Here is a 110,865-nt window from a genome sequence, read left to right as displayed (position 1 = left end):
CTGGATCGAAGACGCGCCGAACCATCTGAGCGCGCAGAAGAACGAGATCGCCCGCGCCATCCTCAAGGAGATTCGTGAGCGGCTTGGTTTTCTGAATAACGTTGGATTGGAATACCTTACGCTGTCCCGTTCAAGTGGAACGCTTTCCGGCGGAGAAAGCCAGCGCATCCGTTTGGCCAGCCAGATCGGCTCGGGCCTGACCGGGGTTTTGTATGTGCTGGACGAACCTTCGATCGGGTTGCACCAGCGGGACAATGACCGGCTGCTGGGAACGCTCAAGAACCTGCGGGATCAGGGCAATACCGTGATCGTTGTCGAACATGACGAAGAGGCGATCCGAGAGGCGGATTATGTCTTCGATATCGGCCCCGGCGCGGGTGTGCATGGCGGGCAGGTCGTCAGCAAGGGCAAGCCCGCCGATATCGCGGCGGATGCGGCATCGATCACCGGGCAATACCTGTCCGGGACGCGTGCGATTGCGGTGCCGTCAGAACGGCGCAAGGGGAACAAAAAGAAGGTTACTGTGGTCAAGGCGACCGGGAACAACCTGAAGAATGTCACAGTGGATTTCCCGCTGGCGAAGTTTGTGTGCGTGACCGGCGTCTCCGGTGGCGGCAAATCCACGCTGACCATCGAGACGCTGTTCAAAACAGCCTCGATGCGCCTGAACGGCGCGCGCCAGACGCCCGCGCCCTGTGAGACCATTAAGGGGCTGGAGCATCTGGACAAGGTCATCGACATCGACCAGCGGCCCATCGGGCGAACCCCGCGTTCGAATCCAGCGACTTACACCGGGGCCTTCACCCCGATCCGCGACTGGTTCGCCGGTCTGCCCGAAGCCAAGGCGCGGGGCTACAAGCCCGGTCGTTTCAGTTTCAACGTCAAAGGCGGGCGGTGTGAGGCCTGTCAGGGTGACGGGGTCATCAAGATCGAAATGCACTTCCTGCCTGATGTCTACGTGACTTGCGAGACCTGCAAGGGCGCGCGGTACAACCGTGAGACGCTTGAGATCAAGTTCAAGGGCAAGTCCATCGCGGATGTGCTTGATATGACAGTGGAAGACGCGCAGGAGTTCTTCAAAGCCGTTCCCTCGATCCGCGACAAAATGGATGCGCTGGCGCGGGTGGGTCTGGGTTATATCAAGGTGGGCCAGCAGGCTACCACGCTGTCTGGGGGTGAGGCGCAGCGGGTGAAGCTGTCGAAAGAGTTGTCCAAGCGATCAACCGGGCGGACGCTTTACATTCTGGACGAACCGACCACCGGCTTGCATTTCGAAGATGTCCGCAAGCTGTTGGAAGTGCTGCATGAACTGGTCGAACAGGGCAACACGGTTGTCGTGATCGAACACAATCTGGACGTGATCAAAACCGCCGACTGGATCATCGATATCGGACCCGAGGGCGGCGATGGCGGCGGTCAGATCGTGGCCGAAGGCACACCGGAAAAGGTGGCCGACAGCACCGGCAGCCATACCGGGCATTACCTGAAACCCATGCTCAACCCCGAGCGGGTCGCTGCCGAATAGCGGCCCGGTTTCGGCCTAGTACAGGATATCCGCAACGGCACCGATCAGGTTCAGAACCTTTCGCGTTTCGGGGTCGATCCGATACACGTAATCCCCGGCGCGCACGTAGTTGCCGCCCCGGTTCAGGCCATAGCGATACGGATCGTTGATCCAATAGTAGTCCCGATTGATCCGGTCACCCACGCGATACAGGTTCTTGACCTGTCCCGGCGGCACGCACGGAACCGCCTTTTTGGCCAACCCGGGCGGGCAGTGGCCCACCGCCGCCGAGTTATTTGGCGAGACGCGTTCAACCTTGAACGCATTTTTGTTCTTGCCTTTGCTATTCCCGTTTCCGGCAGACGCCGCAAGCGGGCTCAGCGCCAGAAGCGCGATCAAGCTGCTGTGGATCAGGTGTCTCATCGGGGTCCCCATCTGCGTCCGGCCACATGTGCCATGCCCCCCATACGTAAGAAAGGGGGCACAGACTTCAAGATCGCGCTTGGGCGGGTTCCCGCCTTTGACTAACCCCGCCCGCGTTTTTCGAACCGGGGCAACATGGCCGAAAAATCCTTGCCCATGCCGTCTTCGGCCTCGACAAACTGCTCATACAGGTCCGTCGCGGCCTGACCCAAGGGCGTATCGGCATCCGCGCTGTCAGCGGCCTGCTGGCTAAGGCGCAGGTCTTTCAGCATCAGTTCCGCCGCAAAGCCCGGCTGATAATCATTGTCCGCCGGGCTGCTGGGCCCGACACCGGGGGCAGGGCAATAGGCGTTCATGGTCCAGCTATAGCCCGAGGACGTGCTGACCACGTCGAACATCTTTTGCCGGTCCAGACCCAGCTTATCGGCCAGTGCGAACGCCTCGCACGTGGCGATCATGGTGACGCCGAGGATCATGTTGTTGCAAATCTTCGCCGCCTGACCCGCGCCAGCCTCACCACAGTGAACCGCCTTTTGACCCATGATGTCGAACAGGGGCGCGGCCTTGGCGAAGGCGTCCGGGGACCCGCCTGCCATGAAGGTCAGCGTGCCCGCAGACGCGCCGCCAATGCCGCCAGATACCGGAGCGTCCACGGACAGCAAACCGGCAGCCCCCGCCTGATCTGCTACGGCGCGCGCGCTGTCGACATCCACGGTCGAGCAGTCGACCAGGGCTGCGCCCTGTTGCATATGCGGGATGATCTGGTCAGCAACCGCGCGCAGGATGGCACCGTTGGGCAGCATGGTGATAACGATATCGGCCCCGGAAACAGCCTCGGTCGCGGTTGCAGCCTTGGTTACCCCGTCAACGGCCACGTCTGCCGTATCGAACCCGGTGACCTGATGGCCGGCCTTTGCAAGGTTGGCCGCCATCGGCGCGCCCATGTTTCCCAGCCCGATGAAACCGATTTGCATGCGTCAATCCTCCTTAAATGTCAGTGCGTCCGCGCCAAGCGGTTCAAGCATTTTGGAAACAGCCGCCGCCGGTACGCTCATATCGGGGAACTGCCAGTTCGGGTTGCGGTCCTTGTCGATGATCTGCGCCCGGATGCCTTCCAGAATGTCGCCATGCTCCATCGCGCGAAAGGTGTATCTGTATTCCATCCCAAGCGCCTTGCGCATCGTCAGGGACGGGCCACGCAGGCGGCGCAGCATCTCGACCGTGCAGGCCATCGACAGGGGTGAATTTTTTTTCAGCGCGCCGAGTGTTCTTTCCGAAAGCGCCCCCGAGGCATTGCGCAGGTTGCTCAGGATATCGCCCAACGTTTCCTCATCGAACAGCCTGTCGATATCCGGCTGTATGGCCTCCAGTTCTCCGCCCGGTGGCGTTTGGGAGTGGCCGGGCAAGAGCGTCGCATCGCCCGAGGCTTCGAGCATTTCGATCAGGTCGGGCCATTGTGCCTGCGGGATGAAATGATCGGCAAACCCCGCGTAAACCGCGTCTGCCGGTCCCATCCGGTGCCCGGTTGTGCCCAGAAACTCGCCCAACCGCCCCGGAGCCTTGGCAAGGATCAACGTACCACCAACATCCGGCACCAGCCCGATCCCGCATTCCGGCATCGCTATTTTCGAGGTTTCGCCAACGATGCGGTGCGATCCGTGGCACCCGACGCCGACGCCGCCGCCCATGGTGAACCCCTGCAGGAAACTGACCACCGGTTTGGGGTATTCAAAGATCAGCGCATTCAGCCGGTATTCATCGCGCCAGAAGGTCTGGCCATAGGTGAAATTACCCTTTGTGCCCGAGGCATAAAGATCGGCGATATCTCCACCGGCACAAAAGGCCTTGTCGCCCTCGGCATCGAGAATGATCAGGTCCACCGCATCGTCTTCGCGCCAGTTCCGCAGTGCCGTTTCAATGGCAAGGCACATATCGTAGGTCAGCGCATTCAGCGCAGCGGGGCGGGTCAGGGTGATGCGCCCGGCGCGGCCGGTGGTGCGGATGTCGATGTCGGGCATGGTGTCCTCAGTTCCGGGCAACCAACTGGCGCGCAACGATCACGCGCATGATTTCGTTCGTGCCTTCCAATATCTGATGCACGCGCAGATCCCGCACAAGCTTTTCGATCCCGTAATCTGCCAGATAGCCGTAACCGCCATGCAGTTGCAGGCACTGGTCGACGACTTTCGACCCGGTCTCGGTCACGAATTTCTTGGCCATGGCGCAGAACTTGGTGGCATCCGGCGCGCCCTGATCCAGTTTCCACGCTGCCTGACGCAAGAAAGTACGGGCGGCCTGCAGTTCAATTTCCATATCGGCCAGCCGGAACTGCAGCGCCTGGAACTGGTCGATGGATTGCCCAAAGGCCTTGCGCTCGGACATGTATTGCAGCGTCATGTCCAGCCCCGCCTGCGCCGCGCCCAGCGAGCACGAGGCGATGTTCAGCCGACCGCCATCCAGCCCCATCATGGCGTATTTGAACCCGTCGCCCTCGGTCCCGACCAGATTGCCCGAGGGGATTTTGCAATCGTCGAACTGAACCTGCGCGGTGGGCTGGCTTTGCCAGCCCATCTTCTTTTCCAGCGCTCCGAAGCTGAGGCCCGGCGTGCCGTCCTCGACATAAACGGTAGAGATGCCCTTTGGTCCGTCCTGACCGGTGCGCACCATGCAGACATAAGCGTCGGAATACCCGCCGCCCGAGATAAAGGCCTTGGTTCCGTTCAGCGTATATCCTTCGTTCGTCCGTTCAGCGCGGGTTTTCAGCGCCGCCGCGTCCGAGCCCGACCCGGGTTCGGTCAGGCAATAGCTGAGCACCGTGTTCAGCGACAGAACGTCCGGCATGATGCGGGATTTCAAGTCGTCGCTGGCGAAGCTGTCCAGCATCTTGGCGCACATGTTGTGGATCGACAAAAACGCCGCGACCGAGGGGCAGGCCATCGACAAAGCCTCGAACACCAATGTCGCGTCCAGACGGCCCAGACCGGACCCGCCGCCGTCTTCTGAAACGTACAGACCGCCGAACCCCAGCTCTCCGACCTTGGGCCACAGGTCTTTGGGGATGGTGCCCTCGGCCTCCCACTGGCGGGCGAATGGGGCGATGTTTTCCTGCCCAAACGCATAGGCCATATCGAAGATGGCTGTCTGTTCCTCGCTCAGCGCGAAATCCATGGCGCTCCCTCCCGTCGAGATCGAATTGAACGGTTGTTTAATTCCCAATCGTTACAGAAATTTTGCAAGCGCTGCAATGACAGGAACGGGCCGGGACAGGGCGACGCTACAGATCGGCGTGGAATTCCTCGATCAGATGGCGCACGACGGCCTGACCCGGGTCTTCGCCCTTGGCGACCGCTTCGGCATGGACGCGACGCTGGCGCGTGGCCGAGGTTCCGGTTTCGGCGACCTGACGCAAGCGGGCGATTTCGGTCATTGTGCCCAGGGCTTCGGTGTCTTCGGCCAGCATGCCCATCAATTCGCCCATCAGTTCGGGCATGGGTTTGATGGACCGGTCGCCGAAATCGATCAGCCCTTCGCCCACGCCATAACGCTGCGCGCGCCAGCGGTTTTCGCCGATCAGGAACCGGTCATATTGACGCCAGCGCAGGTTACGGTCCTTCAGGCGGCACAGCATCCGGGTCAGCGCCTGCGCCAAAGCGGCCAGCGACAGGGTGTGTTCCAGCCGGGGCTGCACATCCATGATCCGCGTCTCGAGCGTCGGGAACCGGTGCGAAGGGCGCAGGTCCCACCAGATTTTGGACGTATCCTCGATCACACCAAGTTCGACCAGCACGCCGGTGGTGCGCTCGTATTCTGTCCAGCTGTTGAAATCCGGGGGCAATCCAGTGCGCGGCAAATTGTCAAACACGGTCAGGCGGTACGAGGACAGCCCGGTATCTTCGCCGTTCCAATAGGGCGAGGATGTGGACAGGGCCAGAAGATGCGGAAGGAAGTAACAAAGCTGCGGCATCAGATCCGCCCGCAGCGCCGGGTCTTCTACGCCGACATGCACATGCATCCCGCAAATCAGCATCCGCCGTGCGACGCCACCCAGCGCATGTTGCAGCGCGTCATAGCGTTCCTTACGAGTGTGGTGCTGATCCTTCCAGTTGGCAAACGGGTGGCATGACACCGCGATGGGGCTCAGGTTGTATTCCGCCGCGCGTTTGGACACGCACGAGCGCAGGCGTTTCAGATCCTCCCGCGCGCTTTTGATTGTGGTGTGGGGGCGGGTGCCGACCTCGATTTGGCACTGCAGGAATTCGGGGCTGACCTGCCCTTCGAAATCGGCCTGGCAGGCCTCCATCAGCGCGTCCGGTGCCTGCGTCAGATGCAGGCTGTCGCGGTCGACCAGCAGATACTCTTCTTCGATGCCAAGCGTGAATTCCTTCTGCATTGGCGGGCCTCCCAATCCTTTATCGGACCAGTGAATACGGAAACCGGCCTTTTGCCAAGGGTTTGCGGTTCTGCCGCTTGCGGAGACCTTGCAACCAAAGGTATGCAGCGCTGCAAGTCCTAAGCCTGATCGGAGCCATTCGCGTGAAACCCAGAAAATTCCCCCGGATCAACGCTGCTTTGGATCGGTTCGGTGTGAAACTGGTCGATAAGGCGCCGGAACGAGAGGAGCGGGCACGGCTCGAAGCGTTTGAACGGGCAGGGGGGCTGACCCGACCCGCCTATGCCCTGTCGCCGGGTATGGAAGGGTTCGATATCGGCCCGTTGGTTGGGGAATACCAACAGCATGCTCAGGCTCTGGCCGCCCTGAAAGACCCCGCGCGCAATCAGACCGGATACCGTGTTGGCAACGGGTATTATGACAGCCCTGACGCGGATGCCTTGTATCTGATGATCCGACGCTTTCAGCCCAAGCGCGTGATCGAGGTCGGCTGCGGCAACTCAACCCGTGTGACCCGGCAAGCCATCATCGACGGCGGGCTGGATACATCGATCACGGCGATTGACCCTTTCCCGCGCGCGGATATCGCCCATGTCGTGGACGCGTTTGAAAAAAAAAGACTGGAAGAAGTTGACCCGGCGCTGTTCGGTCAGCTCGAAGCGGGGGATATCCTGTTCATCGATTCCAGCCACGTGGTGCGCATGAGCAATGACGTCGCTCATCTCTTCTGCCGGATCATCCCGGCGTTGAAGCCGGGCGTCGTGATCCACGTTCACGATGTTTTTCTGCCCTACGAATATCCCAAGCGCTTCTTCTATGATTGTCCCGGTTGGGGTGAGCAATATGTGCTGCACGCGCTTCTGCAATCCGGTGCGTTTTCAATGCTTTGGCCCGGCTACTACCTGCAGCAGGATCGCCCCGACGCGGTAGAAGCATTGCCATTTCTGAAAGAAGGCCGCGCGCAAAGTATCTGGGTGCAGATCAAGGAAGTGTGACCCCAAAGTGATCCGGTGCGGGAAAGCGCGCGTACCCCTTTCCATAACAAGCTGGAGAGGAGATGACAGCCATGTTTCGCCGCACGTTTATGGGCGCCGCCGCCGCACTTGCATTTGCCCTGCCGTTGAAGGCTCAGGCCGCCGATATTGTCGACACCGCGGTATCCGCCGGGTCGTTCAACACGCTGGTCGCCGCGGTTCAGGCCGCAGGTCTAGTGGACACGCTGAAAGGGGATGGCCCGTTTACGGTGTTTGCGCCAACAGATGAGGCTTTCGCCGCACTGCCTGAAGGCACGGTGGAAACGCTGCTGTTGCCGGAAAACAAGGACCAGTTGGTGTCGATCCTGACCTACCACGTTGTTCCTGCCAAGGTGATGTCCGGTGACATCGCTGGCAAGCGCGCCAAGGTTCTGACCGTTCAGGGGGATCGGCTGAGCGTAAATGCCCGCAACGGTGTGAAGGTAAACAAAGCCAAAGTTGTTCAGGCCGATATCGAAGCCAGCAACGGCGTGATTCACGTGGTCGATGCGGTGATCTTGCCCGAGTAACTTTCGATCACCACCAAATCAGAAAGCCCCGGTCGTTGTGACCGGGGCTTTTCCGTTTATACCAGTCGAACCTGCGTTCCGACCTGGACAAGAGGATACAGTTCCTCGACATGCTGATTGTACAGGCCAATACAGCCAGAGGAGCTTTGGCGACCGATCTTGCGCGTGTCATGGGTGCCGTGGACCAGATAGGCCGGCCAGCCCAGATACATCGCACGGGTGCCCAGCGGGTTGCCGGGGTCGCCGCCCTCCATCCGAACAGGCAGGGACGGGTCACGCTCACGCATGGATGCGGTCGGGGTCCAGCTTGGGTATTCGGCCTTGCGCACGACTTTGGTATAGCCGCGCTTGGTCAGCTCCTCGCTCATGGGAACCGAGCTTGGGTACAGTTTATAGGTGCCATCCGCACCCCAATAATGCACAGCGCGGCTGGTGATATCGGCCAACAATGCACCGACACCCAATTCGTCAAAGTGATCCTGCCAGTTCTGCTGCGAAAAGGACGACACGTTGCGTCGTACCGGCAGTTGCGTGCTGATCGCGTCTTCGGTTTGCGGGAACGCGTCGGTGCTTTGGGCGCGCACCAGGGCGGGCGTAGCCAGAACGGACGCTACCCCCAAAAGGGCAGAGCGGCGTGTCATGCGAGAGTTGGACAATGCGGCCTCCGGGATTTGAACTGCTCGGTCAACGTTTTGACGCCAAAATATTGCCGGACAGGCCGAATTTCCAGAGGTGCGGTTGTGAATTTATCGTGAGGCCGCGCCTCAGCGGCGTACGTGGCAAGTAATTGCCGGAAAACCCGGCCCTAAGCGGGCCGGGTGGATCGTTTCAGGCGTCGGATCAGTCCATCGCTTTGAAGTTGAACTCGCCACCTTCCTTGATGCCCGACGGCCAGCGGGCTGTGACGGTTTTGGTGCGGGTGTAGAACTTGAAGCTGTCCGGGCCGTGCTGGTTCAGGTCGCCGAACATGGACTTCTTCCAGCCGCCAAAGGTGTGATAGGCCAGCGGTACCGGGATCGGGACGTTGATACCCACCATGCCGATGTTTACACGGCTGGCAAAGTCGCGGGCGGTGTCGCCATCGCGCGTAAAGATCGCAGTGCCGTTGCCATATTCGTGATCCATCGCCAGTTTCAGCGCTTCTTCATAGGACCCCGCGCGGACCGTGGACAGAACCGGGCCAAAGATTTCCTGCGTGTAGATATCCATCTCGGGCGTCACGTTATCGAACAGGTGCGGGCCGACAAAGAAGCCGTCCTCATAGCCCTGCAGGCTGAAGTCGCGGTTGTCGACAACCAGTTTCGCGCCTTGCTCGACGCCCGAGTTGATCAGGCCCAGAATGCGCTCTTTCGCGGCACCGGTCACAACTGGCCCCATGTCCACATCGTCGCCTGCGGTGTAGGGACCGACTTTCAGCTTTTCGACGCGTGGGATCAGTTTCTCGATCAGCGCATCGGCGGTTTCTTCGCCGACCGGAACCGCAACCGAGACAGCCATGCAGCGTTCGCCCGCCGCACCGAACCCGGCCCCGACCAGCGCGTCAGCGGCCTGATCCAGATCGGCGTCGGGCATCACGATCATGTGGTTCTTTGCACCACCGAAGCACTGCGCGCGTTTGCCGTTCGCGGTTGCGCGGGAATAGATGTACTGCGCGATCGGGGTCGAGCCCACGAAGCTGACGCCCTGAATGATGTCGCTGTCCAGCAGGGTATCGACCGCCTCTTTGTCTCCGTTGACGACTTGGAACACGCCTTTGGGCAAACCAGCCTCGATAAACAGCTCGGCCAGCATCAGCGGCACGGAGGGGTCACGTTCGGACGGTTTCAGCACCACCGCGTTGCCGCAAGCCAGCGCCGGGCCGACATGCCACAGCGGCATCATAGCCGGAAAATTAAACGGCATGATCGAGGCCACGACACCCAGGGGCTGGCGCATCGAATACATATCGATGCCGGGGCCTGCGCTGTCGGTGTATTCACCCTTCAGCATTTGCGGGGCGCCGATGCAATATTCGATCACCTCGAGCCCGCGCTGCAGGTCGCCCTTGGCGTCAGGGATGGTCTTGCCATGCTCGCGGCTCAGCGCCTCGGCCAGCTTGTCCATGTCGCGGTTCATCAGGCCCACCATGGCCATCATGACCCGCGCGCGTTTCTGCGGGTTGGTCGCGCCCCAGGCGGGTTGCGCGATGGCGGCCTGCTCAATCGCGGCGGTGGTTTCGGCCGCGCTGGCCATCGGGCACTTGTATTGCACTTCACCGGTTGCCGGATTGAAGACATCGTCAAACCGGCCGGACGTACCGGCAACTTGCTCACCATTCAGAAAGTGGGTCAGGTTTTGCATGGAATTTTCCTCCGAAGATTTGCGCGCAGAATAGGCTTGCAGAAATTCCCCGAACAGAGGCAATGTCTCAAAAGAGTTTTGCAAAAATGCAAAGGCAGGGGAATGAACCCAAACTGGGATGATATGAGGGTCTTTCTGGCCGTCGCGCGTGAGGAAAGCCTGTCTTCCGCAGGGCGCATCCTCAAGATCGATCCGGCCACGGTTGGGCGGCGTATTGCCCGGCTGGAGGCGGCGTTGGACGCCGTGCTGTTTACCAAGACGCAGCAAGGGTACGTGCTGACCACTGCGGGCGAACGCCTGTTGGATCATGGCTTGCAGGCCGAAGAGGCGATGCGCGCGGCGGCGGGTGCCATGACCGGGTCAACCAAATCCTTGAGCGGTCAGATCAGGATCGGGGCGCCGGACGGCAGCGCGAACTATCTGCTGCCGCAGGTCTGCGCAAAAATCAGCGATGCCAATCCTGATCTGGATATTCAGATCCTCGCCTTGCCCCGTATCATCAACCTGTCCCGGCGCGAGGCGGATATGGCAATCACGGTCAGCGCACCGACCGCCGGAAAGCTGCTGGTCAAGAAGATAAGCGACTACAAACTGCATCTGGTCGCAACGCAAAACTACCTGCAGCACCACGGCCCGATTGGTTCGGTCGCCGACCTGGCCGGGCACCGCCTGATTGGTTACATCCCGGATATGATCTTTGACCGGGAACTGGATTATCTGAGCGATATCGGCATTGACCGTGTTGCCCTTGCATCGAACTCGGTCTCGGTTCAGTTGCGGCAGGTCTCGCTGGGGACAGGTGTGTGTGTGGCCCATGATTTCACACTGCCTTTCCATCCTGAGTTGCGGAAAATCCTGACGGATCAAGTGAGTCTGACGCGAAGTTTTTATCTGATCCGGCATCAGGGCGACCAGCGCAACGAGCGGCTGAACCGCTTTGCCAACGCACTGACACACGAAATACGAGGCGAAATAGCGCGGCTGGAAGCCGAAGCGCTACCTTGACAGGTCCAGACATTCCGGCAACGCTTTGGAAAACAGTACGTTATTATTCCGGAGGTTTTTGCATATGCTCGTACAGGCCATTTTGAGCTCTAAGGCAACGGATGAGGTCGTCACGGTCGAGCCGACGTCGACAGTGTCCGACGCGGCAAAGATTCTTGCGGAAAAACGGATCGGGACGGTGATCGTTTCAGATGACGGCGGCAGCACCGCGATGGGCATCCTGTCCGAGCGCGACATTGTGCGCGAACTTGCGGCCTCGGGCAGTGGTTGTCTGGGTAAACCGGTTGATGCCTACATGACCCGCGATCTGGTGACGGCAACCCGGCAGGATACCGTTCAGGATATCATGTCCCGCATGACTGAAGGCCGGTTTCGCCACATGCCGGTGCTGGAAGATGGCAAACTGGTCGGCATTGTGACCCTGGGCGACGTGGTCAAGGCGCAGCTGTCCGAACTGGCGATGGAAAAAGACGCGCTTCAGGGCATGATAATGGGCCATTGACGACGGCATTGCCGATGAAACATCTTGCACCTGCAGCAAAGTTATGATTGCTGACGCAGAAATTTTGTTGCGCAGGAGGCCGTGATGCGGGTTGGATTATATCCGGGAACATTTGACCCGATCACCATGGGTCATATCGACATCATCCGCCGGGCGACGGCGCTGGTGGATAAGCTTGTCATCGGTGTTGCGATCAACCGCGACAAAGGCCCGCTGTTTTCGCTCGAGGAGCGGGTGGCCATGATCGAAGCGGAATGCGCGCATCTGACCCAGCAGACTGGTACCGAAATCGTCGCGCACCCGTTCGAGAACCTGCTGATCGACTGTGCCCAGGACGTGGGCGCTCAGATCATCGTTCGAGGATTGCGGGCTGTCGCCGATTTCGAGTACGAATTCCAGATGGTCGGCATGAACCGGGCGCTGAACGACTCGATCGAGACGGTCTTTTTGATGGCCGAGGCGCGGCATCAGGCCATCGCCTCGAAACTGGTCAAGGAAATCGCGCGGCTGAATGGGGATGTGTCCAAGTTCGTCACACCCGCCGTCAATGCCGCGCTGCGCGACAGGTTAGGCTAGGGCGCCCATCGCGACTGCCGTATCCAGCATACGGTTCGAGAACCCCCACTCGTTGTCATACCACGCCAGCACGCGGACCAGCGTGCCGTCCGTGACCTTTGTTTCGGCTAGAGAAACGGTCGAACTGTGCGAGTCGTGGTTGAAATCAATCGAAACCAGCGGACGGTTTTCAGCCGCCAGTACGCCGGGGATTTTGGACGCGGCTTCGACGAACAGCGCGTTGACCTCATCCTCGGTGGTCGGGCGCGATACCTCGGCCACCAAATCGACAACCGAGACATTCGGGGTCGGAACCCGGATCGCCTGACCGGTCAGCTTGCCGGCCAGTTGCGGCAGGACCAGACCAACGGCGGCTGCGGCACCGGTTGTGGTCGGGATCATCGACAGGGCCGCTGCGCGCGACAAATAGGGGTCTTTGCCAACTGTGTCATGCACCGGCTGGCTAGCCGTGTAAGCGTGCACGGTTGTCATGTTGCCATGAACGATACCCAGACCGGCATCAAGCGCCGCCGCCACCGGCGACAGGCAGTTGGTGGTGCAGGACGCGTTGGACACAACCGTATCCTCGGCGGTCAGTTCGTGATCGTTCACACCGAACACAACCGTCTTTACCGCGCCGTCGCCGCGGGCCGGGGCCGAGATCAGGACCTTGCGCGCGCCGTTCTTCAGGTGACGTTCGGCGGCTTCGCGGGTACGAAACACGCCGGTGCATTCCAGAACAACGTCCACATCGGACCAGTTCAGCGCCTCGGGCTCGCGTTCGCTGCTCAGCCGGATGGTGCCTGTGCCGATATCCAGTCCGGCGTCAGTCAGAGTAACCGGATGAGGGTAGCGCCCATGCACGCTGTCGAACTCGAACAGGTGCGCGTTCATCTCGGGTTTGCCAAGATCGTTGATCGCAACGATTTCCACGTCGGTTCGGCCCGATTCCACAACGGCCCGCAAAACGCTGCGCCCGATCCGTCCAAATCCGTTGATTGCCAGTTTGAGTGTCATTTTGCGCTCCGTCAGAATTCCGGGTTGGCCTTGGTTCAAGGCTTGGTTAGCGCTAACAAAGCCAGATCGCGCCGAAAGTCAAGGAAAACCTCGGTCAGCGCCAGAAAGCGAGCCAATCCAGAAAGTCGTAGAGTTTCTTGCCGAGGAACAACAAATGGTCGGTCCCGAAAATCGCATAGTCCAGCATGAACCCGCCCAGAATGAGGATGCCGAGCCAGATGGCGAGTTGATTTGTCATCCTGTCCCCGAACGAAAATGCCCGCCCAGATAACCTGAGCGGGCATAAGTGTACAAGCGATGTGCGAAGGGTCAGTTAAGACGGCCCATCGCGACGGCCACGTCGGCCATACGGACCGAGAAACCCCATTCGTTGTCGTACCAGGCCAGCACGCGCACCATGCGACCATCAACCACACGGGTCTGATCCGGCGCGAAGATCGAGCTTTCCTCGGTATGGTTGAAATCGGTCGAGACCAGCGGCGCAGGCTCATACCCCAGAACGCGCTGCATCGGACCCTTGGCCGCTTCTTCGACGATGGCGTTCACCTCATCCACGGTGACATCGCGCGAGGCGCGGAAAGACAGGTCAACCGCCGAGACATTCGGGGTCGGCACGCGGATGGCCGAACCGTCGAGACGCCCTTTCAGGTTGGGCAGAACCTCACCCAGCGCCGCTGCGGCACCGGTCGTAGTCGGGATCATCGACATGGCGGCGGCGCGGGCGCGGTACAGGTCGCTGTGGCGGCGGTCCAGCGTCGGCTGGTCGCCGGTATAGGCGTGGATCGTGGTCATGATGCCGTGCTCGATGCCGACACCTTCGTCCAGAACCTTGGCAAGCGGAGCAAGGCAGTTGGTCGTGCACGAGCCGTTCGACACCATGTTGTCGTTCGCGGTCAGCGTGTTGTGGTTCACGCCGAACACAATCGTCTTGTCGACATTCTTGCCCGGTGCGGACAGCAGCACCTTGCGCGCGCCGCGCTCCAGATGGGTCTTGGCCTTCAGCCCGTCATTGAACTTGCCGGTGCATTCCAGAACGACATCGCATCCGCCCCAGTCCAATTCGTTCATGTCATAGGTCGAGAACATCTCCATCGGGCCGCGGCCCAGATCCATGGTGTTGCCGTTGATCGCGATGTCGCGGGGAAAGCGGCCATGGATGCTGTCGTATTTCAACAGATGCGCCGAGGTTTCCAACGGGCCGGTGGCGTTGACTTTGATCACTTCGATGTCGTTACGGCCCGAGGCCGCGATGTGCGACAGGGTACAACGGCCAATGCGGCCAAAACCATTAATGCCGACCTTGATGGTCATGTGATGCCTCCGAATGCGCTTGCGTTGAGGGCCATATAGCGGTGAATAGGGAATCTCAAAAGGGCAAAAGTGGCATATTTTTAAGGTGTTAGCGCAAACCTTGCGCGGTTGCGCTAACGCTTGCGCTAGCCGTTGGATCGGGTAGGGTCCGAATGCGGCAGGTGGCAGGAAAGGAAACGCGATGAGTGGTCTGTTGGCCTTGTTGGACGATGTGGCGGGCATTGCCAAGGTCGCGGCGGCCTCGGTGGACGATGTGGTTGCGGCTGCGGGCAAGGCGGGGGCCAAAACCGCAGGTGTGATCATCGACGACGCGGCCGTTACGCCAAAATACGTTCAGGGCTTTGCCCCGGCGCGCGAGTTGCCGATCATCTGGCGCATCGCGCGCGGGTCGATTTTCAACAAGATCGTCCTGCTGCTGCCTGTGGCCTTGCTGCTGGCCAATTTCGCGCCCTGGCTGATCACACCGCTGCTGATGATCGGGGGCTCGTATTTATGTTTCGAAGGGGCCGAGAAAATCTTCCATGTCCTCTTCCCGCATGGCAGCCACGCCATCGACGAAGACATGAAGAATCGCGATCCGGGCCATCTGGAAGAACAGAAGGTCAAAGGCGCGATAAAGACGGATTTCATACTGTCGGCTGAGATCATGACAATCGCACTTGCAGCCATCGAAGCCCCGAATGTCTGGATGCAGGCGGCGACTTTGGCCGTGGTGGGGATCGGCGTGACTGTTGCGGTCTATGGGGCCGTCGCTTTGATCGTCAAAATGGACGATGTCGGGCTGTTCCTTGCGGGCAACGCCCCAACGCCGGTCGGGCGCGGTCTGGGCCGAGGGTTGGTGAAGGCGATGCCGATGGTCATGAAAGTGCTGTCTATCGTCGGAACCGCAGCAATGCTGTGGGTTGGCGGTTCCATCATGATCCACGGGATGGAGGTTTTGGGCTTTGGCTGGCTGGGCCATCACATTCACGATTGGGCCTATGCGTTGGGCCATTCGGTTTCAGAGTCATGGACGGGCGTAGTCGAATGGGTGTCCAAGGCGACGATGGATGGGATCTTTGGACTGGCATGGGGACTTGTGCTGATCCCGGTAGCGACCAAAGTATTCGGGCCCTTGTTCATTCGGAAAGCTGGCCAGCAGGATGAACACTAACCGTTTGGAAACCTTGATCAACGGACCTTTGATCCGACAAGTCGGATCACGCAAATCGTCGCGGGGCGCTGCATCCTCGGTTTTTTCAGCCCTGAGCGTTGCCGCCGATGAGGCCCCGTTCGATGAAACCGCACTGTATGGTTTCCTGCATTTCCGCATCGATACCGCGCGAAAGGCGCAAAAGCGCGATCTTTGGGTCGGTGGGCGCATCTACAACGCTTTGACCGGCCAATCGACAACCTATGTTCCCCTGTCCGGCACGCACCTGCGCCAAACGCTGTCCTGCATCGGCTTGCAAGCGCCTGATGCGGTCGTGGTGCAAGGACGGTATGAATTGCGATTGGACTACGCCCAAAGAGCCTATGATGCGCTGAAGCAGAGGATTGAGGCTAAATCCAAATGAAAAGGGCGGCCCTTGGCCGCCCTTTGCTTGATTGTATGGACCCGTTTACAGCCCCAGCAATTCCTTGACCTTTGCTACGGTGGCCTCGGCGGTGATGCCAAAATGCTTGTACAACTCACCTGCCGGAGCGGATGCGCCAAAGCTCGACATGCCGATGAACCCGGCCTTGGCCTCGCGGCCACGCTCGCCCAGCAGCCAGCGATCCCAGCCACCGGCGCGGACGGCGGCCTCGATACCGACACGCACGGCACCGGCGGGCAGAACGCGCTTGCGATAGGCTTCGTCCTGCTCGGCAAACAGTTCCATGCAGGGCATCGAGACGACGCGGGTGCCGATGCCTTCGGCCTCCAACATCGCTTTCGCTTCCATCGCCAGCGAGACTTCGGACCCGGTGGCGATCAGGATGGCCTGACGTTTCGCCTCGGCATCGGCCAGAACATAAGCACCTTGTGCAGTCAGGTTCTTGGCCTTGTGCTGTGTCCGCACGGTGGGCACGCCCTGACGGGTCAACGACAGGACCGAGGGGCTGTCCTTGAAGGTCAGCGCCAGTTCCCATGCCTCGGCGGTCTCAACGGTGTCGGCGGGGCGGAAGACATAGGTGTTCGGCGTTGCGCGTGAAATCGCCAGATGCTCGACCGGCTGGTGGGTCGGGCCGTCTTCGCCCAGACCGATCGAGTCGTGGGTCATCACAAAGACCGTCGGCACTTTCATCAGCGCTGCCAGACGCATAGACGGGCGGGCATAGTCGGTGAAGGCCATGAACGTACCGCCATAGGGGCGGATGCCGCCATGCAGTGCCATGCCGTTCATCGCAGCGGCCATGCCGTGCTCGCGGATGCCGTAGTGAATATAACGGCCCCTGCGGTTTTCGGGCAGGAACACGCCCATATCCGCCGATTTGGTGTTGTTCGACCCGGTCAGGTCGGCGGAACCGCCAATCGTTTCGGGCATGATTGGGTTGACGACGTTCAGAACCTTCTCAGACGACGCGCGGGTGGCCAGTTTGGGCTGATCCTCGGACACCTGTTTCTTGAACGAACGGATGGCCCCGGCCAGTTTCTTCGGCGCTTCGAAGGCATGGGCGCGGTTGAACTCGGCCTGTTTGCGCTCGGATAGTTGTGCGAAGCGTTCTTCCCACGCCGCGCGCTCGGCGGCACCGCGGGTGCCGATGGCTTCCCAGGCGGATTTGATTTCTGCCGGGACTTCAAAGGGACCGTGGGGCCAGCCGTAACCGTCTTTGGCTGCGTTTAGCTGTTCCTGATCGGTCAAAGCGCCATGACCTTTCGAGGTGCCCTGCGCGGCATGGCCCAAAGCGATATGGCTTTCGCAGGCGATCATCGTCGGCTTGTTGGACGACTTGGCGCGGGTGATAGCCGAGTCGATGGCGACAGGATCATGCCCGTCAATCTCGATCACCTGCCAGCCCGAGGCCGCAAAGCGACGCACCTGATCGGTGCGGTCGGCCATATCGACAGTGCCGTCGATGGTGATGTTGTTGTTGTCCCAGAACACGATCAGCTTGCCCAGCTCGTGGCGACCGGCCAACGTAATCGCTTCCTGGCTGACGCCTTCCATCAGGCAGCCATCGCCCGCGATGACGTATGTATAGTGATCGACGACCTTCTTGCCGTAATGCGCGCGCTGGATTTCCTCGGCCATGGCAAAGCCCACGGCGTTCGAGATGCCCTGACCCAGCGGGCCGGTGGTGGTCTCAACCCCTTCGATCAGGAAGTTTTCCGGGTGGCCTGCGGTTTTTGCGCCCAACTGACGGAAGTTCTTGATCTCGTTCAGCGTGACGTCAGCGTGCCCGGTCAGATACAGCAGCGAATAGACCAGCATCGAACCGTGACCGGCGGACAGGATGAACCGGTCGCGGTCGGGCCAGTTGGGGGCCGAGGCGTCAAATTTCAGGTGCTTTTCGAACAGCACGGTCGCAACATCGGCCATGCCCATCGGCATACCGGAATGGCCGGAATTGGCGGCGGCGACGGCGTCGAGGGTCAGCGTGCGGATGGCCGCCGCTTTGTCCCAGTGTTCGGGGTTTGCATTGCGCAGCGCAGTCAGGTCCACGGGCGTTATTCCTTTGGATTACAGGCAGAATGCGGGCTCAATACCATCCAGCCCTCAAAGTGCAAGCGGAACCGGGTTTTACGGGCGTTCGGCGCTTCAACTCTGTTGCCCAAGTGATTGAAAGCAAAGAGTGGGTATTTTCCGGAACATTCCGTTAGAATTGGGGTCGAACGTGGCCGCGCTTGATTCGGACGGCCGTGCGACAGAACGAACCTTGGTAAAGAGGTGACAGGGGTATGAGCCAGATAGAAGACTTACAACACCGCATCATGGCCGCGATGGATCGGATCGGAACGGGCGTCGAAGCGCTGCGCAAGGCGGCACCCGGCCAGGGCGGACAGGATACGGGTCTGCAGGTTGCTTTGGAGGATGAACGGCTTGCCAACGCCCAGTTGGAAGAGCGCCTGAAATCCCTGAAAGAGCGGCATCAGCAGGAAGTTGACGCAATGCGCGCCGATATGGAGCAATTGCGGGCGGCCTCGGGGCCCGGTGCGGAAGCTGACGCGCTGCGCGAGCAATTGACCGAGGCGACGGCAAAGCTGGCCTCGGTCGAGGCCGCGCGGGCGGAACTGGCCGAGGCGAAGGCGGCGCTGGACAACTCGGAAGAACTGGACGCGTTGCGGGCCGAGAACGCGAAGCTGCGCGGCGATCTGGAGGGCAGGGAAGATACCGCCCCGCTGCGGGCCGAGTTGCTGGAACTCAAAGGGCTGCTGGAACAGGCGCGGAAGATTGAAGCCGAGAACCAGCGGCTGAAGCTGGAACTGGCGGATACAGAACGCGTCGGCGACCTGACCGCCGAACTTGACATGCTGCGGGCCGAACGGGCGAGCCACGGGGCCGCGATGTCGCGGCTGGATGACGATCTGCAACGCATGCGCAAGGCCAATGAGCAACTGCGCGACTCGGTCGAAGAACTGCGCGCGGCGGCGGAAGACGGGATGGCGGATGCCGAGTTGCTGAACCGCGCCACCGTGGCCGAACTGGAAGCGACGCGCGCGGCACAGGCCACCGACGCGGCTGAAGCGCAGGCGGTGCTGGCACGGCTGGAACCGCTGCTGTCGCACGCAAAACTGGCAGAAGGTGAGGTAGAGTAATGCCCGAAGTAACCATTCACATCGGCGGGCGCGGCTTTGATGTTTCGTGCCAGGACGGGGAAGAGACCTTTTTGCAGGCCGCAGCCAAAATGCTGGATGATGAGGCGCAGGTTCTGTCAGACCAGATCGGACGCATGCCAGAATCGCGGATGCTGCTGATGGCGGGCCTTATGCTGGCCGACAAGACTGCGGCGACCGAGGACAAGGTCACAGCGTTGGAGGCAAAGCTGGCCGAGGTCGAAGCCGAATTGCAGACGCTGCGCAACGCCCCGGCACCTGAACTTGAACGGGTCGAAGTGGCCGTGGTGCCGCCATCCGTGACGGACACATTGGCGGAACTGGCAGCCCGGGCCGAAGCGCTGGCCTCGGTTGTTGAAGAAAAGTCCGCGCAATGAGACATGCGCTTGCCTCAGCCTGCGGCGTGTTGGCGGTGGTGTCCGCCACGGCGGCGCTGGCTGAGATTGATATTCTGTCGGTCACGTTCACCTGCGAGAACGGGGTTCCGCTGCCGGTCACGTACTTCAATGCTGCGGACGGGTCCGGTGCCGCGGCGACTATGGTCGACAACACGCTTATTGCCATGCGTCAGGTGCGCAGCGGGTCGGGCATCCGGTACGAATCCGTGGGCGGCGAGGGCACATATATCCTGCGCTCGAAAGGATGGGACGCTTCGATCAGCTATGTCGGGGCGGGCAGTGCCGCCACCGAACAGGTCATCTACAAGGAATGTTCCAGCCAGTAACGCCGGATCAGGCGTTGGCTTCGCGGATTTTGTCCGCCGCTTCCTTGTTGTAGCCGACGCCGTTTTCGTCGAACAACGTATCCAGCTCGCCCGACAGTGTCATCTCGGTGATGATGTCACAGCCGCCGACAAATTCACCTTTGACGTAAAGCTGCGGCACGGTCGGCCAGTCGGAGTAATCCTTGATACCCTGACGCACGTCCTCATCCGCCAGAACGTTCACGTCTGCATAGTCGACGCCCATATAGTTCAGAACACCTGCCACGCGCGAGGAAAACCCGCACTGCGGCATTTCCTTGGTGCCTTTCATATAGAGCACCACGTCATTGGCTTTGACGGTTTCGTCGATCTGGGTTTTCACGTCGGTCATTTCGCGTTTCCTTTCGGTTATCCCCTTGGGGACAAAGATCTCTATTAGCCCTGAGAGGACGTCAGTCAGGTGCCTTGGTGGTCAGCGCCAGCGCGTGCAACTCGCCATTTGGGCCGTCCATCTTGCCTTTCAAGGCCGCATAGACCGCGCGTTGTTGCTGAACCCGGTTTTTGCCGCGAAAGCTTTCGTCCACGACCATGGCGGACATATGCACGCCATCCTGCCCGCCAACCTGAATCTCGGCATCAGGGAAGGCTTCGCGCAGCAGGGTTTCGATTTCGTGGGCGCTCATCGGCATGTAGGTTACTCCTGAAAGTCTTTCCCAAGATGTAGAGCGATGCATCGGGGCGTGCAAGATGGGGATGGGGCGCTTAACCGGGAAATCCTGCGCCTGTTGACGGACGCAGGATTTCCGTATTTGGAACGAGAGGAAGCCTGCGGGATCAGGCCACCGCTGCGGCAAAGCTGTTTCGGAAGGTCTCGGTCAGGTCGGACAATGCGGCTTCGGAGCCGCCGATCTTGACGGTTTCGCCGGTGAATCGGCCCACCGAGACCAGAGGAACGCCCGCCTGTCCGGCGGCGATCATCAGGGCCTCGGCCTGATCGAAGTTGCAAGCGACCAGATAGCGGGCCTGATCCTCGCCAAACAGGAACCCGGTCGGCGCGTCGTCGAGGCAGACGCCCACGCCCGCAGCCTCGGCCAGTTCGAAGGCGGCCAGTGCCAGACCGCCGTCACCCAGATCGGTGCAGGCCTTGATCATCTCGCGGTTGGCGCGGATGAAATCACCGTTGCGCTTTTCCGCATCCAGATCGACATGCGGGGCGTCGCCGTCTTCGCGGTTGAACACCTCGACCAGCAGGGCGGATTGGCCCAGATGGCCGGTCGTTTCACCGATTACCAGCGCGACATGGCCCTCGCGGACCTCATTGCCGATGATTTCGTCGGTGTGGTTCAGCAGGCCGACCGCACCGATGGTGGGCGTGGGCAGGATGGCCTGACCGTCGGTTTCGTTGTAAAGCGAGACGTTGCCTGACACGATGGGCATGTCCAGCGCAGCAACGGCGGCGCCGATGCCTTTGATTGCGCCGACGAACTGGCCCATGATCTCGGGCTTTTCGGGGTTGCCGAAGTTCAGGTTGTCGGTTGTGGCCAGCGGCGTCGCTCCCACAGCGGTGAGGTTGCGATAGGCTTCGGCCACCGCCTGCTTGCCGCCTTCTTCCGGATTGGCGCGCACGTATCGGGGCGTCACATCCGAGGTGAAGGCCAGCACCTTGTCAGTGCCGTGCACGCGCACCATGCCTGCACCCAGACCGGGCGTGCGGGCGCTGTCGGCCATCACCATTGTATCGTATTGCTCGTAAACCCACTGTTTGCCCGCGTAGTTGGGCGAGGCGAGCAGGGCGCGCAACCCGTCGATCGGGTCGATCTGCGGCACGTCGGACAGGTCTTCGGCCTGCGGCGTGGGTTCCCACGGGCGGTCATATTCGGGTGCGGTCGAGGACAGTTTCGACAGGGGCAAGTCGGCTTTGATCTCGCCGTTATGCGTGATCAGAAAGCGGTCTTCGGCGATGGTTTCACCGACGATGGCGAAATCCAGATCCCATTTCTCGAAAACGGCGCGGGCTTCGGCCTCAAGCTCGGGTTTCAGGACCATCAGCATGCGTTCCTGCGACTCCGACAGCATCATTTCGTATGCGGTCATGTTCTCTTCGCGCTGAGGCACGGTTTCCAGATCAAGGCGAACGCCCAGACCGCCCTTGTCGCCCATCTCGACAGCGGAACAGGTCAGGCCCGCCGCGCCCATGTCCTGGATCGAGATCACCGCACCGGTCTGCATCAGCTCCAGCGTCGCCTCCATCAGGCGCTTTTCGGTGAAGGGGTCGCCGACCTGAACCGTGGGGCGCTTTTCTTCAATTGTGTCGTCAAACTCGGCCGAGGCCATGGTTGCGCCGCCGACGCCATCCCGGCCGGTCTTGGCGCCCAGATAGACGACCGGCATGCCGACGCCCGAGGCGGCGGAGTAGAAAATCTTGTCGCTATCGGCCAGTCCGGCGGCAAATGCGTTCACGAGGCAGTTGCCGTTATAAGCGGGGTGAAACCGAACCTCGCCACCGACGCAGGGAACCCCGAAACAGTTGCCATAGCCGCCGATGCCTTCGACCACTCCGTTCACCAGTTGGCGGGTCTTATGGTGATCCGGTTCGCCAAAGGACAGCGCGTTCATGGATGCGATGGGACGCGCGCCCATGGTAAAGACGTCGCGCAGGATGCCGCCAACGCCGGTGGCCGCGCCCTGATACGGTTCGATATACGAGGGGTGGTTGTGGCTTTCCATCTTGAAGACCACGGCCTGCCCATCACCGATATCGACCACGCCCGCGTTTTCACCGGGGCCGCAGATCACCTGAGGACCCGAGGTCGGCAAGGTCCGCAGCCATTTCTTTGAGGATTTGTAGGAACAATGCTCGTTCCACATCGCCGAAAAAATGCCAAGCTCGGTGAATGTCGGCTCGCGCCCGATGATCCCCAGGATCATGTCGTACTCTTCGGGTTTCAACCCGTGGGCGGCAATCAGATCCGGTGTGATGGCTGGCTCTTGCATCCTGTTTCAGTCCCCGAGATGGCAATGGTTGGCGCCTTTTAGGGGAAGGGGCCGCCGGGGGGAAGAGAAAAGGCAAAGCGAAAGGGTCCGGCACGCGGGTCCTGCCGGACCGCGTGCCGGGCGCAGGGTTATTTCTGTTCCTGCTGCTGCTGTGCCTGCTGGGCGACGGCGTCGCCGGCGGCTGCCCCAACGGCGGCTTTTTGTTCCTCGCTCAGATGCTCGGCATCGTCCAGGCCGGGGATGGCCACACGTACCTCGCGGCGGGCGAAGTCGATGCCGTTTTCCTTGAATGCGGCCTTGACCCGGTTGAAGATTTCCTTGCGCAGGGTGAACTGCTTACCGGGCTTGGCCATGAACTTACCGCGAATGATCATGCCCACATCGTCAAAGTCGAACACGCCTTGCGACTTGAAGGGCTGCAGGAAGCCGTCCTTGTGGGTCTCGTCCTCCATCATCTCGGCACCGATCTTCTTGAAGATCTTCTTGACCTTGTTGGGGTCGGTGTCGAAGGGCACGGTGAATTTCAGCTTCATGATGACCCAGTCACGGCTGTAATTGGTCAGTTTCTGAATCTCACCGTAAGGAATGGTATGAACCGGCCCGCGGTGGTGGCGTAGCTGCATCGAACGGATCGAGATTTTCTCGACCGTGCCAGTAGTGCCGCCAACATCAACATATTCACCCACGCGGAACGCATCGTCGATCAGGAAGAAAATCCCCCCGACGATATCCGAGACCAGTTTCTGCGCGCCGAAACCGATGGCGAGGCCAAGGATACCAGCACCGGCCAGAAGCGGTGTGATATCCAAACCCAACGCCCCCAGAGCCAGCAGAACAAAGATCACCGCAATCGCGACCTGAGCCGTGACCCGCAGCAGCGGCAGAACCGTGGCCAGACGCGACCCGCCCGTTCCACCGCCTTCGCCGGCCTCTTCATCGGGGCTTTGACCCGCCGTCTGTTCCTTGGCCAGACGCCGATTGATCCACAGCGAAACGATCTCGTTCAGGATGTAGCCCACGGCGATGATGATGAAGAACTGGATCAGACGGCTGCCGTCTTCCCCTCTGCCGCCCGCAATTTCCTGCAGGTCCAGATTCCAGGCCTTGGCAATCATCAGGATCACCAGAATGCCCGCCAGAACCCGGCCAATGCGGATATAGCTGCGCTTGGTGGATTTATAGGCGCGTTCTGCCACCGAACCTTCGCCCAGCATGGGTGGCTGCAAATGCCGCACCAGACCACGTATCAGCGTATCCAGCGCAGGCGCGATCAACAGCCAGAACATGGTGGTGAAATGCGCCCCATTGGTCAGCAGCGACAGGGTCCATGGGTTGCGCTGCGCCACCAGAAACTCGACCAGCAGCCAGATCACCGCCGAGACGCCAATGGCGAAATAGGGGTAATAATGCGCGATCTCCTCGTCGAACTTGGTGTGATCAGGGTCGGTGCCCAGCATCATCTGCGACAAGCCTTCGCGCGCTTTCCATGCGATCACACCGATATAGATGTGGGTCGCGGCGTTCAGCCAGAACCCGATACGCGTTTCGCCGGGGGTGATGCCGTTCAGCCTGTTGAAGTGAAGCAGGAACAAGGTGAAACCGATCAGGATCAGCAGGCCAATCAGGTTGCGGTGCAGGTACTTGGCCCAGTGATCATCGATGTTGACCAGCCGGTAATGGGGTTTGCTGGGCGCCAGAACAAAGCGCGAGGCGGCGGCCCCAAGCCGAGGAACCCAGATCAGATAAAACACAAACGGCGCGGCATAGGTGATCTGTTCCGTTGTCAAAAGGCCGCGCCCCACGGCCCGGATAACCACGTAGAACACGATCAATCCGGCGATTTCGCGGCAGAAGCGGCCAAACAGATAGCGGACAGCGCCCCACAGGTCGTTTTCGTCATCAACCTCGGTCTGAACGTGCCAGCGGCGTGTCAGCAACTCGAACAGTTTTTCCGCGACGAAGCCGACAACCAGAACGCTCAGAACCAGGCCCATCAGGGAAAATGCCCCGTTGACGCCGAATGTTCCGGTGAAATTCTCAATCGCACGGGCCTGTGCGCTGAATATGTGCGGCACGGTGACGATAACATGCGTCCAGGACGCCACCATTTCCGCCCAGATCTCGTTGATTTCGGTGATCGGGTCTTCACGCTCTTCGGCCTCTGCCGCGTTTTTCTCGGCAACGGCATCCAGGCGTTCCAGCAGGATTGACCGGACCTGGTCGTCGGACATTCGGGCGACCAGATCGTCGACCTGTTCGGGGGTCAGGTCCTCGGGGATGCTGATGGTCGCCGGCGCGCCGGAGCCTGAAGTTGTGGTGACTTGCGCGTGCACAGTCCCTGCAAAGACCACCAAAGACAGCACAGCCATCAACAGGCGAAATGGATGGAACATTGAATTTGCCCTCGATCACGAAAAATTTTGATTGTTTTTCGGGATCATAGAGGGAAGCGCGAGTTATTCCCAGAGTTTTCAACGCGCAGTGCGCGGGCAAGCGCCAAAAAAAGGCCGAGCACTAAGCTCGGCCGTAGTCCAACAGGGAGGTATGAAGAAGATAAGCGTTTCAGCATCATCGTCTTCGAGTGCTCATTTAGGGTGCAGTTTGTGAACGTTCAAGATTTTTTAGGCTTATGTTGAGACATGTCCGCTATGCTTTCTGTGCATAGCTACAGTTGTCCCATCTGCTTAAGCTGTTTACGCTGCTCAATTATTTCCGCTTGAACGAAGTCGCGGAAGGCCGCAACGCGCTGCGAGTGGCGCAGTTCCTCGGGGTAGGCAAGGTAGACCGGCACGTCTGATCTTTCGGCCTCGGGCAGGATCGGGACAAGCTGCGGGAAATCCTGCGTGACGTAATTTGGCAGAACGCCAATGCCCAGATTGTGCAGCACCCCCTGCAGAACGCCGAAATAATTGTTCACCGTTAGCAGGGAAACGGGGTCGAAGGTCATAAGATGCCGGACCATCGCGGCACTGGCCCCCACCTGTGGCGCTGCCGGTGTTTGGCAGATCAGCCTGTGGTCCTTGATATCTTCCGGCGTTTTCAGCGGTCCGCCGTGTGCTTCCAGGTATTCCTGCGTCGCATATAGCTGCATCTGGACGGTCATCAGGCGCTTTCGCACCAGATCGGCCTGGCTGGGCTCTTTCATGCGGATCGCCACGTCGGCCTCGCGCATTGGCAAGTCCAGAACGCGTTCTTCAAGCATCAGGTCGATGTTGAGTTCGGGGTACTGTTCGTAGAGCTTTGGCAGGCGCGGGGCCAGCCACAGGGTGCCGAAGCCGAACGTGGTGGTGACGCGCAGAACGCCGAACACCTTTTCTTCGCTGTCGCGGATACGGGCGGCGGCGGCGTCCAGACGTTTGGACATGGCTGAGGTCGCATCGAACAGCAACTCACCCTGTTCGGTTAGAATCAGCCCCCGCGCGTGGCGGTGAAACAGGGTCGCGTCGAGTGATTCTTCCAGCGCGCGGATCTGACGGCTCACGGCGGATTGAGACAAATTGAGCTTGTCGCCCGCATGGGTCAGGCTGCCGGCATCCGCAACCGCGTGAAATATTCTAAGCTTGTCCCAATCCATCGCCGCAACTTTCGTTATCTCGGGGAACGCCTATATGAAATAGGTAACAAGTTCCACATTCAAAGGATGAAATCGTTACGATTCAGGGGACAATGGCTATACAGGTCAGCTTTCATGACCTAAAATGAACAGAAATGTAGCACACTGATCTGACGAGGGGAGGCGTCTGATGAGCCAGCCAAAGATAACGTTGAACGACCGGTTCGATTTGTCGAAAAACCCCATTCTTCTGAACGGGACTCAGGCATTGGTGCGGCTGATGCTGATGCAGAAGGCGCGGGACATGAAGGCCGGGCTGAACACCGCCGGTCTGGTGACTGGCTATCGGGGTTCGCCCCTAGGCGCGGTGGATCAGCAGATGACGCGCGCGCAGAAGCAGCTGACCGAAAGCGACGTGACCTTTCAGTTCGGTCTGAACGAGGATCTGGCCGCCACCGCGCTTTGGGGCAGCCAGCAGGCCGGGCTGCGGAATGACGGCAAGTTCGACGGGGTTTTTGGCCTGTGGTATGGCAAAGGCCCCGGCGTGGACCGGTCAGGCGATGTGATGCGGCACGCAAATATGGCCGGGACCGCGCAGCATGGCGGTGTGCTGATGGCGATGGGGGATGACCATACGGGCGAAAGCTCGACCGTGTTGCATCAGTCCGAGTGGTCCCTTGTCGATATGTATATGCCGGTGGTCAGCCCGGCGGGCGTGCAGGAGATACTGGATTACGGTATTTACGGCTTTGCGCTCAGCCGCTTTGCCGGGCTTTGGGTCGGTCTGAAGACGATGAAGGACACGATCGAAGTCACCTCGGTCGTGGATGGCAGCCCCGGGCGGATGCAGCTGGTAACGCCCGAGTTTGAAATGCCCGAGGGCGGGCTGAACATCCGACTGGGCGATACACCACATCTGCAGGAAGCCCGGATCATCGACTACAAGCGCTTCGCGGCCGAGACGTTTTCCCATGCCAACAAGCTGGACAAACGGGTCTGGGGCAAGCCCGGTGCCAAGATCGGTTTCGTCGCGGCCGGCAAGAACTGGCTAGATCTGGCCCATGCCATGTCGCTGCTGAACATCGACGCGGATGAGGCCGAACGGCTGGGGATCACTACCTACAAGATCGGCCAGACCTTCCCGCTGGACATGGCCGGTTTCCACGACTGGGCCGAAGGGCTGGATCTGATCGTCATCGTCGAAGAAAAGCGCAAGCTGATCGAGGTGCAGGTCAAAGAGGCGATCTTTGACGACCGCCGGGGCCGCCGCGTTTACGGTTGGTACAAGGGCGGGGCAGGGACACTGCACCGGGAAGAGCTGTTCCCGACACGCGGTGCCTTGGACCCGATCATGATTGCCGAAAAGCTGGGCGAAATCCTGATCGAAGAAGGGCGCGACACGGACGGCGTGCGCGCCGGTCTGGCTAAACTGTCCGAGGCGCGCCGGGCCGACAACGCGCAGGAAATCGCGACGCGCCTGCCGTTTTTCTGCTCGGGCTGCCCACATAACAGCTCGACCAAGGTGCCGGATGGCAGCCGCGCCTATGCCGGGATTGGCTGTCACTACATGGTGCAATGGATGGACCGTGAGACCACCGGTTTCACCCAGATGGGCGGCGAAGGGGTGAACTGGGTTGGCGAGGCTCCGTTCTCGACCACCAAGCACGTGTTTCAGAACCTTGGCGATGGCACGTATAACCATTCGGGCGTGCAGGCCATACGGGCCGCATTGTCGGCGGGCACCAACATCACCTTTAAAATCCTGTTCAACGATGCTGTCGCCATGACCGGCGGGCAGGACAACGAGGGCGATCTGACCGCCGAACGCATCGTGGCCGAGGTCAAGGCGATGGGCGTCCAGCACGTGGCCGTGGTTTACGATGAAAAAGAAGACGTGAACTTCAAAGCTCTGCCCGGCAGCGTTGAGACCTTCGAACGCGCCGATCTGATGCAGGTGCAGGAGAAGTTTCGCGAGATCGAGGGCGTCTCGGTCATCGTTTATATCCAGACCTGTGCCGCCGAGAAACGCCGCCGCCGCAAACGGGGGGAGTTTCCTGATCCGGACAAGCGGGTCTTCATCAACACCGACGTCTGCGAAGGCTGCGGCGATTGCGGTGTGCAGTCGAACTGCGTGTCGATTGTGCCGAAACAGACCGAACTGGGCCGCAAACGCGCGATTGATCAGTCAAGCTGCAACAAGGATTTCTCGTGCCTCAACGGCTTTTGCCCTTCTTTCGTAACACTGGAAGGCGCAACGATCCGTAAAGAGGCGACGACCGAGATTGACCTGCCGGACTTGCCAATGCCGGTTTTGCCCCAGATCAAGGGCACGCATAACGTTGTGATCACCGGGGTCGGCGGCACTGGCGTCGTGACGCTGGGCGCGATTCTGGCACAAGCGGCGCAGGTCGATGGCAAAGGCGCGGGCATGATGGAGATGGCCGGGCTGGCCCAAAAGGGCGGCGCGGTGCATATCCACTGCCGTCTGGCGAACAAGCCCGAAGATATCAGCGCCATCCGGGTTGCAACCGGCGAAGCCCATGCGCTGATCGGGGGTGATCTGGTTGTCTCGGCTGGGGCCAAGACTCTGGGTCTGACCCGGACCGGGCAAACCGGGGCCGTGGTTAACAGCCACGAAACCGTCACCGGCGACTTCACTCGGGATACCGAGTTCCGCATTCCCAAGGATCGGCTGGAACTGGCGTTACAGGCGCGGCTGAAGGACGGGCTGTCCCTGTTCGATGCCACCGATCTGGCACGTGCTGTGATGGGCGATTCGATCTATTCGAACATGATGGTCTTCGGCGCAGCGTGGCAGCGGGGCTTCCTGCCGGTCAGCCATGACGCCATCGTGCATGCGATTGAACTGAACGGCACGGCGGTCGAGCGCAACAAACGCGCCTTCGACATCGGTCGCTGGGCCGTTCTGCACCCGGATCAGGTGCAGGCCATTCTGGCACCGTCGGTGACGGAAATGCCCAAGACTCTGGAACAGATTATCGATTTCCGCGCGCAGCATCTGACCGGGTATCAAAGCGCCCGGCTGGCCAAGCGGTATCGCAAGCTGGTGGAGTCGGTCGAAGACACCGAGGTGCGCGAGTCTCTGGCCAAGGGCTATCACAAGCTGCTGTCCTACAAGGACGAATACGAGGTCGCGCGCCTGTTGCTCAGCAGCCGCGAGAAAGCCGCGGCCGAGTTCGACGGCGACTTCAAGATGACCTTCCACCTTGCGCCGCCGTTTCTGGGCGGGTCCAGCGGCAATGGGCGACCCCGCAAACGGGCGTTCGGGGAATGGATGCTTGGCCCGCTCAAGGCGCTGACAAAGCTGAAATCCCTGCGCGGCACGCCGCTGGATATCTTTGGCTACTCGGCGGAACGCCGGATGGAACGCGCATTGATCCGGCAGTACGAAAAGGACATGCAGCAGGTTCTGCCCTTGCTGTCCGACAACACGCGCGACGCCATTGCCGCCCTGGCCCGGTTGCCGTTGGACATTCGCGGCTTTGGGCCGGTTCTGCTGGAAAACGAGGCAAAAGCCGCCAAACGGCGCGAGGAATTGCTGGCCATCATCCACAGCGGAGGGCCCGAGTTACGCGCTGCGGCAGAGTAAAATCGTCACAAGGCTGTCACGATATCTAGGCAAAATTGTCACCTAAAACTATATTTCAGGCAGCCAACCGGAGACCAATATGCCCTCGAGCCGTCATGCCGTCCGTGACATTTCCTACGCCTATTCCGCCGAAACCAAAGGCGGGCGCATGGTTATCAAGCTGATGGAGAACACGACGGGCCGCATGCGCCTGATCAAGCGCGCGGACGGGTACGAGAAAGACGTCGCCAACGGGCGGGATTTCTGGTCAGTCATGGTGGAACGTTACGGCCTGACGCTGGATGTGGCGGGTGGTGCGCTGTCGAATATCCCGAAAGATGGGCCTCTGATCCTGATCGCGAACCATCCCTATGGCATTCTGGACGGGTTGATGATGGGGCACATGCTGTCCCAGACCCGGGGTGATTTCCGCATCCTCGCAAATCATGTGTTTCGCAAGGCTGAGGATATTAACAAGATCATTCTGCCGATCTCGTTTGACGATACGCGCGAAGCGATGAAGCTGAACTTGGAAACAAGAAAAACCGCGCTGAACTATCTGGGCGAGGGCGGTGCGATCGGTATTTTCCCCGGTGGCACGGTCAGCACGGCGGTCAAACCCTTTGCACACCCGATGGACCCGGGCTGGCGTGGCTTTACCGCGCGGATGGTGGCGAAATCCAACGCGACCGTGGTGCCGGTTTTCTTTGACGGTCACACCTCGCGCCTGTTTCAGGTGGCCAGCCATCTGCACAATACGCTGCGGATGGGTCTGCTGATCAAAGAGTTCAAAAAGCGCGTGGATACACCGGTAAAAGTGGTCATTGGCGAACCCATTGGGCGTGACGTTCTTGACCCACTCAGCAAGGATACGCGCAAGATGATGGATTTCCTGCGCAAAGCCACGTATGAGCTGTCTCCGAAGCCACTGAAGTCGTATGACTATGGCTATGAATTCGAGGAACGGCATCGCGCCTGAAGGGGCAAATGGCAGTAGGTATCTTTGATTCCGGTTTGGGCGGGCTGACCGTCCTGAACGCCGCGCAGAAACGTCTGCCGGACGTTGATTTTCTGTATTTTGCCGACAGCGCGCACGCGCCTTACGGGGTGCGCGATGCCGAGGATATCTATCAACTGACCCGCAAAGCGGTGCAGGCCCTGTGGGACCGGGGCTGCAATCTGGTGATTCTGGCCTGCAACACCGCCAGCGCCGCCGCCCTGCGCCGGATGCAGGAAGAGGGCGTGCCCAAGGGCAAGCGTGTGCTGGGTGTGTTTGTGCCCCTGATCGAGGCGCTGACCGAGCGGGAATGGGGCGATAACTCTCCTCCGCGCGAAGTGGCCGTGAAGCATGTCGCCCTGTTTGCAACGCCGGCAACGGTGTCCAGCCGGGCCTTTCAGCGGGAGCTGGCGTTCCGGGCCATCGGTGTGGATGTCGAGGCGCAATCCTGTGGCGGTGTCGTCGATGCCATTGAAGATGGCGACATGATTCTGGCCGAAGCGATGGTGCGCAGCCACGTGGATGCGTTGAAGCGGAAAATGCCCGAACCGCAAGCCGCGATACTGGGCTGCACGCACTACCCGTTGATGGCAGAAACGTTTCAGGCCGCTTTGGGGCCCGACGTTCAGGTGTTCAGCCAGGGGGATTTGGTGGCTGACAGCCTGGCCGATTATCTTGGGCGGCACCCGGATATGATGGGGGATGGCCAGGGCGGGTTCCTGACAACCGGCAAGCCGAGCTTTGTCAGCGACCGGGCGACTCAGTTCCTCCGACGACAAATCACGTTCGCGGCGGCCTGACTTCGATCAAGGACGCCCCAATACTCTTTCCCTAATTCGTAGACCGTCGCATCGGCGGTCGTGATATGTGACACATGGAAACAAGAGGTCTGACATGACCCATAAAATCGCAATTCTGGGCGCTTCCGGTTATACCGGCGCCGAACTGGTGCGGCTGATCGCCGAGCACCCGAACATGGACATCGTGGCCCTGGCCGCCGAGCGCAAGGCGGGCCAGTCGATGGCGCAGGTCTTCCCGCATCTGCGCCACCTGGACCTGCCCGATCTGGGCAAAATCTCTGAAATCGATTTCTCGACAATCGACCTGTGTTTCTGCGCCTTGCCGCACAAGACCAGCCAGGAGGTGATCCGGGAGCTGCCGAAGAACCTGAAGATCATCGACCTGTCAGCGGATTTCCGGTTGCGCGACGCCGAGGAATACGAAAAGTGGTACGGCAACCCGCACACCGCCTTGGAACAGCAGGAAGAGGCTGTGTATGGTCTGACTGAGTTCTACCGGGATGAGATCCGCAATGCGCGTTTGGTGGCAGGAACCGGCTGCAACGCCGCGACCGGCCAATATGTGCTGCGGCCGTTGATTACGGCTGGAGTCATCGATCTGGATGATATCGTTCTGGACCTGAAATGCGCCGTGTCCGGGGCGGGGCGGTCGCTTAAGGAAAACCTGCTGCATGCGGAACTGAGTGAGGGCACCAATGCCTATGCCATTGGTGGCACTCACCGGCATCTGGGCGAGTTCGACCAGGAATTCTCTGCGCTGGCAGGGCGGACGGTTCACGTGCAGTTCACGCCGCACCTGATCCCCGCGAACCGGGGCATTCTGGCGACGACTTACGTTAAGGGCGATCCGCAAAGCATCTATGAAACCCTGTGCAAGGCTTACGAGGCCGAGCCGTTCATCGAGATGCTGCCGATGGGTGAGGCCCCATCGACCCATCATGTGCGGGGATCGAATTTCTGCCATATCGGTGTTGTTGCAGACCGGATTGAACGCCGCGCCATCGTGGTCGCGGCATTAGATAACCTGACAAAAGGTAGCAGCGGGCAAGCCTTGCAGAACGCCAACCTGATGTTAGGTGAGGATGAAACTCTGGGCCTGATGATGGCCCCGCTATTCCCGTGAGGATGGTATGAAAACGCTCAAAAAACGTCGTCGTGTACAAGTCATTCTGGTGGCTATCGGTGCCCTGTTGGTATCGACGGTGTTGATTGGGGTTGCCATGAAGGACGGCATCAATTTCTTCCGTTCGCCCAGTCAGGTCATCGCCGAACCGCCCAAGCCGACCGAGGTGTTCCGCATCGGCGGGCTGGTCGAAGAGGGCTCGATCGTGCGCGGTCAGGGCGAAACCGTGCGTTTTGTGGTGACGGATGGGGGGGAAAGCGTGCCGGTGGCATTCACCGGGGTGCTGCCCGATCTGTTCTCGGAAAACCAGGGGATGGTTGGCACCGGAAGTTACGTGAACGGTGTGTTTGAAGCCACTGAAATTCTTGCGAAACATGATGAAACCTACATGCCGAAAGAGGTTGTGGACGCGCTGAAAGAACAGGGCATTTACAAAGAACCCGGCGAGAGCTGAACGCAGCTGCGCTGCGTGCCTCCGGCGGGAGTATTTTGCAAAAAGATGAAGGTGGGGCGTTGCGTGCGGTGGGCATGCAGCGCCCTGTTTCGTCTTTGGGCGTTAAGGATTTTGCGGAACGGTTTGCAGCACCAACATCGGGGGTGACATGCAGACCGTTCGGCAGATTGCGAAAGAGATTGTGGCCCGTGAGGGCGGGTTTGTGGATGATCCGGACGATCCGGGCGGGGCGACCAAGTTTGGCGTTACCATTCACACGATGCGCAGGCTGGGGCTGGATTTGACCCGAGACGGGGTTGTGGACCGGGAAGATGTTCGGGCGCTGAGCCAACGGCAGGCTATCGACATTTTTGTCCGGCATTATTTTGACCGGCCGGGGATCGTCGGTTTGCCCCATGCGCTGCAGCCTTCGGTTTTTGATATGTATGTGAACGCGGGGGCGCAGGCCGTTAAGATCCTGCAGCGGCTGCTGCGGGACATGCAGTTTGATGTGTCAGTTGATGGTGTGATCGGTCCGCAGACCGCAGCGGCCTGTGAAAAAGCCGCGCGGCCGGACCCTGTAGCGTTGCGGGATGCTTACGGGGTGGCGCGGCGGAATTATTACTTCCGCCTGGCCGAAAACCGGCCTGCGGCACGCAAATATGCCCGGTCCCGCGCAGGCGGCAAAGGGGGGTGGATCAAACGGGCCGAGGAATTCCTGTCGCCCCGTTACCACCTTGACAATACGCAGTTTCAAAGAAGGGTTGCAGGATGGGACTGATCACGGGCGTGTTGGCGTTGTTGTTTGGCGACGGGCGCAATGTCGTGCGGGAAACCGCTGAAATCTTTCGGGAAAACACCGAGGCTGATGCACAACGCGGCGCCGCATTGCAAAGCCGCGCAATGAACCAGTTCGGTGCCGAGTTTCAGGTTTCGAACAAAGGCGGTTTTGACCGTTTCATGGATGGGGTCAACCGGCTGCCGCGTCCCGCGCTGGCGCTGGGAACGCTGGGCCTGTTCGCCGCGGCAATGATCGACCCAATCTGGTTTGCCGCCAGAATGCAGGGCATTGCGCTGGTGCCCGAACCGCTTTGGTGGCTGTTGGGCGTCATTGTCTCGTTCTATTTCGGTGCGCGTCATCACGCGAAGATGCAGGATTTCCAAAAGGATATCTCGGCGACAATTCAGCGTACGCCTGCGGTGATGGCTAATCTGGAAGCGCTGCGGCAGATGCGCAGCGACAGCCCCGGCGCGGCCTCTGCGGGAACGGATGCGCAGCTTGCGATGGACGCGACATTGCCCGACGCGAACCCGGCGCTTGAGGATTGGCGGCGCTTGCGCAAGGCGTGATCCGCGACACTATGTGCGCCTGAAACCAGCGAAAGTGAATGGCGTTCCCGCCGCCCCGGGAGTATATCCTTGGGCATGATTACAGAGCTTGGTCACTTCGCCCTTATCCTCGCGTTTTTTGTCGCCATCGTGCAAAGCGTAGTGCCGCTGATTGGGGCGGCGAAACGCTGGGCGGGATGGATGGCTTTTGCCGAACCGGCGGCGATTTTGCAGTTTCTGCTGACGGCCTTTTCCTTTGCGGCGCTGGTCTGGGCGTTCATGTCCTCGGACTTCTCGCTGCGGATCGTGGTTGAGAACAGCCATTCCGCCAAGCCGATGCTGTACAAGATCAGCGGCACTTGGGGGAACCACGAAGGGTCGATGCTGCTGTGGGTGCTGATTGTGACCCTGTTTGGCGGCATGGCCGCGTTTTTCGGTGGCGGATTGCCCCCAACACTGAAAGCCCGCGTTCTGGCGGTGCAATCGGCTGTTGCGGTGGCGTTCTTTGCGTTCATCCTGTTCACTTCGAACCCGTTTGACCGGCTGGCCGTTGCGCCGTTTGACGGGCGCGACCTGAACCCGCTATTGCAGGACCCCGGTTTGGCCTTCCATCCGCCGTTCCTGTATCTGGGCTATGTCGGCCTGAGCATGGCGTTCAGCTTTGCAGTGGCTGCCCTGATCGAAGGGCGCATCGATGCCGCTTGGGGCCGGTGGGTGCGCCCGTGGACTCTGGGCGCGTGGGTCTTTCTGACAATCGGCATCGCGCTTGGATCGTGGTGGGCCTATTACGAGCTGGGCTGGGGCGGGTTCTGGTTCTGGGATCCGGTCGAGAATGCCTCGTTCATGCCGTGGCTGCTGGCGGCGGCGCTGTTGCATTCGGCGATTGTGGTTGAAAAGCGCGAGGCGCTGAAAAGCTGGACCATCCTGCTGGCGATCATCGCGTTCGGGTTCTCTCTGATCGGGACATTCATTGTGCGCTCGGGCCTGCTGACCTCGGTGCACGCCTTCGCGAATGACCCCGAGCGCGGGGTGTTCATCCTGCTGATCCTTGTATTCTTCATCGGCGGTGCGCTGACCCTGTTTGCCGCCCGCGCGCAGGCGATGGAGGCGAAGGGCGTATTCGGCATGGTCAGCCGCGAAAGCGCGCTGATTGTGAACAATGTTTTGCTGGCCGTCAGTTGCTTTGTCGTATTCGTGGGAACCATGTGGCCGATGGTGGCCGAGATGATGTTCGACCGGAAACTCTCGGTCGGTGCGCCGTTTTTTAACGCCGCCTTTACGCCCTTCATGGTGTTGTTGGGCATTGCCCTGCCCATCGGTGCCATGCTGCCGTGGAAACGGGGCAGGCTTGGGAAAACCGTTTGGTCGCTGCGCTATACCTTTGGGCTGGCGCTGGCCTTGGCGCTGTTGGTTTGGGCGATGCAGTCCGGGCGCAGTGCTTTGGGTCCGGTGGGTCTGTTTCTGGGCGCGTGGATCACGTTCGGTGCAGCGATTGATCTGTGGAGCCGTACGGGTCGCAAGGGCAGCCTGAAACGCCTGTTCCGGCTGCCCGGGGCAGATTGGGGCAAGGCCGTGGCCCATACCGGGCTTGGCGTGACCATCTTTGCAATCGCCGGACTTACGGCATGGGAGGTCGAAGATATCCGCGTCGCACAATACGGTCAGCCGTTCGAGGTGGGGCAGTTCACCCTGACGCTGCAGGATGTGCGCAGGGTTCAGGGGCCGAACTATTTCTCGACGACCGCGGATGTGCTGGTTGAAAGCTCCGGGCGCCCAATCGGTACGCTGCACCCCGAGAAACGGGATTACCCGGTGGCGCGCATGCCCACGACAGAGGCCGCGATTGACTACCGTTTCCTGCGCGATCTTTACGTGGTGATCGGGGATCAGCAGGCTGATGGCGGCTGGGTGATGCGCACCTATATCAAGCCCTTTGCGAACTGGATTTGGGCTGGGTGTCTTTTGATGGCGCTCGGGGGTGTTCTCAGCCTGTGCGACCGCCGCTTCCGCGTGGCGGCTGGCGCGCGAAAGGCCCCCTCTGGCGGAGTACCTGCGGAATGAAGCGGCTGATCCTGATCCTTCTGATGCTGGCCACGCCGGTTCTGGCGGTGCAACCGGACGAGGTACTGGACGATCCGGTGCTGGAACAACGGGCACGGGACCTGTCCACCGGTCTGCGCTGTCTGGTTTGTCGGAACGAGAGCATTGACGAAAGCAATGCCGATCTGGCCCGCGACCTGCGCCTGTTGCTGCGCGAACGTCTGGTGGCAGGCGACACGGATCAAGAGGCGATTGCCTTCATCGTCGATCGCTACGGCGAATATGTGCTGCTGAAACCAAAGACCACCGGATCGAACCTGTTTCTATGGCTTGCCGGTCCGATCATGCTGCTGATCGCCGCAGGGCTGGGTTGGAACTTTCTGCGCGGGCGCGCCAAGGTTCAGGAAACCGGCGATGCGGATAAGCTGAGCGACGAAGAGAAAGAGCGCCTGCGCCGAATTCTAGAAGACTGACGCCGGGTTCGCCTTTCCCTCGGCGGCAATATCAGTCAGGATTTGTAAAAAACTGACCGCGAGGGACGCCCGGAATGGACTATGAGACGATCCTGCTGGAGGTCACGGACGGGCTGGCCGTTCTGACGCTCAATCGCCCCGACAAGATGAACGCGCTGACCACGCAGATGCGGGCCGAGATCACGCATGGTATGAAACACGCCGCCCGCCATGCGCGGTGCATTGTGCTGACCGGGGCAGGGCCCGCGTTCTGTTCGGGTCAGGATCTGGGCGATGCATCCTCGACCGGGAAGATCGATCTTGAGCGGTCTTTGCGCGACGAATACGAGCCGATGCTCGAAACCATCCACGACAGCCCGGTGCCAACCATTGCCGCCGTGAACGGCCCGGCGGCTGGGGCAGGGGCCAATCTTGCGCTGTGCGCGGATGTGGTGATTGCGACTGAAAGCGCCTATTTCCTGCAGGCTTTTGCCCGGATCGGCCTGTTGCCGGATGCAGGTGGCACCTGGTTCATGCCGCGTCAGATGGGGCTGGCCAAAGCGATGGGCGCTGCGCTGTTTGCCGACAAAATCAGCGCCCGGCAGGCCGATGACTGGGGTCTGATCTGGGAAGCGGTTGCGGATCAGGACTTCGCTGCCCATTGGCGCAAGCGGGCTGAGTATCTGGCGAATGGCCCGACCGCAGCGTTCGGCGCGATCAAGCAAGCCTTGCGCGGGACATACGAAAGCACGTTACACCAGCAACTGGCGACCGAGGCTCATTTGCAGGGGGAATGCGGCCGCTCGCGCGACTTTGCCGAAGGCGTCGTGGCCTTCATGGAAAAACGCCCCCCGAAATTCGAGGGGCGCTGAATTCACTCAGGCGCGGCGGCGGCGACGTGTGCGCCGTTCCAGAACCGCGTCCGCTTCGGTACCGTCCGAGGCGGATGAGAACGGGCCGAGCGCGTCGGTGATCTGATCCAGAGTGGGGCGATCCGAACGGGGCTTGCTGTCCAGCGCTTCGCGCATTTTTTGGATATGGGCGGGCATGGTGCCACAGCAGCCGCCGATGATCGTTGCACCGGAATCCCGCGCCATAACCGCGTATTCCGCCATCAACTCCGGCGTTCCGTCATAGTGAATATGCCCATCGACGTATTTCGGAATGCCCGCATTGCCTTTCGAAATCAAAGGCCGCTCGGTCCCCTGTGCCACAAAGCCCAGCACCGTGCGCAGAATGTCCGATGCGCCGGTGCCGCAATTCGCGCCGAAGGCAATCGGCGGGTTGGGCAGGGTTTCGACCAGCAGCGCCAGATTGGCCGAGGTTACGCCCATCATCGTGCGCCCGGCAGTGTCGAAACTCATCGTGCCGCACCAGGGCATGTCGGCCAGCGCAAAAGCCTCGGCCGCGGCGCGGAATTCTTCGGGGGCGCTGATGGTTTCAAGCCACAGCACATCGGCACCGCCGTCTTTCAGCGCTTCGGCCTGTTCGTGGAACATCTCGACGGCGTCAGAGTGGGACAGGCTGCCGACCGGCTCCATGATCTCACCTGTGGGGCCAACCGAACCGGCCACGACAACGGGTCGTCCGGCGGTATCGGCAATCTCGCGGCCAAGTTCGGCCCCGATGCGGTTCAGTTCGGCAACCCGGTATTGCGCGTCGTGCAGCTTCAGGCGGGCTGCTGTGCCGCCAAAGGTGTTGGTCAGGAACAGATCGCTGCCCGCGTCAACTGATCCTTTGTACAGGGCGCGAATCTTGTCCGGCGCATCCACATTCCACAGTTCGGGCGCATCCCCCGATTGCAGGCCCATGTTGAACAGGTTTGTTCCGGTCGCCCCATCGGCCAGAATGGCGTCCGTGGTTTCCAGCAGTTTGTTCAGCGCGTTTGTCATTGGAGTAGTCCAAAAAATTGGCGCAATACGCCGTTGGAAAAAGAGACGCCCCGTGTCTCATGACCGGGGCATCAAATCAAATTCATAAATCTCATGAAGATCATGAGGTTTGCATTTTCGGTGTCAGATTTCGGCCTCTGCCATCACCTGTTCCTTGGCTTCGACCAGCAGTTCCGCCATCTTTTCGCGAATCTTCGCCTCGTCCGCCAGATCACCCAGATAGCCTTTTACGGCCTCTACCACGTCGTCTTCGCTGACATTCTGCAAATCGGTGTGAACCAGCTCCTGCCCGTATTCGCGCGCTTTTTCGACGGTCTCGCCTTTCAGGGTCGATGCCCAGACGGCCATGAACCTGTTCCGACGCATCCGGGCAATGAACTGCATCTTTTCGTCATGGGCGAACTTGTTTTCAAACGCGGCTTCACGTTCGTCAAATGTGGTCATTGGTTGGGGACCCCTTGGATTACATCTTCTTGCCTGATGATATGACTATAGCAGCGGGCAGGCGCAAGGTATTTGCGCTGCGTCAAAGCTTCCATGTCTGCTGAACTTGCGGGAAAGGGGGGCTTGGACTATGAGGGCGCCAACGCCGAGGGACTCATTCCCTCGCTCCAGATCGGAAGGGTCGCTTATGGCGCGTCGCAAGAAAATCTACGAAGGCAAAGCCAAGATCCTGTACGAAGGCCCCGAGCCGGGCACAATTGTGCAGTATTTCAAGGATGACGCCACCGCGTTCAACGCCGAGAAAAAGGACGTGATCGACGGCAAGGGTGTGCTGAACAACCGCCTGAGCGAGTTTTTCATGGACGGTCTGAACCAGATCGGCGTGCCCACCCATTTCATTCGCCGCCTGAACATGCGCGAACAACTGGTGCGCAACTGTGAAATCGTGCCGCTTGAGGTGATCGTGCGCAACTATGCCGCCGGGTCGCTGTGCAAACGTCTGGGTATCGCCGAGGGGACTCAGCTGCCGCGTCCGATCATCGAATATTGCTACAAGGACGATGCCCTGGGCGATCCGCTGGTCTCGGAAGAGCACATCGCCGCCTTTGGCTGGGCCAGCCAGCAGGACATGGACGATATCCTGAGCCTCGCCCTGCGGGTGAATGATTTCATGAGCGGTGTGATGCTGGCCGTGGGCATCCGCCTGATCGACTTCAAGATCGAAATCGGCCGCGTGTTCGAAGGCGACTTCCAGCGCCTGCTGGTGGCGGATGAGATCAGCCCCGACAGCTGCCGTCTGTGGGACATCGAGACCGGGCAGAAGCTGGACAAGGACGTGTTCCGCCGCGATCTGGGCAGCCTGACCGACGCTTATTCCGAGGTCGCCCGCCGTCTGGGCGTTCTGCCAAAAAGCAACGTGACCAAGCCGACGCTGATCAACTGACCGCGTGCAGAACTGAAACACCGATGAAAACGCCGCCCCAACAGGTGGCGTTTTTTCTTTGCATGGCACCCAGGCCCGGCTTGCCAGCACGATCCGCTAAAGGCCGTGCAAACAGGGTTGTCCAATCACCGCAACCGCGCTATCCCCCGCGCAACGAAATGGGTCCGGGGCGCGGCCCGCAGGTGGAGTTGCGAATATGAAGGCACGGGTGCATGTGATGCTCAAGAACGGGGTGCTTGACCCGCAGGGTGAAGCAGTTCGGCACGCACTGGGCGCGATGGGCTTCGATCAGGTCGAAGGCGTGCGGCAGGGCAAGGTCATCGACCTGGAACTGGCCGATGGCGCGACCGAGGCGGACGTGACCGAAATGTGCGAAAAGCTGCTGGCCAACACGGTCATCGAGCGCTTTGAGATCGAACTGATCTGAGTTTCACCCACCAAGGAGGGTCCGCAATGCGCGCTGCCGTCATCGTATTCCCCGGCTCAAACTGTGACCGCGATCTTGCGGTTGCGTTCGAACAAGCAGGCTTTCAGGTCGATATGGTGTGGCACAAGGATGCCGCGCTGCCCGAGGGGGTCGATATTGTCGGCGTACCGGGCGGCTTTTCGTACGGGGATTACCTGCGCTGTGGTGCGATTGCGGCGCAATCCCCGATCTGCAAGGCGGTCGTGGAGCACACCGAACGCGGAGGCTATGCAGTCGGCATCTGCAATGGGTTTCAGATTCTGACCGAAACCGGCATCCTGCCCGGCGCTTTGCTGCGCAATGCGGGGCTGAAATACATCTGCAAGACCGTGGGGCTGAAGGTCGAAACAAGCGACAGTGCCTTCACCGAAGGGTACAATGCCGGAGATGTGATCGGCATCCCGATTGCCCACCACGACGGAAACTATTTCGCCGATGATGAAACATTGTCCGCGCTTAGGGATCAGGACCGGATTGCGTTCACCTATAGCGAGAATCCCAATGGCTCGGTGGGTGATATAGCTGGCATTTTGTCCGAAAACCGGCGTGTTCTTGGTATGATGCCGCACCCCGAGCGGGCGGCGGATCCGGGCCATGGCGGCACCGACGGGGCGGCGTTGTTCCGCGCATTGTCGGGTGTGCTGGCGCCAGCGTGACTTGAGGTCATCCCCGCGCCCGCGTAACTTCCGGGGATGAATTCCGAAGTTCATTCAGGCCGGTCCAAATTGCTCAGACCTTTTCGCGGTGCGCCCCTGGGGTGGCGGCTGCGCTTGGCCGTTCTGGTTCTTTTGCTGACGGCCGCTGCCACCGTCTGGGTGACAAATCGGCTGCTGACGGACCGGTTCACTGAATCCACCCGAAACCGGGCCGAGGTCCGGCTGGCCCTGTATTCCGGCAACCTGCTCAGCGAATTGCGCCGAAACGCCATCGTCCCGCAATTGCTGGCGCGCGATCCGACGTTGATTTCGGCCCTGCAATCCAGCGATTACACGCTGTCCTCGCAACGCTTGATTTCCTTTGTGGAGGAAATCGGCGCGGCCTCGCTCATGCTGCTGGACAACGACGGAACCACGGTTGCCGCGACCGATCGGAACCGCATTCAGGAAACGCATCGGAACACACCCTATTTCGTGGACGCCGTCCGGTCGAACGCCACGATTTTTTCGGTAATTCCGAAGGAAGCCGGCGGATATAGCTTTGTTTATTCACGTCGGATCGAATCCGGGCCGGACACCCTGGGCGTCATTGTGGTCGAGGTCGATCTGCAGAAATTCGAACGCACCTGGGCGGGGATTTCGGATGCAGTGTTTGTAACCGACAGCACCGGTACCATCATCCTGTCGACCGAACCGCAGTGGCGCGGGCTGGAAGAAACCGCAGCCTTGCTGCGTCAGCCGCCAGAAGGGGCAATTCAACGGGCGATTCGGGCCACGACCGACTGGACCGCGCTGCCCCCCGACGCCTATCTGCAGGGCGAGGCCGTGATGCGGATGGAAACGCGCATCCCGTTCCGAGGCTGGCAGATGACCTCGTTCACGACCTATTCGTCGATCCGCGAAAGGGTGAACAGCGTTATTGCGCTCGAGATCATGGGTTTTGCGATTCTGCTGGCGCTGGCCTTCTACGCGCTCAGCCGCCGGGCAACGCTGAGGATGGCGCTGTTCCAGCGCGAATCGGCAGAGCTTCGCGCATTGAACGCAAGGCTACAGCGGGAAATCGCTGAGCGGGAACGGGTTGAAAAGACGCTGGATTTGGCCGAGCAGACCCTTGCCCAAAGCTCGAAACTGGCCGCGTTGGGCGAGATGTCAGCCGCTGTCAGCCACGAGCTAAATCAACCGCTGGCTGCAATGAAAACCTATTTGGCCGGGGCCCGCCTTTTGCTGCGCCGAAACCGCCCCGAAGAGGCGCTGGCCAGCTTTGGCCGGATCGATGGATTGATCGAGCGGATGGGGGCGATCACGCGGCAGCTGAAATCCTATGCGCGCAAGGGGGCGGATGCGTTTTCGCCTGTAAACCTTGGGGAAGCGCTGGCCTCGTCCCTGTCCATGATGGAACCGCAATTGCGGCAGCGGCATGTGAAGATCACTCAGATCCTGCCCGAAGAGCCGGTGATGGTGATGGGGGACCGGATGCGGATCGAGCAGGTGATGGTCAACCTCTTGCGAAATGCGCTGGACGCCACCAAATCAGTGACAGAGCCGGATGTGGAGATCATTCTGGCCGCAGGCGACATGGCGGTACTGACCGTGCGCGATAACGGGTATGGTATTGAAGATATCGAAAACCTGTTCGAACCCTTTTATACCACCAAACAGCCCGGCGATGGCGTTGGACTGGGGCTTGCCATCTCGTCCGGGATCGTGAACGACCATGGCGGACGGCTGACCGCGCGCAACGGCCAACACGGCGGCGCGGTGTTCGAGATGCAACTGCCGATACTGGGAAGCGACGGCCTTCAGGCCGCGGAATAACGAGGAATGATTATGGCACAGGCCATGAAGATAGCCATTGTGGATGACGAGCAGGACATGCGCCAGTCGATCAGCCAATGGCTGGCATTGTCCGGGTATGACACCGAAACCTTTTCCAGCGCCGAGGATGCGTTGAAAGTGCTGGGGCCGGACTATCCGGGCATCGTGATCTCGGACATCAAGATGCCGGGGATGGATGGTATCCAGCTGCTGAAAAAGCTGATGGGGGCCGACAGCACTCTGCCGGTTATCATGATCACCGGTCATGGCGACGTGCCCATGGCGGTTGAGGCGATGCGGGTCGGCGCGTTCGATTTCCTTGAAAAACCGTTCAACCCGGACCGCATGTCGGAACTGGCCAAACGCGCCAGCAATGCGCGGCGGCTGACCCTGGATAACCGGGCGTTGCGGCGGGAACTGTCCGGCGGCACGCAGATCATGAACAAGCTGATCGGGGCCAGCCCGGTGATGGAACGGCTGCGCGAGGATATTTTGGACCTCGGGCAGGCCGATGGCCACGTGCTGATCGACGGCGAGACCGGCACCGGCAAGACGCTTGTGGCACACGCGCTGCATGCGGTTGGCAGCCGGGCGGGCAAGAAATTCGTTCTGGTGTCCTGCGCGGCGCTGGAAGAAGAGGCTCTGTCCAAGCGTCTGTTCGGCCCGATGATGCCCGAAGACACGCAACTACCCGCCGTCGAAGAGGCGCGGGGTGGCACACTGGTTCTGGAAGATGTCGAGGCGTTGAGTGACACGTTGCAGGCGCGCCTGCTAAGCGTGATGAACGAACAGGGTACGCCGGCTGAAACCCGCATCGTTGCGATTTCCAACTTGCAGGAAGCGGGCAAGACCAGCGAGGACGTTCTGCGCCCCGACCTGTTCTACCGCCTGGCCGCTTTGCGCATCACCATGCCGCCCCTGCGTCAGCGGGGCGAAGACATTCTGAGCCTGTTCACCCGCCTGAGCGAGCAATTCGCCGAGGAATACGGCTGCGACGCCCCGCAGGTCAGCGCGCAGGAAGCGGCTCAACTGCTGCAGGCCCCGTGGCCGGGCAATGTGCGGCAACTGATCAATATTGCCGAACGCGCGGTGCTGCAGTCGCGGCGCGGGTCGGGCACGATTGCGTCACTGCTGATGTCGGATCACGAGGAAATGCAGCCGGTGATGACGACCGAAGGGAAACCTCTGAAAGAGTATGTCGAAGCGTTCGAACGGATGCTGATCGACAACACGATGCGCCGCCACAAGGGCTCGATCGCGTCGGTAATGGATGAATTGTGCCTGCCGCGCCGGACGCTGAACGAGAAAATGGCCAAGTACGGCTTGCAGCGGTCGGATTACCTGTAGCGGAGGGGGGCCAGCCCCCCTCTTGGCCCTGCAGGCCAATTCACCCCACGAGATATTTTTGGCCAGATGAAGCGATCCCGCGCCTTGTTCCCGGCGCGTGATGCAGTTTGCCCATTGTCTTTTCCACAGGACTGCTTTTATTGTATGCGGACGGGCCGGGCTTTTTGCGCCCACAAGTCCCGATTTTGAGTTTCGCTGTTTCGCTGCTGATGGTGATAAATCCCGCGTGGCAAAACAGGCCGATTGTGCCTCGACAGAGGCAGTTGAATGCCTGAGCCCGGAAAACGGGCGAAAGGAATAAATGGGCAGGCAGCGGCACACCGCGCCTGTCGGAGAAGAACCGCGATGACGCGCGCGCAACGATTGAACATACGGGCAGGGGGCCACAGCGCCAGACCCTGCCGCGCGCCGTCTGAAATCGCCCGTACAAGACACCTCTCCAAAAGCGCCTGTCCGCCTGGACGGGTCAGGACAACGCGTTTGGCGCGGTGCACCAAGGACACATGGCTAAGAAAATGCTTATCGATGCCACCCACGCGGAGGAAACCCGCGTCGTGGTGGTCGACGGAAACAAGGTTGAGGAGTTCGACTTTGAATCCGAAAACAAACGCCAGCTTGCCGGCAATATCTATCTAGCAAAAGTAACCCGGGTCGAACCGTCGCTGCAGGCGGCCTTTGTCGATTACGGCGGGAACCGTCATGGTTTCCTGGCGTTTTCGGAAATTCATCCGGATTACTACCAGATCCCCGTCGCCGACCGTGAGGCGCTGATGGAGGAAGAACGCGCCTATGCCGAAGCCATGAGAGCGCGGGATGAGGCCGAGGAATCCAAACCCAAGAAACGCCGCTCGCGGTCGCGGACCAAGGCGGCGGACGTGAAATCTGACGATGCCGTCGAGTCGATCGAGGTATCCTCGGAACCGACGGGGATGGAGACCATCGATCTGGAGGATGGCGAAGAAACCAACGATCTGGACGTGCCCGAGGGGACATCTCCGGTAGAGCTGGTCGCGGATACGCCGGTTGAAGAACCGGTGGACGAAGCCGTTGAGGACGATGCGCAGGAGGCAACCGCTTCGGACGCGCCGGATGAGGCCGAGGTTGCGGTGGAAGATCAGGCGGATGCTGCCGACGCTCAGGAACAGGGCGACGCGGAACCGCAGGATGCGCCGGAGGCCGAGGCAGAGGACAGTGCCCAAGCCGAAGCGACCGCGGATGACGCGCCGACAGAAACCGCTGACGCAGATGCACCGACAGAAGCCGCTGACGCAGACGAGAACGACGCTGAAGCCGAAAAAGCGGATGCCGAGGAGGCTGGCGAAAGCGACGCACGCTCGGACGCCACCGCAAAGGACGACTCGATTGAGTCGGTCGCGGATGAGGACGACAGCGAGGATATTCGCCCGCCGCGCAAACCGCGCCCGCGTCGGTACAAGATTCAGGAAGTCATCAAGGTCCGTCAGGTACTGCTGGTGCAGGTTGTCAAAGAAGAACGCGGCAACAAGGGTGCAGCGTTGACGACCTATCTGTCGCTGGCGGGCCGGTACTGCGTGTTGATGCCGAACACCGCGCGGGGCGGCGGGATCAGCCGCAAGATCACCAACGCGCCGGACCGCAAGAAACTGAAAGAGATCGCGTCTGAGATTGATGTCCCAACCGGCGCCGGTCTGATCATTCGGACTGCGGGTGCCAAGCGCACGAAATCGGAAATCAAGCGCGATTACGAATATCTGCAGCGCCTGTGGGAGCAGATTCGTGAACTGACGCTGCAATCCATCGCGCCCGCGAAAATCTATGAAGAAGGCGATCTGGTCAAACGCTCGATCCGCGACCTGTATAACCGCGATATCGATGAGGTTCTGGTCGAAGGCGAGTGCGGCTACCGAATCGCCAAGGACTTCATGAAGATGATCATGCCGTCCCACGCCAAGAACGTGAAACGGTATGAGGACGCGCTGCCTCTGTTCGCGCGCTATCAGGTGGAAAGCTACCTGGGCGGCATGTTCAACCCGACCGTTCAGCTGAAATCCGGCGGCTACATCGTGATTGGTGTGACCGAGGCGCTGGTGGCGATCGATGTGAACTCGGGCCGGGCGACCAAAGAAGGCTCGATCGAGGAAACGGCGCTGAAAACCAACCTTGAAGCCGCGGAAGAGGTTGCGCGCCAGTTGCGCCTGCGCGATCTGGCCGGGCTGATCGTGATCGATTTCATCGACATGGACGAGCGCAAGAATAATGCAGCCGTCGAGAAGCGCCTGAAAGAAAAGCTGAAAACCGACCGGGCGCGCATTCAGGTGGGCCGGATTTCAGGCTTTGGCCTGCTCGAGATGAGCCGCCAGCGCCTGCGCCCGGGCATGCTTGAGGCGACGACGCAGCCATGTCCGTCCTGCCACGGCACCGGGCTGATCCGTTCGGATGACAACATGGCCCTTTCGATCCTGCGTCAGATCGAGGAAGAAGGCACCCGCCGCCGCTCGCGCGAGGTACTGGTGCGCTGCCCGGTCAGCATCGCCAATTTCCTGATGAACCAGAAGCGCGAACATATCGCTCAGATCGAAGCGCGCTATGGTCTGTCTGTGCGGGTCGAGGGCGATCTTCATCTGGTCAGCCCCGATTTCTCGATGGAGAAGTTCAAAACCGCCAGCCGGATCGTGCCCGAAGCCACCGCGCCGGTCGTCTCTGTGGATGCATCGCTGATGGATCTGGTTGACGCCACCGATGAGGAAGAGGTCGAGGACGAAACGGTTCAGGCCGAAGAAGAGGCCAAGCCCAAACGCAAGCGTCGCCGCCGTCGCCGGAAGAAAGGTGGCGGTTCCGCCGAGGCCAATGACGCCGATGCCAAAGAGACCGAAGCACCATCGGAGGACGGCGAAACTGCGGCGGAAGAACCTGCGCAGGACGCGGCCTCTGTGGTGAGTGATGAAGGCGAAGTGGCCGAAGAAAAGCCCGCCAAGCCCAAGAAGAAACGCGCCCCGCGTCGCAGGAAAAAGGACGCAGAGCCTGTTGCTGAGGAAGCCCAGACTGAACAGGCCGAGGTCGCCGACGCCAGTGACGCGCCCGAGGTTGACCGACCTGCGGAAGCGGTGGAAGCGGCACCGGTTGTAGAAGAGGTCGCTGTGGAAACAGCTGAGCCGACAGTGGAAGCGGATGAACCTACCGCCGAAACCGAAGACACTCAGGAACCGGAAGTTGTGGCTGAAATCGTTGCCACTCAGGACGTGGTAGAAGTTTCGACCGAAGAACCCGTTCAGGAAACGCCTGCTGAGCCGGTTCTGGAATCCGTCACGCCTGAACCCGAGCAACCCAGCGAACCGCCCAAGCCGAAGCGGCGCGGGTGGTGGTCACTTGGTAATTAAAGAACAGAAAGGCGGGTCCGGTGCCCGCCTTTTGCTTTGCCCGGATCAGCCGGATTTCTGGATCAGATAGATTTGGTGACCGTCGGTTTCTTCCTGCGAAAGAAGGCGATGACCGCTTTCGGCACAGAAATGCGGGACATCGATGACAGCGGCCGGATCGTCTGCCAGCAGACGCAGCACCGCGCCTGCGGGCAAAGATTTCAGGCGTTTTCGCGCTTTCAGAACGGGCAGGGGGCACAACAGGCCCAGTGCGTCCAGTGTTTCGGTCGGATTTGACATAAGGCTCAGATATTTCCACTTTGACGTGGTGTCCAGCGTGCAACCACGAGGATGTGACCGAATGGCCCGGTGACGCCGGGCCTTTCATACCATATGTGCTGATCTATGTTCGGAATTGATATCATCGACGCAGGCCTGTTGCCTGCAATGCTCATCGCCATGATCGGCGGGCTGATCAGTTTCCTGTCGCCCTGCGTCCTGCCCATCGTGCCGCCTTATCTGGCCTATATGAGCGGCGTGACGATCAATGAGATGCAGGACGAAGCACAGGCCCGGCGCAAGGCGACCTTGTCGGCGTTGTTCTTCGTTCTGGGCCTTTCGACCGTGTTCCTGCTGCTGGGCTTTACGGCCTCGGCCTTTGGGGCGTTTGTGCTGAAAAATCAGATACTTTTCGCCAAAATCTCAGGCGCTGTGGTTATCGTTTTCGGCCTGCATTTTCTGGGTGTGTTCCGCATTCCGCTGCTGGACCGCGAAGCACGGGTTGAGACGGGCGATTCCGGTGGATCGGTGTTTGGTGCCTATATTCTTGGCCTTGCCTTCGCCTTTGGTTGGACGCCCTGCATTGGCCCTCAGTTGGGTGCGATCTTGTCCTTGGCGGCGTCCGAGGCGTCGGTGGCGCGTGGAACCTTCCTGCTGGGGATTTATGCCGCGGGTCTGGGAATTCCGTTCCTGCTGGCGGCGATGTTCCTGAACCGCTCGATGGCCGTGATGAACCGGATCAAGCCGCATATGGGCACGATCGAGAAAGTGATGGGCGGGCTGCTGCTGTTTGTCGGCATCATGCTGATTACCGGCCTGTTCACCGAATTCAGCTGGTGGCTGCTGGAAACTTTCCCCGCGCTGGCGGTTCTGGGCTGATCCGTCTTACCTTGACCTCAATGCTGCGTTAACCTGCGCGGCAGAAGGTAAGGCAATGAGCAGTCAAACAATTCAGCCTCAGGTGCGCAGACGTCGGGTGTTTTATGTACCCGGCTATGACCCGTTCCCTCCCCGGCGATATCGTGAGTTGTACCGCACGGAATCGCAGGCTCAGGCCGATATTTCCGGCTACCAGATCACCGTTTCCGCCAAACCGGGCGAGGAGGGGCCATTTGGCTGGCATGTGGTGTCGCATCAGGACGGCACCGAGGTTGAAACAGATGTCGAGGTGCTTGTCTGGTCCGATATCGTGCGCGACAGCATGTCGGGGTCGATCCCGGCGACGTATATGGAACTGGCGCGTACGGCTTGGATTTACATGTCAACCGGTGCGCTGTGGCGGCTGATGCGGCTGCGCAAGGGGCCGGTGATTGCGGCGCTCTACCCGGTTGGGATGCTTGTGCTGCAGCTTCTGGCGTCTATCGGGGTCGCGATTGGAATAACCGCCTTGCTGCAACCGTTTGTCGGTTGGCTGGGCCTCATTCCGGCGCTGGCAGCGGCTTATGGCTTGCTGCATTGGTTTCGGAAGATCGATAACCGCCTGTTCGCCTATTACCTGATGCACGATTACGCCTATTCCGCGCGATTTCGGGGGGAAATTTCCGCCGAATTGCAGGCCCGTCTGGACAGGTTCCGTGACCTCATCACTCAGGCGCTTAACGAGGATGTGGATGAGGTGCTGATCGTCGGCCATAGCTCTGGCGCGCATCTTGGGGTCTCGGTGCTGGCCGATGTCATGCGGGCTCGCGGGGCAAGGAATGGCGGCCCGTCTCTGTCGTTTCTGTCTCTGGGCCAGGTGGTGCCTATGGTGTCGTTCCTGCCGAAAGCCTATCGCCTGCGCGACGATCTGCGGTTTCTGTCCACGCAACCGGATTTGACATGGGTCGATGTTTCGGCGCCGGGTGACGGCTGTGCCTTTGCATTATGCGATCCGGTGGCGGTCAGCGGCGTTGCCGGGCCGGACAAACGGTGGCCGTTGGTCCTGTCGGCGGCCTTTACCCAAACCCTTTCGCCAGACCGGTGGCAGGCCCTGAGGTGGCGCTTTTTTCGGCTACATTTTCAATATCTCTGCGCCTTCGATCAGCCGGGCCGGTACGATTACTTCCGCATCACCGCCGGCCCCCGGACATTGCGCAGCCGCTTTGCGGGCAGCGCCCCGTCCCGGTCTCGCATTGAAAAGCCCGTTTCCCGATACACCTCGGTTTGCGCATGACGCCGCCCAAACCCGATCCGCGCCCCGACAAGGTCTCGCTGTGGCGATACATGAAACTGTTCCGGCAGGATCTGCTGTCGGCCCAACCGCAGCGCCTGTACCGCGCGTGGATGGCCGAGTTTCGAACGCCGTTCTTCCGATCTTTCCTGATCAACCAGCCCGACTTGATAGACACGGTGCTGAAACAACGCCCGGACAACTTTCCAAAATCCAGCCGTATCAGCGAGGGTCTGCGCCCATTGCTGGGCGAGTCGGTCTTTCTGACCAATGGCGAGACGTGGAAACGCCAGCGGCGGATCATCGACCCCGCGTTTGAGGGCGGACGGCTGAAGGATACCTTTCCGGCGATGCTGGCGGCCTCTCTGGCTTGCGCGGATCGATTGAGACCGCACGCCGGAACTGAGGTCGAGTGTGAGGAGGTGACCTCTCACGCCGCCGCTGACGTGATTTTCCGCACGTTGTTTTCCGTTCCCATCGAACACGAAATCGCCGCTCAGGTGTTTCAGAAATTCAAAGCCTATCAGCGCGAGCAACCGCTTTTGAACCTCGCAGCTTTTGTGCCATTGCCGCGTTGGTTGCCCCGGTTTCATTCGCGTGCCACCCGACGGAACGCCCGCGATATTCGGGACCTGATTGGCCGCCTGACCAGTGAACGCGCCGCCGCCATCGCAGCGGGCAAAGCGCCGGACGATCTGGCGACCAAAATCATGACCACGCCCGATCCGGTCTCGGGTCAGTGTTTCGAGACGCACGAGATGGTCGATCAGGTCGCGATTTTCTTCCTCGCGGGTCACGAAACCAGTGCTTCCGCTCTGGCCTGGACCCTGTACCTGATGGCGCTTTACCCAGATTGGCAGGTACGGGTCGCGGAAGAGGCGCGGGCGCTGGACGATCCGTCCTTCGCGGTGGTGTCAAAGCTCCGTATCAGCCGCGATGTGTTCCGCGAGGCGCTGCGGCTCTACCCTCCGGTCCCGATGATGGTGCGCGAGGCCACTTGCCCGGAACGGTTTCGCAACCGGGACGTGCCGACACGATCCCAGATCGTGATCAGCCCTTGGCATCTGCACCGGCAAGAGCGGCTGTGGAACAACCCCGACGCTTTCGACCCGTCCAGATGGTCAACGGAAAATGGCAAGACCTGTCAGCGACAGGCGTATATTCCGTTCTCAGCCGGTCCCCGCGTTTGCACAGGTGCCGGGTTCGCCATGGTCGAAGGGCCCCTGATCCTGTCGATGCTGCTGCGCCATTTCAAATTCGAAACAATCAAGGGCAAAACCCCGGTTCCGGTCGCGCATCTGACGGTTCGATCGAAGGATGGGATTTGGTTGCGACTGGTTGAGCGCTAACAAACTACCATCCCCGACCCACCTGCGGTATGCGGGGAATGAAACCGGAATCAATATTGAATGGGAACGTATTATGTCCAAAGCAGAACAGCGCGCGCAGATGTCCAACGGTGCAGGGTTCATTGCAGCACTGGATCAAAGCGGCGGATCGACCCCCAAGGCGCTGGCGCTTTATGGTGTTGAAGCCTCGGACTACAGCTCGGACGCCGAGATGTTCGACGAAATCCAGAAGATGCGCGCGCGGATCATTCTGGCGGATGATTTCACCAAGAACAAAGTGATCGGCGCAATCCTGTTCGAACGCACGCTGGGCGAAGAGATCGAGGGCCGCAAGGTCGCCGACTATCTGTGGTCGGTCAAAGGCATCGTGCCGTTTCTGAAAATCGACAAAGGTCTGGAAGAGCAGGCCAATGGCGTTCAGATGATGAAGCCCATCCCGGGGCTGGCGGATACGCTGGCCAAGGCCGACGGCGTGTTCGGCACCAAAGAGCGCTCGGTGATCCACGAGGCCAATGCCGACGGCATCGCCGCCGTGGTCGCCCAGCAATTCGACGTCGCGCGCGAGGTTGTCGCCGCGGGCATGATCCCGATTGTTGAACCGGAAGTGAACATTCACTCGGAAACCAAGGTCGAGGCTGAGGATATTCTGAAAGCCGAACTGCTGAAAAACCTTAATCAGTTGGACGAGGGGCAGGATGTCATGCTGAAACTGACCCTGCCCACGCAGGCGAACCTGTATGACGAAGTGGCAGATCACCCGCGCGTTGTACGCGTTGTTGCGCTGTCGGGCGGCTATTCGACCGAAGAGGCCTGCGACCTGCTGGACCAGAACGGCAAAATGATCGCGTCATTCTCGCGCGCCTTGACCGAAGGTCTTGCAAAGCAGCAGTCCGAGGCTGAATTCAACGCAGCGCTCGGCGGCAATATCGACAAGATTTTCCGCGCGTCGGTGTGATCCTGGGTGCCCTGCGGGGCACCGTTTTATTCTGGTTTGACGAACTCGCGGCGCAACCGCGCCGCTTTTTCCCGCATCACGCAGCCCTCGGCATGGTCGTTGACCAATCCCATCGCCTGCATGAATGCGAACACTGTGGTGGGGCCGACGAATTTCCAGCCCCGCTTTTTCAGGTCCTTGGACATCGCAATTGATTCTGGTGACGTGGACGCGGTCTGCGGCTCGGGCGGGCTGTCGGCCTCATACCGCCAGACATAGGCCGCCAAAGAGCCTTCGTCGGCAATCAACTCCTGCGCCCGGCGGGCGTTGTTGATAACCGCTTCGATCTTGCCGCGATGGCGGATGATGCCCTTGTCCTGAAGCAGGCGTTCAGTGTCTGCGTCTGTAAAGGCAGCCACCTTGTTGAAATCAAACCCGGAAAACGCTTTGCGAAAATTCTCGCGCTTGGCAAGGATCGTGCGCCAACTCAGACCGGACTGAAAGCTTTCGAGGCACAGTTTTTCGAACAGACGCTGATCGTCCGCTACAGGATAGCCCCATTCCGTATCGTGATAATCGAAAAACTCGGGCGCGGACTGGCACCAGGCGCAGCGCGGTTTGCTATCGGGGCCGGAAACGGTTTTGGTCATTGGACCCTCACTGCAACAGAAAACTCAGGCGGTCATCGGCGCGGGCGGGTTCCATTTCCAGGATTTCCGCTGTCACCACGTCGGCCACCACGAACGGGTCCTGGTTGACGAATTCGACCAATGCCTCCGGGTCGTGAGACGAGGCCAGAATTCCGCCGCCCACACCAGCCTTCAACGTGCCTGCGAGCAGGAAAAGACCTTTGTCAAACCCCGTCTGAAGCCATTTGCGATGCGCCTCGACATGGTCCGAGACCTTGTCTTTGTTGGACGAAAAGCGAAGCAGGATGATGTGCATGGATCGGACCTCCGTCAGGCGTCGCGCGTTCCGCGATACCAGTCCAGAATATAGACGCGAATGGCCGAGGCAAGACCGGTTTCTGGGTCGCGCGCCACGTCAATCTCAGCCGCCAGAACGTTGATTGGAATATCCTTTTCGCGCGCAATGTCGCGAAAGGCCTGCCAGAATTCATCCTCAAGCGAGACCGAGGTGCGATGACCTTTGAGGGTCAGGGATCGTTTGACAGGGCGACCGCTCATTCGTCGATCTCATGGCCGTCCAGATCGCGGCGCTGTTTGTCCTGCCGAAGCTTTACGACCTGCTTTTCAGCCTTGCTCTGTCCGAACTTGGCCGCGTTCTGGTCGGCGCGGGCCTTTTTCTCGGCCCGCGCTTTTTCTTTTCGATACCGGTTCAGATTGACCGGTTTGCTCATTTTGCTTTCGGCCCGATCATCTGCTCGGGGCGCACAACGGCGTCAAAGGTGTCTTCGTCGACAAAGCCCAGCGCAATGGCCTCTTCCTTGAGGGTCGTGCCGTTCTTATGCGCGGTTTTGGCCACTGTGGTCGCGTTGTCGTAGCCGATGGTCGGGGCCAGCGCCGTGACCAGCATCAGCGATTCCTTCATCAGCTTGTCGATGCGCGGCTCGTTGGCCTGAATGCCCAGCAGCATCCGCTCGGTAAAGCTGTCGGTTGCGTCGCCCAAAAGCTGGATGGATTGCAACAGGTTATAGGACATCATCGGGTTGTAGACGTTCAACTGGAAGTGCCCCTGCGATCCGGCAAACTTGATGGCCGCGTCGTTGCCCATCACATGGGCCGCAACCTGCGTCAGCGCCTCGGCCTGGGTCGGATTGACCTTGCCGGGCATGATCGACGATCCGGGCTCATTCTCGGGCAGAATCAGTTCCCCCAGACCCGAGCGCGGGCCAGAGCCCAACAGGCGGATGTCGTTGGCGATTTTGTAGCAAGACCCTGCAATCGTCGCCAAAGCGCCCGACAGGAACACCATGGCGTCGTGGGCTGCCAGAGCCTCGAACTTGTTGGGGGCGGTGACGAAGGGCAGGCCGGTGATTTCGGCCATGTTCGCCGCAACCGCTTCATCCCAACCATGATGCGTGTTCAGTCCGGTGCCGACGGCGGTGCCGCCCTGCGCCAGTTCGTAAATCCCCGGCATCGCGGCTTCGACGCGGGCAATGCCCTGACGGATCTGATGCGCATAGGCGCCAAATTCCTGCTCCAGCGTCAGAGGGGTCGCGTCCTGCGTGTGCGTGCGGCCGATCTTGATGATGCCGGCAAACTCGGTGGCTTTCTTTTCCAGCGCCGCTGCCAGTTTCGTCAGGCCCGGCAACAGAACATCGCGCACGCTGGTTGCGGTGGCAATGTGCATGGCGGTGGGGAAGGTGTCATTAGACGACTGCCCCATATTGCAATGATCGTTCGGATGCACCGGGTCTTTCGAGCCGATCACGCCGCCAAGAATCTCGATCGCGCGGTTGGCGATGACCTCGTTCGAGTTCATGTTCGACTGCGTGCCCGAACCGGTCTGCCACACGACCAGCGGGAAATTGTCGTCGAACTTGCCTTCGATCACCTCACCAGCGGCCTGAATGACGGCATCCGCGATCTTAGCGTCCAGCTTGCCGATGGCTTTGTTCTCCATCGCGCAGGCTTTCTTAATCACGCCCAGCGCACGCACGATGGCCACGGGCTGTTTTTCCCAGCCGATGGGGAAATTCATGATCGAACGCTGCGTTTGCGCGCCCCAATATTTGTCGGCGGGAACCTCCAGCGGGCCAAAGCTGTCGGTTTCGGTGCGGGTCTGAGACATCGGGTTCTCCGTCTGGTATGCAGTCGTATGCCGTTTACCCGCAGCAAGGCTGTGGCGCAATCGGCCAGTTGCGCGCACCATAAACTCACGGCTGGCAAAGGTATAGGCGCTTGGGCGCGTCAAATTTGTTGCTATCGCCGGGATTGCGCCATTGTGCGCGACGCAGGCTTGGCTACAATGGTTCTGGCATCAGGTTGGAGGACAGAGTGCGGATACCGGTTCAGACATTCAGCCTTAGATTCGTTGCCTTTTTTGCGGGTGTTCTGCTTTGGACCGCCGTCGCGACCATGCAGGTTCGCGCGTCGGAAATCACCCCCTTCGTCGGAGATTATACCGGTTCGGCGACTCTGGTGGATGAGGACGGTACGGAAACGCCCCGGGATATGAGCGTGTCGATCCACGAAACCCAAAACGGGTTCAATGTCAGTTGGACGACGACCACCTACCGGGGAGACGGGCGCGTCAAACAACAGAAATTCTCGGTCGATTTCCAGCCTTCAGGGCGCCCCGATGTCTTTTCGGCCGCGATGAAGCGCAATGTATTCGGGCATGAGGTTCCCCTGGACCCGATGAAGGGGGAACCCTTTGTCTGGGGCCGTATCGAAGGTCCAACACTGACGGTGTTTTCACTGTTTATCGCGGAAAACGGCGGGTACGAGTTGCAGCAATATGACCGAACGCTGGCTGACGGCGGGCTTAACCTGTCCTTCTCACGGTTTAGAAACGGCGAGAAATCCCGGTCGATCAATACCTTTCTTGAGAAACAGTAAACGCCGCGCAGAACGGGTTGTGATGTCTCACTTTCGGAAACTGTCCAGCGACACGACATCTGCGTCGTGGTGCGCTTCCTCTTCCACGACCTCGATCGGTTCTTCAACGATGGGATCTTCGTCCATCTCATCCTCGGGGCTTTCGAAGCGCAAACCGAACTCCACCGATGGGTCCACAAAGGTTTTGATGGCCGCATAGGGGATATAAAGCGGCTCGGGCGCGTCGCCGAAGTTCAGAGTGATCGCAAAACCAGTCTCACCAACCTCGAGGTTTTCAAACCAGTGCTGCATGACGATCGTCATCTCTTCCGGGTAGCGTTCGCGCAGCCAGTCGGCGATTTCGACACCGTGTTCGCGGGTATCAAAGGTGATGAAAAAATGATGGGCGCCGGGCAAACCGGTTTCGGAAACGCCTTTCAGAACAGTCTTGATCAAACCGCGCATCGCGGTGTGCATCAGATTTCCATAATCGATGTCCTGCGACATGTGTCATCCTCAAAAGTGGTGAGTTTAGCATAGGGCTTTTGTTCGGAAACGAAAGGGCACCTGTGATCGGATTGATCAGAAAAAGTGCACGACCATTCCCGCGCCAGCCATCAGAAACAACGTGGTTGCCATCCCTGATTTTAGTCGGAATATCAATACCCCAGCGACAATCGTCAGGATCAGACCGATATAGTCGAGCGTGCCGGTATCCGGCAGGGGCACAGTGACCGGACCCCATGATTTTTGCGGCACCGAGTCGAAAAGAACATTCAGGGCGAACCACACGGAGAGGTTGAGAATCACGCCGACCACCGCGGCGGTGATCCCGTGCAGGGCCGCCGACAGGCGCGGGCGGGCTGCCAACTGGTCCAGAAACGGGGACGCCAGAAAAATCCACAGAAAACACGGCACGAACGTGGCCCACAGTGCAACCGCACCGGCCGCCAGCGCAAGCGGGGGGCCACCGCTCATCTGCCCCGTCAGCATCGCGACAAACTGCGTGACCAGAATAAGGGGGCCGGGCGTGGTTTCCGCCAGCCCAAGCGCGTCGATCATCTGATCGGTGCTGATCCAGTTGTACTGGTCCACAACCGTCTGCGTCATATAGGCCAGTACCGCATAGGCACCGCCAAAGGTGACAACGGCAAGGCGCGCAAAGAACCAGCCCAGATCAGAGAGCAGTTGCTGACCGGTTAAGCTGAGGACAAACAGCGGCCCCAGCCAAAGCGGCAGCCAGATCGCAACGGTGCGCAGCGGGCGCGTGAGACTTGGGCTGGAGGGCGGCTCGGCCACCGGGGCAGAGCCCTTGAAGGTTGCGTATCCCCACAGGGCGGCGGCCAGAATGATCAGGGGGAAGGGCAGGTTCAGCAGGAAAATCGCCAGAAAACCCAACCCGGCGATTATGCGATGTTCCGGGTCCGTCAGCGCCTTGCGCGACAGGTTGCGCAAGGCCTGCAGGACGATGACAATCACCGTTGCCTTGACGCCCAGAAAGGCCGCCTGCACCAGCGGCAGTTCTCCGAAAGCGGCATAGAGCGCGACGAGCAGGGCGATGACGACAGCGCCGGGCAGGACGAACAGGCTGCCTGCAATCAAGCCGCCGGGCACACCGCGCAGACGCCAGCCGGCATAGGTGGCCAGTTGCATCGCCTCGGGGCCCGGCAGCAGCATGCACAGCGACAGGGCGCGCAGATAGGTTTGCTCATCCAGCCAGGGGCGGCGTTCGACCAGTTCCTGATGCATCAACGAGATCTGGGCAGCGGGTCCGCCGAACGAGAGCAGCCCGATGCGGCCAAATACGCGGACCAACTCTTTCAACGTCGGCGTCATGGCCGGTGGCCTGTCGGCCAGTCGTGGCTTTCATCAAACCCATCGCGGGCCCAGCGGTACAAGGCATCGTACAGATGCATCCCGGCCTCGAGGTTTTCATGATCGTCGCGATATTGACGCGACAACCCGACAGAGACCGCCAGCAACCCGGCCGCCTCGGGCGCAAGATCATGGCGGTTCGTATCCGCCGCCCGGACCACTTTGGCCAATCGGTCCAGCGGCTCGGACCGCAGATGAAACTCATCCAGCATGGTGTCGAAAGTGCAGGCCGCGCCCCGGTGGCTCCAGAAGGTGTTTTCGATGTCAAAAGGCGTCGCGCCGAATTTTTCCGCGACGTTTTCGACCTCGGCAGGGGCGACGAACAGAAACCGGGCGTTGGGGTCCACAAAGCGCCGGATCAGCCAGGGGCAGGCGATCCGGTCGATCTTGGGACGATGGCGCGTGACCCACAGTGTCCCGCCATCAACAGGATCGGGCAGGGCCGAGGCCGGGACCCGCAAAGCACCGGGGTGATCCCGCCAGGCGAACACGCCGCCCTCAAGATACTCCGCCCGGTGTCCTTCGCTGCGCAGCCAGGACACCAGCCCCTGACTTAGTTTCTTGCCCTTTTGGCAGACGATCACACAAGGGCGGCCGGATACACGTTGAATAAGCCCCGGAATGTCTGCGGCAGGGTGACGAACCGAACCGGGGATCAGAAACGGGTCAGCCTCAAAATCAGGGTCCAGACATACATCGACAAGTGTCGGCGACTGGGGCGTTCCGACCAAACGCATCAGTTGCTTTGGGGAAATAGAGTTAGGCGATGCCATGGCATGTCTCCTTATAGTCTCGGATACATGCGAAACTTGGGCTGTCGCCTCACGGGGCGTTCGCAATTTTACCCCATGCTTCTTGCTAACGCGCGAGGGCCGCAGGGGTCAAGATTTCATGGCGTCAAACCCAATCCAGCCTTTGCCCGGTCATGCAGACCGGCAGAGTATCGGATGGAAACTGGCCCAATTCTTCAAAAAACGAGATGAAGTCGAAGTGGTTATAAGCCTCGACCATTTTGTTGTTCTTGAAACGCGCCATGACCTGACCCGTGACTTCGATCGGGGCCCCGTTATCGGCCCGGAAGGTTTTGACATTCAGAATCGCCGACACCCAATCCCCGTTTTCGATGATGTTGGGCATGTCCACCGTGATGTCGCCCAGAACGTGCCGAAATGCCGTGACCAGATCGCGAAAATCGTCAGTCCCGACCTGCATCTCGGGGATCAGCCCTTCGACCATGGTTTCCGGCGCAAAGTAATCTTCGATCGCGTCGGTGTTCCCTTTTTCCCAAATCTCGGAATACCACTCTCTGAGTATCTCTGAATTCGTCATTCCGGCCTCCTGTCTGTCCGGAGTGACGATGGGGGAAATGGGTGAACAAACTCTGAACGCGACCTGAGTTTCGCGGATATTTGTCAGACATAATGTGGAAAATGCAGGTTTCTGTTGCCAGGTACCTGCGAACCCCGCCTTACGCGGCTAGGCGCAAGGGCTTAGATTTCGGTCTTGTTACTGCTTACGCAGCAACTGCAACCGGAGCACGATTGTCGTTTGCAATTGTACTGTTTTCGCCGGTAACGGTGGCAGACAGCCGAGACAAAGCTAACCCCTTTAGACGTTCGTCGATCCTGTTTCGGCCCCAAAATCCCCAAACGAAGGATGGTTGGTGGAGCCGCCGGGTACCGCCCCCGGGTCCGATCCGCTTATTACGAGCGCGTTTATGTCCATAGTCCCGAAGGACATCCCATATATAGGTGAGGTGATGGACGGATGCAAACTCAGTTTGTCATCCGACCAATCTAACGTTCCCAATCGGTTAAGTTGCCTTGTTAAAGTTGGCGGCAATGAGCCAGACCGCCAGAACCAGTTCGATTCCCCCGAAGATCAGCGCCTTGGTCAAAGGCGGGTTGTCCAGCGCAACCGATACGAACCGGCCCAGCGCGGCCCCGGCATAAACGACGCCCAGCATCACATAGGCCATCGGATTGTTCAGCCAGATCACGGCGATTCCGGTAACGACAAACAAGCCGCCGACCGAGGCGCGCATCTCGGACAGTCCCATTGTGCTGTCGGTCGGGGCCAGATCAAGGGCCGAGGCGGTGTGGGCCGGGGCCAGAAACCCAAACGCGCCGAATCCGATGGTCAGCAGGGCCGCGATAACATTCAATGTAGTGACCATGTCGGCCCCCCCCCCCGGTTCAGGCCGCGTAGGCGGCGTCAAAGAAATCGCGTTCCAGTTCGACGGCGCGATGGAACAGCCGTGTAACCTCGGCCTGTTCGGATGCATCCAGTGCAGGCCAGATCTGATCCAACTGAGTGCGCAGATACGCCACCACGCCCTCAAACCCTTCGCCGGCATGTAGTGTGATCCACTCGGCAAACCAGAAGGGTAAATCGTCTTTCGGCGGGTTCACCGGCGTGGCCCATGTCAGATAGATCCATTCGGCCACCACCAGCACAGCCAGCATATTCTGGTACCGGCCCGAGGCTGCGGCCTCGGCCATCAGGTCCTGAAACTCCCGCGTAGCCGGGGCGGGCGCCGAGATCGGTTCGGTACCCAGAGCCTCCATCGCGCGCAGGAAATAGGTGTTTTCGGGGCCGGTTATGACCGCAAGGAACTGCGCAGCAGGGACGCTGTCGGCAAGTGAAGGCGCATGGGCGATGGCACTGGCCAGCAGGCGGACAAAGCGGTCGACAAACTGATAGTCCTGCTGCAGATACCAACGCATCTTGTGCAGGGGCAGGGTGCCATCGGCCAGTTCGCGGGTAAAGGCGTGGCGGGTTGCGGCCTGCCAGTCCTCTGGTTTGCCATCGCGCAGCAACTCGGTTGGTCGGGGGCTGTCCTGCATCGGGGTCTCCTTGGTTTTCTTGAGGCACAGAAAACCTGTTTCGGATCAAAGCGCAAGCGCTGACCACAGGCCAAGAGCGCCGACCAGAATTAGGCTGAGCGCCCAGACCAGCTCCAGATTGAACCAACTGCGGGACAGGAACTGCAACCCCAACCAGCGATAGACGGCATAGGCAAGAATGCCGCCGCCCAAAATCATTGCAGCCGTATGTATGGCCGCGACGGCAAGCACCAGCAGGCCGTTGGTTGTTATGATCTGGGACACAGCGCGGTGCCCGGCGTCGAGCTCATCTAGGCCGCACAGGCCCAGATAGATCGGAACCAGCATCAGCGCGGCACCATGCGCAAGCGCCACCAGAAAGGACCAGAGCGCCAGTTTGGTCGGAGGAATACGGGACAACATGCGCGGATGGCGGCGGGTCACGGCGATGTAAAGGCCCATCGCGATGACGATCAACGCAGCCCCGATGCGGATCTCTCTTTGGTAATCGACAAGAACGGCCATCAAGGCAAAGGGCAGCAACACCCCCAGCATGGCCAGGAAATGCCCGCCCGCCAACGCGGCCAACGCGCGCCATAGGGCGGATTGGCGCTGCTCCATCAGCGCCGACGACACCGCAAGCGGCCAGCCCATTCCCGGATTCAGCCCGTGATAGGCACCGCTGAGCACAACGGCCAGCCAAAGGCCGGCCGTCGATGTCATCAGAACCTCCAAATCAGACCGAGGGGTAGCAGAAACTGTCGGTCGAGCAGTCTCCGCCCTCAAGCCGGATCTGGTGGCTGCGATAGCCGTCGGGGAAGTCGACCCAGAAGTTCGGGTCCAGCGTCAGACCGCCGGTCTCTCCGACATCGGCCTTGACCATGGCGGCACCGCGTTCACTGGGATAGAACTGATCATCCCACGTGGAATAGAGCGAGTTGGTCCAGTAGACGCGTTTGCCGTCGCGGCTGATTTCGACCATCTGCGGGCCGTAGCCAAAGTCTTTGCCATTGGGATGCTTGGTCTTTTTGACAATCCCGCCGATTTCGACCTTGCCCGCCAACGTTGGGTTCATCGGGTCGGACACATCGTATTGATGCATCTCACCGGTGCCCCAGCACGCGACATACAGGTATTTGTCATCCAGACTCAGGTCGATATCAGTGACCAATGGCGGCACCGCCGAGAAGCCTTTCAGCAAATCAGGCAGGTCGTCCGGGTCAGCCGGTTGCGGGTCGATGGTGATGGTCTTTTTGGCCTCAAAAGTGCCGTCATCGTTGCGCCACCACGTGAAGATCGCGCCTTGCAGGTTCGTGGTGTCCACGACAACGCCGCAGAACCCGTATTGCTTGACCGGATCATGCGCAGGGCGGATTTCCAGCGCCATCTGATGGTTCTCGCCCAGATCGATGGTCTGGATGTTGGTGCGGTTGCGCAGGTTCCAGAAATGGATCGAGTGCCCATATTTGTTCGACAGCAGATCCTCGGCCACGATCCCGTTTTCGAACTGGGGCGGCAGACCCCATTCGGAACTGACCATGTAGTCACGCGGCAGGTTCCACCAGAAATCATAGTGTTTGTCCTGCACACCACGCTCGATCTCGTACCGCCCGATGATGTCGAAGGTTTCGCAGTCCATGATGAAGATGCCCGGAGGTCCGTCTGTTCCGTCCTTGCCACCGCCACCCAGCGTGCTGACATAGATACCTTCCGGCCCGCAATGGATGGTGTGCGGGCGGGAATATCCTGTCTTGGCAAAGACTTCCTCGGGTTCGATGATCTTGTGAATCTTCGCCTTCAGCGGGTCTTTCACGTCAATCACATAAATACGGCTGGAGCGGATGCCCGGAACGATTAGATACCGGCGTTCCAGAAAGGCGTGACCGGTCAGAGGCGACAGCGCCGACGAACAAGCATTCCAGCCAAAATGGTGAAACTCATCCCCCTTGTTCGGCATGATCACCTGATGCACGATCTTGCCGAAATCGCCCGAGGTCGGATCGACATTCACCACCGCCAGCCCGTCAGGTTGCGAGAAATCGGGGCTGAGCATCAGCGTGAAAGCGAGCGTCTCAGTCGGGCCCTCCATCGCCAGCTTGGCGGATGGGTAAAAGGTTGGGTCCGGTCTTTGGTTCATAACGTCCTCCCGTTAGCAATTGAGATTCAATCTTTTTTGAGAGTTCCGGTCTTCACGCCGGCTGACATTTTACCTGCTCGTTCTTCCTTTATGTCTGCGATAGTGGCCGGATCAGAGATCAGGCTTGTTTGCGTTTTCGGTCGGCCACGTCCCGGGCCAGTTGTCGCGTGTAACCTTCAAGCGCAACAAGCGTTGAATCGACGGTTTCGGTGTCTTTCGCTTCCAGCGCATCGGCTATTTTGGTGTGAAGGGCGATGATCTCTTCGCGCGAACGGGCGGTGAAGGTGATCATGTTCATCAGCGGCTGCATCGCCTCGACGGCGCCGGCAAGCTGATAGGACAGAACCGGGTTTCCGGCGCCATCGACCAGCGCGCGGTGAAAAGCCACGTCCGAGGCGCAGAACGCCTCATCCGTCAGGCCGGATCTGGATTGGCGATCGATCTCGGCCCGCATGGTGGCCAGTTGATCCTTTGTCCGCCGCTGTGCCGAAAGGGGCGCGCAGGCGCGTTCCAGCGCATACCGCGCCTCGCACGCGGTGTCGAAGCTGACGGCGTTCATCGACAGCAACAGGGTCGAGGTTGTGATCTGCTGCGAATGGGCATCCTCAAAGCTGAGCCGGTTCACAAACGCGCCACCCGCGGCACCGCGTTGGGTTCGGATCAGCGATTGTGCCGCCAGCCGTTTCAGCGCCTCGCGCACCGTTGGGCGTGACACCTGGAACTGATCGGACAGCTCCGCTTCGGACGGCAGGCGCTCGTCAACGATCAACTCACCGGATACGATCGCGTTCCTGATGGCCTGTGCGATCTGGGCGGACAAGTCAGACGGATTTTCGGGGTCGATTTTCATAATCTGGTGCCAATGGGACGATTTTATTTGTCTGACATTTAAAAGTCTGACATTTGAAAAAGCAAGGGGTGAGTCGGGAGGATCACATGAGTCGCGCAATGGTTCGCAGCGGTTTATGGCTTGGGTTCTATGCCCTCATTCTGTGGGCCTGGTGGGTCATGTTCTCGATGAGCCGGGACATGGACCTTGACTGGATCGGACGTCCCGGCCCAATGGGGCAGGCGATGCGGGTCATGGACCCCCGCATGGACATGTATATGCCCATGGCCGAGTTCGGCCCGCTGTTCTGGATGTGGGCGATCATGATGGCGGCGATGATGCTGCCGACATTGGTGCCGACGCTCCGCAGCTATGATGACCTGATCCGCAGTGCCAACGGAACAAGGGCCGGGTGGCTGGGCGTTCTGGCCGGGTATTTTCTGGTCTGGGTCGGGTTCGCCGCCCTAATCACCGGCACCCAGCTTGCGCTTTTGTTCGGAGGCGTCGTGGACATGCTGGGCATCGCCAAATCGCCATTGTTTGCGGGCGTGTTGCTGATCGCCGTTGGCGCGTTCCAGTTCACCCGCGCGAAAGAGGTCTGCCATGGCGTATGCCACGCCCCGATGACCTATTTCCTTGGCCATTGGAAAACCGGCTTCACCGGCGGATTGCGCATGGGGCTTGGCCTCGGTGCGTTTTGTGTCGGCTGCTGTTGGGGCTTCATGGCGCTGGGATTTGTAGGCGGCGTCATGAGCCTGATGTGGATGGGGCTGGCGACCCTGTTCATGGTTTTGGAAAAACTCCCCCAGATCGGCCATGCCGTGACCCGACCCATGGGGTTTCTACTGATCGCGGGCGGCTTGGCCCTGATCGCTCATCACTTTGCATACGGAGGATAAACCTATGGCCAAGAACAGAAAACCAGACGCCGACAGGTTGCCGATCAGTCAACGTATCGACAGCCGTATGCCCAACCCCAAACGACGCGAGATGAGCCCGACGGAATGGGCCATCAAGGGTGAGTTGATCCTGAACTGCTCGTGCGACGTGTTCTGCCCCTGTGTTGTGTCGCTGGGCGCGCACCCGCCGACCGAGGGTCATTGCCATGCGTGGATGGGGGTAATCATCGACGAAGGTCACTATGAAGGCGAGGACCTGTCGGGCCTGAACGTGGGCCTGCTGGTCGATATTCCGGGCCGTATGGGCGAGGGGCAGTGGAGGGTCGCCGCCTATGTCGATGAGCGCGCCAGCGGCAAGGCGTATAACGGCCTGCTCCAGATTTTCAGCGGTCAGGCGGGCGGCACCACCGGCCTGTTCACCATGCTGGTCAGCGAAATCATTGGTGCCGAACGCGCACCGGTTCAGATCGAGCGCGACGGCACCAAGCGGCGTATCGTGATTGGCCGCAAGATTCAGGGCGAGATCGAGATGCTGGCGGGCAAAGACCCCGAGCATCCCGTCATGGTGTCCAACTCGAAATACTGGATGGGGCCGGACATTATCGTGGCTCGTGGCACCAAATCGAAAGTGCGCGATTACGGGCGTGTGTGGGATTTCGGCGGCAAATCTGCTGAAATCTGCCCCATAGACTGGCACGGACCGAAGTGATGATCACCGGAGCCTATGCCCGCGAGATGTCGGGTTATAACCGCTGGCAGAACAATCAGTTGGCCGGTTTTCTCAAGGAGCTGACACCGGAAGAACTGACCCTTGACAGGGGCGCGTTTTTCAAATCGATCCTTGGAACCGCGAACCATCTGCTTTGGGGCGATTGGATCTGGATGTCCCGGTTTGACAAGGGACCCGGTCCGATTGTCGACATCCATACAGCGGGCGGCGGGATTCACGAAAGCGTCTCTCTGTGTGCCGATCTGGAAGAGTGGTTGCCGCTTCGCGAAACCGTGGACGCCCGTATCGAGGATTGGGCGAACAGCCTGAGCGACGATATCCTCTCGGGCCCCTTCACGTGGTATTCGGCGGCGAAAGAGGCCGAAATTACACTGCCTTACGCGCAATGCGTGGTCCATATGTTCAATCACCAGACACATCACCGGGGACAGTTGCACAAGATGCTGACCGAGACCGGTTCGGCAGCCCCCGTCAGCGATCTGGTCTTCATGCCGCAGGAGGATTGAATGCCGCAGATTTCTCTGTCCCGCCGACTGCGTCGTACTCCGTTTTCCGAAGGGGTCGAAGCAGCGGGCGCCAAGGCCTACACCGTTTACAACCGAATGCTGCTGCCGACGCTTTTTGAAAGTGTCGAAGCCGATTACCGACACCTGAAGACCCACGTACAGGTGTGGGACGTCGCCTGCGAGCGGCAGGTGGAGTTGCGAGGGCCCGATGCGACGCGTCTGATGCAGATGCTGACGCCCCGCGATCTGAGGGGGATGTTGCCGGGCCAGTGTTTCTATGTGCCGATTGTCGATGAAACCGGCGGAATGCTGAATGACCCTGTAGCTGTGAAACTGTCCGACGATCGCTGGTGGGTTTCGATTGCCGACAGCGATTTGTTGCTTTGGGTCAAAGGCTTGGCCAACGGGTATCGCCTTGATGTTCTGGTGGATGAGCCGGATGTTTCGCCTCTGGCGGTGCAGGGGCCAAAGGCAAATGACCTGATGGCGCGCGTCTTCGGAGACCGGGTGCGCGATGTCCGCTTTTTCAAGTTCGATATGTTCCAGTTCGAAGGCCGCGATCTGGCGGTGGCACGCTCGGGCTACTCGAAACAGGGCGGTTTTGAGATCTACGTGGAAGGCGGCGATATCGGAATGCCCCTGTGGAACGCGCTGTTTGCGACGGGTGAAGACCTTGAGGTGCGGGCAGGATGTCCGAACCTGATCGAACGGATCGAAGGCGGTCTGTTGTCCTATGGCAATGACATGACAGACGACAACACGCCGCATGAATGTGGTCTGGGCAAGTTCTGCAATACGCATACCGCCATCGGCTGCATTGGCAGAGATGCCTTGCTGCGGGTCGCAAAAGAGGGCCCGGTTCAGCAGATCAGGCCGATTGCAATTGATGGTGATGCCGTGCCGCCCTGCGACAGGCCATGGCCGGTTTATGCGGATGGAAAACGCGTGGGGCAGGTGACGTCAGCGGCCTGGTCGCCGGATTTCGAAACCAACGTCTCGATTGGAATGCTGCGGCTGAGTCATTGGGACCCGGGTACGAGTATCGAGGTTGAAACGCCCGACGGGATGCGTCGGGCAAAAGTACAAGCGAGTTTCTGGGTGTGAGCGCGAATGGGGGCTCTGCCCCCGTTGCTGCGCAACTCCCCCGGGATATTTTTGGCCAGATGAAATGCGGATCTGGTCATGAAAGAACGAAAGGAAAGTTCATATGTTCAATGCATTGGTGATGGATAAGGATGAAGAAAGCGGATTGGCGAGCGCGTCGGTCAAGCAGCTTTCACAGGATGACCTTCCGCATGGGGAAGTCACCGTGGCGGTCGAATATTCGACCGTGAATTACAAGGACGGGCTGTGCATGTCGCCCAAAGGCGGCGGGTTGGTCCGGTCTTACCCGCATGTGCCCGGCATCGATTATGCGGGAACGGTCGAAGCCTCGACCGATGACCAGTACAAGCCCGGAGATCGGGTTGTCCTGACCGGCTGGCGCGTGGGCGAAGCGCATTGGGGCGGGTATTCGCAAAAGGCCAACGCGCTTGCGGACTGGCTGGTGCCCTTGCCCGAGGGGCTGGATGCACGGCAGGCCATGGCTGTCGGGACTGCGGGATTCACAGCAATGCTCGCCGTCATGTCGCTGGAAGATCGCGGCCTGACACCGGACCAGGGGCCGGTTCTGGTGACAGGGGCTGCTGGCGGGGTCGGGTCCGTTGCAACGGCGATCCTGGGCCATCTGGGCTATGAGGTCGCGGCCGTGACAGGTCGGCCTGAAACCGGGGAATATCTGAAATCCTTGGGGGCGACGACGATTGTCCCGCGGGATGAGTTGAACGAGACCTCGAAGCGCCCGTTGGAAAGCGAAAGCTGGGCCGGGTGTGTCGATGCCGTCGGCGGCGCGATGCTGGCGCGGGTTCTGGGGCAGATGAAATATGGCTGCTCAGTTGCCGCGGTCGGTCTGGCGGGCGGCGCGGCGTTGCCCGCAACCGTGATTCCGTTCCTATTGCGCGGCGTGAACCTGTTGGGAATCGACAGTGTCATGCAGCCTTATGACAACCGTGTCCGCGCCTGGCAGCGGGTAGCCACGGACCTGCCGATGGACAAGCTCGAAGCGATGATTCATCCCGCCAACCTGTCCGATCTGCCACAATTGGGCGCGGATATTTTGAAAGGTCAGGTCAAGGGGCGCGTTGTCGTCGATGTGAACGCCTGACGCGCGGCAAAAATCAAAAAGCCGACCGGTGTCACAAACCGGTCGGCTTTCGCATTTTACCTGTGGCGCAAAAAATGCCTGAAACAACTCTGGTCATTGCCACAATTCCTCATCATGATTGCTATACATCCCTTTTGTGATGGCTTAAGACCCATCCAAACAGCATTTGAAGACGGGGAGTGAGCAGCATGTCTGATGACTTCGAATTGGATACCAATGACCTTAAACGCCGCATGGAAGGCGCCATGGCAAACCTCAGGACTGAATTTGCTTCGTTGCGCACCGGGCGGGCCTCGGCTTCGATGCTCGAGCCAGTGATGGTCGATGCGTACGGGTCGATGACGCCGATTAATCAGGTGGGCACAGTCAATGTGCCCGAGCCTCGGATGGTCACAGTGAACGTCTGGGATAAGTCATTGGTCGGTAAGGTGGAAAAGGCGATCCGCGAAAGCGGGCTGGGGATTAACCCGCAACTGAACGGCACCATTATCATGCTGCCGATCCCCGAATTGAACGAAGAACGCCGCCGCGAGCTTGGCAAGGTTGCCGGGCAATATGCGGAAAGCGCCCGCGTGTCGATCCGCAACGTCCGGCGGGACGGGATGGATCAGATCAAGAAGGCCAAGGCCGATGGCATGTCCGAGGATGATCAGAAGTTCTGGGAAAGTGAAGTTCAGGATTTGACCGACGAATTGATCAAGGCCGTAGACGCCGCGCTTGAGACCAAGCAGGCCGAGATTATGCAGGTCTGAGCAGGTAGAATGCCCAAAGATCCCCACATCGAGCTACCCGTTGGCCCGCGCCACGTGGCCATCATCATGGACGGCAATGGCCGCTGGGCCCAGGCCCGGGGCCGCCCCCGGCTGTTCGGCCACCACGCCGGCGCCCGCCGCGTGCGCGAAGTTGTCGAGGCCTGTCCGGGGCTGGGGATCAAATACCTGACGATCTTTGCCTTCTCGACTGAGAACTGGAAGCGCACTCAGGTCGAAGTCGCCGGGCTGATGAACCTGTTCCGCCGCTACATCATCAAGGAAACCCGGACACTGGCCGACAACGGCATTCGCGTCCGGTTCATCGGGGATCGCGTCCGGCTGGATTCGAAGCTGACCGAGCTGATGGACACGCTGGAAGAAGAGACCAAGGATAACGACCTTGTTCACCTGACAGTTGCCCTGAACTATGGCGGCCGGGACGAGGTTGCCCGCGCGACCAAAAGACTGGCCCGGGACGTGGCCGAAGGGCGATTGCGGCCTGAAGAAGTGGATGAAGAAACACTTCCTAAGTATCTGGATACACGCGTATTGCCCGATCCCGACCTGGTCATCCGCACCAGCGGCGAGGCGCGTATCTCCAATTTCCTTCTCTGGCAGTCGGCGTATTCGGAATACGAATTCATCGACACGCTGTGGCCGGATTTCACCGCCTCCGAGCTAGAGAAGCTGTGCCGCAATTTCGGCTCGCGCGAAAGGCGGTTCGGGGCGGTCCCGGCATGAGTGATGGCCGATGGTCTGATCTGACAGCGCGGGTTCTTTCTGCAGCAGTTCTGGTGGTCATTGGCGCGGTCGAGGTCTGGCTGGGCGGTCTCTGGTTCGAAACGTTCATTGCGGCGGCCAGTGGTCTGATGACGTGGGAACTGGTCCGGATGATCGACCCGCAGCGTTCGGGCGTTGCAATACAGTTGGGCGTTCTGACGGCAATTGCGGTGATCCTGAGCTATCATTTGCCACCCGGTTTCAACCTGCTCATTCTGCTGGTCCCGGCTTTGGGCGGGGCCGGGCAGGTCGGCCGGTCTCGGGTACTTTACGCCGTGTTTGCGTTGTGGATCGCGGCGGCGGGGCTTGGGTTCATCTCGATCCGCGAGAATATGGGGTTCAGCTTCATGGTCTGGCTGATTGCCGTTGTGGTGGCAACGGATGTGGCCGGATACTTTGTGGGCAAAACCTTTGGCGGCCCTAAGTTCTGGCCTAAGGTAAGCCCGAAAAAGACCTGGTCCGGCACCGCCGGCGGATGGGCGGCTGCTGCGGTTGTTGGAACGGGCTTTGCTATCTATGGCGGCTTTGGCTTTGCTTTCGTGCTTGTGTCTGTCCTTGCGTCGATGGCCAGTCAGGCAGGCGACATCGTTGAAAGCGCTGTGAAACGGAAATTCGGGGTCAAGGACAGTTCGAACCTGATACCCGGTCATGGCGGGTTTCTGGACCGGTTCGACGGAATGATGGGGGCGGCCCTGTTTGTCCTGATTGCTGGTCTGATCTACGCGCCCGAGGCTATGTAATGCGCAAAGTTTCGATTTTCGGAGCGACCGGATCGATTGGTCAGAACACAATCGATCTGATTGCCCGCGCCCCCTCGGCCTATGATGTCGTGGCGCTGACCGGCGGGGCGAATATCGAACGGCTGGCAGCCGATGCAAGGCGTTTGGGGGCGGATCTGGCGGTTACGGCGCATGAAAATCGCCTGCCAGACCTACAGGACGCGCTGAAGGGCAGCGGGATCGAAGTGGCCGCCGGACAACGCGCTATTGTCGAGGCTGCGGCGCGGCCTGCGGACTGGGTGATGTCGGCCATTGTCGGCGCGGCGGGCCTTGCTCCGGGGATCGAGGCGTTGAAGCAGGGCGCAACGCTGGCGCTGGCGAACAAGGAGACTCTGGTCTGTGCCGGGGCGCTGGTTCTGGAAACCGCAAGGGCGCACGGCGCGCGTCTTTTACCGGTCGACAGTGAGCATTCTGCCGTGTTTCAGGCGCTTGTGGGCGAGGATATGAGGGCAGTTGAACGCGTGATCATCACCGCCAGCGGCGGTGCCTTCCGCGATTGGCCTCTGGCCGATTTGGCGAAGGCAACGGTCGAGCAAGCTTCGAGCCATCCCAACTGGAACATGGGACAGCGCATCACCATAGACAGCGCGTCGATGTTCAACAAGGCGCTGGAAGTGATTGAGACCCGGGAATATTTCGAGATCGAACCGGATCGGATCGAGGTTTTGGTCCACCCCGAATCCATCGTACATGCGATGGTGGGGTTCAGGGACGGTGCGGTGATGTCCCACATGGGCGCGCCTGATATGCGCCACGCCATCGGCTATGCGCTGCACTGGCCCGAACGACGCGATCTGCCGGTGGACCGGCTGGATCTGGCGAAGCTGGGGCAGTTGCGCTTTCACACCCCGGACGAGGCGCGGTATCCCGCACTGAAACTGGCGCGTGAGGTCATGGCACGCGGCGGGCTGGCCGGGGCGGTGTTCAACGCGGCCAAGGAACGGGCGCTGGACCATTTCATCGCGCGCCGGATCGGTTTCCTGAGCATGGCCGACGCGGTGGCCGAGGTTCTGGACCGGTTTGATGCCAAAGATGGCCTTATTGATGCCCCTTTGACACTTGATAACGTGCAGCAAACGGACCATCTGGCGCGTCAATGGGTCGATGAAGCCGTGATCGTAAGAGCAGGATAGAATATTGGACGCACTCTCACTGATCCCCCAGTTCGGCAATTTGCTGTACACGATTGTGGCCTTTGTGGTCGCTCTGTCCGCCATTGTGGCGGTGCACGAATATGGCCATTACATCGTCGGACGCTGGTCCGGCATCCATGCCGAGGTGTTCTCGATCGGGTTCGGCCCTGTTTTGTGGAGCCGGATCGACAAGCGCGGAACCAGATGGCAGGTCGCGCTGTTGCCCTTTGGCGGATATGTGAAATTCCTTGGCGATGCGAACGCCGCTTCGGGCAAGGATTCCGAGGCGATGGAGGACATCGCCGAACAAAGCCCCGAACAGCTGCGCCGCACGATGCACGGTGCCCCGCTATGGGCGCGCACGGCAACTGTTGCCGCCGGGCCGGTGTTCAATTTTATCATGTCGATTCTGGTCTTTGGCCTGATCTTCTGGTCACAGGGCGTTTCCCGGGAACCGTTGACGATTGGAACGCTGCAGCCACTACCGGGCACGGTTCAGGGCCTGCAGGTCGGCGATGAAATCATCGCGATTGCCGGCATCCCGACGCCTGAGTTTGACGAAGAAAGCACGTGGAGCGAGTTTACCGAGGCTCTGCCTGTCAAACCCGTTCTGGACTATACCGTGATCCGCGACGGGCAGACCATGGATGTGCAGGCACCGTGGCTGTTCCCGCCCTTGATCCGGCAGGTCGCGCCGCGCAGCGCCGCGATGGACATTCAGCTCGAGCAGGGGGATGTGATCACTGCCGTCAACGGCGAACCCATCTTTGCGTTCGAGCAACTCAAGGAGTTTGTCGAAGGCTCTGACGGGCGCGTTCTGTTGCTGAATGTCTGGCGTGACGGGGCCGATCTTGAGTTTGCGCTGGCCCCGCGACGCACGGATGAACCGAAACCGGATGGCGGGTTCGTCACTCATTGGCGGATTGGCATCGTCGGGGGCATGATGCTTGAGCCCGCGACCGTACCGGCGGGGCTGATGGATTCCCTGTCCGGCGGGGTGCGCCAGACCATACGCATCATCGAAGGGTCGCTTTCGGGCATGTGGCACATGGTGACGGGCGCGATCAGCACCTGCAATATCTCGGGCCCGATTGGGATTGCCGAGACCTCGGGCGCGATGGCAAGCCAGGGGGCGCAGAACTTCATCTTCTTCATCGCCGTTCTGTCGACAGCCGTCGGGTTGCTGAACCTGTTTCCGATCCCGGTATTGGACGGCGGCCATCTGGTGTTCTACGCCTACGAGGCCGTCACGGGCAAACCGCCCAGTGAAAGGGCGCTGCGGGTCTTTATGGGCGTGGGATTGACGCTTATTCTGGCCCTGATGCTGTTCTCGGTCAGCAATGATTTGTTCTGCTGAATATGACGCCCGCCGCACATTGACGCCGCAATGTCGCCGCAATCTTGGGGTATGGTTATTCCGCTACAAGTGAGGCGGTCATGTCAAAAGCACTGCGGAAATCTTATCAGAGTGTCAGCTTCCTGTTCATCCTGAACTGGGACTCGCTTTTGTATTTCGGTGCGACCGCTCTGGCCTTGGCTGGCGGCGCTTACCTCGCGGGTCTGTGATTCTAACTCTCTTCCGGTAAAAGCAGACGGCGCACCCTATCGCAGGGTGCGTTTTTTGGCCTTTTGACAAGTGGATTTATTCCCGCTACTCAGCTTTAAAGTCTTAAAATTCTGGGTAGAGCATAAAATGACTGACAGGCAAGGCGCGGGCACATCCTGCGGGGGGCAAAAGCCGGCAAACAAGATTTTGTGGCAGCCACTAACCTTCCTTTTCCTTTTTGTAGCAGTGAGTTTGCTGGCTTTGCCCCATGCGGCGCAAGCGCAGAGATTCACGATCAATTCCTTCGACGTCGAGGGTAACCGGCGCATCGAAAGCGGCACGATCATCGCCCGTACGGGAATCGAACCGGGCCAGACGGTTACTGCCGGGCAATTGAACGATGCCTATCAGCGTTTGCTTGACAGTGGTGTTTTTGAAACAGTCGAGTTGACGCCACGCGGCACCACTCTGGTGATTGAGGTGCAGGAATACCCGACGATCAACCAGATCAGCATCGAAGGGAACGCCCGCATCAAGGACGATGTTCTTCTTGGTGTTATCTCGTCGGAACCGCGCCGCGTGTTTACGCCGCAGGTTGCTGAAGCAGATGCCGACCTGATCGCCGAGGTTTATTCCGCGCAGGGCCGTGTGGCCGCGACAGTCATCCCGCGCATCATCCGCCGCAGCGACAACCGGGTGGATCTGGTTTTTGAGGTGGCCGAGGGCACGACCATCGAGGTCGAACGGGTCAGCTTCGTGGGCAACCGCGCCTTTTCCGACCGCCGCCTGCGCCGTGTGCTGGAAACCAAGCAAGCGACGTTCCTGCGGACGTTCTTCCGAAGCGACACCTTTATCGGGGATCGCATCGAATTCGACAAACAGGTCATTCGCGATTTCTACCTGTCGCGCGGATATATCGATTTCCGTGTGAACAGCGCCAATGTGGAATTCACCCGCGAACGCGACGCGTTCTTTCTGGTGATGAACATCACCGAGGGTCAGAAATTCTCGTTCGGCCAGATCACCACTGTCAGTGAAATCCCGGGTGTCGATCCGGCCATTTACCAGGACTCGCTGAAGATCAAGCCGGGCGTGACCTATACGCCGACTTTGGTGGAAAACTCCATTGCAAGGATGGAACGTCTTGGACTGAAAGAGGGTGTCGATTTCTTGCGTGTTGAGCCGCGTGTCACCCGCAACGAACGTGACCTGTCATTAGACGTACAGTTCGTCCTGTCGCGCGGCCCGCGCATCTTTGTTGAGCGGATCGATATCGAAGGGAACACAACAACGCTGGACCGGGTTATCCGCCGTCAATTCGACACCGTCGAAGGCGACCCGTTCAACCCGCGCGAGATTCGCAACGCTGCCGAACGTATCAATGCGCTTGGCTTCTTTGCCAACGCCGACGTCGAACCGCGCGAGGGATCGTCGCCCAGCCAGGTTATCGTGGATGTGGACGTTGAAGAGCAGCCCACAGGATCGCTGAGCCTTGGTGGTAGCTACTCGGTCACGGATGGTTTCGGTATCGCCATCGGTCTTCAGGAACGGAACTTTTTGGGCCGGGGGCAGACCATCGGTCTGAACCTGTCAACCGCTCAGGACTCTGAACAATACACGCTGAACTTCACCGAACCTTACCTGCTGGGGCGGAAACTGCAGTTTGATCTGGGTCTGGGTTTGTCCTCGACCAACTCGAGCTTTGCCAGCTATGACACTGAAAGCCTGTTTTTCCGGCCTCAGCTGAGCTACGCCATCGGTGAGTTGTCGACACTCCGCCTGCGCTACGGCTGGGACCGCAGCGAGATGACCCAACAGGATAATGAGGTCAACGGTGCCGTCATTTCGTCCGAGATCGCGCAGGGCAAGCGGGTCAACAGTACGCTGGGTGTCTCTTATGTCTATGACAGCCGCCTTGGCGGTCTGAACCCGAACGCGGGCGTTCTGTTCGAAATTGGCGTCGATGCAGCCGGTCTGGGCGGTGACAACAAATTCTTCAAGTCCACCGCACGGGGCATTGCCCAGACGCGCGTTTGGAACGAAGAGGTCATATTGAGGGCGACGCTGGAACTTGGCGCGCTGCACTGGCGCGGAAACGATTTCAGCCGCACCATTGACCGTTTTGTTCTGGGTCCCAACACCTTCCGCGGGTTTGAGCCGGCGGGTATCGGCCCGCGCGATCTGTCCAACGGGCAGGACGACGCCATCGGCGGCAACTACTATTGGGTCGCCCGGTTCGAAACCGACTTCCCGCTGGGCCTGCCGGAAGAGCTGGGTCTGCGCGGCGGCGTGTTCTATGACGTGGGCAACCTGTACAATATTGACGATGTTGACACGACAGGGGCAACCATCGTCGGTGCCGATGGCTCTATCCGTCATGTGATCGGGATCTCGGTCCTGTGGGAAACGCCCTTCGGCCCGCTGCGGTTCAACTTCTCCCAACCGCTGAAGAAAGAGAGCTTTGACAAGGAACAGAACTTTGACCTGACCGTTCAGGCCCGGTTCTGATCTGCGATGCTGACGAAGTTGCTGACACAAAAACAGGGCCCGCTTTGGGCCCTGTGCGCATTTCTGGCCCTTTTGTTTGCAGCGCCGGTCGCGGCGCAGCAGCTGGGAGTGTCCCCGCATGGCGTTCTGACAATTTCCAGTGACCGGCTGTTCACCGACTCGGCCTTTGGACAGCGCGTGTTGCGGGATATCGAACAGGAAGGCGCGCTGCTGGCCGAAGAAAACGAACGGATCGTCGCGGAGCTTAGCCGGGAAGAAAAAGACCTGACCGAAAAACGCGCCGAGCTGCAGCCCGAAGACTTTCGCCCGCTGGCCGAGGCGTTCGACCGCAAGGTCCAGACCCACAGGGAAAGCCAGCGCGCGAAACTGGACGCTCTGACCCGGCGCAGTGAAGAGGATCGCCAGACCTTCTTCGCCCTCGCTCGCCCGGTTCTGATCGATCTGCTGCGCGAAACGGGCGCGTCCATGATTCTGGAGCGGTCGAATGTCTTTCTAAGCTCGGATACGTCCGACATGACCGATGCAGCGATTGCACGGATCAACGCCACCATCGGTGACGGAGGCGAATTACAGGGCGGTCAGAGCGAATAGGTTTGCTTGCCCTTGCGTTCCGGTATTGCTAACCACGCGGGAAGTGAGACATCCAAAACGGGACAACTGCATTATGACCACGGAACCCAAAAGCGCCGACATTCAGCTGATCCAGCGGATATTGCCGCATCGCTATCCGTTTCTGCTGGTCGATAAGGTTGTGGACATCAACGATTACCACTCGGCCCGGGGCATCAAGAACGTCACGATGAACGAGCCGCATTTCCAGGGGCATTTCCCGGGAACGCCGATCATGCCCGGCGTGACGATTGTCGAGGCGATGGCCCAGACTGCAGGCGTGATGCTGGGCGTCGGCATGGATGTGATCGATACCGAACTGCTGATCTATTTCATGAGCATCGACAAATGCAAGTTCCGCCGCAAGGTCGTGCCTGGCGATGTGCTGGAAATGCATGTCGAAACCCTGCGCGGCAAGAAGGGCGGCAAGCTGTTCAAGTTCAGCGGGCGCGCAACTGTCGACGGGGATGTCGCCGCCGAAGCCGAATTTTCGGCGTATGTCGACTGGGAGATGGAAAAGACGGCATGAGCGGCATTCACCCAAGCGCAATCATCGAAGACGGGGCGCGGATCGGCCAGGACTGCGTGATTGGCCCGTTCTGCTACGTGGGCGCTCAGGTCACATTAGGCGACCGGGTTGAACTGAAATCGCATGTTGTCGTGACCGGCGAAACCTCAATTGGGGATGAAACGGTTATATTCAACTTCTCGGTGATCGGTGAAATTCCGCAGGATCTGAAATTCGGCGGCGAGGATACCCGGCTTGAAATCGGCAAACGCAACCGGATTCGCGAGCATGTGACTGTCAACACTGGCACCGATGGCGGTGGCGGCGTGACCCGGATCGGGGATGACTGCCTGCTGATGGCCGGGGTTCACGTGGCTCATGACGTGCAGATCGGAAACCGGGTGATCATGGTGAACCATGCCGGGGCCGCTGGGCATTGCATTATCGAGGATGACGTGATCATCGGCGGTATTTCCGGACTGCATCAATGGGTGCGCGTCGGGCGCGGGGCCATCATCGGCGCGCTGACCATGGTGCCCAATGACGTCATTCCCTACGGGCTTGTGCAGGCTCCGCGGGGCGAGTTGGACGGGCTCAATCTTGTCGGCTTGAAGCGCAAAGGCGTTTCACGCGAGGATATCTCGGCCCTGCGCGCGGCGTTCCGCGAATTGTCCAAGGGTGAGGGTACCTTTATGGACCGCGCCCACAGGGTAGGGGACGAGACCGAAAGCGAATATGTTCAGCGGATCGTCGATTTCGTGACCGGGCACAGTGACCGTTCCTTCCTGACACCGGGGAAGTAAGGCGATGCTTGCGCTGATTGCGGGAACCGGCGCTTTGCCGAACGAAGTGGTTGCCGAACTGGCCGAGCGCCCCGTGATCTGCGCGATGGAGGGGTTTCTGCCCGACAGCCTGACCCCAGATATCGTGTTCCCGCTAGAGCATCTGGGTAGTTTCATCGCGGACCTGCGCGCCAGGGGCGTGGCCGAAATTTGCATGGCAGGTGCCGTGCAGCGCCCGAATATTGATCCGTCGCGGATTGATGCAGCCACGATGCCTCTGGTCCCAATCCTGCAGCAGGCGATGATGGCGGGCGATGATGGCGCGTTGCGCGCCGCCATCGGGATATTCGAAGAGGCCGGTCTGCACGTGCGCGCCGCACACGACATCGCGCCGGGTCTTCTGCAGCCTTTGGGGTGCCTGACCGAAGCGCAGCCGTCCGAGGCTGATCTGGCCGACGCCGACCGGGCCGCCGGGATATTGCGCGCCATGGGGGCCGCCGATATCGGCCAAGCCTGCGCCGTCGCCAAGGGGCAGGCTCTGGCGGTCGAGGGTATTTTCGGCACCGCCTGGATGCTGCAATCACTGACGCAACGCCCGGACGCGGGCGGCGGAGTTTTGTTCAAGGGCCCCAAACCCGATCAGGACCGGCGCGCAGACCTTCCCGCGATTGGACCGGACACCGTGACCGGTGCCGTGGCCGCAGGGCTGTCCGGCATTGTCATCGAAAAGGGAGGCGTAATCGTCCTGCAGCGGGACCGGGTGATCGCCGAGTGCAATCGTCTGGGCCTGTTTCTTTTCGTGCGCGAGCGGGCCGTCTGATGCGCGTGTTTCTGGTCGCCGGTGAACCCTCGGGCGACCGGCTGGGCGGCGCACTGATGGAGGGGCTGAAAACGCTTGTCCCGGATGTGCAGTTTGATGGCGTCGGCGGGCCGCTGATGCGGGCACAGGGGCTGAACAGCCGTTTTCCCATGTCCGAACTCAGCGTGATGGGTCTGGTCGAGGTTCTGCCCAAGTTCTTCCACCTCAAACGCCGGATCGCCGAGACTGCGCAGGCCGTTCTGGACACCAAACCGGATGTGCTGATCACCATCGACAGCCCCGATTTCAGCCTGCGCGTGGCAAAGATCGTCAAAGCGTCAAGCGATACCCGCACCGTCCATTATGTCGCCCCCAGCGTCTGGGCGTGGCGGCCGGGACGGGCGGACAAGATGGCCAAGGTCATTGACCATGTACTGGCGCTGCTACCGTTCGAGCCGCCCTATATGGAACGCGCCGGGATGGAATGTGATTTCGTCGGCCATCCGGTTGTGAACGAACCCGTGGCATCCCAACAGGACATTGCACGGTTCCGCGCGGATCATGATCTTGGCGATGCTCCCATTGTCCTCGCACTGCCCGGCTCTCGCAAGGGGGAGGTCGAACGGCTGGCGCCGATCTTCGGCTCGGCGCTGCAACAGTTTCTGCAGGACCGTCCCGAGGCGCGCATCGTTGTTCCGGCGGTCGCGCATATGGTTGAGACGGTCTCCGAACACGTTCGGGATTGGCCGGGGACGCCGCTGGTCGTCGACCCGAGGGATATGCCCTCGGATCAGGCGCAGGCGCAGAAGCGAGCCGCGTTTGCAGCCGCCGATCTTGCTCTGGCGGCGTCGGGCACGGTCTCGTTGGAATTGGCCGCGCAGGCGACGCCGATGGTGATCGCCTATAACCTGAACTGGCTGACCACGCTGATCGCCAAGCGGATGGTTAGTCTGGACACGGTGACGCTGGTCAATCTGGTGTCCGAAACCCGCGCCGTTCCCGAATGCCTGTTGGATGATTGCCAGCCGGATAAAATAGCCGAGGCGCTGAGGCAGGTTGCAAACGCCCCCGACGCGCAACGTCAAGCGATGGACCTGACCATGGATCGGCTGGGTCGTGGGGGCGAGGCTCCGGGTCTGCGCGCCGCGCGCGCCGTGCTGGATCGGATGAACGCCTGATGCTGGATTATGCGGTCTTTGCACTGTCGGCCTTTACGGCGCAGGTTCTGACCAACCTCGATAATGTCGCGGCCTTGCTGGCGCTGATGATGGTTTCGGGGCCAAAACGGTCGGTTCTGGGATTTCTTGCCGCGCAGATACTTGTCATCACCGCCGCTTATCTGGTGGCAATCGGCGTCGATGACGTCATACCCCATTGGGCCGGTTATCTGGGCCTTATCCCCCTGACTTTGGGAGTGCTGGGCGTTCTGCGTCAGTTCCGCGGCACGTCGCCAACGCAGGACCCCAAGATCGAAACCGGTGCCTCGACCCTAGTGATTTCGATGCTGTTTGTCAGCCTGTCGATGGATACGTTCGCCGTGCTCGCGCCTCTGCTGGCCGATTCCGCCCCCGGTTTCCGAATTGCGGGCCTTATCGGCGCGGGCAGTGCGGCGCTGGGTCTGGCCTCGGTCGCGCTGCTGGGGGCCAGGGTACCGTTCATGACAGGACATCTTGCGCACAGGCTGGAAAAGCTGGTGCCCTTTGTCATGATCTTCGCCGGGCTTTACATCCTCAGCAACTCTTGGACGGACGCGATCTAGTAACCGCGCCAGATCCATCCGCCGCCGAAGATGCGGCTGCCGGTGCTTTCATAGAACACACAAGCCTGACCGGGAGAGATGCCTTCTTCGGGTGTCAGAAGTTCAACCTCGGCAGTCGTGTCCGACAAAGGGCGCACAATCGCCTCGCGCGGGGGGCGTGTCGAGCGGACCTTGACCGACAGATGCCATTCATCGCGCGAGGTAAAGGGCTCATCGCCCAGCCAGTTGATCTCGCGCACCGGGACAGTGCGGGTGGCCAGCATCTCTTTCGGGCCGACGACGACCTGTTTCTTGTCCACGTCCAGCTTGACCACGTAAAGCGGCTCACTCAGGCCGCCGATGCCCAAACCGCGCCGCTGACCGATGGTATAGTGAATCACCCCGTCGTGCTGCGCCAGAACGCGGCCATCGGCGTGGACAATCTCACCCGGTTCGGCTGCTCCGGGGCGCAGCTTTTCGATCACGCTGGCGTAGTTGCCATTGGGCACGAAGCAGATGTCCTGACTGTCGGGCTTGTCGGCCACGGCCAGCCCGTATTGCGCCGCCATCTCGCGCGTGGCGTCTTTCGAGGGCAGGTGGCCCAGCGGGAAGCGCAAAAAGTCCAGCTGCTCTGGCGTGGTCGAGAACAGGAAGTAGGATTGATCGCGATTGGCATCCTCGGCGCTGTGCAGTTCCGGGCCTTTAGGGCCTATCTTGCGCTGGATATAGTGGCCGGTCGCCATGCAGTCGGCCTCAAGGTCCTTGGCGGTTTCCAGCAGATCCTTGAATTTCACCCGCTCATTGCAGCGAATGCAGGGCACAGGGGTTGCGCCCGCCAGGTAGCTGTCGGCAAACTCGTCGATCACGGCGTCCTTGAAGATATTCTCATAGTCCAGAACGTAGTGCGGAAAGCCACGCTCCTCGGCCACGCGACGTGCATCATGGATGTCGATCCCCGCGCAGCACGCGCCTTTCTTGGCCAGCGCCGCGCCATGATCATAAAGCTGCAGCGTCACGCCGACCACGTCATAGCCCTGATCGGCCAGATGCGCCGCCACAACGGAACTGTCCACGCCGCCGGACATGGCAACAACCACCCGCGTTTCCGAGGGCGGTTTGGCAAAGCCAAGCGAATTGATTTGGGTCTCGGCAGCGAGGGCCATGGCGATTCCAGTCCGGGTTAAGAAAGACCGGCAGAATATAGGAAAATTCTAGACACTCTCAAGGGGCGGTTTCACGCGCCATTAAGTAGGCTGGCTGCAACTTTGTCGCATCAGGAAAGGGCTGAGAGATGTATTTGCACAAAGTTGAAGGGCCACGGTCCGTAACCCTGCCGGATGGAACGGTTTTGACACGCGCCGATTTACCGCCCGGGGACACGCGCCGCTGGGTCGCCTCGCGCAAGGCAATTGTCGTGCGCGGGGTTCTGTACGGGCTGATCACCCTGTCAGACGCAAAAAAGCGCTATGGCATCAGCGATGAAGAGTTCAATACATGGGTTTCAGCCGTCGCAGAACACGGTGTGGATGCCTTGAAGGTGACGGCCCTAAAAAAATATAGACAACCTAAAGGCGATACCGAATAAATGATTCAACGGTAACGTCAGATTAACCATTATTGGTCAGGGTTAACTTCAATAGGAATTGTTGACCCGAATTGGAGCAGTAAATGAGAATACTTCTTGTCGAGGATGATCCAACCACGTCCAAAAGCATCGAATTGATGCTGACACATGCAAACCTGAATGTGTACGCAACGGACTTGGGCGAGGAAGGCATCGATCTGGCGAAGCTCTATGACTACGATCTTATTTTGCTGGACCTCAACCTGCCGGACATGAACGGACATGAAGTGTTGCGCCAATTGCGGATCGCGCGGGTGGAAACCCCGATTCTGATCCTGTCCGGTGCCGACGACACTGAAAGCAAGATCAAGGGGTTCGGCTTTGGGGCGGATGATTACCTGACCAAGCCCTTTCACCGCGAAGAACTGGTGGCGCGTATTCACGCCATTATCCGCCGCTCCAAAGGGCATTCGCAATCCATCATTCATACCGGGCGTGTCGCCGTGAACCTGGATGCCAAAACGGTCGAAGTGGACGGGAAAACGGTTCATCTGACCGGCAAGGAATACCAGATGCTCGAGTTGCTGAGTTTGCGCAAGGGCACCACGCTGACCAAAGAGATGTTCCTGAATCACCTGTATGGCGGCATGGATGAACCCGAATTGAAGATTATCGACGTTTTCATCTGCAAGCTGCGTAAGAAACTCAGCAATGCAACGGGTGGTGAAAACTATATCGAAACCGTTTGGGGCAGGGGATACGTTCTGCGCGACCCGCAGTCCAACAGCATGGACGAGACGCGAATGGCCGTCGGCGCTTGATTTGACCGGACATGTGCCGCCGCCGGTCCAGGGCGGCACCTCCACTCACGGCTCAGCACGTCTGGACCTGGCCATGGCCTCGCCCTATCACTGAGGTCCAAGACTAAGTGACGGGGCGAGGGCATGAGCGATTCAGTTTCAGCGCAGGATTTGACAGAGCAGCAGGCACGCGAAGAGCTTGCGCGTCTGGCCGAGCAGCTTTCGCGGGCAAACACGCTGTATCACGCGGAAGACGCGCCCGAGATTTCGGACGCGGAATACGATGCGCTCAAACGCCGAAATGCCGAGATCGAAGCACAGTTCCCGCATCTCAAACGGCAAGACAGCCCCTCGGATCAGGTGGGCGCACGGGCAGCTGACGGGTTCTCGAAGGTCACGCATGCGGTGCGGATGATGTCGCTGGGCAATGCCTTCGATGATCAGGATGTGGCGGATTTCGACCGCTCGATCCGAAAGTACCTTGGGCTGGACGCCGACGCCCTTTTGGCGTTCACGGCAGAACCGAAGATTGACGGGCTGTCGCTCTCGCTGCGGTACGAACACGGCGAACTGGTTCAGGCCGCGACGCGCGGCGATGGAGAAGTTGGCGAAAACGTCACGGCCAATGCCCGCACGGTCGCGGACATTCCCCAAAAGATCGGCGGCGCGCCGGATATCATGGAGGTCCGGGGCGAGGTTTACATGTCCCACCAGGATTTCGAAAACCTGAACGTGCGCCAGTCCGAGGCCGGAGGGAAACTTTTTGCCAACCCGAGAAATGCGGCGGCGGGTTCTCTGCGTCAGCTGGATGCCTCGATCACCCAATCGCGCCCGCTGCGCTTCTTTGCTTATGCCTGGGGGGAACTGTCTGCACCCCTTGCTGACACGCAAATGGGTGCGATTCAACGGCTCAAAGTGTTCGGGTTTTCGACCAACCCGCTTACAAAAGTCTGTGCGACAACCGACGAGATGCTGACCCATTACCGCAGCATCGAAGAACAACGCGCGACCCTCGGCTATGATATCGATGGCGTCGTCTACAAGGTGGACGATTTGGCGTTGCAGGCGCGGCTGGGATTCCGCTCGACAACGCCCAGATGGGCCATTGCACACAAGTTCCCGGCCGAACTAGCCTGGACCCGGCTTGAGGCGATCGACATTCAGGTCGGCCGCACCGGCGCGCTCAGCCCAGTTGCGCGGTTGCATCCGGTGACGGTGGGCGGCGTCGTGGTCTCGAACGCCACACTGCATAACGAGGATTACATCGCCGGGCGCGACGCCAAGGGCGGAACGATCCGCGATGGAAAGGACATTCGCGAAGGCGACTGGGTGCAGGTCTATCGCGCAGGCGACGTGATCCCGAAAATCGCCGATGTCGATCTGTCGAAACGGCCCGAAGGGGCCGCGCCATACAAGTTTCCGACGACATGCCCGCAATGCCAAAGCGACGCCATCCGAGAAGAAGGCGATGCGGTCAGGCGCTGTACTGGCGGCCTTATTTGCCCGGCGCAGGCGGTTGAAAAATTGAAACATTTCGTCTCTCGCAAAGCGTTCGACATCGAAGGTCTGGGCGCAAAACAGATCGAGATGTTCTATGACGACCCCGACCTGCCGATCCGAACACCGGTCGATATCTTCACGTTGCAAAGCAGGGATGCGGGCAATCTGAACAAGCTGGCCAACCGTAAAGGGTGGGGCGCGCAGAGCGCTGGCAACCTGTGGGCGGCAATCGACGAAAAGCGTAGCATTCCCTTTGGGCGCCTGCTGTTCGCCCTCGGTATTCGTCACACCGGCGAAGCCGCGTCGAACCTGATCGCGAACCACTACGGGCGCTGGGAAGAGTTTGAGCATGCGGTCACCTCAGCCTCGGGTTTTGAGGGGCCGGAGTGGGAAGATTTGCTTGGCATCGACGGGATCGGAGAGATTATGGCGCGCGCGTTGGTGTCGGCCTTTGCCCAGCTGGCAGAACGCGCCAGCATCGACGCTCTGGTCGCGCAACTGCAGGTGCAGGAGGCGAAACGGCCGGATACAACCGGCAGCCCAGTGGCGGGCAAAACCGTTGTCTTCACCGGCACGCTGGAAAAGATGACCCGCGCTGAAGCCAAGGCGCGGGCCGAAGCGTTGGGCGCAAAGGTGTCCGGCTCGGTCAGCAAAAAGACCGACCTGCTGGTCGCCGGTCCGGGCGCGGGGTCAAAGGCGAAAAAAGCCGCCGAGCTTGGCATCGAAACACTGGATGAGGATGGCTGGCTGCAGCTGATCGACGGCGCATGAGTGGACGGCCGGAACAGCTTTTCCCCTTGTTCGCAGGGCTTGAAACGTTGGAGGGCGTCGGTCCGAAAACGGCTCAGGTGATGATGCAAGCGGGGGTCGAAAGCCCCCGCGACGTGCTGTTCGGCCTGCCTTATGCCGTCGTCGACCGGCGTAGGCGCGAAACGATCCAGGGGGCCGATCTGCCGAAGACGCTGACGGTCGAAGTGACCGTTGGCACGCACCGACCGCCGCGAAACAAGGGTGGTGCCTATCGGGTTCACGTCGAAGACACTCAGGCCGATTTCCAACTGGTCTTTTTCCACGCGCGGGGGGATTACCTAAAAAAGGTGCTGCCGCAGGGGTCGCGCCGTGTGATCTCGGGCAAGTTGGAACTGTTCGATGGCATGGCGCAGATGGTGCATCCCGACCACATGCTGCCGGTGGAACAGGCGGGCGGGATCCCCGAATTCGAACCGGTCTATCATCTGACGCAAGGCCTGACGCAAAAGACCGCCTTCAAAGCGGCGCGCAGTGCGCTGGCCCGCGCGCCGGAGTTGGCGGAATGGATCGACCCGGCTCAGCTTTCGCAAAAGAACTGGCCGGATTGGGCCGGGGCCATTCGGGCGGCGCACAACCCGCAGGGCGCTGACGATGTCGCACCGTTTGCACCGGCGCTGGAACGGCTGGCCTATGATGAGCTGCTTGCGCATCAACTGACGCTGGCCCTGGCGCGTCAGAGGGAACGGAAGGCCCGCGGTGTTGTCAGCGTTGGGACCGGTGCGCTGCAGTCCAAGGTTCTGGCCAGCCTGCCGTACCGGCCCACAGGCGCGCAAAGCCGGGCGATCGAGGAAATATCGGCGGATATGGCCTCAGAATCGCGCATGAACCGCCTGCTTCAGGGCGATGTGGGCGCGGGAAAGACGCTTGTGGCGTTCATGGCCTTGCTGGTGGCAGTCGAAGCCGGGGGGCAGGGCGTCATGATGGCCCCGACCGAAATTCTGGCCCGGCAGCATCTGGAAGGGTTGCGGCCACTGGCTGAAGAGGCCGGTGTGGTTCTGGAAATCCTGACCGGGCGGGATAAGGGCTTGGAACGAAAGGCAAAACTGGCAGCGCTGAAAAGTGGCGACATCCAGATTTTGGTCGGCACCCATGCAGTGTTCCAAAGCGATGTCGAATTCCACGCGCTTCGGTTGGCCATTGTGGACGAACAGCATCGCTTTGGCGTGCGCCAGCGGATGGAGCTTTCGGACAAGGGGCAGGGTGCGGATGTGCTGGTGATGACCGCCACGCCGATCCCCCGCAGTCTGGCGCTGGCGCAATACGGGGATATGGACGTCTCGGTGCTGGACGAAAAGCCGCCCGGACGGAAGCCCATCAAAACGGCCATCGTCAGCACGCAGCGTATGGATGAGGTCGTGGCCCATCTGCAGCGCGCCATTGATGAGGGGCGGCAATGCTATTGGGTGTGCCCCCTGGTCGACGAATCCGAGGTGTCCGACCTGACCGCAGCCGAAGAACGGTTCAAACGGCTGCGCGCCATTCTGGGCGACGGCAATGTCGGGCTGGTGCATGGCCAGATGCCGCCCGCCGACAAAGACGCGGCGATGGAGGCTTTTCAGAACGGACAGACCAAGGTGCTGGTGGCCACCACGGTGATCGAGGTTGGCGTCAACGTGCCCAATGCCTCGATCATGGTGATTGAGCGGGCTGAAATCTTTGGTCTTGCCCAATTGCACCAGTTGCGCGGGCGCGTGGGGCGGGGGGACGCCGAGTCGACCTGTTTGCTGATGTATCAGCCACCGCTCAGCGAGGGCGGGCGCAAACGCCTGGAGGTCTTGCGCGAAACCGAAGACGGGTTCCGCATTTCCGAGACCGATTTGCAGATGCGCGGCGCGGGCGATCTGATCGGGACCGCGCAATCCGGGTTGCCGAAATTCCGCATCGCCGACCTTGAACGGCAAACGGGCCTGATGGCCGTGGCGCAGACCGACGCGCGGGCCTTGCTGAACGCAGACCCCAAACTTGAATCCGAACGGGGGCGGGCCGCCCGTGTTCTGCTTTGGCTGATGAAGCAGGATCAGGCGATCCGTTTGATTTCAGTGGGTTAGCGCAGAAGTCATCATTTAGTTCACAAATGTTCTCAAAAAGTTCTTTACCGACTCGGTGAAATATGAGAACAAAAGGTCAACAAAGGATTAAATCGCTGACCGGAGGTGACACATGCTGACCCAGATCAAGACCGCGTTCAACCGTTCGCAATCGACCATCCTGCAGGATGCAGCCGGTGTGGTGTCGCTGGTCGTGATCCTGATGGTCGCGCTTCACATGCCTGTCGGGTTCTAAGCCTTTCTGCCTGCGCTCTCGTGCCGATCAAACCGCGCGTGTCTTCCCATTTCAGTCAAGGGTGACCTGCCTGTCCCACACCCCTTGAGGGGCCATGCCTCGGCCCCGCGCGGTCTTCCGGACCCCACACGAGAAACGCATTACCTGCCGCCGCCCTTTCCGCCCGGAAGGTGCGGCGGTTTTTTCTCAAAGCTGCCCGGTTTTGATTATTTCAAGCATCGCCGACAGGACCGAGTTTGCCGCGACCGAGGCCAGTATCATGCCCATCACTCGGCTGATAATGGCCGCGCCGGAATGACCGATCAGACGTATGATTGGCTCGGCCAGTAGCATCAGGACAAAGGCGATCGCCAGAACCGACAGCATCACCAGGGCGGTAATCCCCTGATCCGCGACGCTGTACCGGTTGTTGTCCGTCAGGATCACAACCGCCAGCATCGCACCGGGCGAGGCCAGCGACGGCACCGCCAAAGGGAAAATCGCCGGGTTCTGCTTGTGCATCTTGTCTTCCGCGTCCTCTTCGGCCTGACGCTGCTCGACCTCTTGCTTGCTTTCGCCAAAGATCATCGTCAGCGCGAACAGGAACAGGATGATCCCACCGGCCACCTGGAACGAGTTTAGCCCGATATCCAGCGCCTCGATCAGCAATTGGCCGAAGACAAGGAAGAACAGCAAAACGCCGGCACTGACAAGGGCAGCCAGCAGGGCGGTGCGACGGCGGGCTGATGCCTCGATCCCGGCGGTAACGGCGATGAAGACGGGCATGGTGCCAATGGGATCGATGACGACCCAAAGCGTTACAAAATGTTCCAGTAAATCGTTCAAACCCGAACTTCCCCCAATATTGGGCGAAGGTTAGACGGGTTTGCCCTAAAACGCCACGTTCAGGCGCAATTGGCCTGCTCGGCCTGCTCCATCGCCTCGGCCGTCGCATCCAGCGCCAGCATGATCGAGGCGTGGCGGTTCTTGTACTCGCGCGCGGGCATCAGCACTTCGAGCCCATCGAACGGCGCGTCCGGGGCAGGGCCGCCCTGTTTCAACATCGCGGCCAGTTGATCCCGCGCTGTTTCAACCTGCGCCCGTGTAGCGCCGATCACAGCGTCGCCGACAACCGAAGCCGAGGCCTGACCCAGCGCGCAGGCCTTTACGTCCTGCCCAAATCCGGTAACACGGCCATCCTGCACGTTCACGTCAACCGTTACGGTCGATCCGCAAAGGGGTGACCGTTTCTTGACTGTTGCATCCGGGTTTTCAAGCCGATCCAGATGCGGAATATCCGCCGCCAGCGCCAAAATCCGTCCGGAATACAGCTTGATCAGGTCGTTCTCGCCGCTCATGGCTTTCCCTCGTTGCGTGTTCCCCATACATAGTGACCAGCCCACGGGATGCAAAAGGTTTTTGTCATGTCTGACACCGTCACGTTCGACCCAGCTACGCTGAAATATAATGAGACCGGGTTGATCCCCGCCATCGCGCAGGACGAAGCGACCGGCGAAGTGCTGATGATGGCCTGGATGAATGCGCAAGCAGTCGAGCGCACGCTGGAGACCGGGCGCGTGACCTACTGGTCGCGGTCGCGCCAGGCGTTCTGGATCAAGGGCGAAACCTCGGGCCATGTGCAGGAGTTGCTCGATTTCCGCGTCGATTGCGACCGGGATTGCCTGCTGGTTCTGGTGCGCCAGACCGGCCCGGCCTGTCACACGAACCGTCGCACCTGTTTCTACACTGCGGTGCGGGATGGGGCTGAGGTCAAGTTGATGAAACCGATGGACTGAATGGCGCAAGCGCCATGCCTTCGGCGAGAGTATTTTTGAAAAGATGAAGACGGGTCAGAGGCCGACCATGGCGCGGATGTCCTGCGGCGTCGCCCCTTCGGCGCGGTATTTTGAAATGGCGCGGGCATCGTCCCTTTTTGCAAGGCGTTTGCCAGCCTCGTCGCGGACCAGTTCGTGGTGGAAAAACTCGGGCGTCGGAAGGCTGAGTATTGCCTGTAGCAGCACGTGGATGCGCGTCGCTTCGAACAGGTCCTGACCGCGCACGACGCGGGTGATGCCTTGTGCGGCATCGTCGATCACCACGGACAGGTGGTAAGAGGTGCCCATCCCCCGGCGGGACAGCACGACGTCGCCGATGGTGGTTTCCAGTTCTTCGGGCGAGAATGTGATCCTGCCTGTTTCACCGTTTGCGCCTGCGCCGAGTTCGTGAAATCCGCTGGCGACGTGCGACACCAAACGCGCGGCTTTGGCAATGTCCAGCCTCAGCGGCTGGTCCGTGGGCCGTTGCGAACGATGATCGCCCGTTTCCTGAGACCGAACCCTGCAGGTGCCGGGGTAGATGATGCCATCCGGTCCGTGCATCGGCGCACCCTCTTGCGGGGCGGCAGCGGCGGCGGCGATGTCTTTTCGGTTGCAAAAACAGGGGTATAGAAGCCCAAGCTCCCAAAGTTGGTCCAGCGCCTGTTCGTAGTCCTGTAACCGCTCTGATTGGCGCAGCACAGGCTTGGGCCACCACAGGCCCAACCAGTCGAGATCGTCATAAATCTGATCTTCCCACTGCTGGCGCGCGCGGGATCGGTCGATATCTTCGATCCTCAGCAGGAACTCTCCGCCCTCGGCCACGGCCATATCGCTGGCCAGCAGTGCAGAATAGGCGTGGCCCAGATGCAGCGGGCCAGTTGGCGACGGCGCGAACCGGGTGATAAAAGTCACGTCTTTTCTAGCACATACACATCAGAGTTCATGTTCATCCCGGGCAGGTGCGGCCCATATTCGCGGAACAGCAGCCGGGCGGCTCCCATATCCAGCCAGTCGTTCAGACGTGAGGTATAGGAACGGTCGGCAAGCGTATGATCATTAAAGGAAAGCGCCAGAAAGCCGCCCTTGGGTAGCGCGTGCATCAGCAGATCAAAGGTTTCAGGCGGGGCGGCCCCCGAGCCAACGACGCCAATCGCGGTGATCGCGTCATATGCTCCCTGTTTCAACGGCTCGGGATCGGTGATCTCAAAGCCGGTCAATGTGCGGTAGACGCCTTTGGCGGCGGCGGCTTCCAGCATGTTGGGGGTGGGGTCCATGCCGTCGATAACCTCGAACCCGGCTGCGCGCAGGGCCAGACCAGACAGGCCCGTCCCGCAGCCATAGTCAAGGATCGGCGTTTGTGCCTTGGGCATCTTGGACCACAGTGCCTGCGCCACGCGGCCCGGCGTCACGTAGCCTTGCTCGGCCACCTCATTTTCATAAGACGCGGCCCATTTCTGGTAGTGGTCGCGCGTGTCCTCGGGGCTTTCAAGGTCGTAGGTTTTCTTGAAAAAATCGTCGCTCATGCCGGTATGTTACGCCGCCGCGGCGCAACACGTCCAGTCAGCACTTCGCGAGCCAATCGGTCCATTCTGCCTTTGCCCTGTCCGTATAGGCCTTGTACCGGTCCTTGCGGCCCCGGCGACCGCCTTTCAACCCGTCCACAGGGCGGAACAGGCCGAAGTTGACATTCATCGGCTGAAAGGTCTTGGCCTCGGCCCCGCCGGTGATGTGATGGATCAACGCGCCCATGGCGCTGTCCTGCGGGACCTCTGGCAAGCTGCGTCCCAGGATCTCGGCAGCGGCCAGACGGCCCGCCAAAAGCCCCATCGCGGCACTTTCAACATAGCCCTCAACGCCGGTGATCTGCCCGGCAAAGCGAATATTCGGCTTCGATTTCAGCCGCATCTGCGCATCCAGCAGAGTGGGCGAGTTGATGAACGTGTTACGGTGAATACCCCCAAGGCGCGCGAAGCTGGCGTCTTCCAGTCCGGGGATCATACGAAACACCTCGGTCTGGGCCCCGTATTTCATCTTGGTCTGGAAGCCGACGATGTTGAACAGGGTGCCCAATGCATTGTCGCGCCGCAACTGAACCACCGCATGAGGTTTGACATCCGGCTGGTGCGGATTGGTCAGCCCCACCGGTTTCATCGGCCCGTGCCGCAGGGTTTCCCGCCCGCGTTCCGACATCACTTCGATCGGCAGGCAGCCGTCGAAATACCCCGCTGTCTCGCCTTCGTGAAACTCGGTCTTGTCTGCGACTAGCAGGGCGTCGATGAATGCCTCGTACTGATCGCGGTCCATGGGACAGTTCAGATAGGCGGTGCGTTCTTCCTCGGTCTCGCCCTTGTCATACCGTGACTGCATCCACGCTTTGCTCATGTCGATGCTGTCGGCATACACGATTGGGGCGATGGCGTCGAAAAAAGCCAGCGCATCCGTCCCGGTTTCCGCCCGGATCGCTTCGCCCAACGCCGGAGAGGTCAGGGGGCCGGTGGAGAAAACCCAATTGCCCTGATCGGGCAGGGATGTGACCTCTTCCCCCGTGACCGAGACGCGGGGATGGGCATGCAGCCTGGCTGTCACGTCCTCGGCAAACGGATCGCGGTCAACGGCCAATGCGCCACCAGCGGGCAGGCGATGCGCGTCGGCGGTGGTCATGATCAACCCACCCGCTGCGCGCATTTCCCAATGCAGCAGGCCAACGGCGTTCTGTTCGTCATCGTCCGAGCGGAACGAGTTCGAGCACACCATCTCGGCCAGATTGCCGGTCTGATGCGCAAAGGTGCCCACTTTGGGACGCATTTCGTGGATCACCACATCCACGCCCATTTCAGCGGCCTGCCATGCGGCCTCGGACCCGGCCATGCCGCCGCCCACGATGTGCAATTCCTGTGTCATAGGGTGCCACATAGGACACAGCTCAGGTCAACGCAACTGGACTGCTCTGCATAAATCATCGCTTATTTCAGGGAAGGTTCTTGGGGTCGCCGCTGCGGGAATGATAACGCCGGTGAGAGAGACCAGCTGGAGGGACCTTCCGCCCACGACGACCCATAAGAGTGTTCGAAGCCCAAGCTTCGACCTAGATTTGCCACAGTGCCGCCTATTTGAAAAGTGAAAAAATGACGACAGTGGCAAAAAACGTACAAAACAATTGCGTTATTGGGACCAATTGGGCGGACGTTTTTCGATAAAGGCGGAAATGCCTTCTTCGGTATCGCGGTACAACATATTCTGTGCCATTACCTCGCCCGTAAAGCCATAGGCCTGCTCGATGGGCATTTCCAGCTGCTGATAAAATGCCTGTTTCCCGATTTTCACTGCAACGGCAAGCTTTTCCGCGATCTGCGTGGCAAGCGTATTGGTGTCATGTTCCAACAGCATCTCGGGGACCACGCGGTTGATAAGGCCAAGTTCCGCCGCACGTTCGGCTGGGATGAAGTCGCCCGTTGTCAGCATCTCAAACGCCTGCTTGCGGGGGATGTTGCGGCTGAGCGCCACCATGGGCGTCGAGCAGAACAGGCCGATATTCACCCCGTTCACGCCAAAGCGCGTACCTTCTGCGGCCACAGCCAGATCGCAGGTGGCCACCAGTTGGCACCCCGCCGCGGTGGCGATTCCGTGGACCTGGGCGATCACCGGTTGCGGCAGGGACCGGATCGACATCATCACCTTGGTGCAGCGTGCAAAAAGGTCCTGAAAATAGGCCTTTCCGCCGTCTTCGGATTGCCGTCCAGCGGTCATCTGCTTCAGATCGTGTCCCGCACAAAAAGCCTTGCCAGCCCCTGACAGGACAACAGCGCGGATCGAGCCGTCTTCGCGCAGCGCATCAAGTTCATCCTGCAGGGCGGCCAGCATCTCGTCGCTGAGGGCGTTCAGCCGGTCCGGCGCATTCATCCGCAAATGCGCAACCGCACCGGTGTCGTTACGTTCCAAAATTGCCATCTTGCCCTCCTGCTGGCGTTTGGGCCAACTCTAGGGCGGGAATTGAAGGAGGGGAAGCATGGCTTTGGCGATGAACAAGGACGAACTGTCACAATACCTGATCGAGGTATTTCCGCAGGTTCACAAGGACTTCGTCATTGAAGATTTGACCGAAGACACCATCACCATGCGCCTTGTGGTCGAAGACCGTCATTTGCGACCCGGCGGCACTGTGTCCGGCCCCTCGATATTTGGTCTGGCGGATGTCTGTGTCTATGCGATGGTTCTGGCGCGAAAAGGCCGGCAGTCACTGGCGGTCACGACCAGCAGCTCTTTGGACTTTCTGCGCAAACCCAAAGGCGGCGCTGACATGATCGCCACATGCAAGTTGCTGAAACTTGGCCGGACACTGGCCGTCGGGGATGTTCTGATGTTTTCGGAAGGGGCAGACGAGCCGGTCGCGCGGGCCAGCATGACCTATTCGATTCCACCCGCCGGGTCCGCAGCCGCCCGATTCGGATAAAAAAGGCCGGGGACAAGCCCCGGCCAGGAAGAGGTCCCAAAATTGGGACTGGGGATCGTTAGACCATCCAAAAGTAACGCTTCACTTCGCGCCGGGCCTGATGCGGGGTAATCCCGACATCTTCCAGCAGCCTGTCGTCAAGGTGACTCAGGTTAATGCGGCTTCGCCGACGGCGTTCCCATTGCGTGACGACCGCCGCAAACCGCACGGCCAGCGCAGCGATCAGCGGCAGCCGTGGACCGTCGTTCAGCAGCATGAGGGCGGGGTTGTGCATTGTGCGTGTCATCTGGGTATTCCTTTCAAATTGTATTGACACAAAGTATAAATGTTCGGTACATGTGTTTGATACATTCGAAATTGTGTCAGAATCAAAGGAAGAATTGTAATGGATACAATTTGGCCGGAAGCACTGCCAAAATCCAAGGGACCGAAGTACACTCTGGTCGCTGACACGATACGAAAAGCCATAGATAACAAACTGCTGGAGGTGGGCACAAAGCTGCCTCCGGTACGGGAACTTGCGTATAGGTTACAAATCACGCCGGGCACCGTCGCCCGCGCTTACACGATTCTGACGGATGAGGGTTTGCTGAACGCCGAGGTCGGGCGTGGTACATTTGTCGCCCCGCCAAAATCGCCAATTCTGGACGATGTCTGGGCAAGGCAGCTGCATCTGCGCGATGACAAATACGACGCCAGTGTCAGCCTGTTCAGCCCGCGGCTTGCGGATGTGGGGCAGGTGGCCCTGATCCGCGAGTGCCTGAAGAAAGTCTCTCAGTCCGATCCGGGGCTTTTTCTGAATTACCCAACGCGCGACGCCTATAAACCCATGCGGCAATCTGTAGTTGACTGGCTGTCCGACCTGCCACTGGGGCCCTTGTCCCACGACGATATCGTTCTGACTCATGGCGGGCAGAACGGGCTGTGCCTGGTCTTCCAGACGATCCTGCGCGGCGCGAAACCAATCGTTCTGGTCGAAGATCTGTCTTATGCAGGATTCCGCCGGGCGGGCGAGTTGATGCGCGCTGAAGTTGTCGGCGTGAAGATGGACAAATGGGGCATCGATCCCAAGGCCATGGAACATGTCCTGCGCCAGACACCGGCACAGGCCGTATGCGTCTCGCCCGAGGTTCAGAACCCGACCGGTTCGCATTCGCCGCTCGAACGCCGGAAAGAGGTTGTCGAGATCGCGCGCCGCTTTGATGTGCAGATCATTGAGGACGACTGTTACCGAATGGGCGATGCCCGTGAGCCCAGCTATCGCGCATTAGCACCCGAGCGGGGTTGGCACGTGTCGTCGATCTCGAAAACCCTGACGCCTGCGTTGCGTGTGGGCTTTGCGATTGCGCCCCGTGAACGCAGCGTGGACCTGCGGCGGTCCGCCGAATACGGGTATTTCGGTCTGGCGCAGCCCTTGGCCGAGCTAACCCGCTTGATGCTGTCCGACCCCCGCACCCAGCAGATTGCCAAAGACGTGCGAAAGAAGATGGGCGAATACGTCCGGGTTGCCGTTAACGCCTTGGGCGGGTTCGATCTGAACTGGGCCCCGGATGTGCCGTTTGTCTGGCTGAACCTGCCATCCGGCTGGCGCGCCGCCGCTTTCAGCCGCGCGGCGGAACGGGAAGGGATACAACTCAGGTCCGCCGACGAGTTTGCCCTGCGCGACGGTCGCGCCCCAAATGCCATCCGTATCGCGATGAACGGCCATGTCTCGCTTGAACGGTTCGAAGATGCGATGCAGCGGTTGCGCGCGCTGCTGGACAACCCGCCGGAACAGATCAGCGTTTAGACCTTAGCCCAGGGACGGCGGATTGCCAAAGAAACCGGCAAGATGAGCGATCTTGCCCGACTTACCCAGCCGAATGAAATCGTGACCGGATACCATTTCAATCCCGATCGCATCGACCATGTGCCAAGTGAAGTGAACGACATCATGATGCACACTGGGCTGGCTGGTGAGTTCGACACGCCCACCGGAAGAGTCCAAAACCTCGCCGATATGAACCGACAAATTCTCCAGTCCCTTCACGTCAGCCGTCGGATCGACATACCTCCCATCTTCTTCAAAGCAACGTTTCAAAAGCCCAAGCCTTTTGTCGCCGTCCGTTTCCTGCCACGCCGCGCCGTAATCCGCGATGGTCTGTTTCAAATCCTGCACAGAAACGCTCCTTCTTCAGAAATCCTGCGGCGACTATACCAGCGGTGGCTTCGGATTGGGCAATTGCAGGTGCAAATTCATGGGGTAAAATAATACCTATTTTATAAACATTTGTAATTACTATATAAAAACATATCTGCGTGTATTGACGCGAAAACCCAGCCCCTCTAAATACGCTCCATCGAATTCGGGCCGCTCCGCCTTTGGGGCGGTCTTTCACATCAAACAGGACTATCCTGCCATGAAAACCTTTTCTGCAACACCTGCAGACATCGACAAAAAGTGGATCCTGATCGACGCCGAGGGCGTTGTTCTGGGCCGTCTTGCCTCGATCGTCGCCATGCGCCTGCGTGGCAAGCACAAAGCGTCGTTCACCCCGAACATGGACATGGGCGACAATGTCATCGTGATCAACGCTGACAAAATCCAGATGACCGGCAAGAAGCGTGAAGAGAACTTCTACTGGCACACCGGCCACCCGGGCGGCATCAAATCGCGCACCAAGCAGCAGATCCTCGAGGGCGCACACCCCGAGCGCGTCGTGACCCAGGCCGTCAAGCGCATGCTGCCGGGCAACCGTCTGGCGCGTCAGCAAATGACCAACCTGCGCGTTTACGCCGGTGCCGAGCATCCCCACGAGGCGCAAGCGCCCGAAGTTCTGGACGTCAAGTCCATGAACAAGAAAAACACCCGGAGCTAATGACCGATGGCTGATCAGATCAATACTCTCGAAGAGCTGAGCGCCGTCGCAGGCGTTGAAACCGTGGCCGAAGAAGTCATCGTGCGTGAACCCGTACGTGACGAGCTGGGCCGTTCCTATGCCACCGGCAAACGTAAAGACGCTGTTGCCCGCGTGTGGATCAAGCCGGGTTCCGGCAAGGTCACCGTGAACGGCAAAGATCAGGACGTGTACTTCGCACGCCCCGTTCTGCAGCTGATCCTGCGCCAGCCGTTCCAGGTTGCTGGTGTTGAAGGCGAATTCGACGTTGTCGCAACCGTCAAAGGCGGTGGCCTGACCGGTCAGGCTGGTGCGGTCAAGCACGGCATTTCGAAAGCGCTGCAACTGTACGATCCCAACCTGCGCGGCGCTCTGAAAGCCGCTGGTTTCCTGACCCGCGACAGCCGCGTTGTGGAACGTAAGAAATACGGTAAGCGCAAAGCGCGTCGTTCGTTCCAGTTCTCGAAGCGTTAATCGTTGCGGAATACAAATTTGAAAGGGCTCGCAATCGCGAGCCCTTTTTCTTTGGGTTATTCTTCGTAAACCAGTTTCCACGCCCCGTTTTCGACGACGCTGACAAATACCGTATCCGCGCCCTGGTGGTCGTCAGGCCCATAGGTGATGTGGTTGCCAACCAGCTCGTCGGTGTAGTCCAGCGACTCCATCGCGGCGATAAAGCTGTCATGGGTCAGATCGGGGCCTGCAGCCTCCAAGGCTTTGACCATCATCTCGGCAGCGGAATAGCCCAGCATTGAGAAACCGACAGGGTCCTCGCCCGTGGCCGCTTTGTATTCAGCAATAAATGCAGCCGGGGCGGGCTCTTCGGCGCGCGCCCACAGGTCCAGCCATGAGGCAGCGGCATAGAACCCATCCGTCACGCCACCGGGTACCTGCGCCACCACGGTCAGAAAACTGGCCGAGGTGCCAAGGAATTTCATATCGTTCAGGCCCATTTTCTTTGCCGTCCCAACCACGGTGATCGCCTGTCGCACGCCCAAGGCCATCGTAACGATATCGCAGCCTTCCTCTTTGAGCTTGCTCAGAGAGCCGACAAAATCCGTCTCATCCGGCTTATGGGTGGTCTCTGCGCCAAAGGTGATGCCAGCTTCTTCGGCACCGGCCTTGCTGCCTTCAAGGATTTCTTCACCGAAATCGGTGGGCAGATACATGATACAGACGGTTTGTGATCCGAACTCACCGTTCAGATACTTCACCCCGATCCGCGCCTGATCATAATAGGTCGAGAACGAGGTGAACTTGTTCTTCATCGGCTCCTGCAGCATTTGCCGCGCTGCGGTCAGAGGGGCGACATTGGGAATACCCTTGGGGTCCAACAGCTTGAACCCGGCAAGGTTCATCGGAGTGCCCAGCGACTGCAGCATCGCAAACACCTTGTCGCGGTTCAGCAGCTTGTTATAGCCCTGCATCGCGCGCGGCATCTGATAGCCGTTATCCTCGACAACATAACGGATCTTGCGGCCATGCACGCCGCCCTCGGCATTGACACGGTCAAAGACGACATTCGCGCCTTTGGTCGCCGGAACGCCCACGGCGGCGAAAATACCGCTCAGGTCGTTGACAGACCCGATCACGATTTCATCGTCGGACACGCCTTGGGTTTCCGCCCAACCCAGCGTGGCGGATGCCGTAAGGGTCGTTGCGGCAGCAAGGCTATTTAACAGATTGCTCATTATTCTCCTCCCGGTACTTTCCAGTCTAACTGTACATCTCTTCAATGAGATGTCCGTGTTTCTTTTCCACCAACCCGCGTTTCAGTTTCATTGTCGCGGTCAGTTCGTCATCCTCGGCGGTCAGCAGGACGTTGATCAGTCGGAAATCCTTGATCTGCTCGACCCGCGCGAACTCGGCGTTTACGGCATCAACCTCGGCCCCGACCAGACCGTTGACTTCCGGCGCCGCGCATAGGGAGGCGAAGTTTGAGAAGGGGATCTTCCTGTCCTGCGCGAACTTCTCGACATTCTCCTGATCGATCATGATCAGGGCGGTCAGGTATTTGCGCTGGTCGCCGATGATCACCGCGTCCGAGATGTAATGGCTGAACTTCAGGCGGCTTTCGATTTCGGACGGGGTGATGTTCTTGCCGCCTGCGGTGATGATGATGTCTTTCATGCGACCGGTGATAGTGACAAACCCATCCTCGTCGATGCGTCCCATGTCACCGGTGCGCAGCCATCCGTCGGGGGTGAAGGTCTCGGCAGTTTTGGCGTTGTTGCGCCAGTAGCCCTGAAAGATGTTCAGCCCTTTCAGTTGGATTTCACCGTCCTCCGAGATACGGATATCCGTGCCCGCCACGGCTTTGCCAATGGACCCGACCCGGTTGTCTTCGGTGGTGTTGAGCGTGGCCAGCCCCGCCGTTTCGGTCATCCCGAACCCTTCGACCAGAGGGACTCCAATTGCCCAGTACCATTTCAGCAAATCCACCGAAATCGGCGCGGCCCCCGAGCCGCCCCGACGCATCTTGTCCATGCCCAGCATCCGGCGCAGGTTGCGTAGAACCAGATGGTCCCAGACCCAAAATCGCGCCGCGACCAAAGCGGGCACCGGTTTCCCGGAGTTCAGATATTCCGCCCGCGCAAACCCCGCTTTCAGTGCCAGCCCAAAGGCCAGACGCCCCAGCCGCGTCGCGTCCTGCGTCAGGATTTGAACATGGGCGTAGATTTTCTCCCAAACGCGTGGAACGGCGGTGAATGTAGTGGGTGAGACCTCTTGCAGGTTCGCAAACACGGTTTCCGGGCTTTCGGCGAAATTCACGGTGCACCGGGCAGCAAGCGGGAAATAGATGGACACGTCGCGTTCGAGGATGTGGCACAGCGGCAGGAAACACAGCTGCTCGTCACTGGCCAGCGCAGGCAGGGACCGGGCCCCGGATTCTATGGCGGCGAGGATGTTCTCATGGCTCAGCATTGCGCCCTTGGGTTGGCCCGTTGTGCCCGAGGTGTAGACCAGCAGCGCGGTGTCCTGCGGTTTTGCCAGCGCGATCTCGGCCTCGAACCGGCCCGGGTCTTCGGCCTCGGCCTGTTTTCCAAGCGCGTAGAGTTCGCCGATCATCATACAACGCGGGTGGTTTAGGTCGTGCAGGCCTTCGTCTTCCAGGATGATGACCTTGAGCAGGCCGGGAACGTCGTCCTCAATCTCAAGAAACTTGTCCAGATGCTCTTCGTCTTCGACGATCAGGACCCGGCTGTCGCTGTCGTTGATCACGTATTTCAACTGACTGGCGGAATCCGTCGTGTAGACGCCCGAGGCAATGCCGCCGACACACTGGATGCCCATGTCGAACCATGCCCATTCCTTGCGATCCTCGGACAGGATCGAAACGACCTCACCCCGTTGCAGGCCAAGTTTCCGCAGGGCGAGGCCGATCCACTTGGCATGTTGCCAGTACTCGGTCCACGAATAGGACTTCCAAATCCCCAGGTTTTTTTCTCGATGCGCTGTCCGGTCGCCCAACTCAGTGCAGCGGCTTTGGAACAGTTCGGAAATGGTGGTGCAGCCATCCACCCGCAACGGGCGCTGCCCGGGAGTTGCGTTGAACTGAACGCCGTTGATGTTGATCTGTGGGGGCAGGGGGCTTGCGTCCATTCGGCTTACCTCCACGTCTTCTTGCGTTTCCAGCGGCGGTTTTCCCGCGCGCCTTCTTCCTGAACGCCCAGATAGAAGTTCCGGATGTCTTCGGATTGCAGCAAGGCGTCTGCGGCCCCGTCCATCACGATGCGCCCGACCTCCATTACATAGCCATGATGGGCCAGTTCCAGCGCCGCGTGGGCGTTCTGCTCGACCAGCATCATGGTCATATTCTGCTCATCGTTCAGGCGTTTGAGAATACCGAAAATCTCCTGCACCAGCAGCGGTGAGAGGCCTAGCGAGGGTTCGTCCAGCAGCATGATCTTCGGGTTCGCCATCAGCCCGCGCCCGATGGCCAGCATCTGCTGTTGCCCGCCGGACAGAGTGCCGGCCTCTTGCATGCGGCGTTCTTTCAGGACCGGGAAATAGCTGAACACCATCTCGCGATCCTGTTCGATCCGGGATTTGTCCGCCACCGTATAAGCCCCAAGGCTGAGGTTTTCGTTCACGGTCAGAAGCGGGAACACCTCGCGCCCTTCGGGAACATGCACGATACCCTTCTGCACGACCTTGTGCGGCTCGGACCCCTGAATGTCCTGCCCTTCAAAGGTGATTTGGCCCTTTTCCGGGTCCATCACGCCCGACACCGTTTTCATCAGCGTCGTTTTTCCGGCACCGTTTGCGCCAAGGATCGAAACGATCTGCCCCTGCGAGACGTCCAGCGAAACACCCCGGATCGCCATGATCGGGCCATAGAAGCTTTCGATATTCCGGATTTTCAGGATCGGTTCAGTCATGAGGCTTTGCCCAAATATGCCTCAACCACGGCCGGGTGGGATTGCACCTCGGATGGTGTTCCCAGTGCCAATCTTGCCCCGTCAGCCATCGCCAGCACCCGGTCCGAGACACCCGAAACCAGCCCCATGTCATGTTCCACCATCAGCACGGTGATCCCCATCTGCCGCCGGATGTCGTCGATCCACCAGCGCATATCGGTGGTCTCTTCAACCGACAGGCCCGAGGCCGGTTCGTCCAGCAACAGCAGTTTGGGATCGGTCGCCAGCGCCCGGGCAACTTCGACCACTTTGCGGACGCCATAGGGCAGGCCCGAGATCATCTTGTCGCGAAATGCCTGCAGGTCCAGAAAGTCGATGATTTCCTCGACCTTTTCGCGGTTCTCCAACTCCTGTCGCCGGACGGATGGGGTGAACAGGATTTCCGAGATCAGGTTCGTCTTGCGGTGCCGATGCCGCCCGACCAGCAGGTTTTGCAGGACGGTGGCGTGTTCGAACAATTCGATGTTCTGGAACGTCCGCGCGACGCCATAGGCGGCAACGCCCGAGGCTTTGACCTGTAACAGATCGTGCCCGTCGAACCGGATGGCCCCGGCATTGGGTTCATAGAACCGCGAAATCAGGTTGAATACCGTGGATTTCCCCGCACCGTTCGGGCCAACGATGGCGAAAACCTCGCCTTGCTCGACCTCGAATGACAGATTGTCGACTGCGGTCACGCCGCCGAATGTAAGCGTGACGCCTTCGAACTCAAGCAGGCTCATCTCAAGCGCTCCGTCTTGAGGTAGGATTTCTGCCGTTTGAACATATCCTTGCGGTAGAAGGGGAACAGTTCGAACCAGGTGCGGATTTTCAGCCAGCGGCCATACATGCCCATCGGTTCGAACAGGATGAAAGCGATCAGGATCATGCCGAAGATGCCGAATTCCAGCCCGGGAATGGCGACGGTGTTGCCGCCGAAAACTGCCCCAACATACTCTTTGGAAATCGACAGGAACTGGGGCAGAAAGCCGATCACGATAGCCCCCAGAAACGCCCCATGGATCGAGCCGAGCCCTCCGATCACGATCATCATCAGCAACTGGATCGAGATCAGGACATTGAAGGTCTCGTTGTTGAAAGCCCCCGCGAACATGCCCATCAGCGCCCCGGCCCAGCCGGTCACGGCGCAGGACAGGGCGAACGAGATCATCTTGGTTCTGGCGATATCCACACCCATCGCCTGTGCCGAAACCTCTGAGTCGCGCACGGCGATGAAGCTGCGCCCCAAGGGCGCGCGCAGCAGATTGATGTAGCCCAGCGTCACAATCACCGCGACGGCCAGAACCAGCCAGTAGAAATCCTTGGGCGTGGCCCAGCGGTCAACGAGATGACCGAAAATCTCGACCCCGCCCAGATACTTACCGGCGACGCCTCCGGTCAGGGGTTCGGCCAGCACGATCACGTCGTCCATCAGGATCGACAGCGCCATGGTGAAAATCGCCAGATAGATGCCGTGCAGGCGCAGGGCAGGGATCGCCACCGTCACCCCGGCAATCCCGGTCAGCAGACCTGCCAGCGGAAAGGCGATCAGAAAAGGCACTCCCGCCTCGATCAGGTTCACGTTGGCATAACAGCCAAAGGCCAGAAACGCCGCGTGGCCAAGGCTGACCTGCCCGGTGTGCCCAGTCAGGATCATCAGCCCCAGACCGGCGATGGCCCAGATAAGAACGTTGGTCAGTTCGCCCAGATAGAAGTCGTCCAGCAACCACGGCGCGGCAAAAACGACCAAAAGCAGGATCAGGTAGAGGCTCAGCTGATACCGGTCCTTCCAAGGCCAGATATCCTGCATGTAGTCGGTTTTGAAGACGATGCGCATGCGTCAGACCTTTTTCAGCCGGACCTGGCTGAACAGACCGTTGGGGCGGAAGATCAGAACCGCCAGCAGCAAGGCATACGGGGCGATCTGGCTGTACCCGGCGGCGATGTAGCGGCTGGCGAAGGGTTCGATGACACCGACGATCAGCCCGCCCGCCAAAGCGCCGGGCAGGCTGCCGAACCCGCCGATCACGGCGGCGGCGAAAGCCTTGATGCCCAACAGGCCCGTGGTGGGATCAACCGAACCTTTGGCGGCAAACAGAATGCCCGCGATCCCGGCCACGACGCCTGCCAGCGCCCAGATAAACCCCTGCACCCGCTTGACCGGAACGCCCATGTAATAGGCCGCCAATTGGTTCTGCGAGGCACCCTGCATGGCCAGCCCCAACTTGGTTTTGCTGAAAAAGACGTAAAGGCCCCAGGTCAGCAGGACGGTGACAATAATGACGGCCACATCCTCCATCCCCAAAACCAGCCCGCCAAAACGCACCTCTTTCCCCGCCAGCGGGTTTTGCAGCGTCTGGGGTTCGTGGCCCCAGATCAGCCCGGCGAAAAAGCGGATCACGAAGCCCAAGGCGATAGTGAGGATGACGACGGCGGTCTGGCTTTCGCCAAACAGGCGGCGGATGATAAGGCGGTCCAGCAGATACCCCAATGCCCCCATGATCCCCAGCGAGATCGGCAGCGCCAGCCAGAAGGGCAGCCCCATATATTCGGTATTGGTCAGGCCAATCGTGACAAAGGCCCCCAGCATCATGAAATCGCCCTGCGCGAAATTCACCGCCTCGGTCGCCTTGTAGATCAGCACGAACCCAAGCGCGATCAGGCCGTACACACAGCCATTCGCCAGCCCGCTGATCAGCAGCTGCGCGTTGTCCAAATTCACCTCCCCGTGCCGGTTTGCCAGTCCCTGAACCGCCCGCGGCATTCTTGTTGTTGGCGGGTTTGGTTCTACTATGGCGTGATCATCACCTTGCCGTCACTCTTTTTCAGCGCCCCGGCCAGATTTGGCACCACTTCCTTCAGGGTAAGCCGCTCGGACACATCGGTTTTCCAGCGCCCGTCGGCGAAACGGGCCTGCACCTCGGCCACCACGCGCATCTGATCGGAGGGTGGCGTGGACATCATCCAGTTGGTCAGCCAGAACCCCTCGATCCGTTTGCCCATGAAGATCAACTGACCGGTTTGCGTCAGGGTCGGGGCCTGGTTGCTCAGCTTGCCGTAGCAAATCCAGCGCGCGCGGTTGGGCATGGCGGTAAACACCTGTTCCGACAATTGATCCATGACCGCATCCAGGAACACGCGGGGTTTCAGGCTGGCGCTGAGGTCGGCGAATTTCTGTCCGACATCAGGGTCCGTCGTGACCAGCACCTCAGCCGCACCAAGCTGTTTCAGGTTTTCCGCAGCCTCGGCACGGCGCACCAACGCGATGGATTTCAGCCCCAGATCACGCCCAAGACTGCACATCAGCTTGCCCAACTGGCTGGTCGCTGCAGAAATCACAAAGGCCTCACCTTCCTGCTTGGCGATGTCCACCATCGCCATCGCTGTCAAAGGGTTCACGATCTGCGCCGCGCCATCTTCGTCCGAGATATCAGGGCGCAGGGGGATGCAGGTCTGCATTTGCGTCACGACATATTCGGCCCAGGCACCCGAGCCTGCGGCGACAAAGGCGACACGCTGCCCCCGCAGCCCTTCGGCCCCTTTGCCCGTTGCAACCACATCGCCGCAGCCTTCGAAGCCCGCAGCTGCGCCCTGGACCCGGGGCTGCCCGTATTCACCCTTGATAAAGTGCAAATCCGACGGGTTGACCGAGGCCATGCGCATCCGGATCAACACCTGTCCGGGGCCGGGTTTCGGGACGGGCAGTTCCGCCTCGGCCAGCCAATCGCTGGCGTTTTCGATCATGGGCCCGGTTGCCGTGCCGGAATAGCCGTCATGTTTCAGAACAGTCGCAAACATCGATGCGGGCAGGGTGGTCATGTGAAAATCCTCAGAGAAGTTGCTGCGGCGAGGTCAAAAATCCATCGCTGCGGAATTGGGGGCAAGCCAAACAAACAAAGGATCGGGCGTCAATCTGACCGCGTCCTGACGTGGCGGCAAACGCCAGCGGGACAGGCGGGGCCGCCACGGATGCGGCCCCGCCGGATTTTCATTGCTGAGTCAACAAGTTCTGCAAGTCCTGCAACTTGGTCAACGCCGTATCGGGCGCGGCCTTGATATCGTCGAGGATCTGGATCACCTGAGTTTTGATGTCCTGCGCCAGGGCGCTGTCCTGCACCGACGCAACCATCTTGTCATAGTCGAATTGCTGCGCTGTCAGCATGCCCTCCTGAACCCAGGTATCGAGCAACTCCTGCCCCTGACCGGCCAGCGAGGCAACTTCGTCACCCGCCTGGGTGGCCGCATCCGAGGCCTGATCCGCGATGGACGAGGCCGCTTCCGCCGCCTGTTCGGTCAGCGACGATGCGGCTTCACCGGCCTGCTCGGCGGCCGAATTCAGGGCCTCGGTCGTTGCCTCCTGTGCCGCCGAGGCGGCTTCGTTCACGGCCTCGCCAGCGTCCTCAGCGGCAGATTGCAGTTGTTCGGACGGTGTCGGCTCGGGTTTGTTGATGTAATAGTACGCGCCAATGCCGATTACGGCGATGACGGCGATAAGAAGAATACGCGACATGAGTGCCTCCTTTTTGGAATGTGTCGCAGAGATGAGTCAAAATTAGCCCCGCGCAAAGGGGACTTCCCACTGTTTCGCGTCAGATCCGGGGAATGAGCCAAGCCACGCTGATCGCGCATAACGGGTACGGCGATTTAGCGCGCACCGGCAGGGTCATTTGCCGCAAAGCCCTTGAAACCGTTAGCATGCAGGGGCGAGGGTTCCCGTGCCGGTCAATCAAACGACAAAGATCTCCAGCGAGTTCGAGAATTCTTTGAGTTCCACCATACTGATTTCCTCGGCATTCGGCGAGTCCGACAGGCTCGCCTTAGCGCGTCCGTCGATCATGCTGAACATCTCTTGCACCGCCAAAACCGCGCTTTGGGCCGGGTTGTTCAGGGGCTGCGGCGCGCAGGAATTGAAAGCCGGAAACGATCACATAATGGAATAGTGGCGGAGAGACAGGGATTCGAACCCTGGGTGGGCTTGCACCCACAACGGTTTTCGAGACCGCCCCGTTCGACCACTCCGGCACCTCTCCGCGGGGGTCTGTGAGGGGGGGATTTAGTGGCGAACGGGCAGGGGTGCAAGCGGAAAATTCCTGAAATGCGCAAAGGCGGGATTTTCCATTGCCTGCGGACGTAAAACACCTAGGCTATCTGGTATGAGAAATTCTGCCCGACGCTTCGCCCATTCCCTCGTCCTGCCGCTGCTGGCGCTTGTTCTGATCCCGCTGCAGGTGGCCGCCGCAAATCGCGACCGGGTCGAGGCGTTTTTGACCACAACCGGATTTGACGTGGCGTTGGAAAGCATCGCTTTAGCCTCGGGCTCGGCTCCACAGATGCTGGGGATTGATCCGGAAGGGTTCGGCTCGGACTGGACACGCCTGACGGAAGAAGTATTCGACGTTGAAATCATGCATGAAACGGCGGTTGTGATCCTTGAACAGACGCTGAGCGACGAGGCGCTTACACATGCGGTAGAGTTCTATGCCTCGGATCTGGGGCAGCGGCTGGTTGAGGCCGAGAATGCCTCGCACCTGATCGAAGATGACGATGCGAAGGATCTGGAAGGGCAAAAGATCGTCTCTGACCTGATCCAGAAAGGCTCGCAACGGGTGGAAAGCTTCAAGCGGATGAACCGCGCGGTGGATGGCAGCGACACGTCGCTGCGCGCCCTGCAGGAAATTCAGCTGAGGTTTTTGCTGGCCGCAAGTGCATCGGGTGTGATCGAGCTGCAACTCGGGGCCGATGAACTGCGCGAAATGATGAAACGCAATGAAACCGGCATGCGTCAGGCGCTGCAACTCTCGGCGCTGGCCGGTGCGGCCTACACCTATCAGGATTTTTCCGACGACGACGTAGATGCCTATGTCAAGGCTCTGGAACATCCTCTGATGCAAGAGGTGTATGAACTGCTGACCGCCACCCAATACGAAATCATGGCAATGCGGTTCGAGGTTCTGGCCACCCGTATGGCTGAATTGCATCCCGCTCAGGACATATGATGCGCCTGGCACCGCTCCTTTTGGTTTCATTTCTCTGGGCGACCCCGCTTTTCGCGCAGGAACGGGTCGTCCGCTTGTCGCAGGCGCTGAAACTGGAACAGGTCATGGAGATACTGGCCAGCGAAGGCCAGGATCAGCGGCGCGAACTGGATGAGACGCTTTTGGACAATGCGGGCGGGGCCTTTTTTCAGGCGCAGGTCGAAGACATCTATGACCCTTTGTGGATGCGCAAACAGGTCGAGCATGCCTTTGATCAGGGGCTGACGGATGCGCAGCTGGAACAGGCCTCGGTGTTTTTCGAAAGCGATCTGGGGCAGACCATCATCTCGCTGGAAAATTCGGCACGCAGGGCGATTTCGGACGACGCGATCGAGGAAATGGCCCGCGACGCCTATGAGAACGCAAAGCGCGACTCGGTGCTGTTCGAACTGGTCGAGGAGTACATTCAGGTCAACAATCTGGTCGAACAGAATGTGCAGGGGGCGCTGAGTTCGGATTACAACTTCTTCAAGGGTCTTGATACCGATTCCCGTGGCGACGATGGCGAGCTGCTGGCCGAGCTTCTCTCGCAACAGGACAGCATGACCGCCGAGACAACGACATGGCTGTATTCTTTTCTGTTGATGGCCTATCGTCCGTTGGACGAGGCCCAGATGCGCGAAAACATCGCCTTTTCCCGAACCGACACCGGGCGCGCGCTGAATGAGGCGCTGTTTGACGGGTTTGACCGTATGTACGATCACATCTCGTACCGGCTGGGCGAGGCGGTGGCGCAGGCGCTGAAAGGATCGGACCTGTAACGCCGCTTTGGTGTTGACTTTCATCCGCAATCTATGGATAAGCGCGCATCCCGGCCGGTTTTCCGCGCCGGGTCTCGTTATTATTTGACCCTTTCGGATTGGTCCGGGGGTCAGTCACACGGCCCGAAAAGGGCGCGCTGTTCGAGGTGGCTTAGGCCAGAAACACCCGAGAGAGGGGACCACAGAACGCGGGTATGAAAAGGAAAGACGCATGTTTGCGGTCCTCAAGACTGGCGGCAAGCAGTACAAGGTTCAGGCGGGCGATATCCTCCGCGTTGAAAAACTGGCTGCCGACGCAGGTGAAAAAGTTCAATTCAACGATGTTCTGATGCTGGGCGGCGACGCTCCGGTTGTTGGCGCACCTTTCGTTGAAGGCGCAGGCGTACAGGCCGAAGTGATCGAACAGATCAAAGGTGACAAGGTCATCAAGTTCGTCAAGCGCCGTCGTAAGCACAGCTCGAAGCGTACCGTTGGCCACCGTCAGAAGCTGACCCTGGTCAAGATCACCGACATCCTGTCGTCGGGCGCTGACAAGTCGGGCATCAAAGCTGCAACCGGGTCTGCTCCAGCTGGCGAAGCGGCACCTGCTGCAAAGCCTGCCAAGAAAGCAGAAGCCAAAGCAGAGGCACCCGCCGCTGCTGCCGCCGACGATCTGACCAAGCTGAACGGTGTCGGCCCCGCCGCTGCCAAAAAGCTGGTTGAGGCCGGTATCGAGAGCTTTGCCGCTCTGGCCGCCTTGTCGGACGAGCAGATTGCTGCTATCGACACCATCAAAGTGAAACCCGAATGGGTTGAGCAAGCCAAAGAGCTGGCTCAGGGCTAAGGAGAGAGAGAATGGCACATAAGAAAGCTGGCGGTTCCTCCCGTAACGGTCGCGACTCAGCGGGTCGCCGCCTTGGCGTGAAACTCTATGGTGGCCAGGCAGCCATCGCAGGCAACATCATCGTACGTCAGCGCGGCACCAAGTTCTGGCCGGGCGAAGGCGTAGGCATGGGCAAGGATCACACCATCTTTGCAACCGTCGATGGCGCCGTGAAGTTCCACAAGGGACTCAAAAACCGCACCTTTATTTCGGTCCTGCCAGTGGCGGAGGCCGCAGAGTAAGCCGAAACCCAGAAGGTTTAGAAAAAATTCATGGGGGACCGGCAGAAAGTGCCGGTCCCCTTTCTCGTTTTAACGCAGTCGTGATTGAAAAACCGATGACAGTCGCAACCACCAGTTTCCTGATCTTTGCCGCCTCGCAGGTCGGCACGCCGGGACCGGCCAACATGGTCCTGCTGGGAACCGGTGCGCGCTATGGCTTTCGGGCGGCGCTGCCGTTTGTGGCTGGTGTTGTTCTGGGCAAGCAATTGATCATCTGGCCGGTCGGGTTCGGTCTGATGCAGATGGCGGAACAGGCCCCTTTGGTCTTTTCTGCCCTGAAATACGCCTCGGCAGCCTATGTCTGCTGGCTGGCGTGGAAGATTGCCAATCTGCGCCTGTCGTCCGGTGGCGATGTGGCCGAGGCCCCCGGATTCTTGGCGGGTCTTATCGTTCACCCCCTGAACCCAAAGGCGTGGGCGATGATTATTGCGGGATTCACGGGCTTTGTGGCTGCTGGCACGTCCAGCTTTGATGCAACGCTCACGATCGCGCTTTGTTTGTTGATCTGTCAGGTGGTTCTGCACCCGATCTGGACATTCGCAGGCGATAGAATCGCCCATGCGGTTGAAGGACGGCCTGCGGAAAAATATCTGATGTGGACATTAGCGAGTTTGACTGTTTTATCCGTAGCTTTTGTGTTGTTCGGAGGAGGAACACACCAATGAAAATTGAGACGATAATAAACCAGCCGGTCATTGAAACCGAGCGGTTCGATCTGCGCCCGCTGCGCCGGTCGGATATGGGTCTCATCGAATATTATGCAGGCGATGAGCGCGTGGCGCGTATGACCACCTCGATCCCGCATCCTTTGCCGCCCGGCTCGGTCGAGGCCTTTGTTTCGCGTTCGATGGCCGATGACCGCGACGAGGATGTCTGGGTCATGGATGCCACCAAGGATGGCGGACCGGAACTGATTGGCCTGATCTCTCTCAAGCGACTGGACCGGAACCAGTCCGAGGTCGGCTATTGGGTCGCGCCGATTTACTGGAACACCGGGATCGCGTCGCTGGCGGTTGAAACTCTGGTCAGGTCAAACCCGCTTGAGAACGCCAACATGTTTGCCAGCGTGTTTCAGGACAATCCGGCCTCGGCCCGGGTGCTGACCCATTGCGGGTTCCAGTACCTTGGCGATGCCGAAACCTATTCGGTGGCGCGCGATGCGAACGTGCCCACCTGGACGTACACCAAGAAACTCTGACTTGTGGCCGATGGGGCCTTTGCAGTAGGGGACACACATGAAATTTCTCGATCTTGCAAAGGTCTACATCCGGTCCGGGGCCGGAGGTAGCGGCTGCGTCAGCTTCCGGCGCGAAAAGTATATCGAATACGGCGGGCCGGATGGTGGCGACGGCGGTAAAGGCGGGTCTGTCTGGGCCGAGGTCGTGGATGGGCTGAACACCCTGATCGACTTTCGCTATCAGCAGCATTTCTTTGCCAAGAACGGCCAACCCGGCCGCGGCCAACAGCGCACCGGCAAGGATGGCGACGACATCGTTCTGCGCGTCCCCGTGGGCACCGAGATTCTGGACGAGGACGAAGAAACCGTCATCTGCGACCTGACCGAGGTCGGGCAACGGGTTCTGCTGGCCAAGGGCGGCAATGGCGGCTTTGGCAACCTGCATTTCAAATCGGCCACCAATCAGGCCCCCCGGCGCGCCAACCCGGGGCAGGCTGGGATCGACCGCACCATCTGGCTGCGGTTAAAGCTGATCGCCGATGTGGGCCTGCTGGGCATGCCGAACGCGGGTAAGTCGACCTTTCTGGCGGCCACCTCGAATGCGCGCCCCAAGATCGCGGACTATCCGTTCACAACGCTGCACCCCAATCTGGGTGTCGTCGGCGTTGACAACGTGGAATTCGTGGTTGCCGACATCCCCGGCCTGATCGAAGGCGCGCATGAAGGGCGCGGGATCGGCGACCGGTTCCTTGGCCATGTCGAACGTTGCGCGGTGCTGCTGCATCTGGTCGATGGCACATCCCAAACGGTGGCCGAAGACTATCGCACCATCATCCACGAGCTTGAAGCTTACGGCGGAGAGTTGGCCGAAAAGCCCCG

Annotated in this window: 116 protein-coding genes, 1 tRNA gene, 1 other RNA gene and 1 pseudogene (2 of these 119 cut by a window edge); 67 read left to right on the top strand and 52 right to left on the bottom strand. The window is 60.0% G+C overall.

Features of this window, described 5'->3' with window-relative positions:
* A protein-coding gene (uvrA, locus tag ACR0K1_RS06020) for an excinuclease ABC subunit UvrA (RefSeq protein ID WP_480849237.1) crosses the window boundary here: on the top strand, positions 1-1,525 show its 3' portion. 1,334 nt of this gene lie to the left of the window's left edge; the window shows 1,525 of its 2,859 coding nt (coding positions 1,335-2,859); the start codon falls outside the window, past its left edge; the stop codon is at positions 1,523-1,525.
* A gap of 15 nt (positions 1,526-1,540) precedes the next feature.
* Here uvrA and ACR0K1_RS06015 read toward each other — a convergent pair whose 3' ends face one another.
* The 5 genes from ACR0K1_RS06015 to ACR0K1_RS05995 form a co-directional block, all read right to left on the bottom strand.
* The gene (locus ACR0K1_RS06015) at positions 1,541-1,927 is read right to left on the bottom strand and encodes a hypothetical protein (protein ID WP_480610594.1); all 387 of its coding nucleotides are present in this window, start codon (positions 1,925-1,927) and stop codon (positions 1,541-1,543) included.
* Positions 1,928-2,028: 101 nt separating this feature from the next.
* On the bottom strand, positions 2,029-2,901 hold the full coding sequence (gene mmsB / locus ACR0K1_RS06010; protein ID WP_480610597.1) for a 3-hydroxyisobutyrate dehydrogenase: 873 nt from the start codon (positions 2,899-2,901) through the stop codon (positions 2,029-2,031).
* 3 nt (positions 2,902-2,904) lie between these two features.
* Positions 2,905-3,945 (bottom strand): enoyl-CoA hydratase/isomerase family protein, encoded by a 1,041-nt coding sequence (locus tag ACR0K1_RS06005; RefSeq protein ID WP_480849235.1) that lies wholly within the window; start codon positions 3,943-3,945, stop codon positions 2,905-2,907.
* Positions 3,946-3,952: 7 nt separating this feature from the next.
* Entirely contained in the window at positions 3,953-5,095 is a 1,143-nt protein-coding gene (locus tag ACR0K1_RS06000) for an acyl-CoA dehydrogenase family protein (protein ID WP_480610602.1), read from the bottom strand.
* Positions 5,096-5,201: 106 nt separating this feature from the next.
* Positions 5,202-6,317: a carboxylate-amine ligase gene (locus ACR0K1_RS05995; RefSeq protein ID WP_480610603.1), complete on the bottom strand. Its 1,116-nt coding sequence runs from the start codon at positions 6,315-6,317 to the stop codon at positions 5,202-5,204.
* 143 nt (positions 6,318-6,460) lie between these two features.
* On the opposite strand from ACR0K1_RS05995, the gene ACR0K1_RS05990 reads away from it, so the two are divergent.
* Both ACR0K1_RS05990 and ACR0K1_RS05985 read left to right on the top strand, forming a co-directional pair.
* Entirely contained in the window at positions 6,461-7,312 is an 852-nt protein-coding gene (locus ACR0K1_RS05990) for a class I SAM-dependent methyltransferase (RefSeq protein ID WP_480849232.1), read from the top strand.
* A 71-nt stretch (positions 7,313-7,383) separates the two neighbouring features.
* The gene (locus ACR0K1_RS05985; RefSeq protein ID WP_480611145.1) at positions 7,384-7,860 is read left to right on the top strand and encodes a fasciclin domain-containing protein; all 477 of its coding nucleotides are present in this window, start codon (positions 7,384-7,386) and stop codon (positions 7,858-7,860) included.
* A gap of 56 nt (positions 7,861-7,916) precedes the next feature.
* On the opposite strand, the gene ACR0K1_RS05980 is transcribed toward ACR0K1_RS05985, so the two are convergent.
* Entirely contained in the window at positions 7,917-8,501 is a 585-nt protein-coding gene (locus ACR0K1_RS05980; protein WP_480610609.1) for a L,D-transpeptidase, read from the bottom strand.
* 199 nt (positions 8,502-8,700) lie between these two features.
* On the bottom strand, positions 8,701-10,200 hold the full coding sequence (locus tag ACR0K1_RS05975; protein ID WP_480610611.1) for a CoA-acylating methylmalonate-semialdehyde dehydrogenase: 1,500 nt from the start codon (positions 10,198-10,200) through the stop codon (positions 8,701-8,703).
* Positions 10,201-10,302: 102 nt separating this feature from the next.
* On the opposite strand from ACR0K1_RS05975, the gene ACR0K1_RS05970 reads away from it, so the two are divergent.
* From ACR0K1_RS05970 to coaD, 3 genes are all read left to right on the top strand, one after another.
* Positions 10,303-11,205: a LysR family transcriptional regulator gene (locus ACR0K1_RS05970; RefSeq protein ID WP_480610612.1), complete on the top strand. Its 903-nt coding sequence runs from the start codon at positions 10,303-10,305 to the stop codon at positions 11,203-11,205.
* 64 nt (positions 11,206-11,269) lie between these two features.
* A complete protein-coding gene (locus ACR0K1_RS05965; protein WP_480610615.1) occupies positions 11,270-11,707 on the top strand; it encodes a CBS domain-containing protein in 438 nt (145 codons plus the stop codon).
* Positions 11,708-11,791: 84 nt separating this feature from the next.
* Positions 11,792-12,283, top strand: coding sequence for a pantetheine-phosphate adenylyltransferase (gene coaD / locus ACR0K1_RS05960; RefSeq protein ID WP_480610618.1), 492 nt, complete (start codon positions 11,792-11,794; stop codon positions 12,281-12,283).
* Here coaD and gap (ACR0K1_RS05955) read toward each other — a convergent pair.
* The 3 genes from gap (ACR0K1_RS05955) to gap (ACR0K1_RS05945) all read right to left on the bottom strand — a co-directional run bounded on the left by gap (ACR0K1_RS05955) (position 12,275) and on the right by gap (ACR0K1_RS05945) (position 14,590).
* A complete protein-coding gene (gene gap, locus ACR0K1_RS05955; RefSeq protein WP_480610619.1) occupies positions 12,275-13,279 on the bottom strand; it encodes a type I glyceraldehyde-3-phosphate dehydrogenase in 1,005 nt (334 codons plus the stop codon). The genes coaD and gap (ACR0K1_RS05955) overlap by 9 nt on opposite strands.
* 94 nt (positions 13,280-13,373) lie before the next feature.
* Positions 13,374-13,517: a hypothetical protein gene (locus ACR0K1_RS05950; RefSeq protein WP_480610621.1), complete on the bottom strand. Its 144-nt coding sequence runs from the start codon at positions 13,515-13,517 to the stop codon at positions 13,374-13,376.
* Positions 13,518-13,588: 71 nt separating this feature from the next.
* Positions 13,589-14,590, bottom strand: a complete 1,002-nt coding sequence (gap, locus tag ACR0K1_RS05945) for a type I glyceraldehyde-3-phosphate dehydrogenase (RefSeq protein WP_480610623.1) — start codon at positions 14,588-14,590, stop codon at positions 13,589-13,591.
* 181 nt (positions 14,591-14,771) lie between these two features.
* Here gap (ACR0K1_RS05945) and ACR0K1_RS05940 point away from each other — a divergent pair, with 181 nt between their 5' ends.
* Both ACR0K1_RS05940 and ACR0K1_RS05935 read left to right on the top strand, forming a co-directional pair.
* Positions 14,772-15,743 (top strand): DUF808 domain-containing protein, encoded by a 972-nt coding sequence (locus tag ACR0K1_RS05940; RefSeq protein WP_480849227.1) that lies wholly within the window; start codon positions 14,772-14,774, stop codon positions 15,741-15,743.
* 13 nt (positions 15,744-15,756) lie between these two features.
* Positions 15,757-16,146: a hypothetical protein gene (locus ACR0K1_RS05935; RefSeq protein ID WP_480849225.1), complete on the top strand. Its 390-nt coding sequence runs from the start codon at positions 15,757-15,759 to the stop codon at positions 16,144-16,146.
* Between the two features lie 45 nt (positions 16,147-16,191).
* Here ACR0K1_RS05935 and tkt read toward each other — a convergent pair whose 3' ends face one another.
* Positions 16,192-18,216 carry a transketolase gene (tkt, locus tag ACR0K1_RS05930; RefSeq protein ID WP_480849223.1) on the bottom strand — a complete coding sequence of 675 codons (2,025 nt, stop codon included), beginning with the start codon at positions 18,214-18,216 and terminating at the stop codon, positions 16,192-16,194.
* Between the two features lie 236 nt (positions 18,217-18,452).
* Here tkt and ACR0K1_RS05925 point away from each other — a divergent pair, with 236 nt between their 5' ends.
* Genes ACR0K1_RS05925 through ACR0K1_RS05915 form a run of 3 tightly spaced genes read left to right on the top strand, consistent with a single transcriptional unit; the run spans position 18,453 to position 20,052 of the window.
* On the top strand, positions 18,453-19,310 hold the full coding sequence (locus tag ACR0K1_RS05925) for a hypothetical protein (RefSeq protein ID WP_480849221.1): 858 nt from the start codon (positions 18,453-18,455) through the stop codon (positions 19,308-19,310).
* Positions 19,310-19,705: a cell division protein ZapA gene (locus ACR0K1_RS05920; protein ID WP_480849219.1), complete on the top strand. Its 396-nt coding sequence runs from the start codon at positions 19,310-19,312 to the stop codon at positions 19,703-19,705. Before ACR0K1_RS05925 ends, ACR0K1_RS05920 begins: the two co-directional genes overlap by 1 nt.
* On the top strand, positions 19,702-20,052 hold the full coding sequence (locus ACR0K1_RS05915; protein ID WP_480849217.1) for an MliC family protein: 351 nt from the start codon (positions 19,702-19,704) through the stop codon (positions 20,050-20,052). Before ACR0K1_RS05920 ends, ACR0K1_RS05915 begins: the two co-directional genes overlap by 4 nt.
* A 7-nt stretch (positions 20,053-20,059) precedes the next feature.
* Here ACR0K1_RS05915 and grxD read toward each other — a convergent pair whose 3' ends face one another.
* The 5 genes from grxD to ACR0K1_RS05890 form a co-directional block, all read right to left on the bottom strand.
* Positions 20,060-20,422, bottom strand: coding sequence for a Grx4 family monothiol glutaredoxin (grxD, locus tag ACR0K1_RS05910; RefSeq protein ID WP_480610640.1), 363 nt, complete (start codon positions 20,420-20,422; stop codon positions 20,060-20,062).
* A gap of 61 nt (positions 20,423-20,483) precedes the next feature.
* Positions 20,484-20,720: a BolA/IbaG family iron-sulfur metabolism protein gene (locus ACR0K1_RS05905; RefSeq protein ID WP_480849214.1), complete on the bottom strand. Its 237-nt coding sequence runs from the start codon at positions 20,718-20,720 to the stop codon at positions 20,484-20,486.
* Between the two features lie 145 nt (positions 20,721-20,865).
* Positions 20,866-23,025 (bottom strand): phosphoribosylformylglycinamidine synthase subunit PurL, encoded by a 2,160-nt coding sequence (gene purL, locus ACR0K1_RS05900; protein WP_480610645.1) that lies wholly within the window; start codon positions 23,023-23,025, stop codon positions 20,866-20,868.
* A gap of 128 nt (positions 23,026-23,153) precedes the next feature.
* Positions 23,154-25,418 carry a mechanosensitive ion channel family protein gene (locus ACR0K1_RS05895; protein WP_480610648.1) on the bottom strand — a complete coding sequence of 755 codons (2,265 nt, stop codon included), beginning with the start codon at positions 25,416-25,418 and terminating at the stop codon, positions 23,154-23,156.
* A gap of 272 nt (positions 25,419-25,690) precedes the next feature.
* A complete protein-coding gene (locus ACR0K1_RS05890) occupies positions 25,691-26,599 on the bottom strand; it encodes a LysR family transcriptional regulator (protein WP_480610651.1) in 909 nt (302 codons plus the stop codon).
* A gap of 169 nt (positions 26,600-26,768) precedes the next feature.
* Here ACR0K1_RS05890 and ACR0K1_RS05885 point away from each other — a divergent pair, with 169 nt between their 5' ends.
* The 10 genes from ACR0K1_RS05885 (at position 26,769) to ACR0K1_RS05840 (ending at position 38,213) form a co-directional block, all read left to right on the top strand.
* On the top strand, positions 26,769-30,188 hold the full coding sequence (locus ACR0K1_RS05885) for an indolepyruvate ferredoxin oxidoreductase family protein (protein WP_480849211.1): 3,420 nt from the start codon (positions 26,769-26,771) through the stop codon (positions 30,186-30,188).
* Between the two features lie 79 nt (positions 30,189-30,267).
* Entirely contained in the window at positions 30,268-31,146 is an 879-nt protein-coding gene (locus tag ACR0K1_RS05880) for a lysophospholipid acyltransferase family protein (RefSeq protein WP_480610657.1), read from the top strand.
* 8 nt (positions 31,147-31,154) lie between these two features.
* Positions 31,155-31,964: a glutamate racemase gene (locus ACR0K1_RS05875; RefSeq protein WP_480849209.1), complete on the top strand. Its 810-nt coding sequence runs from the start codon at positions 31,155-31,157 to the stop codon at positions 31,962-31,964.
* Positions 31,965-32,058: 94 nt separating this feature from the next.
* Positions 32,059-33,087 (top strand): N-acetyl-gamma-glutamyl-phosphate reductase, encoded by a 1,029-nt coding sequence (gene argC, locus ACR0K1_RS05870; RefSeq protein WP_480610663.1) that lies wholly within the window; start codon positions 32,059-32,061, stop codon positions 33,085-33,087.
* A gap of 7 nt (positions 33,088-33,094) precedes the next feature.
* On the top strand, positions 33,095-33,541 hold the full coding sequence (gene ccmE / locus ACR0K1_RS05865; protein WP_480610666.1) for a cytochrome c maturation protein CcmE: 447 nt from the start codon (positions 33,095-33,097) through the stop codon (positions 33,539-33,541).
* Positions 33,542-33,689: 148 nt separating this feature from the next.
* Entirely contained in the window at positions 33,690-34,301 is a 612-nt protein-coding gene (locus ACR0K1_RS05860) for a holin-associated N-acetylmuramidase (protein WP_480610669.1), read from the top strand.
* A complete protein-coding gene (locus tag ACR0K1_RS05855) occupies positions 34,292-34,870 on the top strand; it encodes a holin family protein (protein ID WP_480610671.1) in 579 nt (192 codons plus the stop codon). The genes ACR0K1_RS05860 and ACR0K1_RS05855 overlap by 10 nt, the downstream gene beginning before the upstream one ends.
* A 75-nt stretch (positions 34,871-34,945) precedes the next feature.
* On the top strand, positions 34,946-36,910 hold the full coding sequence (locus ACR0K1_RS05850; protein WP_480849487.1) for a heme lyase CcmF/NrfE family subunit: 1,965 nt from the start codon (positions 34,946-34,948) through the stop codon (positions 36,908-36,910).
* Positions 36,907-37,362: a cytochrome c-type biogenesis protein gene (locus tag ACR0K1_RS05845; RefSeq protein WP_480849206.1), complete on the top strand. Its 456-nt coding sequence runs from the start codon at positions 36,907-36,909 to the stop codon at positions 37,360-37,362. The genes ACR0K1_RS05850 and ACR0K1_RS05845 overlap by 4 nt, the downstream gene beginning before the upstream one ends.
* 74 nt (positions 37,363-37,436) lie before the next feature.
* Positions 37,437-38,213 carry an enoyl-CoA hydratase-related protein gene (locus tag ACR0K1_RS05840; protein WP_480849204.1) on the top strand — a complete coding sequence of 259 codons (777 nt, stop codon included), beginning with the start codon at positions 37,437-37,439 and terminating at the stop codon, positions 38,211-38,213.
* Between the two features lie 6 nt (positions 38,214-38,219).
* On the opposite strand, the gene bmt is transcribed toward ACR0K1_RS05840, so the two are convergent.
* Entirely contained in the window at positions 38,220-39,233 is a 1,014-nt protein-coding gene (gene bmt, locus ACR0K1_RS05835) for a betaine--homocysteine S-methyltransferase (protein WP_480849202.1), read from the bottom strand.
* A gap of 123 nt (positions 39,234-39,356) precedes the next feature.
* Entirely contained in the window at positions 39,357-39,677 is a 321-nt protein-coding gene (locus tag ACR0K1_RS05830; RefSeq protein WP_480610686.1) for a DUF1476 domain-containing protein, read from the bottom strand.
* Positions 39,678-39,864: 187 nt separating this feature from the next.
* Between ACR0K1_RS05830 and purC the strand changes: the two genes are divergently transcribed.
* From purC to ACR0K1_RS05800, 6 genes are all read left to right on the top strand, one after another.
* Positions 39,865-40,620 (top strand): phosphoribosylaminoimidazolesuccinocarboxamide synthase, encoded by a 756-nt coding sequence (gene purC, locus ACR0K1_RS05825; RefSeq protein ID WP_480610689.1) that lies wholly within the window; start codon positions 39,865-39,867, stop codon positions 40,618-40,620.
* Positions 40,621-40,816: 196 nt separating this feature from the next.
* Positions 40,817-41,047, top strand: coding sequence for a phosphoribosylformylglycinamidine synthase subunit PurS (gene purS, locus ACR0K1_RS05820; protein WP_480610692.1), 231 nt, complete (start codon positions 40,817-40,819; stop codon positions 41,045-41,047).
* A gap of 26 nt (positions 41,048-41,073) precedes the next feature.
* Positions 41,074-41,742 (top strand): phosphoribosylformylglycinamidine synthase subunit PurQ, encoded by a 669-nt coding sequence (gene purQ / locus ACR0K1_RS05815; protein ID WP_480610693.1) that lies wholly within the window; start codon positions 41,074-41,076, stop codon positions 41,740-41,742.
* Positions 41,743-41,778: 36 nt separating this feature from the next.
* Positions 41,779-43,557, top strand: coding sequence for a sensor histidine kinase (locus ACR0K1_RS05810; RefSeq protein ID WP_480610696.1), 1,779 nt, complete (start codon positions 41,779-41,781; stop codon positions 43,555-43,557).
* Positions 43,558-43,569: 12 nt separating this feature from the next.
* Positions 43,570-44,904, top strand: a complete 1,335-nt coding sequence (locus tag ACR0K1_RS05805) for a sigma-54-dependent transcriptional regulator (protein ID WP_480610699.1) — start codon at positions 43,570-43,572, stop codon at positions 44,902-44,904.
* Positions 44,905-45,407: 503 nt separating this feature from the next.
* On the top strand, positions 45,408-48,260 hold the full coding sequence (locus ACR0K1_RS05800; protein WP_480849199.1) for an Rne/Rng family ribonuclease: 2,853 nt from the start codon (positions 45,408-45,410) through the stop codon (positions 48,258-48,260).
* A 45-nt stretch (positions 48,261-48,305) separates the two neighbouring features.
* Here the strand turns inward: ACR0K1_RS05800 and ACR0K1_RS05795 are convergent, their stop codons facing one another.
* Positions 48,306-48,539: a sulfurtransferase TusA family protein gene (locus tag ACR0K1_RS05795; protein WP_480610705.1), complete on the bottom strand. Its 234-nt coding sequence runs from the start codon at positions 48,537-48,539 to the stop codon at positions 48,306-48,308.
* A 105-nt stretch (positions 48,540-48,644) separates the two neighbouring features.
* Here ACR0K1_RS05795 and ACR0K1_RS05790 point away from each other — a divergent pair, with 105 nt between their 5' ends.
* The 4 genes from ACR0K1_RS05790 to ACR0K1_RS05775 all read left to right on the top strand — a co-directional run bounded on the left by ACR0K1_RS05790 (position 48,645) and on the right by ACR0K1_RS05775 (position 52,971).
* Complete coding sequence (locus ACR0K1_RS05790) at positions 48,645-49,397, top strand: cytochrome c biogenesis CcdA family protein (protein ID WP_480849197.1); 753 nt, start codon at positions 48,645-48,647, stop codon at positions 49,395-49,397.
* Positions 49,398-49,452: 55 nt separating this feature from the next.
* Complete coding sequence (locus ACR0K1_RS05785; RefSeq protein ID WP_480849195.1) at positions 49,453-50,670, top strand: hypothetical protein; 1,218 nt, start codon at positions 49,453-49,455, stop codon at positions 50,668-50,670.
* The gene (locus tag ACR0K1_RS05780; RefSeq protein WP_480849193.1) at positions 50,667-52,016 is read left to right on the top strand and encodes a cytochrome P450; all 1,350 of its coding nucleotides are present in this window, start codon (positions 50,667-50,669) and stop codon (positions 52,014-52,016) included. Before ACR0K1_RS05785 ends, ACR0K1_RS05780 begins: the two co-directional genes overlap by 4 nt.
* A gap of 73 nt (positions 52,017-52,089) precedes the next feature.
* The gene (locus ACR0K1_RS05775) at positions 52,090-52,971 is read left to right on the top strand and encodes a fructose bisphosphate aldolase (RefSeq protein ID WP_480610716.1); all 882 of its coding nucleotides are present in this window, start codon (positions 52,090-52,092) and stop codon (positions 52,969-52,971) included.
* A 26-nt stretch (positions 52,972-52,997) separates the two neighbouring features.
* Here the strand turns inward: ACR0K1_RS05775 and ACR0K1_RS05770 are convergent, their stop codons facing one another.
* Genes ACR0K1_RS05770 through fumC form a run of 5 tightly spaced genes read right to left on the bottom strand, consistent with a single transcriptional unit; the run spans position 52,998 to position 55,704 of the window.
* Positions 52,998-53,600, bottom strand: coding sequence for a DNA-3-methyladenine glycosylase I (locus ACR0K1_RS05770; protein WP_480849191.1), 603 nt, complete (start codon positions 53,598-53,600; stop codon positions 52,998-53,000).
* A gap of 7 nt (positions 53,601-53,607) precedes the next feature.
* A complete protein-coding gene (locus tag ACR0K1_RS05765; protein WP_480610722.1) occupies positions 53,608-53,895 on the bottom strand; it encodes a YciI family protein in 288 nt (95 codons plus the stop codon).
* A 14-nt stretch (positions 53,896-53,909) separates the two neighbouring features.
* Complete coding sequence (locus tag ACR0K1_RS05760; protein ID WP_480610725.1) at positions 53,910-54,137, bottom strand: ribbon-helix-helix domain-containing protein; 228 nt, start codon at positions 54,135-54,137, stop codon at positions 53,910-53,912.
* Entirely contained in the window at positions 54,134-54,310 is a 177-nt protein-coding gene (locus ACR0K1_RS05755; RefSeq protein ID WP_480610727.1) for a DUF4169 family protein, read from the bottom strand. Before ACR0K1_RS05755 ends, ACR0K1_RS05760 begins: the two co-directional genes overlap by 4 nt.
* A complete protein-coding gene (fumC, locus tag ACR0K1_RS05750; protein WP_480610730.1) occupies positions 54,307-55,704 on the bottom strand; it encodes a class II fumarate hydratase in 1,398 nt (465 codons plus the stop codon). The genes ACR0K1_RS05755 and fumC overlap by 4 nt, the downstream gene beginning before the upstream one ends.
* A gap of 287 nt (positions 55,705-55,991) precedes the next feature.
* Here fumC and ACR0K1_RS05745 point away from each other — a divergent pair, with 287 nt between their 5' ends.
* The gene (locus tag ACR0K1_RS05745) at positions 55,992-56,474 is read left to right on the top strand and encodes a hypothetical protein (protein ID WP_480610733.1); all 483 of its coding nucleotides are present in this window, start codon (positions 55,992-55,994) and stop codon (positions 56,472-56,474) included.
* 27 nt (positions 56,475-56,501) lie between these two features.
* On the opposite strand, the gene ACR0K1_RS05740 is transcribed toward ACR0K1_RS05745, so the two are convergent.
* From ACR0K1_RS05740 to ACR0K1_RS05695, 10 genes are all read right to left on the bottom strand, one after another.
* Positions 56,502-56,960, bottom strand: coding sequence for an SspB family protein (locus tag ACR0K1_RS05740; RefSeq protein WP_480610736.1), 459 nt, complete (start codon positions 56,958-56,960; stop codon positions 56,502-56,504).
* Between the two features lie 75 nt (positions 56,961-57,035).
* On the bottom strand, positions 57,036-58,289 hold the full coding sequence (gene chrA, locus ACR0K1_RS05735) for a chromate efflux transporter (RefSeq protein ID WP_480610738.1): 1,254 nt from the start codon (positions 58,287-58,289) through the stop codon (positions 57,036-57,038).
* Entirely contained in the window at positions 58,286-59,101 is an 816-nt protein-coding gene (locus ACR0K1_RS05730) for a chromate resistance protein ChrB domain-containing protein (RefSeq protein WP_480849187.1), read from the bottom strand. The genes chrA and ACR0K1_RS05730 overlap by 4 nt, the downstream gene beginning before the upstream one ends.
* A gap of 124 nt (positions 59,102-59,225) precedes the next feature.
* Positions 59,226-59,657, bottom strand: coding sequence for an ester cyclase (locus tag ACR0K1_RS05725; RefSeq protein ID WP_480849185.1), 432 nt, complete (start codon positions 59,655-59,657; stop codon positions 59,226-59,228).
* Between the two features lie 100 nt (positions 59,658-59,757).
* Positions 59,758-60,105: a transfer-messenger RNA gene (ssrA, locus tag ACR0K1_RS05720) on the bottom strand.
* A gap of 36 nt (positions 60,106-60,141) precedes the next feature.
* Positions 60,142-60,504, bottom strand: a complete 363-nt coding sequence (locus tag ACR0K1_RS05715) for a DUF4345 family protein (protein ID WP_480610746.1) — start codon at positions 60,502-60,504, stop codon at positions 60,142-60,144.
* A gap of 19 nt (positions 60,505-60,523) precedes the next feature.
* Positions 60,524-61,174 carry a TenA family protein gene (locus ACR0K1_RS05710; protein ID WP_480610749.1) on the bottom strand — a complete coding sequence of 217 codons (651 nt, stop codon included), beginning with the start codon at positions 61,172-61,174 and terminating at the stop codon, positions 60,524-60,526.
* A gap of 45 nt (positions 61,175-61,219) precedes the next feature.
* Entirely contained in the window at positions 61,220-61,876 is a 657-nt protein-coding gene (locus ACR0K1_RS05705; protein ID WP_480610752.1) for a hypothetical protein, read from the bottom strand.
* Positions 61,877-61,889: 13 nt separating this feature from the next.
* Positions 61,890-63,290: a selenium-binding protein SBP56-related protein gene (locus ACR0K1_RS05700; protein ID WP_480610755.1), complete on the bottom strand. Its 1,401-nt coding sequence runs from the start codon at positions 63,288-63,290 to the stop codon at positions 61,890-61,892.
* 118 nt (positions 63,291-63,408) lie between these two features.
* Positions 63,409-64,140: a FadR/GntR family transcriptional regulator gene (locus ACR0K1_RS05695; protein WP_480610758.1), complete on the bottom strand. Its 732-nt coding sequence runs from the start codon at positions 64,138-64,140 to the stop codon at positions 63,409-63,411.
* An 86-nt stretch (positions 64,141-64,226) separates the two neighbouring features.
* On the opposite strand from ACR0K1_RS05695, the gene ACR0K1_RS05690 reads away from it, so the two are divergent.
* From ACR0K1_RS05690 to ACR0K1_RS05605, 18 genes are all read left to right on the top strand, one after another.
* Positions 64,227-65,018, top strand: coding sequence for a DUF2182 domain-containing protein (locus ACR0K1_RS05690; RefSeq protein WP_480849181.1), 792 nt, complete (start codon positions 64,227-64,229; stop codon positions 65,016-65,018).
* Positions 65,019-65,022: 4 nt separating this feature from the next.
* Positions 65,023-65,727 carry a DUF1326 domain-containing protein gene (locus tag ACR0K1_RS05685; RefSeq protein WP_480610764.1) on the top strand — a complete coding sequence of 235 codons (705 nt, stop codon included), beginning with the start codon at positions 65,023-65,025 and terminating at the stop codon, positions 65,725-65,727.
* Positions 65,727-66,254 carry a DinB family protein gene (locus tag ACR0K1_RS05680; protein ID WP_480611148.1) on the top strand — a complete coding sequence of 176 codons (528 nt, stop codon included), beginning with the start codon at positions 65,727-65,729 and terminating at the stop codon, positions 66,252-66,254. The genes ACR0K1_RS05685 and ACR0K1_RS05680 overlap by 1 nt, the downstream gene beginning before the upstream one ends.
* Positions 66,255-67,358: a dimethylsulfoniopropionate demethylase gene (locus ACR0K1_RS05675; protein WP_480610767.1), complete on the top strand. Its 1,104-nt coding sequence runs from the start codon at positions 66,255-66,257 to the stop codon at positions 67,356-67,358.
* Positions 67,359-67,461: 103 nt separating this feature from the next.
* Entirely contained in the window at positions 67,462-68,457 is a 996-nt protein-coding gene (gene acuI, locus ACR0K1_RS05670; RefSeq protein WP_480849179.1) for an acryloyl-CoA reductase, read from the top strand.
* A 188-nt stretch (positions 68,458-68,645) separates the two neighbouring features.
* Positions 68,646-69,209 carry a ribosome recycling factor gene (gene frr / locus ACR0K1_RS05665; protein WP_480610772.1) on the top strand — a complete coding sequence of 188 codons (564 nt, stop codon included), beginning with the start codon at positions 68,646-68,648 and terminating at the stop codon, positions 69,207-69,209.
* 9 nt (positions 69,210-69,218) lie between these two features.
* Positions 69,219-69,950: an isoprenyl transferase gene (locus tag ACR0K1_RS05660; protein ID WP_480610775.1), complete on the top strand. Its 732-nt coding sequence runs from the start codon at positions 69,219-69,221 to the stop codon at positions 69,948-69,950.
* Positions 69,947-70,729 (top strand): phosphatidate cytidylyltransferase, encoded by a 783-nt coding sequence (locus tag ACR0K1_RS05655; RefSeq protein ID WP_480610778.1) that lies wholly within the window; start codon positions 69,947-69,949, stop codon positions 70,727-70,729. The genes ACR0K1_RS05660 and ACR0K1_RS05655 overlap by 4 nt, the downstream gene beginning before the upstream one ends.
* Positions 70,729-71,901 (top strand): 1-deoxy-D-xylulose-5-phosphate reductoisomerase, encoded by a 1,173-nt coding sequence (gene dxr / locus ACR0K1_RS05650; RefSeq protein WP_480849176.1) that lies wholly within the window; start codon positions 70,729-70,731, stop codon positions 71,899-71,901. Before ACR0K1_RS05655 ends, dxr begins: the two co-directional genes overlap by 1 nt.
* Positions 71,902-71,905: 4 nt before the next feature.
* Positions 71,906-73,258 carry an RIP metalloprotease RseP gene (rseP, locus tag ACR0K1_RS05645; RefSeq protein ID WP_480610784.1) on the top strand — a complete coding sequence of 451 codons (1,353 nt, stop codon included), beginning with the start codon at positions 71,906-71,908 and terminating at the stop codon, positions 73,256-73,258.
* A gap of 80 nt (positions 73,259-73,338) precedes the next feature.
* Positions 73,339-73,467: a hypothetical protein gene (locus ACR0K1_RS05640; RefSeq protein ID WP_480610787.1), complete on the top strand. Its 129-nt coding sequence runs from the start codon at positions 73,339-73,341 to the stop codon at positions 73,465-73,467.
* A gap of 127 nt (positions 73,468-73,594) precedes the next feature.
* Entirely contained in the window at positions 73,595-75,955 is a 2,361-nt protein-coding gene (gene bamA / locus ACR0K1_RS05635; RefSeq protein ID WP_480849173.1) for an outer membrane protein assembly factor BamA, read from the top strand.
* 6 nt (positions 75,956-75,961) lie between these two features.
* Complete coding sequence (locus ACR0K1_RS05630; protein WP_480849171.1) at positions 75,962-76,546, top strand: OmpH/Skp family outer membrane protein; 585 nt, start codon at positions 75,962-75,964, stop codon at positions 76,544-76,546.
* Between the two features lie 73 nt (positions 76,547-76,619).
* Complete coding sequence (gene fabZ / locus ACR0K1_RS05625) at positions 76,620-77,093, top strand: 3-hydroxyacyl-ACP dehydratase FabZ (RefSeq protein ID WP_480610795.1); 474 nt, start codon at positions 76,620-76,622, stop codon at positions 77,091-77,093.
* Positions 77,090-77,875: an acyl-ACP--UDP-N-acetylglucosamine O-acyltransferase gene (gene lpxA / locus ACR0K1_RS05620; RefSeq protein ID WP_480610797.1), complete on the top strand. Its 786-nt coding sequence runs from the start codon at positions 77,090-77,092 to the stop codon at positions 77,873-77,875. The genes fabZ and lpxA overlap by 4 nt, the downstream gene beginning before the upstream one ends.
* A gap of 4 nt (positions 77,876-77,879) precedes the next feature.
* A complete protein-coding gene (locus ACR0K1_RS05615) occupies positions 77,880-78,674 on the top strand; it encodes an LpxI family protein (protein WP_480610800.1) in 795 nt (264 codons plus the stop codon).
* The gene (gene lpxB / locus ACR0K1_RS05610; RefSeq protein WP_480849168.1) at positions 78,674-79,831 is read left to right on the top strand and encodes a lipid-A-disaccharide synthase; all 1,158 of its coding nucleotides are present in this window, start codon (positions 78,674-78,676) and stop codon (positions 79,829-79,831) included. Before ACR0K1_RS05615 ends, lpxB begins: the two co-directional genes overlap by 1 nt.
* Positions 79,831-80,412 (top strand): hypothetical protein, encoded by a 582-nt coding sequence (locus tag ACR0K1_RS05605; protein ID WP_480610806.1) that lies wholly within the window; start codon positions 79,831-79,833, stop codon positions 80,410-80,412. The genes lpxB and ACR0K1_RS05605 overlap by 1 nt, the downstream gene beginning before the upstream one ends.
* Here the strand turns inward: ACR0K1_RS05605 and mnmA are convergent.
* On the bottom strand, positions 80,409-81,554 hold the full coding sequence (gene mnmA, locus ACR0K1_RS05600) for a tRNA 2-thiouridine(34) synthase MnmA (RefSeq protein WP_480610809.1): 1,146 nt from the start codon (positions 81,552-81,554) through the stop codon (positions 80,409-80,411). The genes ACR0K1_RS05605 and mnmA overlap by 4 nt on opposite strands.
* A gap of 128 nt (positions 81,555-81,682) precedes the next feature.
* Here mnmA and sciP point away from each other — a divergent pair, with 128 nt between their 5' ends.
* From sciP to ACR0K1_RS05575, 5 genes are all read left to right on the top strand, one after another.
* The gene (gene sciP, locus ACR0K1_RS05595) at positions 81,683-81,976 is read left to right on the top strand and encodes a CtrA inhibitor SciP (protein WP_480610812.1); all 294 of its coding nucleotides are present in this window, start codon (positions 81,683-81,685) and stop codon (positions 81,974-81,976) included.
* 83 nt (positions 81,977-82,059) lie between these two features.
* Positions 82,060-82,776: a response regulator transcription factor CtrA gene (ctrA, locus tag ACR0K1_RS05590; RefSeq protein WP_480849165.1), complete on the top strand. Its 717-nt coding sequence runs from the start codon at positions 82,060-82,062 to the stop codon at positions 82,774-82,776.
* Between the two features lie 123 nt (positions 82,777-82,899).
* A complete protein-coding gene (gene ligA / locus ACR0K1_RS05585; protein ID WP_480610818.1) occupies positions 82,900-85,026 on the top strand; it encodes an NAD-dependent DNA ligase LigA in 2,127 nt (708 codons plus the stop codon).
* Positions 85,023-87,113 (top strand): ATP-dependent DNA helicase RecG, encoded by a 2,091-nt coding sequence (gene recG / locus ACR0K1_RS05580; RefSeq protein ID WP_480849162.1) that lies wholly within the window; start codon positions 85,023-85,025, stop codon positions 87,111-87,113. The genes ligA and recG overlap by 4 nt, the downstream gene beginning before the upstream one ends.
* Positions 87,114-87,225: 112 nt before the next feature.
* On the top strand, positions 87,226-87,348 hold the full coding sequence (locus tag ACR0K1_RS05575; RefSeq protein WP_480610823.1) for a hypothetical protein: 123 nt from the start codon (positions 87,226-87,228) through the stop codon (positions 87,346-87,348).
* A 186-nt stretch (positions 87,349-87,534) separates the two neighbouring features.
* Here the strand turns inward: ACR0K1_RS05575 and ACR0K1_RS05570 are convergent, their stop codons facing one another.
* Positions 87,535-88,173, bottom strand: a complete 639-nt coding sequence (locus ACR0K1_RS05570; protein WP_480849160.1) for a MarC family protein — start codon at positions 88,171-88,173, stop codon at positions 87,535-87,537.
* Positions 88,174-88,232: 59 nt separating this feature from the next.
* Positions 88,233-88,685, bottom strand: a complete 453-nt coding sequence (locus ACR0K1_RS05565) for an iron-sulfur cluster assembly scaffold protein (RefSeq protein ID WP_480610829.1) — start codon at positions 88,683-88,685, stop codon at positions 88,233-88,235.
* A 48-nt stretch (positions 88,686-88,733) separates the two neighbouring features.
* Between ACR0K1_RS05565 and hisI the strand changes: the two genes are divergently transcribed.
* Positions 88,734-89,123: a phosphoribosyl-AMP cyclohydrolase gene (gene hisI / locus ACR0K1_RS05560; RefSeq protein ID WP_480610832.1), complete on the top strand. Its 390-nt coding sequence runs from the start codon at positions 88,734-88,736 to the stop codon at positions 89,121-89,123.
* A gap of 54 nt (positions 89,124-89,177) precedes the next feature.
* Here hisI and gluQRS read toward each other — a convergent pair whose 3' ends face one another.
* The 4 genes and pseudogenes from gluQRS to ACR0K1_RS05540 all read right to left on the bottom strand — a co-directional run.
* The gene (gluQRS, locus tag ACR0K1_RS05555; protein WP_480610834.1) at positions 89,178-90,056 is read right to left on the bottom strand and encodes a tRNA glutamyl-Q(34) synthetase GluQRS; all 879 of its coding nucleotides are present in this window, start codon (positions 90,054-90,056) and stop codon (positions 89,178-89,180) included.
* Positions 90,053-90,667 (bottom strand): class I SAM-dependent DNA methyltransferase, encoded by a 615-nt coding sequence (locus ACR0K1_RS05550; protein WP_480849157.1) that lies wholly within the window; start codon positions 90,665-90,667, stop codon positions 90,053-90,055. The genes gluQRS and ACR0K1_RS05550 overlap by 4 nt, the downstream gene beginning before the upstream one ends.
* Before the next feature lie 37 nt (positions 90,668-90,704).
* The gene (gene trmFO / locus ACR0K1_RS05545) at positions 90,705-92,045 is read right to left on the bottom strand and encodes a methylenetetrahydrofolate--tRNA-(uracil(54)-C(5))-methyltransferase (FADH(2)-oxidizing) TrmFO (protein ID WP_480610838.1); all 1,341 of its coding nucleotides are present in this window, start codon (positions 92,043-92,045) and stop codon (positions 90,705-90,707) included.
* Positions 92,046-92,306: 261 nt separating this feature from the next.
* Positions 92,307-93,101, bottom strand: a pseudogene (locus ACR0K1_RS05540) (enoyl-CoA hydratase); the annotation flags it as partial.
* A 49-nt stretch (positions 93,102-93,150) separates the two neighbouring features.
* Here ACR0K1_RS05540 and ACR0K1_RS05535 point away from each other — a divergent pair.
* Positions 93,151-93,594 (top strand): PaaI family thioesterase, encoded by a 444-nt coding sequence (locus tag ACR0K1_RS05535; protein WP_480610840.1) that lies wholly within the window; start codon positions 93,151-93,153, stop codon positions 93,592-93,594.
* Between the two features lie 58 nt (positions 93,595-93,652).
* Here ACR0K1_RS05535 and ACR0K1_RS05530 read toward each other — a convergent pair whose 3' ends face one another.
* Entirely contained in the window at positions 93,653-93,880 is a 228-nt protein-coding gene (locus ACR0K1_RS05530; protein ID WP_480849154.1) for a DUF1127 domain-containing protein, read from the bottom strand.
* 99 nt (positions 93,881-93,979) lie between these two features.
* On the opposite strand from ACR0K1_RS05530, the gene ACR0K1_RS05525 reads away from it, so the two are divergent.
* Positions 93,980-95,383: an aminotransferase-like domain-containing protein gene (locus tag ACR0K1_RS05525; protein WP_480610845.1), complete on the top strand. Its 1,404-nt coding sequence runs from the start codon at positions 93,980-93,982 to the stop codon at positions 95,381-95,383.
* A 3-nt stretch (positions 95,384-95,386) separates the two neighbouring features.
* Here ACR0K1_RS05525 and ACR0K1_RS05520 read toward each other — a convergent pair whose 3' ends face one another.
* On the bottom strand, positions 95,387-95,752 hold the full coding sequence (locus ACR0K1_RS05520) for a hypothetical protein (protein ID WP_480610848.1): 366 nt from the start codon (positions 95,750-95,752) through the stop codon (positions 95,387-95,389).
* A 241-nt stretch (positions 95,753-95,993) separates the two neighbouring features.
* On the opposite strand from ACR0K1_RS05520, the gene rplM reads away from it, so the two are divergent.
* Together rplM and rpsI are read left to right on the top strand one after the other, a co-directional pair.
* A complete protein-coding gene (rplM, locus tag ACR0K1_RS05515) occupies positions 95,994-96,452 on the top strand; it encodes a 50S ribosomal protein L13 (protein ID WP_039536983.1) in 459 nt (152 codons plus the stop codon).
* A gap of 6 nt (positions 96,453-96,458) precedes the next feature.
* Positions 96,459-96,944: a 30S ribosomal protein S9 gene (gene rpsI, locus ACR0K1_RS05510; RefSeq protein WP_480595761.1), complete on the top strand. Its 486-nt coding sequence runs from the start codon at positions 96,459-96,461 to the stop codon at positions 96,942-96,944.
* 56 nt (positions 96,945-97,000) lie between these two features.
* Here rpsI and ACR0K1_RS05505 read toward each other — a convergent pair whose 3' ends face one another.
* From ACR0K1_RS05505 to ACR0K1_RS05465, 9 genes are all read right to left on the bottom strand, one after another.
* Positions 97,001-98,161: an ABC transporter substrate-binding protein gene (locus ACR0K1_RS05505; RefSeq protein WP_480849151.1), complete on the bottom strand. Its 1,161-nt coding sequence runs from the start codon at positions 98,159-98,161 to the stop codon at positions 97,001-97,003.
* Positions 98,162-98,186: 25 nt separating this feature from the next.
* Complete coding sequence (locus tag ACR0K1_RS05500) at positions 98,187-100,073, bottom strand: AMP-dependent synthetase/ligase (RefSeq protein WP_480610853.1); 1,887 nt, start codon at positions 100,071-100,073, stop codon at positions 98,187-98,189.
* 5 nt (positions 100,074-100,078) lie between these two features.
* Positions 100,079-100,852, bottom strand: coding sequence for an ABC transporter ATP-binding protein (locus tag ACR0K1_RS05495; protein ID WP_480610856.1), 774 nt, complete (start codon positions 100,850-100,852; stop codon positions 100,079-100,081).
* Positions 100,849-101,613 carry an ABC transporter ATP-binding protein gene (locus tag ACR0K1_RS05490; protein WP_480610859.1) on the bottom strand — a complete coding sequence of 255 codons (765 nt, stop codon included), beginning with the start codon at positions 101,611-101,613 and terminating at the stop codon, positions 100,849-100,851. Before ACR0K1_RS05490 ends, ACR0K1_RS05495 begins: the two co-directional genes overlap by 4 nt.
* Positions 101,610-102,707: a branched-chain amino acid ABC transporter permease gene (locus tag ACR0K1_RS05485; protein WP_480610861.1), complete on the bottom strand. Its 1,098-nt coding sequence runs from the start codon at positions 102,705-102,707 to the stop codon at positions 101,610-101,612. The genes ACR0K1_RS05490 and ACR0K1_RS05485 overlap by 4 nt, the downstream gene beginning before the upstream one ends.
* Before the next feature lie 3 nt (positions 102,708-102,710).
* Entirely contained in the window at positions 102,711-103,586 is an 876-nt protein-coding gene (locus ACR0K1_RS05480) for a branched-chain amino acid ABC transporter permease (RefSeq protein WP_480610863.1), read from the bottom strand.
* A 74-nt stretch (positions 103,587-103,660) separates the two neighbouring features.
* The gene (locus ACR0K1_RS05475) at positions 103,661-104,689 is read right to left on the bottom strand and encodes a zinc-binding dehydrogenase (protein WP_480849146.1); all 1,029 of its coding nucleotides are present in this window, start codon (positions 104,687-104,689) and stop codon (positions 103,661-103,663) included.
* 169 nt (positions 104,690-104,858) lie between these two features.
* Positions 104,859-105,380 (bottom strand): hypothetical protein, encoded by a 522-nt coding sequence (locus ACR0K1_RS05470; RefSeq protein WP_480849144.1) that lies wholly within the window; start codon positions 105,378-105,380, stop codon positions 104,859-104,861.
* Between the two features lie 430 nt (positions 105,381-105,810).
* Positions 105,811-105,900, bottom strand: a tRNA-Ser gene (locus ACR0K1_RS05465).
* 123 nt (positions 105,901-106,023) lie between these two features.
* Here ACR0K1_RS05465 and ACR0K1_RS05460 point away from each other — a divergent pair.
* The 7 genes from ACR0K1_RS05460 to obgE all read left to right on the top strand — a co-directional run.
* Positions 106,024-106,866 carry a DUF2059 domain-containing protein gene (locus tag ACR0K1_RS05460; protein ID WP_480849142.1) on the top strand — a complete coding sequence of 281 codons (843 nt, stop codon included), beginning with the start codon at positions 106,024-106,026 and terminating at the stop codon, positions 106,864-106,866.
* Positions 106,866-107,666 (top strand): DUF2059 domain-containing protein, encoded by an 801-nt coding sequence (locus tag ACR0K1_RS05455; protein WP_480610873.1) that lies wholly within the window; start codon positions 106,866-106,868, stop codon positions 107,664-107,666. The genes ACR0K1_RS05460 and ACR0K1_RS05455 overlap by 1 nt, the downstream gene beginning before the upstream one ends.
* Before the next feature lie 211 nt (positions 107,667-107,877).
* Entirely contained in the window at positions 107,878-108,489 is a 612-nt protein-coding gene (locus ACR0K1_RS05450) for a 50S ribosomal protein L21 (RefSeq protein ID WP_170539672.1), read from the top strand.
* 11 nt (positions 108,490-108,500) lie between these two features.
* Entirely contained in the window at positions 108,501-108,770 is a 270-nt protein-coding gene (gene rpmA / locus ACR0K1_RS05445) for a 50S ribosomal protein L27 (RefSeq protein ID WP_010440093.1), read from the top strand.
* Positions 108,771-108,865: 95 nt separating this feature from the next.
* On the top strand, positions 108,866-109,474 hold the full coding sequence (locus tag ACR0K1_RS05440; protein ID WP_480610876.1) for a LysE family translocator: 609 nt from the start codon (positions 108,866-108,868) through the stop codon (positions 109,472-109,474).
* The gene (locus ACR0K1_RS05435) at positions 109,471-110,007 is read left to right on the top strand and encodes a GNAT family N-acetyltransferase (RefSeq protein WP_480610877.1); all 537 of its coding nucleotides are present in this window, start codon (positions 109,471-109,473) and stop codon (positions 110,005-110,007) included. The genes ACR0K1_RS05440 and ACR0K1_RS05435 overlap by 4 nt, the downstream gene beginning before the upstream one ends.
* Before the next feature lie 37 nt (positions 110,008-110,044).
* Positions 110,045-110,865, top strand: the 5' portion of a protein-coding gene (gene obgE, locus ACR0K1_RS05430; protein WP_480610880.1) for a GTPase ObgE. The gene runs 214 nt beyond the window's last position; only the first 821 of its 1,035 coding nucleotides appear in the window; the start codon lies at positions 110,045-110,047; its stop codon lies off the right edge, out of view.

It is taken from the genome of Ruegeria sp. F5 (assembly GCF_056533845.1).
The sequence above is the reverse complement of the archived record's forward strand: the minus strand, read 5'-3'. Positions and strand labels throughout refer to the sequence as shown.

Excerpts from the sequence above, each read along its gene's own strand:
- purS (WP_480610692.1), top strand. The coding sequence starts at position 40,817 with ATGAAGGCACGGGTGCATGTGATGCTCAAGAACGGGGTGCTTGACCCG.
- ACR0K1_RS05800 (WP_480849199.1), top strand. The coding sequence starts at position 45,408 with ATGGCTAAGAAAATGCTTATCGATGCCACCCACGCGGAGGAAACCCGC.
- ACR0K1_RS05860 (WP_480610669.1), top strand. The coding sequence starts at position 33,690 with ATGCAGACCGTTCGGCAGATTGCGAAAGAGATTGTGGCCCGTGAGGGC.
- ACR0K1_RS05440 (WP_480610876.1), top strand. The coding sequence starts at position 108,866 with ATGACAGTCGCAACCACCAGTTTCCTGATCTTTGCCGCCTCGCAGGTC.
- mmsB (WP_480610597.1), bottom strand. The coding sequence starts at position 2,901 with ATGCAAATCGGTTTCATCGGGCTGGGAAACATGGGCGCGCCGATGGCG.
- ACR0K1_RS05915 (WP_480849217.1), top strand. The coding sequence starts at position 19,702 with ATGAGACATGCGCTTGCCTCAGCCTGCGGCGTGTTGGCGGTGGTGTCC.
- ACR0K1_RS05700 (WP_480610755.1), bottom strand. The coding sequence starts at position 63,290 with ATGAACCAAAGACCGGACCCAACCTTTTACCCATCCGCCAAGCTGGCG.
- ACR0K1_RS05975 (WP_480610611.1), bottom strand. The coding sequence starts at position 10,200 with ATGCAAAACCTGACCCACTTTCTGAATGGTGAGCAAGTTGCCGGTACG.
- ACR0K1_RS05475 (WP_480849146.1), bottom strand. The coding sequence starts at position 104,689 with ATGACCACCCTGCCCGCATCGATGTTTGCGACTGTTCTGAAACATGAC.
- ACR0K1_RS05890 (WP_480610651.1), bottom strand. The coding sequence starts at position 26,599 with ATGGATTGGGACAAGCTTAGAATATTTCACGCGGTTGCGGATGCCGGC.
- ACR0K1_RS05780 (WP_480849193.1), top strand. The coding sequence starts at position 50,667 with ATGACGCCGCCCAAACCCGATCCGCGCCCCGACAAGGTCTCGCTGTGG.
- ACR0K1_RS05740 (WP_480610736.1), bottom strand. The coding sequence starts at position 56,960 with ATGTCGCAGGACATCGATTATGGAAATCTGATGCACACCGCGATGCGC.
- ACR0K1_RS05455 (WP_480610873.1), top strand. The coding sequence starts at position 106,866 with ATGCGCCTGGCACCGCTCCTTTTGGTTTCATTTCTCTGGGCGACCCCG.
- fumC (WP_480610730.1), bottom strand. The coding sequence starts at position 55,704 with ATGTCTCAGACCCGCACCGAAACCGACAGCTTTGGCCCGCTGGAGGTT.
- ACR0K1_RS05575 (WP_480610823.1), top strand. The coding sequence starts at position 87,226 with ATGCTGACCCAGATCAAGACCGCGTTCAACCGTTCGCAATCGACCATC.
- ACR0K1_RS05765 (WP_480610722.1), bottom strand. The coding sequence starts at position 53,895 with ATGCACATCATCCTGCTTCGCTTTTCGTCCAACAAAGACAAGGTCTCG.
- ACR0K1_RS05785 (WP_480849195.1), top strand. The coding sequence starts at position 49,453 with ATGAGCAGTCAAACAATTCAGCCTCAGGTGCGCAGACGTCGGGTGTTT.
- ACR0K1_RS06005 (WP_480849235.1), bottom strand. The coding sequence starts at position 3,945 with ATGCCCGACATCGACATCCGCACCACCGGCCGCGCCGGGCGCATCACC.
- ACR0K1_RS05745 (WP_480610733.1), top strand. The coding sequence starts at position 55,992 with ATGCAGGTTCGCGCGTCGGAAATCACCCCCTTCGTCGGAGATTATACC.
- ACR0K1_RS05435 (WP_480610877.1), top strand. The coding sequence starts at position 109,471 with ATGAAAATTGAGACGATAATAAACCAGCCGGTCATTGAAACCGAGCGG.
- gap (WP_480610619.1), bottom strand. The coding sequence starts at position 13,279 with ATGACACTCAAACTGGCAATCAACGGATTTGGACGGATCGGGCGCAGC.
- ACR0K1_RS05660 (WP_480610775.1), top strand. The coding sequence starts at position 69,219 with ATGCCCAAAGATCCCCACATCGAGCTACCCGTTGGCCCGCGCCACGTG.
- rpsI (WP_480595761.1), top strand. The coding sequence starts at position 96,459 with ATGGCTGATCAGATCAATACTCTCGAAGAGCTGAGCGCCGTCGCAGGC.
- ACR0K1_RS05630 (WP_480849171.1), top strand. The coding sequence starts at position 75,962 with ATGCTGACGAAGTTGCTGACACAAAAACAGGGCCCGCTTTGGGCCCTG.
- purQ (WP_480610693.1), top strand. The coding sequence starts at position 41,074 with ATGCGCGCTGCCGTCATCGTATTCCCCGGCTCAAACTGTGACCGCGAT.
- grxD (WP_480610640.1), bottom strand. The coding sequence starts at position 20,422 with ATGACCGACGTGAAAACCCAGATCGACGAAACCGTCAAAGCCAATGAC.
- ACR0K1_RS05705 (WP_480610752.1), bottom strand. The coding sequence starts at position 61,876 with ATGACATCGACGGCCGGCCTTTGGCTGGCCGTTGTGCTCAGCGGTGCC.
- ACR0K1_RS05760 (WP_480610725.1), bottom strand. The coding sequence starts at position 54,137 with ATGAGCGGTCGCCCTGTCAAACGATCCCTGACCCTCAAAGGTCATCGC.
- ACR0K1_RS05525 (WP_480610845.1), top strand. The coding sequence starts at position 93,980 with ATGGATACAATTTGGCCGGAAGCACTGCCAAAATCCAAGGGACCGAAG.
- ACR0K1_RS05565 (WP_480610829.1), bottom strand. The coding sequence starts at position 88,685 with ATGAGCGGCGAGAACGACCTGATCAAGCTGTATTCCGGACGGATTTTG.
- ccmE (WP_480610666.1), top strand. The coding sequence starts at position 33,095 with ATGAAAACGCTCAAAAAACGTCGTCGTGTACAAGTCATTCTGGTGGCT.
- ACR0K1_RS05980 (WP_480610609.1), bottom strand. The coding sequence starts at position 8,501 with ATGACACGCCGCTCTGCCCTTTTGGGGGTAGCGTCCGTTCTGGCTACG.
- ACR0K1_RS05685 (WP_480610764.1), top strand. The coding sequence starts at position 65,023 with ATGGCCAAGAACAGAAAACCAGACGCCGACAGGTTGCCGATCAGTCAA.
- ACR0K1_RS05755 (WP_480610727.1), bottom strand. The coding sequence starts at position 54,310 with ATGAGCAAACCGGTCAATCTGAACCGGTATCGAAAAGAAAAAGCGCGG.
- ACR0K1_RS05710 (WP_480610749.1), bottom strand. The coding sequence starts at position 61,174 with ATGCAGGACAGCCCCCGACCAACCGAGTTGCTGCGCGATGGCAAACCA.
- ACR0K1_RS05470 (WP_480849144.1), bottom strand. The coding sequence starts at position 105,380 with ATGTCGCGTATTCTTCTTATCGCCGTCATCGCCGTAATCGGCATTGGC.
- ACR0K1_RS05950 (WP_480610621.1), bottom strand. The coding sequence starts at position 13,517 with ATGACAAATCAACTCGCCATCTGGCTCGGCATCCTCATTCTGGGCGGG.
- bamA (WP_480849173.1), top strand. The coding sequence starts at position 73,595 with ATGACTGACAGGCAAGGCGCGGGCACATCCTGCGGGGGGCAAAAGCCG.
- purL (WP_480610645.1), bottom strand. The coding sequence starts at position 23,025 with ATGCAAGAGCCAGCCATCACACCGGATCTGATTGCCGCCCACGGGTTG.
- ACR0K1_RS05830 (WP_480610686.1), bottom strand. The coding sequence starts at position 39,677 with ATGACCACATTTGACGAACGTGAAGCCGCGTTTGAAAACAAGTTCGCC.
- trmFO (WP_480610838.1), bottom strand. The coding sequence starts at position 92,045 with ATGACACAGGAATTGCACATCGTGGGCGGCGGCATGGCCGGGTCCGAG.
- ACR0K1_RS05535 (WP_480610840.1), top strand. The coding sequence starts at position 93,151 with ATGGCTTTGGCGATGAACAAGGACGAACTGTCACAATACCTGATCGAG.
- gap (WP_480610623.1), bottom strand. The coding sequence starts at position 14,590 with ATGACCATCAAGGTCGGCATTAATGGTTTTGGCCGCATTGGCCGTTGT.
- ACR0K1_RS05895 (WP_480610648.1), bottom strand. The coding sequence starts at position 25,418 with ATGTTCCATCCATTTCGCCTGTTGATGGCTGTGCTGTCTTTGGTGGTC.
- ACR0K1_RS05485 (WP_480610861.1), bottom strand. The coding sequence starts at position 102,707 with ATGCGCATCGTCTTCAAAACCGACTACATGCAGGATATCTGGCCTTGG.
- bmt (WP_480849202.1), bottom strand. The coding sequence starts at position 39,233 with ATGACAAACGCGCTGAACAAACTGCTGGAAACCACGGACGCCATTCTG.
- chrA (WP_480610738.1), bottom strand. The coding sequence starts at position 58,289 with ATGACGCCGACGTTGAAAGAGTTGGTCCGCGTATTTGGCCGCATCGGG.
- mnmA (WP_480610809.1), bottom strand. The coding sequence starts at position 81,554 with ATGGCCCTCGCTGCCGAGACCCAAATCAATTCGCTTGGCTTTGCCAAA.
- purC (WP_480610689.1), top strand. The coding sequence starts at position 39,865 with ATGGCGCGTCGCAAGAAAATCTACGAAGGCAAAGCCAAGATCCTGTAC.
- ACR0K1_RS05675 (WP_480610767.1), top strand. The coding sequence starts at position 66,255 with ATGCCGCAGATTTCTCTGTCCCGCCGACTGCGTCGTACTCCGTTTTCC.
- ACR0K1_RS05460 (WP_480849142.1), top strand. The coding sequence starts at position 106,024 with ATGAGAAATTCTGCCCGACGCTTCGCCCATTCCCTCGTCCTGCCGCTG.
- ACR0K1_RS05875 (WP_480849209.1), top strand. The coding sequence starts at position 31,155 with ATGGCAGTAGGTATCTTTGATTCCGGTTTGGGCGGGCTGACCGTCCTG.
- rpmA (WP_010440093.1), top strand. The coding sequence starts at position 108,501 with ATGGCACATAAGAAAGCTGGCGGTTCCTCCCGTAACGGTCGCGACTCA.
- hisI (WP_480610832.1), top strand. The coding sequence starts at position 88,734 with ATGCAAAAGGTTTTTGTCATGTCTGACACCGTCACGTTCGACCCAGCT.
- ACR0K1_RS05855 (WP_480610671.1), top strand. The coding sequence starts at position 34,292 with ATGGGACTGATCACGGGCGTGTTGGCGTTGTTGTTTGGCGACGGGCGC.
- ACR0K1_RS05810 (WP_480610696.1), top strand. The coding sequence starts at position 41,779 with ATGAATTCCGAAGTTCATTCAGGCCGGTCCAAATTGCTCAGACCTTTT.
- ACR0K1_RS05505 (WP_480849151.1), bottom strand. The coding sequence starts at position 98,161 with ATGAGCAATCTGTTAAATAGCCTTGCTGCCGCAACGACCCTTACGGCA.
- ACR0K1_RS05965 (WP_480610615.1), top strand. The coding sequence starts at position 11,270 with ATGCTCGTACAGGCCATTTTGAGCTCTAAGGCAACGGATGAGGTCGTC.
- coaD (WP_480610618.1), top strand. The coding sequence starts at position 11,792 with ATGCGGGTTGGATTATATCCGGGAACATTTGACCCGATCACCATGGGT.
- rplM (WP_039536983.1), top strand. The coding sequence starts at position 95,994 with ATGAAAACCTTTTCTGCAACACCTGCAGACATCGACAAAAAGTGGATC.
- ACR0K1_RS05790 (WP_480849197.1), top strand. The coding sequence starts at position 48,645 with ATGTTCGGAATTGATATCATCGACGCAGGCCTGTTGCCTGCAATGCTC.
- lpxB (WP_480849168.1), top strand. The coding sequence starts at position 78,674 with ATGCGCGTGTTTCTGGTCGCCGGTGAACCCTCGGGCGACCGGCTGGGC.
- ACR0K1_RS05805 (WP_480610699.1), top strand. The coding sequence starts at position 43,570 with ATGGCACAGGCCATGAAGATAGCCATTGTGGATGACGAGCAGGACATG.
- frr (WP_480610772.1), top strand. The coding sequence starts at position 68,646 with ATGTCTGATGACTTCGAATTGGATACCAATGACCTTAAACGCCGCATG.
- ACR0K1_RS06000 (WP_480610602.1), bottom strand. The coding sequence starts at position 5,095 with ATGGATTTCGCGCTGAGCGAGGAACAGACAGCCATCTTCGATATGGCC.
- recG (WP_480849162.1), top strand. The coding sequence starts at position 85,023 with ATGAGTGGACGGCCGGAACAGCTTTTCCCCTTGTTCGCAGGGCTTGAA.
- ACR0K1_RS05640 (WP_480610787.1), top strand. The coding sequence starts at position 73,339 with ATGTCAAAAGCACTGCGGAAATCTTATCAGAGTGTCAGCTTCCTGTTC.
- ACR0K1_RS05970 (WP_480610612.1), top strand. The coding sequence starts at position 10,303 with ATGAACCCAAACTGGGATGATATGAGGGTCTTTCTGGCCGTCGCGCGT.
- ACR0K1_RS05715 (WP_480610746.1), bottom strand. The coding sequence starts at position 60,504 with ATGGTCACTACATTGAATGTTATCGCGGCCCTGCTGACCATCGGATTC.
- ACR0K1_RS05795 (WP_480610705.1), bottom strand. The coding sequence starts at position 48,539 with ATGTCAAATCCGACCGAAACACTGGACGCACTGGGCCTGTTGTGCCCC.
- ACR0K1_RS05885 (WP_480849211.1), top strand. The coding sequence starts at position 26,769 with ATGAGCCAGCCAAAGATAACGTTGAACGACCGGTTCGATTTGTCGAAA.
- ACR0K1_RS05605 (WP_480610806.1), top strand. The coding sequence starts at position 79,831 with ATGCTGGATTATGCGGTCTTTGCACTGTCGGCCTTTACGGCGCAGGTT.
- ACR0K1_RS05925 (WP_480849221.1), top strand. The coding sequence starts at position 18,453 with ATGAGCCAGATAGAAGACTTACAACACCGCATCATGGCCGCGATGGAT.
- fabZ (WP_480610795.1), top strand. The coding sequence starts at position 76,620 with ATGACCACGGAACCCAAAAGCGCCGACATTCAGCTGATCCAGCGGATA.
- ACR0K1_RS05655 (WP_480610778.1), top strand. The coding sequence starts at position 69,947 with ATGAGTGATGGCCGATGGTCTGATCTGACAGCGCGGGTTCTTTCTGCA.
- ACR0K1_RS05850 (WP_480849487.1), top strand. The coding sequence starts at position 34,946 with ATGATTACAGAGCTTGGTCACTTCGCCCTTATCCTCGCGTTTTTTGTC.
- ACR0K1_RS05680 (WP_480611148.1), top strand. The coding sequence starts at position 65,727 with ATGATCACCGGAGCCTATGCCCGCGAGATGTCGGGTTATAACCGCTGG.
- ACR0K1_RS05880 (WP_480610657.1), top strand. The coding sequence starts at position 30,268 with ATGCCCTCGAGCCGTCATGCCGTCCGTGACATTTCCTACGCCTATTCC.
- ACR0K1_RS05845 (WP_480849206.1), top strand. The coding sequence starts at position 36,907 with ATGAAGCGGCTGATCCTGATCCTTCTGATGCTGGCCACGCCGGTTCTG.
- ACR0K1_RS05730 (WP_480849187.1), bottom strand. The coding sequence starts at position 59,101 with ATGGCATCGCCTAACTCTATTTCCCCAAAGCAACTGATGCGTTTGGTC.
- ACR0K1_RS05530 (WP_480849154.1), bottom strand. The coding sequence starts at position 93,880 with ATGACACGCACAATGCACAACCCCGCCCTCATGCTGCTGAACGACGGT.
- ACR0K1_RS05450 (WP_170539672.1), top strand. The coding sequence starts at position 107,878 with ATGTTTGCGGTCCTCAAGACTGGCGGCAAGCAGTACAAGGTTCAGGCG.
- ACR0K1_RS05940 (WP_480849227.1), top strand. The coding sequence starts at position 14,772 with ATGAGTGGTCTGTTGGCCTTGTTGGACGATGTGGCGGGCATTGCCAAG.
- ACR0K1_RS05550 (WP_480849157.1), bottom strand. The coding sequence starts at position 90,667 with ATGAGCGACGATTTTTTCAAGAAAACCTACGACCTTGAAAGCCCCGAG.
- ACR0K1_RS05690 (WP_480849181.1), top strand. The coding sequence starts at position 64,227 with ATGAGTCGCGCAATGGTTCGCAGCGGTTTATGGCTTGGGTTCTATGCC.
- argC (WP_480610663.1), top strand. The coding sequence starts at position 32,059 with ATGACCCATAAAATCGCAATTCTGGGCGCTTCCGGTTATACCGGCGCC.
- ACR0K1_RS05490 (WP_480610859.1), bottom strand. The coding sequence starts at position 101,613 with ATGAGCCTGCTTGAGTTCGAAGGCGTCACGCTTACATTCGGCGGCGTG.
- ACR0K1_RS05495 (WP_480610856.1), bottom strand. The coding sequence starts at position 100,852 with ATGACTGAACCGATCCTGAAAATCCGGAATATCGAAAGCTTCTATGGC.
- acuI (WP_480849179.1), top strand. The coding sequence starts at position 67,462 with ATGTTCAATGCATTGGTGATGGATAAGGATGAAGAAAGCGGATTGGCG.
- ACR0K1_RS05985 (WP_480611145.1), top strand. The coding sequence starts at position 7,384 with ATGTTTCGCCGCACGTTTATGGGCGCCGCCGCCGCACTTGCATTTGCC.
- ACR0K1_RS05615 (WP_480610800.1), top strand. The coding sequence starts at position 77,880 with ATGCTTGCGCTGATTGCGGGAACCGGCGCTTTGCCGAACGAAGTGGTT.
- ACR0K1_RS05725 (WP_480849185.1), bottom strand. The coding sequence starts at position 59,657 with ATGACGAATTCAGAGATACTCAGAGAGTGGTATTCCGAGATTTGGGAA.
- lpxA (WP_480610797.1), top strand. The coding sequence starts at position 77,090 with ATGAGCGGCATTCACCCAAGCGCAATCATCGAAGACGGGGCGCGGATC.
- ligA (WP_480610818.1), top strand. The coding sequence starts at position 82,900 with ATGAGCGATTCAGTTTCAGCGCAGGATTTGACAGAGCAGCAGGCACGC.
- ACR0K1_RS05995 (WP_480610603.1), bottom strand. The coding sequence starts at position 6,317 with ATGCAGAAGGAATTCACGCTTGGCATCGAAGAAGAGTATCTGCTGGTC.
- ACR0K1_RS05840 (WP_480849204.1), top strand. The coding sequence starts at position 37,437 with ATGGACTATGAGACGATCCTGCTGGAGGTCACGGACGGGCTGGCCGTT.
- ACR0K1_RS05695 (WP_480610758.1), bottom strand. The coding sequence starts at position 64,140 with ATGAAAATCGACCCCGAAAATCCGTCTGACTTGTCCGCCCAGATCGCA.
- ACR0K1_RS06015 (WP_480610594.1), bottom strand. The coding sequence starts at position 1,927 with ATGAGACACCTGATCCACAGCAGCTTGATCGCGCTTCTGGCGCTGAGC.
- sciP (WP_480610812.1), top strand. The coding sequence starts at position 81,683 with ATGTATTTGCACAAAGTTGAAGGGCCACGGTCCGTAACCCTGCCGGAT.
- ACR0K1_RS05905 (WP_480849214.1), bottom strand. The coding sequence starts at position 20,720 with ATGCCGATGAGCGCCCACGAAATCGAAACCCTGCTGCGCGAAGCCTTC.
- ctrA (WP_480849165.1), top strand. The coding sequence starts at position 82,060 with ATGAGAATACTTCTTGTCGAGGATGATCCAACCACGTCCAAAAGCATC.
- ACR0K1_RS05770 (WP_480849191.1), bottom strand. The coding sequence starts at position 53,600 with ATGACCAAAACCGTTTCCGGCCCCGATAGCAAACCGCGCTGCGCCTGG.
- ACR0K1_RS05500 (WP_480610853.1), bottom strand. The coding sequence starts at position 100,073 with ATGGACGCAAGCCCCCTGCCCCCACAGATCAACATCAACGGCGTTCAG.
- ACR0K1_RS05920 (WP_480849219.1), top strand. The coding sequence starts at position 19,310 with ATGCCCGAAGTAACCATTCACATCGGCGGGCGCGGCTTTGATGTTTCG.
- ACR0K1_RS05775 (WP_480610716.1), top strand. The coding sequence starts at position 52,090 with ATGTCCAAAGCAGAACAGCGCGCGCAGATGTCCAACGGTGCAGGGTTC.
- dxr (WP_480849176.1), top strand. The coding sequence starts at position 70,729 with ATGCGCAAAGTTTCGATTTTCGGAGCGACCGGATCGATTGGTCAGAAC.